This window comes from Erwinia sp. MMLR14_017, from assembly GCF_033657285.1.
Taxonomy (GTDB): Bacteria; Pseudomonadota; Gammaproteobacteria; order Enterobacterales; family Enterobacteriaceae; genus Erwinia.
The window spans coordinates 114,464-228,622 of sequence record NZ_JAWVWP010000002.1 but is presented as its reverse complement, the minus strand read 5'-3'; the positions used below and the strand labels follow the sequence as shown (position 1 = coordinate 228,622).

Genomic DNA, 114,159 nt, shown 5'->3' with positions numbered 1-114,159 from the left:
CGTCCGGCGTCTGGCCTGGTGTGGTTACGCCCTGCGTGGTGGCGTCCGGAGCTTCACCGGTTGGATCCGCATCCGGTGCTGGCGCGGCCTGCTCTTGTGCTGCCGGGTCCTGCCCTTCGGTAGTCTGAACTTGCGGAGCCTGCTCGCCTTCTGCGTAAGCAGTGGACATCGCTGGCAGGGCACTCAACAATACTGCTGATAACAACACGATCTTCGACTTACTCATAATTTCTCCAGATTGAACACCGTCAGCCCTGAGGCGTACTGAGCGAATTCTACAAAATAAATCGCTGCAGTTTTGACTTTTTTACGCGCAACGGAGCGGTTTACACGCCTTTACGCTTATTAGCCCCGATCAGCGGGCAGTGAGCCACCTTATAATTGCCTCTTCCCTGCTGTTACCTCACTGGCGGCACTGCTAAATTATCCTTCTGCACCGGGCCACTGAAGTGGCGCATTCCGGCAAACTTTATGAACCCGCTCACAGTTAACGCTAAAAGAATAATTTATTCCTTTATAATTAACTTTGAACAATTAAATATTCCATCCAGCGTTTGCGCCGCTTCCGGGGCAATCCAACCAGCGAGTAAGTTATGAAAATCGATCTCTCCGTCCTGACCACCGAAGGCCGCAACGCCGTAAGCGAAAACATCGATATGCTTTCCACCGAAGAGATGTTGCAGGTTATCAACGGTGAAGACCAGAAAGTTGCGCTGGCGGTAGAGAAAGTTATCCCGGCGATTGCGCAAACCGTAGACGCCATTGTGGCAGCCTTCAGTAAAGGCGGACGCCTGATCTACTGCGGAGCAGGAACCTCCGGCAGACTGGGGATCCTTGATGCAAGTGAGTGCCCGCCAACTTTCGGCACCCCACGCGGGCAGGTTGTGGGGCTGATTGCGGGTGGTCATCAGGCAATTTTGCAGGCCGTGGAGAATGCGGAAGACAGCCTGACGCTGGGCGTGGAAGACCTGAAAAATCTCGGCTTTAACGACAAGGATGTGCTGGTGGGTATTGCCGCCAGTGGACGCACACCTTACGTCATTGCGGCGCTGAACTATGCCAAAAGCCTGGGCGCGACCACGGCCGCTCTGACCTGTAACGCGGGCAGCGAAATGACGCAGATTGCCGATATCGCTATCGTGCCGGTTGTCGGCCCGGAAGTGGTGACTGGCTCTTCACGCATGAAGGCGGGCACCGCGCAAAAACTGGTGCTGAATATGCTCACTACCGGCGCGATGATCCGCAGCGGCAAGGTTTACGGCAACCTGATGGTGGATGTGGAAGCAACGAACAAGAAGCTGGTGCAGCGACAGATAAATATTGTGCAGGAAGCCACCGATTGCGATCCACAGACTGCCAGCCGGGCGCTGAGCGCCTGCGGCAACCACTGTAAAACCGCCATCGTCATGGTGCTGGGAAACCTTGAGGCTGAGCAGGCGCGGCAGCTTTTAAAGGATAACGGCGGGTTTATCCGTCAGGCGCTACATAACGCCGGGAGCTAGCGATGGCGAAAATCACGGAACAGCTGATCGCCTCGATTCTGCAAAGGGTCGGTGGTCACAGCAATATTGCAACCTGCGGGCACTGTATGACCCGTCTGCGTCTGACGCTGAGAGATAAAAGTCTTACGGACAGCGCCAGCCTGAAAGCGTTGCCGGGGGTACTGGGCGTGGTGAACAGCGAGGATCAGCTACAGATTATCCTCGGCCCCGGCAAAGCGCAGAGTGGTGCCGAGATAATGAACCGGCTGCTGGCACAGGAGGCTTCTGACGCGCCCGCGCAGGCGGCAACGGCCAGCGACACCAGACAGAAGATGAAGGCGAAGCAAACCAGCGCGGTTCATCAGTTCCTCGCCAGATTTGCCACCATTTTCACCCCGCTGATCCCCGGCTTTATCGCCGCCGGGATGCTGCTGGGCTTTGCCACATTAACAGAGCAAACGCTGATCGCTAACGCGGCGGAGAAGAACGCCACGCTGGTGCATATCGTCGGCTATATGAAACTCTTTGGCAAAGGCCTCTTCACCTTCCTGCCGATCCTGATTGGCTATAACGCGCAAAAAGCGTTTGGCGGCTCCGGCGTCAACGGTGCCATCATCGCCTCGCTGTTTTTGCTGGGCTATAACCCGGCAGCCACCACGGGCTACTTCTCCGGCATTGAGACCTTCTTTGGCATGGGCATCGATCCGCGCGGCAATATCATTGGTGTGCTGCTGGCCTCGATCCTTGGTGCCTGGATTGAGCGGCAGATCCGCAGGATCGTCCCCGATAATCTGGATATGATCCTCACTTCGCTGCTGACGCTGCTGGTTACCGGCGCGCTGACCTTTACGGTGATTATGCCCCTTGGCGGCGAGCTGTTTAAGGGGATGTCCTGGCTGTTCCTGCACCTGAACGGCAACCCGTTTGGCACGGCGATCCTGGCTGGGTTATTCCTGATTGCGGTGGTCTTTGGCGTGCATCAGGGGTTTATTCCGGTCTATTTTGCGCTGATGGATGTGCAGGGCTTTAATTCGCTGTTCCCGATTCTGGCGATGGCTGGCGGCGGCCAGGTCGGTGCCGCGCTGGCGCTTTACTACCGCTCTGCCAGACATTCCATGACGCGTAATCAGGTGAAAGGCGCGATTATCCCCGGCCTGCTCGGCGTGGGTGAACCGCTGATCTATGCCGTGACGTTGCCGCGCGTTAAACCATTCGTTACGGCCTGTATCGGCGGAGCGTGCGGCGGCTTCTTTATTGGTCTGGTTGCCTGGCTGGGATTGCCTGTGGGGCTGAACACCGTGTTTGGTCCTTCGGGCCTGGTGGCGCTGCCGCTGATGACCTCGAAACTTGGGATCTACGCCGGGATGGCGGTCTATGCGGCGGGCGTGGTGATCTCTTATATCGCCGGTTTTGTGGTCACCTGGTTCTTTGGGTATAAGGATGTGGATTTGAGCTGAGGGCTGAACAGTTTGTTTGGGGAATCAGGAAGTTCCTTTTATGCTCATCTCTGTACTCTTCATAACAGATAATGTTCCATCGCCCGGATAAGCACACCGCTCCACTTAGTGTAGATTGAGCACTCCTGTTTGCCATTTCCGGAAGTTTTACCATGACAGAATTAGCATCTCTTCTCGCTTCAGGCTCAGCACGGGCAATCGGAGCGGCAATCGCGACCGGTAAATTGACCTCCACCGAAGCCACCAGCTGGTATCTGCATCGTATTGAGCAGTTCAATACCGGTGCTCAGGGAATAAACTGCGTCCGAAGCATTTCCCGTCTTGCTCTGGAAGAAGCGGCACGCGCAGATGCTGAGTTGGCTGCAGGCCATCACAAGGGACCGCTGCATGGCGTACCCTATCTCGTCAAAGATAACGTTTTTACTCTGGATGGCAGCTTTGCCTCTGCCGGTTCCAGAGCGCTGGCAGAGTTTATTCCGCCCTATGAGGCCAGATTAGTTGAGCGCCTGCGAGAGGCCGGTGCTGTACTGTTGGGCAAAACTAATCTCACAGAATTTGCGGACTTTGTGGCAGATACCATGCCCTCAGAGTTCAGCGGTACCGGCGGCGTTGTCCGGCACCCACTGGGATTTCGCTATGAACGAGGTCAGGGATCGAGTATTGGCTCAGCGGCGGCCGTTGCTGCCGGTTTTTGTGCCTTTGCTATTGGTTCAGAAACACAAAATTCCATCCAGGCACCGGCCATCCACAGCTCCATTACCGGCTTTAAGCCAACAGTAGGCCGGGTCAGTCGTCATGGACTGATCCCGCTGGTTCCCAGTCAGGATTCTCCTGGCCCACTGACGCGCACGGTAGAAGATGCTCTCCTTGTCTTTCAGGCGATAGCAGGTGCGGACATGAAAGACACCGCGACACTTGCCGATTTCCCTGACAAAGCCAGCGTCAGGCAATCAGCAGAGGGGTTGCGGATAGGCATTCCACGTCGCTTTATCGCCGACAGCGTTCTTACCGATACCAGAAAAGAAGCCTTTGAACAGGCGCTGGCGTTACTGACTAGGGCTGGTGCCGTGATCGTTGACCCCTGCGATTTGCCAGCCGCAGAACAGTTGAATGAAGTCCGCTCCTGCGTTTTTCGCACTGAATTCAGGGAGAGTCTTAACAGCCTGCTCGCTACGCTTCAGCCATGCGGCATAACGTCAATGCAGGACATTATTAGCTGGAATAACGCTCATCCGGAGGCAATCCCTTACGGTCAGTCTCTTCTTGAAGCGGCAAACGCATCGCCCGATCTCCTTTCAGCGCAATATATCAGCGATCGACGGCATGACGTTGCGCTGAGTCTTGATGCTGGCATCCTTGCCGCGCTGAAGTCTGGCAACGTGGATGTGCTTCTGTCGCCAATGGCTGCGGCAGCAAAATGCACAGGGAAAGCAGGTGCTCCCGTTGTGGCGATCCCTGCCGGGCAGGATGAAGATGGCCTGCCCTTTGGGATAACCCTGTTCGCCGCACCCGGAGATGACTATCTGGTGCTACAGGCAGCGAAAGCCGTTGAGAGCGTTATTGGTAAACGTCTTGAGCCTGATATTCGGTAACAAATGATTCTGGAGGATTGCCCAGGCGGCACTGTAATTCGGGCTTACAGGCTGCTGGTTTAAGCTCACCTTATGGGATGGGTTAATATCATTTTTTATGAACCAGTACGCCATCAACCGGAAGATAGAGAGATGTGCTTAAAGCGGATGAACCAAATCCATCCGCCCTGCTCTCTGTTAATGAATTTCCGACGGTTTAAGCAGCCCGTCTGTGGTGCGGACAAATCGTGGTGCTTTCAGATCCTCATTCAGCACGCCGATCAACTCATACAGTACACCGGCGATCTGCTCTTCCTGTTCTGGCGGCTGCTGATGCTGTAATAGCAGCAGGGTTAACGCCGCGCAATATTCCCGCAGGGTTTCAGAATCTGCTGAGAGCGGGCAGCAATAATCCTCTGCTTCCGCTACGTCTGCCGTTAAACGCTCAATCAGAGAGGCAGGCAGCGGTGCCTTCAGCACAACTTCTGATACCTTCAGCGCAGCATACAAACGGCCACAAAGCGCCATGCGGTTATTATTATCGTCGGTTTCAATAAGCGCATCGACAAGGCTCTGGCAGCAGTCGAGTATCTGGAAGAGATCCATCGTCGTACCAATGGGCATTTTCAGAAGCGTGTCGAAAGTTGGCTTACATTCTGGCGTCGGGCAGATGATTTCAGTGCAGGAGGTTGTGGTACTATCGGGAATAGCCATTGCGTTAACTCCTTTAACGTTTTGGTTAGCCCTCGTCTGGTACTCGCAATACCTTTCGGGGGCGATTTTCAGGTAAAAACTTTATTCGGGTACGTACCCGGTAGTTCAACGATAATCCTGTAGGTTCATACATGTCAACGGTCAAGCATGACGTAAAGCGGTCCAAATCCGGTAAATCTCCGACTTTTCAGATCCGGATCGCACCTGAGCTGAAAGCGCAATTTGAAGTTGCAGCGAAAGAGGCGGGAATGAGTTTGGGTAACTGGTTTAAGACGCTTGGACGAAAGGAACTGGAACGTTTGAGGACTGAAGTTAAGGAATAGATTTTATTCGTCCAGCCTGGAGTGATGGGTTGAGTGATCCTTGCAAACCTGTATTGATTGTCCGCTTTGTGCCAGAAACTGACACTGATGACCTTAAACGGTGCTAATCAATAACAACCCAGTCAGGCCTACCCATTCATTTTTCAGAGTAGGAAATGCGGTATCCACTGCCCTCCCTGAGAACGCTGGCAAACCCAGCCTGACTTAAGTGCATGCCGGCAATGATCAGTTTTTCGCTGGCAGCTTTTTCCATAATTTTCTTTCTTGTTTCCTCGGCCTGAGCGGGATCGGTGTCGAATAAAATAGAAACAGCCGGTTGCGCTGACTGAATATGAGGATAATGGACAATGTCTCCCCATATTAATAAGCATTTATCATCCGCATCGATGCGAAAACCGGTATGCCCAGGCGTATGACCCGGTAGCCATACCGGCAGAATGCCTTCTGCTATTTTGTCGCCGTTAAAAAAACGCACCTTCCGGGCATAAGCGTCTAAGGTTTGGCGGACCAGCCAAAAATTACGTTGCCCGCGCTCATTCGCTATGTTGAGTTTTTCATCATCCTGCCAGTATTCCGCTTCGAGAGGATGAAGAATAATTTCAGCGTGTTTAAAAACCGGCTGTTTCTCAGAATCCAGCAGGCCTCCAATATGATCCGGATGGCAGTGTGTCATTAAAACGGTATCGACGTTGTCAGGACTGATACCCGCTGCGGCAAGGTTTGCGTTGAGTTGTCCCGCAATGTTGTTCAGCGGGCCTGTGCCAGCATCAACCAAAATGATCCGACCCAGACCGCGGATAAGGTAACAGTTTATATGGATATCGCCGGGCTCACCGATTCCGGCACGGCATTGAATAACGTCCGCATCAGCTTTTTCAATGCCTGACAGCAAATCCAGACTCGCTGACATATTGCCGTCACTCAGCGCAGTTATCTGAAAATCGCCAATCTGACGGAACGGAAGGGGATGGCTCATCACTACCTCGAGATTAGTTGCGGGCGAATAGGTGTTCTGCTGGGGAGCCAAAACAGCGAATACGGGTCATCAGACCAGAGGCCTGTTGAGTGGCAAAATCCAGTTCACGCATAAAGTTCTCCATCACTTCATGGGTTCGCAATGTTGTCAGACGATAAAAGAGCTCGGCATAGACCGGTTGCCCGCATCCCGGCTTTACATCGACAAAAATGATATGAACGTTTTTTGGTTCTGCATCAAGGATGTCACAGCAGAGGGCGCTGCATTTATGGGTAAAATCAACAAGGTTTTTAAACTTGTCAGAGTGATTTTCGGAAATATAAAAAGTCAGATTAGGCATGATGTTATGGCTTCCCTTTTGCAGCACTCTGCAACTGAGGTGTCAGAGGCTCGTAGAGATACACACCAGACATATCTGTAAACAGCGGGGCCATCTCAACAGGCAAGACATATGCAGCGCGATAGTCAGGAGATTTATCCAGCCCCACCGCATGCATTTCCAGACCCCGATATCCCAGTTCTGTCTCTAAAAAGTCTATTGGCTTTGCGCTCAATAGCAGAATTTCATCGGAAGAGATGGATGGAGCAAGGCCTTCACCTTCATAGAGGTTACGATGCCAGTCAGTAATGCAGACCTGCCAACGAGAGAAATTACCGCCTCCTTTTAAACGGTAATCCTCACTGCTGAGAATATCCGCATCATTAATCGTATGAATGGCTAGGTAAACAGGGCAGCCGGATTTGACGGCGCGAAAGCGTTGAGAGGTAGTGAAGCCAGCAACAGATATCAATGCGGGTAGTTTTTGCTGGCTGTAAAAGGCATTCCATTCTGCCTCGCTTTCAGGAGCGTTATACGAGCATTCCACGGTATAGAACATCAGCCCATCTCTACATGAGTTATAAACGCAAGCAAATACATCTGCTCAGTGATTTTTCATCATGCTACAGGCTGGTTATGCCGCTTAAAAACGATAATATGTCACGGGTTAGTGACATTAAGTCAATGAAAGAACGTTGTAAGCCCTGAGCAAGGAACAGGTTTTATGCGCAGAAAAATACCCAGTAGTGCGTCCCTGCAGGCTTTTGATGCCGCCGCAAGGCACGGTAATTTTGCCCGGGCTGCAGAGGAGTTATCGTTAACGGAAGGGGCGATTAGCCGTCAGATTGCGCGTCTTGAAGCGTTGCTGAACTGTAAACTGTTTGACCGTATGGGAAGCCGGGTAAAGCTTAACCCTGTCGGCGCGCGCTATGCACATCACGTGCGTGAAACGCTCGATCGGCTCGAAAGAGATACGCAGGACATAATGGGAATGCCTGAGGGCAGTAAGAGTCTGGATATCGCCGTCCTGCCAACCTTTTCCAGCCGTTGGCTTATTCCCCGCCTGAGCGGCTTTAACTCTTTGTTCCCGGAAATAACGTTAAATATTGCGGCGAGAACGGATCCGTTCATTTTGCCTGGAAGTGGCTTTGACGCGGTCATTCATTTTGAACATTCCGCATGGGCAGGCATGCGTATGCAGTTTCTGTTTCAGGAAAATCTGCTGCCTGTTTGCAATCCCGCACTGTTAACAAATAATGACGTCAATCGACAGTTAAACGAACTACCGCGCATTCACCGTCGACAGAATCCTGATGCATGGCATCATTATGCCCGGGAAAGTGGAATACGCCTCGATAATCCGGCTCAGGGTGTGCGGTACGATCTTCATGAAATGGCTATCGCTGCCGTCATCGCAGGACACGGCGTAGCATTGGTTCCGCGTATGTATGTCGAGAATGAATTGAGTTGCGGCATGCTTGTTTCGCCCTGGCAAGCCTCAGACTGCCTGAACAAAAGATTCTGTTTAGTAAAACCGACGGAAACGGGAATCAATGAGGCTGCGCTGGAAAGTTTTGAACGCTGGTTGCTTGCTGAAATGAATACGCTAATCAGCCTTAATGCTGAACGATGACGTTACGGCCGCTCATTGCTCATAGCGGACCTGACCTCGCCAACGTCCGCGTTGTGCCAAGGGCGGACGTTGTCGCTTTAGGTCATTTTGATGGATATGCTTTAGAACCCTTATGGTAAATGTAAGGTGTTAGCAGATGAAAACGCACAAGGGAAAGCTATGAAGATCAGACTTGCTATGCCTGTTGAGGCAGAAGAATGCTGGTACATCCGAAACCAGGCCATACGTGACGGATGTAAGAACAGCTATGACGATGCGGTTATTGCTGTCTGGACACCGGAAAGCATGCCTGAAAGCTACAGGGACGTTATTGTGGCGAATCCTTTTTTTGTTGTTGATGGCCCAGATAACAGGCCGGTAGCGACAGGCTTTCTCGATCTTTCTTCAGGCAGTATTGAGGCTGTATTTACGTTACCTCAATATACAGGTAAAGGGTTTGGTAGTCGGATTATTGAAGCCATCAAAAGTGAAGCTCGTGAGCGTGGATTTGAACAATTAACTTTATCCTCAACCCCGAACGCCCAATCTTTTTATGAGAAGCATGGTTTCATAATTGTGCGTGAAAGCATGTATCCATCCGCCCTTGCACAGGCTGAACTGCGATGTATGGAAATGTCTATCACATTCTGTTGATTGTGGTTCGCTGCCGGATAGTAATGGTCAATATATACAGTTAGTACGGCGGGAAGATCCTAAAGACACGAAAGGCTAATGTCCGCTCTTCGTTCATAGTGGACGTCGAAGAGGCCTCTGGCGACACCTGTTATAATCTCTTTTGCCGCTTTCATCTCTTAATGAGTGCCAAATTCCTTATAACTGTTTTAAGTGAATAGCTATGCCCCGGCGCAGAATTCATCTACACGCTTTGGGGCAGTATCCGGGACATAAGATTGGACATTTTTCCTTCTTAGACCAGAAACGCGATCTTCGCGTTTTCAGGGCACGCGCAACTGATGTTATGTTCAATATAAGTGATGGGCATATTACAGCGGAGAGAGTGTCATGGAGTGGTTCAGTCAGAACGGGTTCGAGGTGCGCCTGGAATGGGGGCTATCTGCTGTGGAATATCTTGCGAGCGAAGCAGACTGCGCGGTGATCGTCGACGTCATGTCATTTTCAACGTGCGTAAGTCTCGCTGTCGATAATGGTGCACGTATTTATCCCTATCCCTGGAAAGATCAGTCAGCTCTCGAATATGGCATGAGAATTGGGGCTAACACGGCCAGTTTTGACAGAAGGTTCAGCGGGACGGGTTACAGTCTATCGCCTGCGTCAATCCGAAGCATAAGGGCAGGAGAAAGCCTCGTGCTACCGTCTCCCAACGGCTCGGCAATTTCATTTAGGGCAAGAGACAGTGGGATTTCGGTTTTCAGCGGCTGCTTCCGGAATATGACAGCTACAGCTAAGGCGTGTCGCGAATTTAAACGAATATTGGTCATCCCATGTGGAGAACGCTGGCCGGATAATAGTCTTCGACCGTCAATTGAAGACTATGCGGCAGCCGGCGGCATTATCGCTGCGCTGGACCGATATAACATATCACCAGAGGCTCATGCAGCCGTCGCCGCCTACCAGTACCATAAGCAACATAGCCTCTCACTTCTGCACCAATGCTCATCAGCAATGGAACTTCGACAGCGAGGATTTGAAGAGGATATTACTCTCTGCCTCGATGCCGAAGTCAGCGAAATGGAATGCCTACTGCACGGCGATTTCTATGGTTCTGGTCAAGGATGAACGTAGGTCAGCATGGGTTTGTCACACAGATGTTATGGTACATGCGGGCGCACCCATACTATAGAGGGGAAGTGTGAGGCTCGGAATTTTTGAATTTCCGTTTCCCCAATCGTTGATAAAAGCGCAGTAAGTAGCCATCAGGATCTGCAACAATAAACTGACGGTTTCCGCTTTCTTCTGCTTCCACACGATACCATCGATCCTCGACGGGAAGGAAAAGACCAATTCCATATTGTGACAATGACTCTATCAGAGGAGCAATTGAAGGAACCAAAATCTGAACGTTCAGCCCTTTCCCGAATGGATAGCAGTTTGGCTGATGCCCTTCATCAAACGTCCGGCCTTCACCTATTTGATCGATCATCAGTTCTGCTTTCCCCAGTTTGAGGTAGCAGAAGCCTTCCTCAGCGCGTTCATATACACATTTGAAACCAAGGATCTGACAGTAAAATCTTTTCGAATTTTGCCAGTCAGATACGGCAAACTCAGGCACCAGGGCACTGCTCATGGTCATAACTCCGGTTTTTATCCCTGTCGTTTCTCAAGCGGTACAGCATACACCGGGCAGAATGATATTAAAGCTAAGTTCAGATGTCCGCCTTTCAGCAAAATTGAAATGTTTGCCAAAGCTATCAGAAACGATTTTATAGAAATGTCTACACTTAGCTTTGCCTGCTTGATTGACTGCTTTGTGCCAGAAGCGGACGTTGCAACCTGTCTCAACTAAACGGGCCAAGGTGCCTGATTAACGTCCAGGGGCGTCCATTAAGGCCGCCCCTGGCGAGTCAGCGCTTTGCTGCGCACCTCGCCTTAATTAAAAAATTTAATATCCGTTGGCGTAGATATTTTCGCCGCGTCACCAGCTGCTTTCATTTCGCCGGTATTCTCATCGAAATGGAACAGGGAAATATTGTTAGTGAACACGTTAGTCACGTAGAGATATTTACCGCTATCATCGAAGGCAAATGCACGCGGTTCAATACCGTTAGCTTTATAACTCACCGGTTTACCTAACATGCCATCTGCTTCAATTTTGAACACCAACAATTTATTATCTGAGCCACGATTTGCCGCAATCACATATCTACCGTTCGGACTTAAAATAATGCCTCCACCGCTGCGATATTCTGCGCTGCTATTCTCGATATTCAACTTGATATGGCCAACCGGTTCCAGACGATCCTGATTCACAGTAAACACTACAATTTCACCGGCCATTTCAGTGGTGACATAGGCATGCTTACCATTTGGCGCAAACACCATATGGCGAGGACCTGAACCTGCAGTAAAATTCATATCACGTGCGCTATCCGCCTCCAGCGGCTGTGCTTTATCAGCGTGATAGCGGTAGGCGTGCAACTTGTCACCGCCGAGGTCGGCTGCGTAGAGATACTTACCATCATGAGTAAAAGTGGTTGAGTGCGCATGGCCGCCGTCCTGGCGACCTTCAACGGCACCGGTACCGTGCTCAAACGGGAAATGTTGTACTTGCTCGCCCAGTTTGCCATCGTGATGGATCGGGAAGACCGACACGCCCGCTCCACCTTTCGCCACGGAGTAGTTCGATACAAACAGGAACTTACCGTCCGGGCTGATAGTCGCATGGGTAGGCTGCTGGCCGTGACTGTCCACTATATTAAGCACCCGCACCTGGCCGCTTTTATCAACACTCAGCGCGGTGACCGCACCGCTATTCTCTTCATTGGTGGTATAGGCGAAACGGCCATCGCGGGATTTTACAATCCACGACGGACTTTTCATTTTGATCACATCAAGTGGCGTCAGCGTACCGTCGCTGTTCACCTTCAGGCTATATAAACCTTCACTGGGATGGTCAGGTTTTTGCTCTGACGGCGCATCTGGAATCGACGTCCAGGTTCCTACTAATGCTGTTTGATGATGTACTGCGGCATTTGCCATTGCGCTCCCCGCCAGTGAAAAAACAGCTAAAGATAATGCTATAGTTATGTTTGTGGCTAAACCGCTGTGCACGGCTTTTTTATTTCTATCCATTTTAGTACCCCACCATAATCGGAATGTTTAACGACTATAGTGGGATTCATTTGAATAGCGCCAGACGAAGGTGACCAAGTTCACAATACAGAAGATTAAAATTCAGGAAATTGACGACTCGCTCAAGGGCTGGTTGAGTGATGTCTCAGGGCCGGTTGCCAGCGGTGCTGGCAGGTAACCTGTTAATAAAGAAGACTGCTATGCAGGCATAAAGCTGGCGCGTCCCGAACCGGTGTGCGAATTCGTCCGCCACGGACCCAACGTTACTGTGTCAATTGCCCTACCGGAAGGCCATTTACACGGTGCCTGGCGGGTACCCTTGATACCATTTCAAACGCGCTGGATAATGCGTTTGCAGAAGCCGGTCTGGGGCAGGTGCCACAGTCGCTTATTGCTGAACTGTTGCGGACCTTTTAAGCTAACTGACACTGCGGTTACTTTCCTCTCCGCCGGCAGCTGAACGATGCGGGGATGTCTTGCGTGGCGTCGTCCATGCCTCGGGAAACTCTCTTTATGCAACCTGTGGCGCAGTATTCTAACCGTGTCAGCCCTGATGTCATCGGTATCGAGTGATACCGTGACCAACATTGCCAGACTGACATGGGTAGGGTGAATTAACTGCCGTCAAACGGAACGCCGGAAAGATGAATTTCCGCTATTCGCTGTAAGTTCAACTGATGGATACAACGCATTGATTGAACCGCTCTGCGGGTGATTCATAGTCCAGTGTTTTTCTCGGTCTTTCGTTGAGCTGTCTGGCAACAGTGTTTAGCCTTTGCTGGCTGTGAACCGATAAATCGGTTCCTTTTGGAAAATATTGTCTGAGCAATCTGTTCGTATTTTCATTCGAGCCACGTTGCCAGGGGGACGATATCCACCAGTCTGGTGAATGGTAGGCATAACAGAAGAGTGATATCTGTCGAACATTCTGGCGATATCATGCAGGGAATCACCCTGCTTGTATCTTTCCCAGATAATCGCTTTCTGTTCCGGCGTGTAGTTAATCCGCGTTCTTCGTTTCATGGCAACGTCCCCCTTTATTAAGGATAGCGTTGCATCGACCCGTTGAGCTCACAGCCAGAAGCGGACGTTTCACAGCCCCGGTAAAATTTAAATATGGCGACCATTGTAGTAGACCGCTACAGGTTTAAATTTTGAGACATATTGATTCCGGTAATATGAAAGCCTTTCTTTTCGTATAGTGCCCTGGCTGAGGCATTATCCGGTGCAACCCTGAGTCCGACTTCATGGATGCCCATTTCTGTTAACAATCTTTTCATTTCACTTAAGGCCAGGCTGCCAAGTCCACGGCTGCGCCAATTAGAATAAATATAAAAATCACTTATCCATGCTGATGCAGCGGTGATGGACAACCACAAATATCCAATGACCTCCTCTGTTTCATCAGGCTGTTGGATGCACCACAGCTGATTAGCTGGAGTTGCTACTCCTTCAGTTAAAACGGTATCAATAGATTCTGTGGCTTTAATTCGCGCTTTTTCAGGGACGTATCCTCGATTTGCTTGCAGGTCCCGGGCATATTCATTGATGAAAAGAGATCGATAGCATACAAATTCTTCTTCGTTCATGTCCCTGAGAATAATCACGCTATCTTCCTGATTTAATAATGGTGTGTTGAAGATAACACCAGAAGACTGTTTTTCAAGCTTCTCTGTTGAGGCAAATTTCCATATCTACTGGGCGATTTAAGAGAAGCGCCCGCAGACGCTTTATAGCATCAGTTGTTTTGATATAAATCCCAGCGATTTCCATAGAGATCCTCAAACACCACAACTATTCCATACTCTTCCTGCCGTGGCTCCTCACAAAAGTGAACGCCAGCCACATTCATGGCGTCAGAATCTCGCCAGGTAGGGCATATCCGCTTCTGCCCTTTTCCGGATCTTCCTTAAAAAAGTAAGCAGGAAAGTTTACACATATCCATTTGATAATCTGCATATGCTAAGCCTATACATATGTTCTGCATATGCATAGGCTTGCCAGATGAGTAAAATTTCACCCGTTATCGACATCTTCTTATCCGCCCCGGAGGTTCCGGGCAATGGGGGGATATATGAGAACAGTTTCTATTTTCAAAAACGGCAATAACCGCGCCATCCGTCTGCCCCGGGATCTGGATTTTGAGGGGGTGAACGAGCTGGAGATCGTCCGGGAGGGGGACAGCATCATTCTTCGCCCCGTCCGGCCGACGTGGAGTTCGTTTGCGCAGCTGGAAAAGGCCGACGCGGACTTTATGACGGAGCGCGAGAACATTGTCAGTGACGAGGGACGATTCGATCTGTGTACAAAATGTATATGCTGGACACCAATAACTGCTCGTTCATCATGCGCGAGCAGCCAGAAGCCGTGATCAGGCGCCTGGAGCAGGCTGTGCTGCGCAACCACCGCATTGTGGTCTCGGTCATCACCTATGCCGAGATGCGTTTCGGAGCGATCGGGAAAAAGGCCTCGCCACGCCACGCGCAGTTGGTTGACGCTTTTTGCGCGCGCCTTGATGCCATTCTCTCCTGGGACCGGGTGGCGGTAAATGCCACAACGGAAATCAAGGCTGCGTTAGCTGCGGCTGGGACGCCGATTGGCCCGAACAACACGGCCATTGCCGGGCACGCCATTGCGACTGGCGCCGTTCTGGTGACGAATAATGCGAGAGAGTGTGAGCGGGTGCCGGGTCTGACACTGGAAGAGTGGGTTAAATAGCGTCTGAAACGAGGAAATGCACCGTACAGATGGCTCTTTGCGCATTCTGTAATCCTAATACTCTGCCAGATACGATAAGGCTTCCACAACTTCCCGCCGACAATCTTTAAGCTCTTCCGCCGTGACTTTCTGCAACCCGTTGAACAAAGAATAATCCAGGCCGCTGGACCCTGTGTCCACCGAACGACCTGGTTACTTACCTTCTGGTCCTGGTTACATCGACATCTGCTGGGCGGACTTCAGGTGCTGCTCAACAACCGGCGTGTGCGCATCGGCCACGGCCTTCACATCCGGATCCTTGATCTTTTTGGCATCACTCTGCAGTTTCGACAGCACCATTTTGTGGTCTTTGGTGCCAGCATTTTCCATATACATCTTGTCAAATGCGTCGCCGCTCTGCTTTTCCAGCCCGGCAGCCATGGTCTTGTGCTTGGCGTCCGGCTCCGTTGGCAGTGTCACGCCCTTTTGCTCGGCGACTGTTTGTACTTTGGTCAAGGCACCGCCGTGGTCGTCGACCATCTTCTGAGCGTATGCTTTGACTTCACTGCTTTTAGCCTTGCTCAGCGCGAGTTTGCCAGCGGCGACTTCATTGATATCGGCCTGCGCCATGTCCTTCAACGCTGTTACGTCGCCAGAGCTGAGCTTGCCGCTCGAATCGGTCTGGCCTGCGGCACCAGTCTGCGCGGCGCTCGTCGGCGTCTGGGCCTGCACACTAACAGTGCTGAACATAGCTGCTACTGCCGATACAACCAGCAGCTTTTTCAAGATTTTATTCTTTTGCATTTCGTTCTCCCGAAGGTCATGGGGAAGGCTGCTGTCAGGTAATTAACCGTACGCAGCCTCGTATATAAATTACAACTGCAATGGTCAGTATAGTGGATCATCGATTTGAGACATCAGTTTGAGTTATGGTTCTCAAACGAGAACGGCAGGAAATGACAGAAGCAAAGAAGCGGAAATTGCACAGCGCGGAGTTCAAGGCGAAGATCGGATTGGAAGCATCCCGCTCACGAATGCCCGCAACCGATACGTGGTGACGTAAGCGCACGTCTGCTTCCCGCCGGTCAGGAACAGGGTTAAGCCTCAGTAACTGGCGGCGCTGGAATGGGCGGGCTGAAGACCTTCACCCTACAGCGATCTTTCCTCATCCATTGAGTCTTTTGTGAAATTGCTCTTCCCACTAACATCAGTAATAGCGGCAAGCTCTGCTGACAATTTTTCAATCAGATAATGAGATTTTAAAGAAATGGCATCTAATTTCTCTTTTTTATTAACGAAATACTCTTAGTAAAAGTATCACTCAGGATAGGAGATGCTGATGATAAATACACCATCTTCGAATGGTGACAGGGAATTGCTATAGCGGCATAGTCGCCTTAACCGATATGACATTATGTCCGCTTTTCGCTCATATAAGACAACCATAATCACATCTTACAAACTACTGAAGATTAATTATGTCTAAGTCACGCTGGAAAAAAAACCGTATCATCGGCCAGAAACGGCCGCTTCAGGTAACTCATATCTGGGGAATTCGTATCCGACTTGAACTGACTAAGGGAACCAGAGAGGCAGTAAAGGCTTAGATCAAAATGGCTCACCTGCGCCGTGCTGACTATCTTTCCCAGTCCCACGTCAATTCTTACCAGCACATCTCAACCAGTCAATACAACCTTATATTCCATGAATGGATTGAAAAGCTCGGTCTTGATGCTTCATTGTACAGTACGCATTCCATGGCGCAGGATTTGGCCTTATCTGATTTACAAGAAGACAAAGAATTTGCGGGTGATTCAGCTACTGTTAGGGCACAAGATACTTGAAAGCACAGTCCGCTACCTGGATATCGAAGTCGATGATGCTCTGGAGATATCTGAATCCATAAAGATCTGAGTTTACCAGGGCTGCAACAGCAGCCCTGTGCCAGAAGCGGACGTTTGCGGCTTGATAAATGCTCAGCAGATTACGCTTTCCGATCCGATAGTGTTTGTACCTTCATTACGGCATCATCCGCAGAGCATGCGACCACGACCTTGCCTGTGATCCCTCCATTTTCAACAAGTCGATGCGCCTCGCGCAGGCGAATCGCATCAAGCGGATGAAGCACGCAGTTAACTGTCGAGCGCAGCACGCCAGCATCTAACAGAGTGGCCACCTCGTCGAGGATTTGATGTTGCTCAATCATGTCTGGCGTATCAAATAGTGGGCGTGTGAACACCATTTCCCAGTGAAGGGATACGCTTTTGGCCTTAAATGGCACGGCATCCAGCAAATCATGGTCGGTAATAATCGCGATTTTCCCTTGCGGAGCAATCAATTCCGCAAGCTCCTTCCAGTGCTCCTCGGTGTTTGATAACGCAGCAATGTGCGTGACAGGCGGTACGGATAATGCGCTGATTTGTGCTGACAAAGGGTGGCAATGATCAATGACGTGATGCGCACCAAGCGCCATGCACCATTCACGACTTTGTGCGCGAGAAGCGGTGCCAATCACGGTCAGGCCGGTCAGGCGACGCGCGAGCTGGATCAACATTGAGCCAACCCCACCCGCAGCACCAAGAACCAGCAGACTGCCTGCACTGGGCTGTTGATCTCGCCGCACGTTGAGTCGCTCAAAAAGAAGTTGCCATGCGGTCAGCGACGTTAACGGCAGCGCCGCCGCTTCGGCAAAGTTGAGGCTGTCTGGCATATGACCAACGATGCGTTCGTCCACAAGATGGAACTGCGCATTGCTGCCACTGCGGTCGAAAGAACCGGCGTAGTACACTTTATCCCCCGGCTTGAACAGCTTAACTTCCTGGCCTACTGACACCACTTCACCGGCTGCGTCCCAGCCCAGGCAACGAACAGCTTCGGGAGCGGTAACCAGCCCTGCCCGAATTTTAGTATCTACAGGGTTAACCGAAACGGCATGTACAGCGACACACAGATCGTATGGCCCAGGTACAGGGCGTTTAATATTCACGTCAATAAGACAGTCAGCTTCGGTCAGCATAGAGTTTTTACGAAAAGTAACAGCTTTCATTCCTACATTATCGCTCATCGCCGCCTCCAGCCATTGACGAATTCACTCCAGTCAACATGGTGAATTCGCAGATGCTGCTCGGATAAATGATCATGTAATAATTTGCAATACAACGAGTTATATACAGATGTGCCATGTTTAGATCTTCCGAAGGAGAGCAAGAACCTGACGATAGCCGCTTTGTTATTCAAGAAAAACTGGGATACATTTCCTTTCATAGCGGAGTTATATGTCCGTAATGGGGTAGGCGATGGATAGTCTGGGTGGTTTTGTAGTTTTTATTCATGTCGCGGAAACTCGCAGCTTTGTAGCTGCCGGACGGGCGTTGGGTGTATCTGCCTCAGCCGTCGGCAAGAGCGTGGCGCGGCTTGAGGCAAAATTTGGAGTACGTCTTTTCTACCGAACAACGCGCAGCATCACGCTTACAGCAGAAGGGGTTCGTTTTCTGGAGCGAAGCCGCCGGATTCTGGCCGAAATCGAAGCAGCGGAAATAGAGATATCCGAAGCAAGGGCAGCTCCGCGTGGACGCTTGCGCGTCAGTTTGCCGATGATGAGTACACCGCTGCTGCCAGTGTTGGGCAAATTCATGCGTGAATTCCCCGGGATCGAGCTGGATTTGGATTTCACCGACAGGCTTGTCGATGTCGTCGGGGAAGGCTTTGATGCTGTCGTCAGAGCTGGTGAGCCGACCGACTCGCGCCTCCTTGCCAGGAAACTTGGTTCTTTTCGTTCGGTGCTCGTGGCATCTCCCGATTACCTGGCCCAACGCGGCACGCCTACATTGCCTGCTGATCTTCTCGAACACACCTGCCTGCACTATCGTTTTCCACACAGTGGCAAACTGGAGCCATGGGAGTTGCGCCTTACTGACGGTGAATCCGACCTGAGTTTACCGGTATCAATGGTCTGTAATAACATTGAATCGCGGGTCAGCTTCTCACAGCAAGGTATTGGAATAGCATACCTGCCGGAATTCGCCATCAAGGGGTTACTGTCTGACGGGCAGCTTCGCAAAATTTTAGCCAACTACACAGAACGTGCAGGCGTTTTATATGTTCTTTGGCCTGCAAGCAAATACCCCACGCCGAAAGTGCGTGTCTTTATCGACTTTCTTCATAAATGGTTCTTGCCTGAGGTTTCTACATAGGTGTTGAAGAAAAGGCTTATTACATCAACTCAGTCGAGCCTGGAACTCCCCCCTGCATTTCAGTACTGAGTGCGTTTAGTTAAGGACCCGGCCTTTGATTCATTTCTTATGCCCGGATAGTGACCGCCGTTCAGCTTTATCGCCGTTTCACCAAACCAGCCCTGTTGCGCAACGTCCGCTTTTCGCTCAAAGCGGACTGACATGCCTCAACAGCTTACCACCGCTTTTACCAGGCTGGACGACGTTGCCTGAACTCGTTTCGGGTAACGTCGTCAGCAGGCAAGCCGCGCAGCGGTGCGACAGCAGAATTTAATAGTTACAATATACTAATGCGATTTAATAACAGGCGCAGGATTAGGCCGGCGAACCGGCCTGAGGCATTATCAGATGGCGCAATAAACGCGCGCTTCACGTGGCGTGTAGATACCAAACGTCACCACGCTCAGTAAGCCATTAACAAACGTCTGCTGCACTTCAACCCGACTAACTTTTTCCTGGCCGCCGCACACCTGTGCCGCATCAATGCTCTTACGCTGACCGATACCTGAAACAAAGAACGGCTGGCTGATGGTTTTCGTCGCCGCGCCAACTTGATTCTGTTTCATTACAAAAGTCTGCTGCGCACAGCCGGTTAAAATCAGAGCCAACAACGCCGCAACACAAAGCTTGTTCATAAATATCCTTATCGCCTGAAATGAAAAAATAAATGCTGAGTGAAATCATCACTCAGCCAGCAATCAGGTTATCGACAACGAAAGCGGAAACATGAGAAAGATTTTTAAGTACGCCTAACGGATACGTTTTGCTGAATAGTACAGCAATAAAAAAAGCCCCTGCACAGCAGGGGCTTTTTATGTTTACCGCAGCGTTTCCGCTTAGCGAGTCAAATCGTCGAAGAACTTTTTGACGCCATCGAGAAAGCCTTTGAATGCGGACTGTTCTTCTCGCCCGCCGCACCACCAAAGCTCTATTCCAGCTCACGCAGCAGCGACTTATGCTTCTCGCCCATAGCGGACCCTGGCCTGCCGTCAGTCCGCTTTGTGCCAGGAGCGAACTTTTTGGTAGTTGTCAGCGGGGAGGTATTTCAGCAGAATGAGACTGCTTTAAGCATGGCCATTTTTTATGCAGTCACAAACTATTGAATCTGGCTCTGGTAGGAGTTACCAACTCACAAAAGAAAGGATGCAGGAGATCGAGCTATGCGTACTCATCAACTGAACAAGTCCCGTAAACTGTATCGCAGCGTCAATAAGACTACGCGGCATCATTCTAATAATCCAGGTGCTGAGTATCGCTGGGAACGCAATCGTAAAAAAGTCGGAGATGAGCTACTGGCAAAGCGCGAGACGATGCATGGCAGGCAAAAGCGTGGCCGGGATTACACGCCATTATTTTACTTTCTAATCAAACAGATTGGAAAACCGTGGGATAAAATATTCAGCGAAGTATGCGGACGCCTTGATACTACCGAGCCGGTATTCTGGTTGGTCGCGCTACATGAGCATCAGCGAAGGGATTTAGTCTGCATTGACGAAAGCAGCTTTTATCCGGGCCTGTTTGTTGATGAGAATGGAATTCTGCAACAGGTAAACCCTTCGATAACGGGAAAGGACGTTGAGGTGACTTGCCGCTGCTGCACACACACTTACATTGGTGAGCCTGTGCCCTGGATGGATTGAGTGACGACACCTCTTGTCTTGACACGAGTGCGTCCGCCATCAGCTGTGAGAGCGATTGCTAACGTCCGCTCCTTGCTCATGACTGACCTTCAATCTTAAACGAACGATATGAACGTCCATGAACATCAACTTTCTCGCCAGTAAGTCTCTCAAAATCCTCTATTGCGTCTGGATCACCATGCCAGGCCATACAACTTAAACAGTCTCCTCCACAATCCAGATTTAAGGTGTCTGGTAGTTTGCTCATAGGCTGACCACAAGTCAGGCAGTTGTTTACTTTCATTAGAAGGCGCCCTGTTTGCGTTTTCAGATTAAACATCTTTTCTGCTGCTTAACTTGCCACTTTCAGGCCTGACTTTCATTCATACCGAACTCACCCCCTCCACTTGTCTGCTTTGTGCCAAAAGCGGACATCAGCGGTTGTACTTTGCTTCAACAGGCAAAGTTCGATCTAAAGCCGATATTGCCGAACCGCCGCGCATTGTTTTTCTTACACTTGCCCCAACATCAAGCCTTCCGATTAATCTTTCATGCAGGGACAGCAATGACAGAACAGTACAAAATGCAAAGAACGCAGCGCGTATCTTTCACAAAAGAAGAGGCCGAAATCATCGATCAAGGCAGAGAAATTGCCAGCGAGTTCGCACCTGAGCCGGTTTCGGTTAACAAATTCATCCGCAGAAGTGCGGAACTACGTGCAAAAAAAATTAATGAGGGTGATGTAAACGCCTAAAAAGTTTCAGAAAACCCTCCCCGGCCACGAGTACAAAATTGGACTTGGGGTTAATCAGGCTGAGAGAATTGGTAAAGCTGCCAATCAAGTAAATGAAACGCCGCGCGATTTTCTTAAAAAGAGCGCTTTAGATAGCGCACATAAACTGATCAATTCGGTCCACGGTAACGATAAGTAAGATCACATTGGCGAGTATCTTACAAAACCGCCGCGAGGCGGTTTTTTACGCCTTTTCCCCCGCATTCGGTAAAACCCCAATTCTGCCGAATCCGGCCCGCTACAGCGCGCAATACCATATCTAATGCCTTTCTTAGCTGGCAGACCTACCAGATATAGTGGTCAGGCGGTCAGCGCCGGGGCAGGCTGCGCTGGTTTGCCCGCTGCGCCATGCGGGGCGGGTTTAACCGAATGCGATTTGCCGCCAGCGGAGTTTTTCTTCTTTTTTTACACACTGCACAATGTCGAGGTGCTGTCAGAAAATGTCATTCTGATATTAAGCCTATGTCCGCTTTTCGCTCATAGCGGAAGGTGCTATCACGTCGGAGTGCTGTGTGCCAGAAGCGGAAATTACTCTGTCAGAATACGATAACCTCAGCCGGCCCAATTTGTTACTTCCTGGTATCTTGCTGCTTTCTGACAGCGCCGCACCGGGCCAGTAATAAACCTGTAATACATAAAACAGTGCAGCAAAGAGATAAACCATTGCTGTCGCCAGAATGCCTTAATCATTGCTTCCAGCCTTTTGTCCGTTGAACCCGAACACGTTACCTGCATTTTTATCAGCGATACGTTTACTCCATACTCCGATTCGCCAGGAAAGCGGGATAACCGCTACCCCTTCAGGTTGAACAATTCAGCTTTTCTGATTTCGCACTTCGTCGCCTGGCATAATGTTGCATCATCCCGCAAAAAACCGCACATTAAGGCAACAAATATTGCAATTTGGCGCATTGAAATGAAATTACCTGATGCAAGACGGCGGAAAATACTCGATCTTCTGAACCATCATGGCGAGTTACAGGCCTCTGCACTGGCTGAAAAACTGGGCATCTCAGAAGATACTGTTCGGCGCGATTTGATACGCCTTGAGTCAACAGGCATGCTGCGTCGCGTCCATGGCGGCGCTATTCCCCGCTCACAGGTGCCGCTGAATCACAAGGAAAGGCTGGGCAGAACCGGCGCGTCAAAAAGCGCCATCGCTTCGGTCGCCGTCTCTCTTATTCGCCAGGATTACGTCGTCGGACTGGACGGAGGAACCACCACACTTGCTATTGCACAGACTATCCCGCCTGGATTGCGTTGTACCGTGGTCACAAACAATCTACCCGCCGCCATGGCGCTGGCAGATCACCCGGATGTGGAAGTCATTGTGCTGGGAGGAAAATTATTTAAGCCCGCAATGGATATGACGGGCCACAGAGTGTGTGAAGAGCTAAGCAGCATGGTTTTTGATATCTGCTTTATCGGTGCGGCGGCGGCAAATATCACCACAGGCTTTAGCAGTATCAATTACGACGAAATTCAGGTTAAACGGGCCTGGACTAAGGCTGCACAACGCAGCATCTGCGTAATTTCAGGAGAAAAGCTGGGTAAACACTCTCCCTTCTCTTTTGCAGCACCCGGCGAAATCAATGACATTATTACCGATAACGATGCGCCCGCTGACTATGTTGCGCTATTCAACGGTGAAGGCGTCAACGTTATTGTGGCAGATCACCTGACAAAGAAATAAGGAGATTTTTGTGGACGTGGAAATAAAAACACTCTCATCGAAAGAAATTTATCGTAACCGCTGGATGACGCTAAAGGAAGATCGGATTCAGAGGGCAGACGGCAGCGAAGGGATCTATTCAGTTATTGAAAAAAGTGATTTCGTTGTGATCATTCCGGTTGAAAATAACGAGATCTATCTGGTTGAGCAGTACCGTTATCCGTTGGGCAGGAAAACCAAGGAACTTCCACAGGGGAGCTGGGAATGTTCCCCAGATGCCACCCCTGAAGAGGTTGCGGCCGGTGAACTGAAAGAAGAAACGGGTCTGAAAGCGGGAAAAATGGAATATGTCGGATATCAGAAGCTTGCTCAGGGCTATTCAGCACAGGGCTACCACATATACCTTGCCACGCAGCTGGAATTTATCGGACAGGAACTGGACGAAGAAGAATACGGTCTGACGGTGGAAAAAATCAAAATCAGTGAATTCTGTCAGTTGATACATGATGGTGAAATTTCTGATGCGACTTCCGTTACCGCTTTCCTGCTGGCGATGACTAAAAAAATGATTGTTGAAAGTGACCTGGATTAGACAGTACAAGACCGGCGTTACTCAATAGCTTTAATGTCCGCTTTTCGATCCTAACGGATTGTGCGTCCGCGAAAGGCTGGTTTCGTTAAGCTTTTGACTCACCCTGGCGTTGAGCTAAAGTAACTTTATGGTAACTTGCAACCTCATACATCCTGCTTAAGAGACTCTGAATGCTAAACGGGCTGAATCATATAACAATTGCCGTAAGTGATGTTTCAAGAAGCTTTGATTTTTACGTCAACAAACTTGGCTTTATACCTAAGGCCAGATGGACCTGTGGGGCTTACCTTTGTCTGGGTAATCTGTGGCTATGTCTTTCTGCTGATTCCGTTGCTACTCAAGAGGATTATACGCATTACGCATTCAGCATCCGAAGCGAAGACTTCGATGTGTTTGCTAATCACCTGAAATTATCAGGCATTACAGAGTGGAAAATAAACAAGAGCGAAGGGAAATCAATTTACTTTTTAGACCCTGATGGACACAAGCTGGAAATCCATGATGGCAATTTGGATAGCCGCCTCAGAGCCTGTATAAAGCACCCTTATGAAAAAATGCAATTTTTCTGATGTCATGGAAGTAAGAGGAACAATGAAGTTTTGGCGAATTCGGATGGATCGCAATGGTCAAACTAAACACTTACGAACTGTTTCAACCTCGAATGAATTTTCAGATCTAATGTCTGCTCTTCGCTCATAGCGACCTGTGTGACAGAACTTCAATTACCTCAAATTCTTCTGCAACAAGCTCCATGTCGTCAGAGTAACAACCTGCTCTGGTGAAAAATGCTTTATGTTCTTTCCTCCAGTATTCAAGGCTCAGATCCCCTTCACCCTCTTTCCTTGCAAATTCCTCAGTTACATCACAGAAGCGTACCAGCCGCATCGAAACCATTCTGATGACGCACACCGGAACACCTTGCCCGTTGAGGATAATATTATGACTGCCTATTTTGGGTGCTGATTCTTCTGCCTGGAGGGCTGCAAGGGAACCGCATGATGCGGTTTTAATCCCTTTAATGACTAATTCTGCAAGCTTGTTCGCCATCTCCGGGCTGTCTCCGATTGACCATGCCTGGGAACCCGGATACTTCGTCTTCAGCTCATTAATTAAATCCATCTTAAAATCCATTTATAGTAGTAATTTAATGAATGAATTTAGCACGATTTTATCAAATGCGCGGCCCTACTCTTATGTTAGATATGAGTGATGGGCCTACTGCAACAGAGACTTTATGAATTTTCACCATCTGCGTATAGCGCGACCTGTCAGTAATCTGGAGCTCAGCTGTGAAATGTACTGTCGTGGGATTGAGCTCAAAAAATTAGGTTCCTTTTCAGACCATGAGGGTTTTAGCGGCCACATGCTGGGGCGTCATGGCCTGGGCTGGCATCTGGAATTTACACAGTGCCATCATCATCCTGTATTACCCTCTCCATCCGATGAAGACTTACTGGTTCTGTACGTTCCCGATAAGGCGTTATGGGGCGATGCGTGTTCAAGAATGGACGAGGCCGGATTTGTCAGGGTTACCTCATTCAATCCTTACTGGGATAACGATGGCGCGACTTTTCAGGATCATGATGGGTACAAAATTGTTATTCAGAACCGGCAGTGGGGATAGCTTTGACTGAGTTTTACAGATGTCATAGTAAGCCCGGCTGTCCGCCAGGGGCGGCGGGAATTAATAATAAAGCGCTGCGGTTAATCCAGACAAATGCTAACCGCTGTTACCCGGTGTGCTTTTTTCAGTTCTGGCGTCCGATTTTCGCTCTAAGCGGAAGGTGCTATCACGTCAGGCCGTTTAGGGCCAGAAACGGACATAGCAAAATTCACATAAATATCTGTAACGGGAAAACGTCGCGGGCGCTCCCCCTTGTTTTCAGGAACAGATTAACTTTGACAGAAGCGAGCCGGTTGCCGAAAGGGTCATAAACTTCCATAACATCTCCCCAACCTTGCTTAACTATTTCCGGGCGACCTTACCCGTATTGTTTCTTGTATAACTTATTTCTTAATAACGCATTGTTCTGCAAGGAATAAATATCGTTTCGCCCGGACTGGCATCACCGAAATGTTCAGATAAATGTAACTACAAACCTTCTCTGGTTATGCCCATAGACAAGAGTCATGCAGGCTAGAACCGGTGTTCAAATGCGATGCTGAATGACAGAAATTCAAGACAGAACTCTCGTGCTTTTCTGTCATAACCGATCGAAAAATACGTTTCAGAGCATTGATGCAGGTAATATCGATCTCATACTTATCCGTTAATTCACGATAACCATGGTCTACCTCACTATGCTGTTACCGGTAAGGCCCGCCTTACCGGTGGGTGTGGGCTTGTTGTTAACAAACGGGCGGCTCAAACCAAAGAGGATGATCACTCTTTTTCGCCTGTAATCACACGCCGACGATGGCAGTCGGCAGGCTCCAGTTTGTTTCCGTCACATGAACGGACCTCCAGCGGCTGGAGAGGCTCTCCATGCGTATTATCCACAAGGACTGAGTGTATTTCGCCCTTCTCAAACATATAGCGCTCTCCCCACTGACGCATCGCCACGACGATCGGGAAAATGGTGCGTCCTTTATCGGTAAGGACATATTCCCTGTACGCGCTGCCATCTGAAGCCGGACAGATCTCAAACACACCGATATCGACCAGTAGTTTCAGCCGGGTAGAGAGAACATTTCTGGCCAGCCCCAGATTCTTCTGGAATTCGCTGAATCTGCGGACATCATCAAATGCCTCACGGATAATCATCAGACACCAACGTTCACCAATCGACTCTAATGTCCTGGCAACGGGACATTCGCTGGTCCTGAGTGATTCCTGTTTTGCCATCCGTTTTCTCTCTCAGTTTGCTTTGAGTGATCCAGCATAACGTCCCTTAAAAGAGGTTGCAAAAAAAAACCACCACTGTAGATTCTACGTCTAATGTAGTTTTAAAAAGAAACCAGAGAGGGTTGTATGCACGGTAAGGCAGACAAGAATTCTGACATTGCGATACAGACACCGTTAGCAGATGACCCGGTACTTTCCCCCTGGATAACATTTTTGTTCTCACTCACCTGTGCCCTTGCGGTGGCAAATGTCTATTCTGCTCAGCCTTTACTTGAATCAATGGCAACCAGCCTGAATGTAGAACCCGGTATCATTGGCAGCGTCGTCACCCTGACTCAGGCAGGCTATGCAGCCGGTTTGCTCTTTCTGGTTCCACTCGGCGATCGGGTGAACCGAAAAATCCTCATTATCACTCAACTGTTACTTTCAGTACTGGCCTTGATAATGGCGGGGTTATCACAGAATCTGGCGATCCTGCTTTGCGCTATGCTGTTAATCGGCTTGATGGCGGTAGTGGTGCAGCTGATGGTTGCATGGGCAGCGATACTGGCAGCGCCCCACAGACGGGGAGAGGTTGTGGGCAAAGTGACCAGCGGCATTGTTCTGGGGATCCTGCTGGCCCGCTTCATTTCAGGAACGATTGCCGATCTTGCCGGTTGGCGGGCCGTTTATCTGATTGCTTCCTGCCTGATATTGCTGATCGCATTAGTGCTTGCGAAAGTGATGCCCGCCTCTCCGCCGCAGGTGAAAAAACCAACCTATCTCTCTCTACTGCTGTCTGTTTTCCGTCTGTACCTCACTGAACCACAACTAAGGAAGCGCGGAGCTTTCGCTCTGCTTATCTTTGCGGCTTTCAGTATGCTCTGGACCACGATGGTTCTGCCGCTCAGTGCCATGTCGCTTTCACATACTCAGATCGGCATGTTTGGTTTAGCGGGCATAGCGGGTGCGCTGGCGGCCTCAAAAGCGGGATTATGGGCAGACAGAGGCAAGGGGCAGCGCGCAACCGGATTAGCCCTGGCATTGCTGACACTCTCATGGCTACCCATCGCCGGTGCCGAAAAATCTCTGCTATGGCTGATTATCGGCGTCATCGCGCTGGATTTTGCGGTGCAGACGGTTCATGTGATCAATCAGAGCATGATCATTGCAGCCAGGCCCTCAGAGGCAAGCCGCCTCGTGGGAGCTTATATGTGTTTTTATTCTGTCGGCAGCGCCTTTGGCGCCCTTGTTGCCACTCAGCTATATGCGCTCTGGGGATGGCAGTCAGTCTGCTTTGCGGGCGCATTCGTTAGTGCCTGTGCTTTTATCTTGTGGTCAGGATTACCTGAATCATGAAATTACATCATCTGCTGCTTGCGATTCTGATAACAGCCATCTGGGGCGTTAACTTTTCAGTTATCAAGCTGGGGCTGAATTCCGTGGATCCCTTAATTCTGGCAGGCATACGTTTCACCCTATGCGCCTTGCCTGCGTTATTCTTTATAAGAAAACCTGATGTCCAGTGGCGCTATATCATCAGCTATGGTCTGGTTTTTGGCATGGGTTTATGGGGTCTGGTCAACCTGGGGATTAAAACCGGGCTTTCTGCCGGAATTGCCTCACTCCTGCTGCAATTCAGCGCCTTCTTTACCATCCTGTTGGGAAGTTTGGTATTTAAAGAAAGCCTCAACCGTTATCAAATCGCGGGCTTCACTATCGCTTGTACGGGATTACTGAGTATTGTTTTTATTACTGATGGCTCCGTTACTCTCTTCGGTACGCTGCTGGTACTGGCAGGTGCGACAGCCTGGAGTATCGCCAATATTATTAATAAACAGGCGGGAACGAAGCAGATATTTGCCTTTCTGGTTTGGTCGAGCGCCTTTTCTCCGTTACCACTTTTCTTGCTGGACTGGCTGGTCAACGGAACCAGCGGATACACTGCGCTGGTCAACCACATTGACGCTCGCGCTGTGTTGTCAATACTGTTCCAGGTCTATCCCAATACGCTGTTTGGCTACTGGGTGTGGAATTCCCTGCTTAAGCAATACCCCCTCTCTACCGTAGCGCCCTTATCACTGTTGGTACCTGTGTTCGGCATTCTGGGATCTATGGTGATATTTGGTGAAGATATTTCGTCGGTGAAGATTCTCGCTCTGCTGCTGATTATTTCCGGGCTGGGTGTAGGATTATATGGTCATCGGCTAAAGTCTTTTTTGCGTGAAAAAGCATTAAATTGAATTGGCACGTTTTTTAGTAGCTGACACAACACTCGCTTAGCGTCCCGGCTAACGACACAGGAACTAATCAGAAAATGCCTCAGAGGCATCAGGATAAATCGGACAAAGCTGTCCGTTAGCCAGGCAACGAATTTATGCCTCTGTGCTTTTTACGGCAACTTTCACTGGCTGCCATGCAGGCATAAGCGGAGCATGGCGCCAGTCTGGTGAATAACTGATTGCTCAGAATGGAGTGGATTACGTCGAGGCTGGCAGTCCGCTATGTGCCAAAAGCGGACGTGGCTAACATCGAGCTATGTTCATTTATCGGGAGCAGGTCACCGCACCTCTTCTCTTGCTGAATTAGTGAAAAGCGAAGGCTTAAACTGCCTAACGGAATTTTAAAATGAGGTGGCAGTATGAAAAAAGTGTTTATTGAACAATGGCATGAGAAATACCGTCAAGACTTTGTTAGTTTATCACTTGAATGGCTGGAGAAATATGTCTCCGTTGAACCGGTTGATCTTGAAATACTTAACGATCCTGAAGGCTATATTCTTTCAAGAGGGGGAGCTGTTTTTTTCGCTCGTTTGGATGGTGAAACAGTCGGAACGGTTGCGATGATCCCAGGCGAAGATGATGCTTTTGAACTGGCCAAGCTGGCTGTGACAGAAAAGTATAAGGGCCTCAGAATAGGACAACTTCTTATGGAACGTTGTATAGCGTTCGCAGAGGAACGTAAGGCGAAGAAAATATTCCTTTTCACCACCGATGTACTGGTGGCTGCGGTTAATCTTTATCGCCGAAATGGGTTTACAGATGTGGACCTGACAGAGAATAAGTATGTTGAGGCTGACATGCGTATGGAGCTGATTTTACATAGCTAAGCAGTAATGGATCGTCCGCTCCTCGCTCAAAGCGGACATGTAAATCAACTGACGGTACAAGGAGTGAGGCGCGTCAGGGATCGGGTTGCTGACGGAGCAAAAAAGCTCTGTCGCACCCTAAGCGACGTTGATAGCGTCAACCCGGTCAGGATAGAACGCCAGGTAAGAGCCTATTTGTGCTGCTCCAGGAAATGGGTGTTCATAAGTCCATACGGCGTTCACGCTACGTTCTCCACCCACTGGAATGCTGTAGTAAGCGCAGTCCCCTTTGTAAGGGCAATACGTTGCATGGTCGGTACGCTCGAGCTGCTCCATGCGAACATCGTCGCGCGGGATGTACAGGACTGCCGGGTAGCTTGCTTCCTTCAGGGATAGCGCTCGGGTGGTGTCCGCGATGACCGTTCCGCCCAGCGCTACTGTAACGCGGCGAAATTCAGGCGTAATCGTGATCGGATGGTCCAGCCCAGGTAGTTTCACAAGTTTGTTCATAGGGTACACATCCGCAAAATAATAGAAGAAGCGCAACGGGTTATACACCTGCCGCGCAACGCATCAGACGTTAGCTTTAATCTCACCGAACCGACTATCCCCGGCCGAAACAGACTACCACGCCTGCCCCAGGTAGACCTCTTCGATCGCGCGAAACCCACGGTTGGATTTCGCGCGAGTTAGATCACGCCTTGTTATCGAGCTCAGGGATACCGCTGCTACGGTCTGCATAGGCAGCCTGGAAACCAGGACGCTGCTGCCAGCGCTGCCAGTATGCGTCCAGGAACTCGAAACGTTCGTCCAGCGGCGTAGCATTCACCGGGAACTTCGAGAACGCGATCGCGGTTGCCAGCGTGATGTCCGAGAAAGTAGGCTCGTCGCCCCCCAGCAGCCATTGGCGTCCGTCCGAAAGATGTTTGTTGACCAGCGCAGCATGGGCCAACGCTTCTTTGCGGCAGTGTTCGCCCCACGCTTCGTTCTTCGTCAGTTCGAGTTTGAAGCCGAGACCGGTATGCAGAACGTGGAAAGCCGTGACGATTCGATACAGGATATGAACCCAGATGCGGTTATCCCACATGTTGTCCAGGCCCTGTTCCAGCGGCGTATCCCCCATGATCTTGCGGCCGGGGTAGGACTGGTCCAGGTAACGGACGACAGCTGCAGTTTCGGAGATGTAGCTACCGTCAGCGAGCTCGAGGGTCGGCGTCTCACCCCAGGCATTCATTTTCAGGTGACGCCATCCACGCTGTTCGCCAACCGGCGTCATGTCGTAAATAGTCTCCTGGAACTGATCAGCGATTCCCTTTTCATGCATGAACAGGCGCAGGCGCTGTGGGTTAGGGAAAGCCGAAGGCGAAGTGAAAACGTTCAGTTTGCTGGTCATTGTGTAGCTCCTAAAAGTATGTCGGGGTGTAGGCCAAAACCGTGCACTGCTTGAGTAGCCCGGCCTTGCCGCGTTGTTGCTGAAGCAGTAGACGTACTTTAATGCGTTGTTCCTGGTTGATAAACCATGTGATAATCAATTCATTTATTACAAATGGTAATCAATATGGCAGCGGGTAACCCACTTCAGCTTGGCAGCATTGAACAGTTCTGTAGAGCAGCGGAGACTGGCAGCTTCACCGGTGCGGCTGAGATCCTCGGTTTGACGCCGGCCGCAGTCAGTCGGTCGATCAGTCGGCTCGAGCAGCGCCTCGGAGTACGTCTTTTTTTGCGGACCACCCGCGCCGTCAGGCTTACAACTGAGGGCGAGCTCTATTGGAAAGAATGTCATCTGGCGCTTGAGCAAATCGCCGAGGCTGAGCGAGCGATCACGGGTTCACAAACCGTCCCCAGCGGACCGCTACGCATTAGCGTCAGTGCTGCTTATGGAACGTTTCGCCTTTTACCCTTAATGCCCAGGTTCACTGAGCTTTATCCGCAGATCGATATCGAGATTAGTATCTCGGACAAAATAATCGACTTTGTTGAAGAGGGCTTCGACCTGGCAATCAGGCTGGGCGTTCCGCAAGATTCGCGTCTTGTCGCCTTCAAGCTTGAGGACGCCTTGCTTGGGGTCTTCGGAACGCCGACATACCTTGCAAAAAAAGGTGAACCATACCGTATTGATGACCTCAATCAACACGATTGCATCCAGTACATATCACCGAATACAGGGCGCCCGCTGCAGTGGCTGTTCACCGATGAAACAGGTACTTCAATCGAGAAACAGATAACGAGTCGGATGCGTATCCTTAATGATGCGTTAGGGGCTGTCGCCTGGGTTAACGCGGGCGGAGGCCTTTATCAAACCTATCGCTTTGCAGTGGGAGACGCTCTAAGGCGTGGAGACCTTGTAGAGGTCCTGCAAAAATATGGCGGCCGCTCTCGCCCGTTTTCGATTCTCTACCCCCAGAATCGTCATCTGTCGGCGCGAGTACGCGCATTTGTAGAGTTCTTGCGCTCAGCAGTGAAATCCTGACTTACAGGATGCGCTCGATATCGAAGTCGCAGCTTTTTTAACACGATTGGCCATTCTCTCAGCGTCTGCTAGCGGCCCAGACTGTGTAAAAACGCGAAATCATAATGTTTTCAGGTGTCGTTTTACCCTTCCCGACCTCACGAAAACGCCGTAGCGCGCGTTCTGAGAGGCCCGGCGTCGTGGGCTGGCTGGCCGTCTTGCGTTTTTACACGGCCCGGATCCATTGCGGACCTTCGTTATCCACGAAACTCGCGGAAAGCTACTCAGGCCTGCAAACGAGAGCTATGACCGCGCCAGTGGAACCGTACCAGCCACAACGCAAGTAAGGCGTAGGGGGAAACGTACAGGAGCTGCATTACTGTCAGGTATTCAACGAACAGGTGCGCCAGGACCTGGCACGCAACATGAAAAGACTTCGGGGCAAGCACAGCCTGTCGCAGGAGGCGCTCGCCCTTAGCGCTGATGTAGACCGTACTTACGTAAGTCAGATTGAGAGAGCGGTAGGTAATCCGTCTCTACTCGTGCTTTGCAAGCTGGGAACAATCCTGGAAATGGACGTGTTGAGCTTGCTTGCGAGCGCGACCCACGGGATGGGAGACAGCTCGTCGTAACATCATCCTGTCAAGCATCCGGTAGTGGTAGCGGCAAAATTGTGTATATGAAAGTGACTACGAAAGAGCATGCATTGGCCTGAGAGCTGGTGCTGAAGCCACGTTTCAGGTCATCTTTCGATTTAACGTCTGATTTGCTTCTGTTGTCTCATGAGGTTTCAATCAAGCCCATGAGGAGAGACAAACCCTACGAAATCCAGGCAATTGCGTGGATTTTTCTTTTCATGACGTCTCACGTACTCTCATGAAGGCGCAGTCAAAAATGAGTACAGGACCGAAGCGGAACGTATTGCGCCTGATGACCCACGACGATACGACTCACAGCCAGAAGCGGACATTGCAACATCGGAGTGTGTTAATCAATAAAAGCGGGTTAGTTTATATATTTTCAACCCAGCGGCGAAAGATGAGGAATCTGCTGCTCTATAATTGGGATCATTTCCGATTTAGTGACTCAATAATTCTTTCTGTATAAACCGTATTTAGCAGCATGATCGCCGCCGTTAGCAACGTTAGCTCACTGAACATCAGCCCCCTGTAAGCAGGAGCTGCTAAGAGCAGTACTTCTCTTTTCTGATACGATGGGAATTGTTCGGAAACTGATTCGTAGACTAACCCGTCAGGAATATTGATCCTGCCGGCCCGTCATATCTAACAGGAGTATTATGATGAAGATGCAGGATCTTACAGGCAAAGTTGCCGTTATCACCGGTGCATCAAGTGGCATAGGTCAGGCTGCGGCGCGCCTACTGGTTTCGGAAGGGGTTCATGTCATCCTGGCTGCACGCCGTATCGAGCGGCTCACTGCACTGGCAAAAGAACTGGGCGAAGCTGCTACTGTCATTCAGGCTGATGTGGCCGATCAGACTCAGGTAAAAGCCCTTTTTGAGCAGGTAAGTTTGCGTTTTGGTGGCCTCGACTTGCTTTTTAATAATGCGGGTACAGGCATCAGTGCATCGTTTGAGGAGAGCACACCGGAAGACTGGAAGACCATGATTGACGTGAATCTTTATGGTGTTCTCAATTGTACGCACGAAGCTATTCCATTAATGCGCGGCCGTTCGGGTGCCATGATCTCATCTGTTTCCAGTGTAGGTGGGCGTTACGGCGTGCAGAACTGGTCGGTGTACAGCGCCACTAAATATGCCGTCGTGGGTTTCCATGATGCACTGCGCAAAGAACTGGGCCCGGAGCACATCCGTGTGTCAGTCATAGAACCGGGCGCAGTCTGGACTGAATTTGGCCAGAATGTCAGCGAAGCGATGAAAGAGCGTCGTGAAAAGCTTGATGCTCTTAGCGCAGAAGATGTTGCTCAGGCTCTGGTATATGCGTTTGCTCAGCCCGCTAACGTACTAATTGAAGAGATACTGATGCGGCCAGTGCTCCAGGTCGCGCCTTAAGGCGTCTGGCTGAATAATGTGGCATATAATCTTATCGAAAAGCACTGGAAGACTTTCGACAGGGCCTGATTGACCTGTTAATCAGCGTTTAATAAAGTCATTATGCTCAATCATATAGACACGGAAAGACAGTAAGAAGTGAATGGTATTCAGCAGGGTCGGCTGCCCTGATGAATATTCAGAAAAAGGATTATTTGACCGCCTTATACATCATTGGCTGTTCAGAACTATTGATACAGGGGGATACAAAAAACAGCCCTGGTATAAGAATTTTTTCTTTCCAGGCGATCCCTTGCCAGGACAGTCTTCACTCCGGGTTCCTAAGTCCGCTTTTCGCTCTGGTGGACTGTTCGCTCTCTTCAGGCTGATTAGTGCCAAAAGCGAGCATTGTCAGTATTGTTTCATACTGACGAATGGTCGACATGTAGTATTAAAACCCGGCTACTCGTGAATGTTGTTCATTTATCCGGGATAAAGATATTTTCTGTTTCAAGCCAGCCGTCAACCCGCAGAAAGTCACTGACATACTTATTATGGCGTGCAAAGGCGAACGGCTGCTGCAGAGAAAATTTTGCTAATTAATAGGATTGCCAGTCCTCATCGAATATTCTGATAAACTATTGATTAAAAGCCCATTTACCTGAAGTTCCGAGTGAGCTTTCAAATTCACTTCGTCCGGGTCCTTCCAGCCAGGACTTAAACGATCGCAGTTCCGGATTAATTTGCCGCATTGACTCCAGATCAGCATTCCCTGCCAGGCGGCCATCGTCCACAAGCGCGGTAAGCTTTTGCAGAAAAGGATTGGCTGCAAGAAATTCATCAGTGAAACGGGAATAGGGGACAGGCTGACCGGCAGCCATCGAGAACAATTCTTCCAGTTGCTGACCAGTAACCACATCGCTTGCGATTTCGAATGTTTTCCCTTTAAAGCGTTCAGGATCTGTATAAATTGCCGTAACAATCTTTCCGATATCCTCTACGGCCAGAACCTGCATCTGTTTTTCGCGCTTCATAAAAAAGGTGAAACGTTTTTCATCAAGACCGAAGCCTGGCATGACCAGCAGTTCCATGAAGGGGGCTGGCCGTACAATAGTTGAGTTAATCGGCAGCGTGCGGATATATCTTTCGATTAAGGCTTTAGTTTCATAATGTGCAAGACCTGTTGGTTCGTCACCCGCTGCACTACCTGAAGAATATACCAGGTGTTTTATACCGCATTCTACAGAGAGCTCGGCAATGGTTTTACCATAACGCACCTCTTCTTCATCCGTAACCGCGCCACCGGGCGAACTTGGCTGAACACTGAAAACCCCGTACGCACCATGCATTGCCGCACGCATCGCATCTTTATCGTCGAACGTGCCTTCCACAACATCAGCTCCGGCATCCCGGAGAGACACCGAGGCTTCAGATAAAGTATTACGTACCATCACCCGCACGGGCCAGCCAGCCTTTATAAGTGCAGTGGCTACAGATCCGCCCTGCTGGCCCGTCGCACCAAACACCAGTATTAAAGGTCTGTTATTCATCTCTTCTTTCTCCAGTATTATTCCTGAGTTACTAATATATACTTCTGAATAATTAGCGGAAGACGGCACATTTTTGAGCCCCAGTAACAGGAGTGATACCTATGGAAAAGCACATACACGGCCGCACCTATGAAGAAAAGAACAACAAACCGCATTTCAAACCCTGCGCGCCTAATTCTGTACTGGCAAGGCTTGGTGATAAGTGGACAATTCTGGTGATGTCGCATCTCGCAGTATCGAAAAACCATACGCTCCGCTTTTCTGAATTAAAAAGTGGTATTGAAGGAATTACCCAGCGCATGCTGACGATTACCCTGAGAAATCTTGAGCGGGATGGCCTGTTGTTACGCCACTATTTTCCGGAAGTCCCCCCACGAGTCGAATATGAGTTGACTGAGATGGGTGCCAGCATGCTGCCGGCACTGGAAGGATTTACTTCCTGGATCAGGAACAACTGGTCTCAAATCGAAGAATCCCGTAAGGCCTACGATCTTCGCTAATTAATCATAATCGTTTTGTTCAGCCTGCTCGTTGAGCGAAGCTGTTCTTGTAGTGATCGGCTGCATTGTGAGAAAACCGGGATAACAAGTCATGCCGAAACCGCGATGTACGCCAGGATATTCGGTTAAGAGAAATTATCCGTTCCGTATTGTCCGATGTCATTTTTTTGTCATAACTTGCTCACCCTGTTGTCAGAGCCAGTTTCATATCCTGTCAGCGACCCATCCCAAACAGGAGCATTAAGATGAATTTAAAGAAAGTCCCCCTTGTTGTAGGCATGTTACTGGCAGTCGCATGCGGTGAAACGCAGGCCCAGTCGCAGCCGGTGCGCAATATTGTACTGGTGCACGGCGCTTTCGTCGGCGGTGCAGGCTGGCGTCCGGTATACGATCGGTTGACGCATGATGGCTATAACGTATCGCTGGTACAGGAACCCCTGACCGGGTTTGAACAGGATGTAACGGCGACACGACGCATCATTGATCAGCAAACGGGCCCGGTCATACTGGTCGGTCACAGTTATGGCGGCGCGATTATCAGCGAGGCCGGTAATGACAGCAAAGTAGCTGGCCTGGTGTACATTGCTGCGCATGCGCTGGATAACGGCGAAACTGAAGCCATTAATGGCAAGAAATTCCCTAATAGCGCACATCCATTTGCCAAATCCGATGACGGTTATCTGACGATCAAGCCGGAAAATTATCACAGTGATTTTGCTGCTGACCTGCCTGCTACACAGGCTGATTTCGAAGCGCATGCGCAGATGCCGACTAACGCAGCGGTGTTCACCGCCAACATTCCCGATCCGGCGTGGAAAACCAGGCCAAGCTGGTACATGGTGGCGAAAGCTGACAAAATTATCAGTCCCGATCTTGAGCGCATGTATGCCAGCCGCGCGCGCAGCCATACGGTAGAAATTGCCGGTGCCAGCCATTCGGTGTATGAGTCACATCCTGTTGATGTCGCCATGTTAATCGAACAAGCCGCGCAGCACGCGCTGCCTTAAAACCCTTTCCAGGAAGATGCGCATGAAAATTTTGATTGTTGAGGATGAGGACAAAGCTCGCGATTACATGCGCAAGGGATTAACGGAAGCGGGATTCATCGTCGATACGGCGGAAAATGGCCAGGATGGCTTGTTCTATGCAACAGAACATCACTACGACCTGATCCTACTCGACGTGATGCTGCCCGAAATGGATGGATGGCAGGTGATGGCGGCGATGAATAAGCAAATCCATACGCCAGTGATTTTTCTGACCGCTAAAGGCACCGTGGAAGATCGTATTAAAGGGCTCGAGCTGGGCGCAGATGATTACCTGGTCAAGCCCTTTTCGTTTGCCGAGCTGCTGGCGCGCGTCCGGACGCAACTGCGACGCGGCAGCCAGCAGAAACTGCCCGATACGCTGACACTTGCCGATTTGCAGCTCGATATAATTAAACGGCGTGTCGAGCGTGGCGGTGAGCGTATCGATCTCACTAACAAAGAATTTAACCTTCTGCATCTTTTTTTGCTGCATCCAGGGGAAGTACTGACGCGCACCCTGATTGCTTCACGCGTATGGGATATGAATTTTGACAGCGATACCAACGTGGTAGACGTGGCGGTTAAGCGCCTTCGGCAGAAAATTGACGCCCCGTTTGCTCAACCGCTGATCCACACCGTGCACGGTGTGGGTTATCGCTGTGAGGCAGAGCGGTGAACAAAAGCTCCCTCGCAACGCGTCTGTCGCTGATGCTAAGCGCCACGGTCATCGTCATTTTTTTATTTATGGGCATCGCGCTTTATCATTCACTGGCAATGCAGATTGGGACGCGCGACGATGCGGCGCTGCTGACGCGTATTGATCAGATCCGCACGCTGCTACGCGATGAGGATGCCATTACGCTGATTCAGCAGAAACCGCATTTGTTCGCCAATATGCTTGGCAATACCGAGTCGCTGCTGGTGCTACGCTTTCCCGGCCAGCCGCCGCTGATTGTAGTGAATCCTGGCCAGCGTCCTCTCCCCGCCATCACGCCTGTCGCGGCCGACCAGCCGCTAACGCTCCCTTCTGTTCATCATCTCACTAACGAGGATGGCATCCCTTTTATCTCGGCAGCGGCGCTCGCGCCCACGCATGATGGCAGCGGGCAGATTGAGATCATCTCTGGCCGCCTGATGAGCGACCGTACAAAAACCATGAACAATTATCGCGATCAAATCATTTTGGCGACCACACTGGCCACATTGCTGGTGGCGGCGATAAGCGTCTGGCTGGTGCGACGTGGTTTGTCACCGCTGCGCCATCTGGCAAACGAAGCGAATGCGATCGATGTGCGCCATTTGTCACACCGCATGTCCGATCAGGTTCCGGCCGAGCTGCAGCCGCTGGTCGCCGCCTTTAATCAGATGCTGAGCCGCCTTGAAAGGGGTTATCAGCAGTTGAGTCAGGTTTCTGCCGATATGGCGCACGAACTGCGTACTCCAATCGGTACGCTGATAGGCCAGACCGAAGTGGCGTTAAGCCAGACGCGCCTCGTCAGCGACTATCAACGGCTACTGGGATCTAATTATGAAGAGCTGGAGCGGCTGGCCAGAATGATAGACAACATGCTTTTTCTCGCTAAAGCGGAAGATGCCAGCCAGGAGATGGATATACAGCGTATTGATCTGGCACAGCTTAGCGAAAAGTTGCAGGCCTATTTTGACAATATGACCGAAGAAAAGGCGATGCGGCTGGAGATGGCGCTGCACGGCGAATTCTATGCCGATCCGCAGTTATTGCAACGCGCGCTGGCGAATCTGATAGCCAATGCGCTGCGCTACGGTAATCGCGGCACCACGATTCGTGTCTACAGCACTAAGAAGCCGCATGGAATCGAACTTGGAGTGGAAAATCATGGGCCTGAGCTAGGTAGCGAACAACGGGCACGCATTTTTGATCGTTTTTGGCGTGCTGAAACGTCACGCCATCAGAGCAGCAGCGGACTGGGGCTTTCTATTGTTCGCAGCATTATGCGGTTACATCAGGGTAAATGCGAAGTATATAGTGAAAAGGGTGTTAACAGATTTATTCTGTTATTCCCCAGGGATGATTAATTTAGTACTTTTTTATTTGTTTGTACGATTACTCTCCAAAATGATTCGAGGTGCAGGCGAGCCACTGCTATTAAAACGATCTGAGTATATTTCTCGCTCATAGCGGACGCATAATATTTCGTCAGGATGCTTTTTACCAGGGAAGATATAAATGGATAGTATCCTAATCATCAAATATCCATTAAGGCCATACCGTTACTATCCTGAGGATAGTATCTTCTCCTGTATCGTCTTGGGGCTCGAAGTGAAGAGTTTTATTATCCTGATAGCGTAGCCTGCTTGTGTGACCTGCCTGACACCTTCCTTCTGGCTGGCTTTATAGACGTGCGGCCCACGCTGGCGGCAAATTGAGTCGGCGGACATCCAACCTTGCGCATAAATGCTGAACTGAAAGCGCTCTGTGATTTAAATCCTACGGCCAAGGCAATTTGCCCGATGCTGAGCGTGCTTGAGAGCAGTGCTTCCTTAGCCAACGCCATACGAAGATGGTGCAAATAGGCCATCGGCCCAATTCCTGTCAGCGAGCAGAAACGCGCAGCCAGGGTTGAACGTGAAACCGCGCAGTGCTGCGCAAGCATTGCGATAGTCCATGAACAGCTCACGTTCGCATGCATAGCAGTCAAAGCCCGTGCGGTTACCTTGTCAGCCAACCCAGCCAGCAAACCTGACCTGTGAACGCCGGGCAGCGTAGCGGCTCGCAATATATCAACGAGCAGCAGCTCGACCAGGCGCGCCATGACAAATTCCCGACCAGGCCGTTGCGCGTTCGCTTCGGCCCAACTCATTGCCATCAATGTATGAATATTGGCTTCAAATGCATGGTCTCGCTCGACGAGCAGAAGGGATGGAAGAAGACCAATCAAGAGGTCTTGATTAGTTGTATCGAAGACAAATTTCCCGGCGTGGAGAACAACCGGATTCTCATGTCCAGAGCCCAGGCGCAGACGCTGACCCTTGGCATTAGTGGCGGCTGTTTCGCTGTCGGTAGACTCTGCGGCTGGATCCGAGGCAATGACAAAGGGAACGTCTGTTCGAAGCAAAACAAAATCTCCTGCACCCATACGCAGTGGCTTACTGCCCTGGCGATACATATGGCATTCACCGCGCTCAATCCAGCAAAATAAAACGTCGTCACGTTTTCGAAACGACAGCGCCCATTTGCCTGTTGCTTCCAATCCACCGAACAAGGCAGTCAGTGGTTTAAGCAGCCGTATCAGGTCTGTAAAGGGCTCGGCAGGGTAATGTTGGACTGTTGATAACATAGTTCGGCCTTTTGAGTATCGACCAGCGCGGAAATTGTCAGCATAGTGATTATTGCCAAATAGTGGCAATCACCCTGGATCTTATATGCCAATTTTCAAGCCAGAACAACAATGGGAAGCCTATCTGTCTGCGTTCAACGCGCAGGAGGCTGGTGAGCGTGAAAACTTGCTCCAGCAAAGCGTTTCTGACGACGTAGAATTCACCAATCCCGGGAGCAATGGAAAAGGCCGGAGCGTACTTTCGACGCATATCCAGGAGTTTCATGAAAAAATGCCGGGTTTATATTTTACAACAGATAAAACCTTTCTCAGCCAGGGCGACTTACTTGCCGTCTGGTCAATGTTCAGGCCGGACGGCTCAAAAATCGCGATGGGTTACAATTATTTGCGCTTCGATGCCGCAGGTCGGTTCACTTTCATGGCAGGTTTTTTTTAGCAATATGACATCAGCAGTTGGTAGCAAGTTTGCTTCTATCTAAATTTTTAAGCGATTGCTACCTACAGCCGTTATACGGTTATAAAAGCTGCCCGGCATACTGGATGTTACGCCGGGCGGCGCGTTACACCTTCTTTTGTCTTTTCAGTTACTTCGGTTGTGAAAATCCATGTTGTGTTACGTCAGCGCTGCCAGCGCCACACTGACGCTTTCTGCGCCGCCGTACAGGTCATAGCCGCTGATGACGTATTCAGTGCCGTCAACGGTAGCCAGCAGCAGGGGAACCCCGCTGACACCTTTCTCGCCCATAAGACGCTTTACGCCGGCTATCCTCTGGTCCGTCAGGCTGCGCAGGTCGCCGTCGGTGTCAAGCCGACCGGCAAGGTCATCGTCGCCGACGTCAAAGTGATGCTCCAGAGCCCAGGCGGCGCTGATATCCGCCACCACATCGCTGCGTGAGGTGTCGCGGCCCTGAACGTAGCGGGCGTTCTGCAGTGCGTGAAGCAGCCCTGCCTCCGCGGCCGCATCGATCTGGCGGAATGCAGTCAGCGCGCGGTTCATGTATGTCGAGTCAAAGCGGGCACCGGAAAGCAGGAGCTGATGATAGTGTCCGCTAAATGGCTGACCGGTCAGTGATGCGATGCGCTGATCGTTGGTCCATGCGAGTTCCGCCCACTGCGCCGTAATTTGCCTGGCGCCCTCGTCGCTGAACAGGCCGCCAGGCATCAGCTCAAGCCTGTCACCGTAATGCTGAGCGAGGTGGGCCAGGGCGGGCGCGCTGGCATAGCACCAGCCGCAAAGTGGGTCAAAAATGTACTGCAGCTTGTCGATATGCATGTTGCATCCTTCGTTAATCAGTTGCAGTCATCATAATTATATTCCCCGGCACGAAAAACAGACATACAGTAGACACATTGTTGCATGGGATGAGCTAATGGACAAAATCAAGGCGCTTGAAGTGTTTTCAGAAACGGTTAAAAGAGGGAGCATTTCGGCGGCGGCCGAACATCTGGGTTTATCGCGGGCCATGGCGTCGCGTTACATCACCCTGATGGAGGAGTGGACAGGTTCGCGCCTGCTGCACCGGACGACGCGAAAGCTCAGCCTGACGGTGGCCGGGGAGCAGGCTCTCCTGCTATGCCAGGATATCCGGGCGCTGACGGACGGGCTGGCGGCAATGAGTCCTGATATTGTATCTGTGCCCAAGGGCAAGCTGAAGGTCACCTCCAACTCTATCTTCGCGGAGTACTGCCTGACGGGCCTGATTATTGACTTCCTGGCCGTTCACCCGGAAATTCAGGTCGATCTGCAGGTCGTGGACAGGACCGTTGATCTGGCAGAAGAGGGCATCGATCTTGCCATCCGGATCTCCAGCTCGCTCGCCCCTAACCTTTATGCCCGTAATCTCGGATACTGCTCCTCCGTGCTGTGCGCCAGCAGAGATTATCTGAATAAACATGGTACGCCCGACAGTCTGAATGACCTAAAAAATCATAACTGCCTGACTTATACCTACTTCGGGCAGAGCATGTGGCGGTTTCATCAAGAGAGCGACATCGTAAACCTGCCGGTAACGGGTAGCATCAGCACCAACGAGGCGGCAATTCTGCTTAGGGCGACGAAGATGGGCGCAGGGATTGCCATTCTGCCTCTGTTTGCCGTAGAGCAGGATATTGCGGCAGGCAGGCTGGTCGGGCTGCTGCCGGACTATTCTCTGGATAGGTTAACCGTCAGCGCGGTGTATCTTTCGCGCAAGAAGATGCCGCCGGCCCAGCGCGTGCTGATTGATTATCTGGTTGAGCACCTCAGGCTGCCCTGAAGGCCAAAGATTAAAGACGAAAAAAAGCGCAATCAGGAAGTTGCGCCGTTTTTTATTGATGATCCCAGCGCATTTCGCCTTTGGCAACTTTAGCGCCGAGTTCAAGTGTCGCGGCCATGGCTTCAGAAGGATAGTGCTTTTTCATCGTGTTAATCAGCGCGACGGTTTCCGGTGCCGCGATGATTTTCACGTCCGGGAATGCCCTGCGCACCGGTGCCAGGCCAAAGTAATAGTCCGGATCATTGGTCGTGATATAGGTAGTCAAACGTTTGCCGCTGGCTTTGATAGCGTTCGCGACCGTCTGTCCGTTAGCATAGATAATGTTTGAGTCAATCAGCACGGCTTCTGATTTACCGGTGACCAGAACAGGTACATGGTAAAAGCCTGCCTCATCCGTCCTGAAGGTCTGCCAGGCCAGTATTTTGCCGGATCAGCCTGTCAGCAGACAGCTTTGAACTGCTCATTTGCACTGTGCAACGCTGAGCGGCAGTGTGTTAATACAGGGGGACTATATCCACGTGACCAGGGGAGATAAATAAGTCAGAGAGCGACATACTGTTGCATGAAATGAACGAATAATAGGATAAGAGGACGAAGGCTGACTGTATGTGATGGTTTTAACTGGCCGCTCTGCAGTTAAACAGCCCGTCTGATTACAGGAAGCACCCTGGTACCCAACAGTTCAATGCTTTTCATAAAGGCAGAATGCGACAAGCCGCCAACATCCATCTGTAAAATTTGTCGGGAATGTCCCAGAAGACGTTGCAGACCAATAATACGTCCGGCAACATTCTCTGGCCCGCCAGCGAATACCATGCCATCCAGACCAGATTCTTTTATCCTGTCAGGCGGGGGAGAATCGGGCAGGCCGATCTCGGCAAGCCCGGTTCTGAACATACGTAACTCATGCTCCAGATACAGCTGCCTGGCGTCGCTATCATGCTCACCAATAAAGCCGTGCGTGGCTACAGCAATTTCGGGTGATCCTGACACATTACCTGCCCTCGCCCATGCATCGCGGTAAATTTGTCCATAGCGCGCCCACTGTGTCGGCGAGCCGCCGAGGATGCCAAGAAAAAGAGGCAGTCCCAGTTCTGCAGCCCGCATCACTGAAGCGGGGCTTCCACCAGAGCCCAGCCAGAGGCGCAGCGGATTTTCAGGACGTGGATAAATTTTCGCACCAGCAAGAGAACGCTGGCGGTGCGGGCCGCTCCAGCTTATGCATGCTGACCGGTTCAGCTCGAGCAACAGCGAGAGTTTGGAACTGAAGAGCATGTCATAATCCTGTTCCTGGTAATCAAACAGTGAAAATGTAATGGCTGACGACCCACGACCAGCGACAAGCTCAATGCGTCCAGGAGCAACGGCATCTGCGGTAGCAAGCTGCTGGAACACGCGTATCGGATCATCCGTAGACAATACCGAGACGGTTGCACCGAGCTTAATCGTTTTCGTTAAGGCAGCGGCTGCATTGATAACGGATGTCGGGGACGACAGGGGCATAGAATTCGTATGATGTTCCCCGAACCCAAAGAAATCCAGCCCGACGTCTTCTGCAAGCTGGACTGCTTCAAGAGCATTTCGTATGGCCTGGGCTGTGGATGCATAGCCTCCATCTGCAAGACGGGGGGTATTACCAAATGTATAAACGCCAAGTTCAAATTTTTTTGACTGATGCATCGTCATAGTACGCCTTTCAGGGGTTGAAACGGGTATCCATAGTGCCGGGCTTTGCGAGAAAACCGGCACTGTTTTAAGAAACCTTCTGGCTCAGGAAGCATTTGAGAAAGCTTTGCCTGCCTGAACCAGAGCTGAGGCGAGGTCAGCGGTTTGGCCGTGTGAACCAGTTGCAGGCAGGAACTGGCCTGCTCCCGGATTAAAAAATCTGCTCTGATTACGCAGAGCAGATTGGAAAGGCTGGACTGCGTCGGCTGTCGTTATGCAGAGCGCGATTATTTCTGGATCAACGTGGACTGGAGCACGTCCCGCAGCGATTTAGCCGGACGGCCCGACAGGCGCTCAGTATCTCCTGTCAGCACATCAAAGTAGCCTTTAACAAAATTGGTTTTGATTTCAATAATGGCGTTAATAATGAAGTCCGGCAGCCCGGACTGGCTGAGGCCAGCCTGCAGTTGCCCGGCTGTCACTGACGCGTATTGTATTGTTTTTCCGAGCAACTCCGACACAAGTCGGGCACGCTGCTCGCCGGAGATAATTTCAGGCCCCGTCAGATTATAAATGGCTCCTCCATGACCTTCGGAAAGAAGAGCGGCGGCGGCGGCGGCGGCCACATCCTCCCGTGATACATAGGCCACTTTTTCCTGACCTAAACCGGCCAGACTGTCCTGATTAAGGGACATCTGAATTTCTTCAGCCATTGATTCTGCATAATAATTCATACGCAGGATGGTCCAGCGGGGTGCGGTCCTGATGAGCGCCTGTTCTGCCGACCAGTAAGCTTCTCCTATTGCAGAAGTATCTTCTCTCGTTCCGGCTGCTGAGAGCATGAAGATATGTCCGACTCCTGCCTGACAGGCCGCATCGATGGCAGCTTTCATCTGCGCGCCCCGCACGCCGGGAGTCAGGTCTGAACCCGGAATGAGAAGCAAACGGTCAAGACTTTGATAGGTATTGACCAGCCCGGAACGATCATTGTAATCACCCGCACGGGCCTCCACATTGTCCGGAAGCCCATCTGGCGTGCGGGAAATTCCCACCAGTGTATGCCCGGCATTTTTATTCAGAAGAAACTGAAGGGTCTTTTGTCCGAGTTTACCGCTTACACCACTGACGCCGATTTTCATGTGGTTACCTTTTTGACGTTACAAACAAATTGTTCGTTTGAAATTACACTTCAGATAGGATGCTGACAAGAGTGATGGTTTCTGTTCTTAACGAACAAACATGTGCGTAATGCAAAAGAGGAAAAGATGGAAGCGCAGGAAAATTTCATTGCCCCGGAAACAGACAGTAGCCCGAAAGAGGATAACCACAGCCGGTGTAAGGCGCTCGGTCAGGTACTCGACAGGATCGGCAGCAAATGGACCATTATGGTGGTTGGACGGTTATCGTGTGGACCAATGCGGTTCAACGCGCTTCTCCGATCGGTGGAGGGAATATCACACCGGATGCTGACGCTGACGCTTCGCGGCCTGGAACACGATGGGCTTGTTAAAAGGACGGTCTTTCCTACCGTCCCTCCTAAGGTCGAGTATGCGCTGACTGACAGCGGCCAATCACTGATCGTCCCACTGCAGGCGTTGGCTCACTGGGCAGAGGCCAATCTTGCAGCCATTAATGCCGCCAGAGCAGCACAGCTCGCTGAGTAATTCTGAGGCGGCGTCACAACTCTGCTGATGCCGGGATGACTGACGGCTAACCGCTCCTCGCTCTTAGCCTACCGAGCTTCCGCACAATGTTGCTTCTTAACAAGCGGCATCGACATGCACAATTTTCATACTGGCCAGTCACTAATATTTCCCTGACCGATAACAGCGAGTTTGTCCTCCAAATACCAGCTAGTGTAATGCTGAAAACGACAGGAGACATTATGAAATACAGAATTTCTGGTCTGAAAGCCGAACAGTTCACCCACCTTTTTGGACAGAGCGATACCTATTTAAAAAGATACGGTGCAATCAGACAAACCGTTGTTAGTTCTCCTGGCTATCCTGACAGAATATCATTGTGCGATATACCTGCTGGCGAAACCGCTCTTCTTATCAACCATATCTATCAGCCTGCAAATACACCCTATTTCGGCTCTCATGCAATATATATTTGGGAGGGATGTACCAAACAAGGCATTTACATCAACGAATTACCTGAAGTTATGAAAGCCAGAGTTATGTCATTACGGGCATATGATGAGAAACACTTTTTAAGAGAGGCAGATATCTGTGAGGGAAAATTTTCTGAAAATCTTATAGGCCTTTTTTTTGCCGATCCGCTGATTAGTTATATCCATATACATAATGCGAAACAGGGATGCTATGCCTGTTGCGCTGAGCGTTCTGAATGAACCTTCACGGGTAAGCAAGATGCTCCTGGCATGTCTGTATATCTGCTGACCTGGCCTCCGTTGTTAATGACAACACTCAGTTTATAGAGTGATTACTGCTCCACGACAGTCTTTATCGTGAGGCGTGGTCAGCTCTGTGCCAGGAGCGGACGTTGCTGACATTGGTGTATGCTAATCACTCACTGTAGGCAGGTCACTTCATCAGTGGCATAAATACTAATCAGCAGCTTCGTTTAGCGACTTATTTTTCAAAGAATACCGTCGTGGCGAACATCCAATGAGTCGTCGAAACGCTGTACTGAATGCAGCTTCTGATTCATAGCCTAGTGACAGCGCGATCCTGGAAACAGATTCAGTGCCACTGGTGAGCCGGTGACATGCAATCATCATCCTCCATCGTGTCAGATATTCAATTGGCGACGCTCCGGATAGGGTTTTGAACCTGAGTGCGAACTTGGATCGAGACATCCCAGCCTTTTGCGCAAGTCCCGGCAAGGTCCATCTGCTGCCTGGGCTCGCATGAATTGCGCCAACAGCAGCCGCGATCCTTTCATCACTAAGTGCAAACAGCCAGCCGACCCCGCTTCCCACGCCGTGAGCGAGATAAAGTCGTAGCGCCTGAACCAGCATTAAATGAGCGAGATGCTGCACCACGAGCTTGCCACCCGGCTGCGCTCCGAACAGCTCTTGTCGCATACGGTCGAGGGCCCATCGCAGACCTGCCTTATCATCTTCGTCGCGGAGCCGAATGATGGCAGGCATTGACCCGAGCAGGAGGTCGATATGTTCACCGGCGAATCCGAAATGGCCGCCGAGCATTGTCGTTTCTCCGCCGCCGTTCACTGTCGCGATACCGCCGTTCCAGCTTTCTTCGGGTAGAGTGGCAATGCCAACTGGCTCGAAGGCGAGGTCTTGAGCAATCAGGAACCGACGTCCGTTCGGTAACAGGACGCAATCACCCGCCTCAAGCTTTATCGGATCTTGCCCGCATTCGACGGCGAGCCAGGCGCTGCCAGATACGAGCGCAAAATATTTGAGGCCAGAATGCTTCTCGAACTGAATCGCCCATTTCCCCCCGAAGTCAAATCCACCCGCAATGTAGGATTTCGGCGTCAATAGCGAGAGAATATCGGATAAAGGATCAGCAACCATGGGGACAATCTCGAAAGTAATAGGGATATTCAAACATAGTTTGTTTCGACTTTCATGGATATTCTTTGTCGAAGCAGATGCACCGACTACTCACCGTCAAAGGATATTTTCATGATCAAAGTCGTTATCGGTTTCAAGCGCCGGCAAGGTATGGGCATTCAGGAATTCAGGGACTATCGTCGGGACGTTCATGCCCCAATGCTTTTTGCAATTCCCGAAGCGAAAAAGATCCGCCGCTTTGTGGTTTCATACCCCGCGGATTATGCGACCTCAGAGGAACCACGGTTCGACGCCATGGTGGAGGCGTGGTTCGACAACAGTGACGACATGAACAAACTCTTCCAGTCGGACAACTTTGCAACCAGGGTGGATCCCGATCACGTGAACTTCATCGACTTGACTTCCGTTGTCCGGCTCGTGACCGAAGAAGTCATTGTGGTTGAATAACGATCCCGCCGGGGGCACAGGACAAAGAGCATTGCCTGGAACCGCGATCACCCCCGGCCTTCTTCGCAATCAAGCCTGACAAGCCAAATCACCGGCGAATAACCCCCATGCAGCGCGGGACGCTCTTCCCTAATCTTGCCTGCCATCTTTTATGTGGCATCGTCTGTGACGGCGCTGCTCTACCCGGAAAGAGAATTCGGCTTATCGCCAATCCTGGTCACCGTCACATCTTCACAGTCTGTTTGTTCTTCTATCCCTGTTAGTCATGGGGTCAATTCAGACGAATATTCAATGTCCGCTTTTCGCTCAAAGCGGACCACGGGCTCGTGTAAGGCTGCTTTGTGGGTCAGTTCCGCATCCTATGACATCGCCCTTTTTGTTTCTTGCCAGTACCCACAGCCGCTCCTCGCTCATATCCGCTCCAGGCAATTCTGGACCAGAAGCGGCCATTACAACTCACAGTGAGTTAATTTACAGGGAACAATTCAATATGAGTAACTCCCGTTGATACACTAATCAATTAATATATAAATCAATTTTCCTCTCTGAAACAGCGTTAGCCTCAGCCAGGCCGGGCAGTTTTTCTTTTAAGATAATATTCACTCACAAGATAAAGTGTTACAGCAATGAAGGTTATGCTCCCGCCCAGTAGCGTGTATCGGGTGGGCTGTTCCCCGAACAATAGCCAGACCCAGAAAGGACCCAGCACGATGTCCACCTGTGCAATCAGGCTCGCCTCTGCCGGGACTACATATCGGCTTCCGGTCATAAACAGCAGATAGCTCAGACTCTGAGTGGCCAGCGCAAAAATAAGCAGCCATCCCATATCCTGCATACCGGGAAGGGGAAGGCCTCCCGGCATCATGATAAAACAGAATGCGCCGCAGAGTGCGCAGGCCAGCGCCGTGACGGCCGGCAGATTCATCCCCGGCCACTTACCAGACATCACAATGCTGGCAGCAAACCCAGCGGTCATCGCCAGAGCCAGCAGATTACCTGAAATATCTGCCGGACCCGTCGCCGAAGCAGCCATCAGGATCACGCCTGTCAGACTCACCGCTGCGGAAAGCAGCGCGCGTTTGGCGATTTTTTTCCTGAGCATTAGCCAGCCTATTCCCATGGCAAAAAAAGGAATGGTGGCATAGACCGTCATCACACCGGCAACGCTGGTAAGCTTCAGCGCCGCTACGTAACAGAACATGGATAAAGCCATAACCATAGCTGTTATTAATCCCGGTAATCCCACATCGCGCCGCAACGAAAAGTGGCGCAGATAACCGCCCGCTGCCAGTAACAGGCCGAGCGATATGAAAGCAAACAGGGAGCGCCAGGCGACCATGGCCCAGGTGTTCATATCGAGTTGCCTGACAAAAATACCGGCCGTGCTCCACAAAACGGCTGATGAAAACACCATGATGAGTCCCGAGGCATGCTGAGTGACTGCTTTATCTGATGGCATTGCCTTCCCTCATCCGTTATAGTTTTAGTAAATAAGTAGATCGGTCTAATTATTATGGCAAAGAGTGATACGCGCAAACGGCTGGTGAGTTCCGGCATCAGCGTTTTTCTTAAACACGGTTATGAAGGAGGAGGGATCACCGCCATTCTGAATGAGGCAGGTATGCCAAAGGGCTCTTTTTACAATCTTTTCCCCAGTAAAGAGGAATTTGCCTGCGCTGCGCTGGATGCCTATTTCGCCTCATTTACCGGGCTGAGAGCAGAGACTCTCTGTAACAGCAGCCTGACTCCCTGCGAACGTTTGAAGACCTGGCTGACAAGACACAGGGAGTATATTGAACAGCAACCGGAAACAGCTGGCTGTCTTGCAGGAATTCTTGGTCAGACGGGGGCAGTCCACCATGAGAAGATCAGGCAAAAATTGCTGGCGCTGTTTAATCGCTGGGAGCGGGATCTTATCGACTTGTTTCGCGAAGCTCAGCTGATTCAGACGCTGTCACCGACACTGACGCCTGAAAGCGCTGCCGCGATGGTTATTCATCTCTATGAAGGCGTTATGATACGCATCCGTATGGAGGCAACGACCAGCCCTTATGATTTTTTGATACAGACGCTACCTGAAATTATTTTTGTTCACTAAAACCGTCGCACACGGCCAGCCTTCAGCCTCTATCCCTTTTGAAAAGAGAAGTACTGAAGTGCCATATTTTATTGCGGCACGGGACTGTCACTTCTGCTTTTCGCTCCTGGCTGAAGCAACTCCCTGCGGTCTGATTAGTGCCAGGGGGCGATCATTTCTGGCATCAGGAAGCGGTAATCAACAGGGAGCAGTTCAGTTGAGCCGCACAGATCTAAAGGGTGATCGGAGGCTTAACGGATGCCCTTAAGCCATGCGCCACCATATCAACAAGTCTGAAAGCTAATTTAAATCACTAAGATGCTGGTTATATTCTGTTATTAACTGGTCCTGAAGTGATGACACACCAGGAGCCGTCACGTTTCCTGATGAAATGCTCTCTATTCCTGATCGTTCAGTATGTTGAGAAACGCTTCTTTATTGGCTGCCAGAGAGAGCCGCGTCACTTTCCTTTCATCAGCCAGCAGATCGGCAAGGCTGGAAAGCATGTCGATATGCTCACCGTCTTTCGCCGCCACCACAACCACCAGAAAAGCTACGTGGCTTTTATCCCAGGACACCCCTTCAGGATATTGCAGAAAGTGGAATCCGCTACGGTTAACCCGTCTGGCATCGCGTCGGTTGATATGTGGCATTGCCAGCCCCGAACCAATCCAGGTGGAAAGCTCTTTTTCGCGGTCCAGCAACGCCTTGCTGAAACCGATATCCACGCAGCCCCTGGCTGCCAGTTCAAATGCAGCCTGTCGCAGTACATCATCGCGGTTTTTCGCCCGGCAACCGAGCGTCACTTCTTCAGCTGTTATCTTCATCATGTTCTCTCCTGAGTTGATATAAATGACGGAATTACAGGGACGCTGTTTACTGCCTGAATTTTTTTTCAATTTCTTCAAGCGTAAGCCCGCGTGTTTCAGGAAGGTACCTGAACAGCAATACCAGCATTACCAGGTTGGAGAGCGCAAATATGCCGAACGTGGCTCCGCCTCCCCAGGCATGGAGCATGATCGGGAAGAGTGACTGTATGACGAAATCAAAGCCAAAAAGCCCGAAGACCGCTATGCCCATTCCAAGGCCGCGTATGCGCAGTGGGTAGATCTCAGAGAGCATGAGCCAGAAAACCGGGGCTATCCAGCCCTGCATAAAGACGAGGAACAGCGACATAAGGGCGAGAATAATATAGCTGGCGCCCGCAAAGTTGCCCTTGAGTACGTCCACCCCATTGATCGTCTCACTGTGGAAAAACATCCTGAACGAAAGTCCTATTAACACCAGTACCAGCGTGACACCTATCTGACCGGTCAGGAACATTTTCCGGCGTGGGAGTTTACCGATGATCATCATGCCAAGCACCGTAGCCAGAATGGAAATCAGGCCGTTTGCTACGGCGGCCGTTACGGCTGCGGCATCACCTAGTCCCGTTGACTTTAATACCGTCGGTGCGTAGTACATGATGGTATTTACCCCGGTCACGCGCGTGGCAAGAACGATCATCAGCCCGATAAGAATGAGTTTTAACACCCACTTTTTACTGAGTTCTTTACGCAGGCTAACCGGGTGTGAGTCCATCGCAATGATGGTGCGAATATCTCTGATCTCCTTCTCGACAACCTGAGGCTCGCGAATGCTGCTTAAAACTTTTCTGGCTTCACTCTCCTGACCCCGTTGCAGGAAAAAGCGGGGGGATTCAGGCATCATCATCATCCCTATCCACAGGATGATGCCGGGTATAGCCGGTATAGCCAGCATAATACGCCAGCTGTGGCTCAGTTCCGGATAAGCATTAACGATACCGGCATTAACGGAATAGGCCAGAAACTGCCCGGTGACTATCATCAGCTCATTAACGGTTACCAGTTTTTCCCGCTGGTTTGCGGGCGCCATTTCAGCGATATAAACGGGTACCGTAACCGACGCACAGCCAACTGCGAGTCCCAGAATGAAGCGCGCCACCAGCATCGAATTGACATCCCACGCAAAAGAGGTGGCCAGGGCACCAAAGACAAAAAACACCGCGACCCACAGAAGGTTTTTACGTCTTCCCTGCTTGTCAGAGAGCATTCCGCCCAGCAGGGAGCCAAACGCTGCGCCAAATAATAGTGAGGAGGTAATAAACCCCTCGGCTGAAGGAGAGAGGTTCAGGTCATCATTCATAAACAGTAATGCGCCCGAGATTACCCCGGTGTCATAGCCAAAACAGAGTCCGCCGATGGTGGAAACAATGGTTATGCGCTTCATATTCGGGCCTTTTGAAGAGACCTTTTCCTGATTTATCTTGCTTGCCAGCTTGTCTTCACTCATAAATCGTCGTCCTGGTAGGTTTAATTATTTCACATAACAGAAACGCGCCGGGGCGCAGTAAATGAAAAGCCGTCGGTGCTTCTTTCAGCACTGAATTAATAACCTCTTTATTAGCCCGTAATGAAACAAATATTCCAATACCAGAAGTTGTGATCTGTCGTTAAATGTTATTACCCTGTGAACTTCTTCACGTTTACTGCGTTACTGCCCAAATCCAGCCATCACAATTATTTTGCTTAATTAATTGAAATTACTACATTATTTATTTGTTATTTCTGCATATTTCTCTTCCCTGTTTGTCTGAAAAACTTTTATCTGTTCCGGGTAATGCACTCCCACACGGCACTGCTCCTGGATAAGTCGCCCAAAAAATGCGCTGAATTCATTAAAATGCAGTTATATTAATAGCCTACAAATAGCAATTTTTAACACATCTCGCGTATTTAGCACCCATATCACAAAAATAAAATTTCATTAGATAATGTTTTTGAAAAATACATTCTTTATGTTTAAGTTCATTCCATATGCTTTTGTAGTGGTGGCGGTATTTTGTGCGGCCCGCGCGCACGTCTGAATATTGCTGTTATTCCGGGTCCATTTCCGGGGAAATTATCTGTCAGAGGTCAACCATGTTGAAAGTCGCGTTATTGGGTGCAGGAAGAATTGCACAAGTCCACGCCCGCCATATTTACGATCATCCTGATACCGTTTTATTTTCGGTATCCGATCTTTTCCCGGCAGCAGCGGAAAGCCTGGCTGAGAAATTTTCAGCGCGCGTGCTCAGCACAGAGGAGGCCATAGCGCATCCGGAAGTGGATATTGTTCTGGTTGCCACATCCACAGATACCCATGCTGATTTTTCATTGCAGGCCGCCCGTGCCGGCAAGGCCATATTTTGTGAAAAACCTATCGATCTGAATATTGAGCGCGTCCGGGCCTGCGTTGCTGAGGTTAATGAGCGCGGGGTGCCTTTTATGATCGGCTTCAATCGCCGTTTCGACCCTAACCATGCCCACCTGAACCGGGCGCTGAGAGCGGGTGAGATCGGGGAGCTTGAGCATCTGCAAATTAACTCCCGCGATCCCTCTCCTCTGCCGGATGACTACCTGCTGGTTTCGGGAGGGATGTTCCGTGACATGACCATTCATGATTTCGATATGGCGCGTTTTCAGTTGGGTGAAGAGCCGGTCTCTGTATCTGTTACCGCTGCGGCGCTGGTCAGCCCCACGGTCAAGGCTGCCGGGGACGTGGACACTGCGGTGATCACGCTTCAGACCGCCTCCGGCAAGATTGCCGTAATCAATAACAGCCGGCGTTCCGGTTACGGATATGACCAGCGCATTGAAGCGCACGGTCAGAAAGGGTGTCTGTATGTAGCGAACGTCCCTACCACAACGCTGGTTAAAGTGACTGAAGAATATGGCGCCCAGGCGCAGAAGCCGCTGCACTTTTTCCTGGAACGTTATCAGGAGGCTTTTCGCGAGCAGTGGAAAGCCTTTGTGGCTGCAATCAAAGAAGGGCGACCGGTTCCGACCACCGCTGACGATGGGCTGAAAGCCCTGTTACTCGCTGAAGCTGCGGTCGAATCCTTTAAAACCCGCAAAGTTGTTACCGTCTCGCTATAAGAGGACAAAGCATGAAACTTGGATTAGTGTCTGACAGTCTCAGCCATCTGTCAGTTGAAGACGTTATCAAAACGGCTGCTGATTTAAAGCTCGACTGCCTTGAGTTTGCCACCGGGAACTGGTCAACCGCTCCCCATCTTGATCTGGATAAACTGCTGAGTAACCCGGCAGCGCGGCAGGAGTTGCAAAGCAGACTGAGCGATAACGGTCTCACCCTTTCGGCTCTCAACGCAAACGGCAATCCGCTGCATCCGGCTGATACCGGCAGGGTTCATTCTGCATGCCTGCATAAAACGATTGAGCTTGCGGCGTTGATGGGAGTGGAAAATGTCATAACCATGTCAGGTCTGCCGGGCGCGCCCGGTGACAGCTTTCCCAACTGGATTGTGACCGCCTGGCCGCCAGAAACGCAGCTTATTCTGGCACACCAATGGGAAGTGGCTGAATCCTACTGGCGCAGCCTGGCACAGGTCGCGCGTGACAGCGGCGTCCGGATCTGTATTGAGCTGCATGGGCAGCAGTTGGCCTATAACCTGCCCACGTTCAGGCAACTTCGTGAAATTACCGGGGATGTGGTGGGCCTTAACTTCGATCCCAGCCATATTATCTGGATGGGAGGCGACCCGCTTGAGTTCATTCGTTCAGCAGGCAGTATGATCTACCACGTTCACGCCAAAGATACGTTTACTGACAGCGTTAACCGGGCGACCGCGACCGCACTGGATAACCGTCCGATGACGATGAGCCGCGAGCGCAGCTGGTCTTATGTTACGCTGGGATATGGTCAGCCCGAGCCATGGTGGAATCAGTTCTGTTATGCTCTGGCACATTTTGCCGATCCGGGGCTGACGTTAAGCATTGAGCACGAAGACATGAATCTTTCACGTATGGAAGGTGTCATTAAATCGGTTGAACTGCTCAGGCGTGCTGCCATGGTTGAAAGGTCTGATTACGTCCTGCCTGCCATCTGAATGACGGCACACTGGCCCCCGGGTCAGTGTGCATCATTTACGTTGCCTTCATACCCTCCATCCAGCGAACTTTGTACTGCGTCGGCGGTATGCCAACGATCATTTTAAATACGCGATGAAAGTTATTGACGCTGTCGTAGCCCACTCTTGCCGCTATTTCGGCAACACCCAGATCGGTATTGAGCAGCAGTGACTGCGCTTCCCCTACGCGCCTGCGGATAATGTACTGTTTGGGTGGATAGCCTGAAAACTGCTTAAAGACGTGGATCAGGTAGAAGCGATTGATCTGGAGTTTCTGTGTTATGGCGTCAAGAGTGATAGGCGAGGTGTAATTTTCATCAATAAAATCTTTTATCTGCTCACCGAGTGAGAGCGAGGTCTCATCAAACCGCGCCTGCTGTTCTTCACAGAGGTTGCGGACAATAATCAGCAGGGCATTCAGCACATGATGCGCCACAACGCCATAGTGCTTATTTTTGCCAAAGCACTGTGAACAAAGCGTTTCAAACAGGCCATGCAATGAGGTGCAGTGTGAACCACTTTTTACCAGCGCACGGTATTCGCGAGGCTGCAGATGATCCGGCGGCAGTCCATTAATATTCAGACCGCTGAGTCCGCAGCTGTAAATCACTGAATCACTGCTGCTGTGAGGGCGTTCATCATGTACCACACCAGAATTAAAAATCAGGATATCCCCTTCCTGAGCCAGATAATTTTTGCCGCCGATAACATAGTCACCGCTCCCGCGGGCAATAAACATGATTTCAATACGGTCATCATGCTGGTGCATTACGCGAGGTATGGCGGACTCCTCCCCTTCTGTCTTGCAGACAAATAACAGTTTTGGCGCGGAAGAGTCAGCAAAATCGGGATAAATCCGGGTATCGTCCGGGCAATGCGTTAGCATAATCGGCCTCGCTTTTTACGTCCCTGCCGGGAACGACACCGGCCCATCCTGCAATGGGCCAGAAGATTACCGGGACTGACCGGCGTTCTTGAACTGTTGATAATTTTCTGGCGTGATAGTTTTGTAAGGGATCCAGTTATAGGTTTCTACCTTTTTCTTATCGAGCAGCGCACGGGCCACTTTTACCGCCCCTGTGGCCTGGCCACGGGCGTCCTGGAAAATCGTCAGCGTCATACGGCCTGACTGCACAAACTTAACCCCGTCGGGTGTGCCGTCAATGCCAGCAACCAGGATATCCTTATTCCCCGCCTGATTAAGCGCCATAATCGCACCTATTGCCATTTCATCATTGTTTGCGGCGATAGCATTGATGGGTGTGCCGTTCAGCAGCCAGCTGGAAACCACGTCAACTGCCTCATTACGCTGCCATTTTGCCGTCTGTTTTTCTACAACTTTCATCTCTTTGTATTTGGCAATTACCGCCTCGGTGGCCCGTGTACGCTCACGGGCCTCTTCATTAGATAAGGCACCCATCAGGATGGCCACGTTGCCTTTGTACTGCATTTTTTTAGCGAGCGCTTCCATTTCCATCTCACCGCCCAGCGCGGAATCAGAGCCTACATAAGCCATACCGGCCGGGAGCTTTACTTCCGGTTTCCTGTTAACAAAAATAAGCGGGATACCGGCGCTGCTGGCAGCATTCATCATGGGTTTGACACCCTGCGTGTCAACGGGATTCAGGATAATCGCATCCACGCCCTGATTGATAAAATCATCAACCTGCTGAGCCTGTAGTGCGACATCGCCTTTGGCATCCACAAACTGTCCGTCGAGATCCTCCTTTTTGAGTTCCAGCGCCATCTGGCTGCGGAGGATGGAAATAAAGTTGAGATCAAAGTTAGCCAGGGCAACGCCTACTTTCATCTCTTTCGCCTGCACGGAAAATATCATCAGAGCAGCCATGGTACCGGCCAGTAATGTCAACGCTTTCATATTTTCACCTGTAAGGTAAATAGGGTTCCGGCAGAAACAGGCGTTATTACTGTGCCTGAAAGGCCGGAGCGAAGTGTGAGGAGGCGTTTACATTATCCTCATAACTCCCCCCTTCTGAACAATGACTGAAGTTGGTAATGACAGATAAACATCAGATTGATAATTAAGGATATTTAAAGGAACCATGAGCTTAACTATCAAAAGTTGCTATTAGTTGACGGCGATCACAAATGAAAATGAGACGCTTATCACAATCTTGTAAGGGGGGTATAACGAAGAATTTTCCGGGCAGGAGTCAGGTAATAACCGGAGATCACGCAAAAAAGGATGGCATAAGTGCACTTATTTTTAAGGGGTATTTGATTATTTAAATAAATCCTGAGGAAAATATTGCGTCTTTCCGGTAAAAAATGGGCGTTATTTCATGCAACCGCAATGGCGATACCAGAGCACCACGGAAATCGCCGTAATAAACAGGGTAAGGATGACGGAAACAAGCAGCGTGCCGGATATACCGTAATGCTCCATCAACAGAGCATAAGCAGAGGGGGCCAGCGCCGCAAAGAAAAATCCCGGTGACAGCAGTACGCCTGTTTTGCGGGCATAGCGCAGCGGATCAAACAGCACCAGAGGGAGTAAGGCCTTTGCCCGTCGGTCAATCTGCGTCCTCCGGAAACGTGGCGTCCCCCGTCCCGAGCATGCGTTGCAGGATGACCGTATCAAGCCAGCGTCCATGCTTGAACCCTACAGACCTGAGCGTGCCTGTGATGCTGAAGCCAGTAGCATGATGCAGAGCAAGAGAGGCGCTATTCTCGCTGTTACCCACTACGGCTACGAGCTGACGAAAACCCCGGGCTTCTGCCCACGTTACCGCACGGGACAACAGCAGTTTGCCGATACCCCGCCCCTGATAAGTGGGGTCAATATATACAGAGTCTTCCAGAGTGAAGCGGTAGGCATATCGTTCACGGTAAAAAGAGAGGTAGCAGTATCCCCGCACGTTTCCTGCATCAATCGCCACAAACCAGGGCAACCCTGCTGCAAGCACCTTTTTCAGGCGGATCGCCATTTCAGTTTCATCCGGCGGCACGGTTTCAAAAGTGGCGGTGCCATGTAATACGTGATAAGCATAAATCTGTTGTATGGCGGGAATATGTCGTTCATCTGCTTCGGTTACTTCCATCGGTACGGCTCCTTTTTCTCTCAGAAACAGAGACTAACCCGGATGAATAATTTCAGGCAGGCAGCGGGACTTATCAGCGGTATAAGGAAAACTTTGGCATGGCAAACCTGAACCTCGATCACCTGACAACCTTCAGGTTGGTCATCAGCCGGGGCAGTTTCTCAGGGGCGGCAGAAGCTCTCGGCCTGTCGCAGCCGGCAGTAAGTCTGCAGATAAGACAGCTGGAGCAGACGCTTCAGGTCCGGCTTATTGAACGAACCAGCCGGGGGATAAGGCCAACGTCTGCCGGGCTGACGTTCTCGGAGCACTGCATGAAAATTGCGGCAGTGGTAAGTACAGCAGTTGAATCGGTGTCCCTGCATTCAGACGACCTAACCGGCACCGTTACTGTTGGCACAGGCGCAACGGCCTGTATTCATCTTCTGCCTCCCTTATTGCAGCAGCTGCGAGAGGTACATCCCCTGTTAAAAGTGGACGTACGCACTGGCAATACTTCAGATATTGTCCGGGGCGTGGAGGAGAATCGTATCGATATTGGCCTGGTAACGCTGCCAGCAGCAGGCAAATGCCTGAGCGTCAGCCCACTGGGTACAGATGAGTTTATTATCATCATGGAAAAGGATGCCTCAGAGCAGAGCGCGAAACCGCTCTCTCCGGACGCCCTCTTGTCACTGCCGCTGATTATCTTTGAACCCGGAAGCGGGACACGTGCCCTGATTGACGGATGGTTCCAGCAGGCCGGGCACGTTGCCAGCCCCGTGATGGAGCTTGGCAGTATTGAAGCTATTAAAAGGATGGTTCGTGCCGGTCTGGGTTACAGCATCGTCCCCCGAATGTCTGTTGCAGGGCTGGAAGAAAGAGAGGGACTGAGCCTCTCTTCCATGACTCCTTCTCTTTGCCGGACTCTCGGGACGGTAATGCGGGAGGATCGGATCATCAGCAGGGGAATGAATGAAGTATTAAGCACGTTATCCAAAACTTTTTCGGAAGTAAAATAAAGTCCATATAACCGCTCTCAGCGCATTTAGTTGTACGCCAACGGCATAAGGATAAATCAGTCAGCGCGGCTGAGCTTATTTTTTCAGGAGAATAAATGGTTATACAGCAAGCACCTCAGTTAGAGACAGAACGCCTGGTTTTAAAGCAGTTCACGCTTGATGATTTTTCCGCCCTTAAGGCAAGCTGGGCTACTCCTGAAATGGCTAAGATTAATGGCGGGGAAAATCCGACGGCAGAAATGGTCTGGACCCGTTTACTACGTTATATCGGACACTGGCAGGCTTTGGGATATGGTTACTGGGCTGTATTTGAAAAAGCAACGAACCTGTATGTGGGTTCGTTTGGTTTTCAGGATGCACATCGCGATATTACACCGGCGTTAACCTGCCCTGAGGCTGGATGGACGCTGATTGCTGAAGGGCGTGGCAAAGGTTATGCCGCTGAAGCGCTGGCCGCTATTTTGCAATGGGCCGATAAGACCTTAGCTTCTCAGGTTTGCTGTATTATTGACGAAGAAAATCAGCGTTCGAATTATCTGGCCGGGCGTTTTGGTTTTCAGTTCCAAAACTATGTTCACTATCGCGGCAGGCAGGTACGCCTGCTAATACGCCCGTTGCCCACCAGTTGACGTTTATAAAAGCAGCTCAGCTCACGTACCAGCCCATTTTTCTGAGCATATTATAATCAGATTACCAGGCTGGACGTTTGCTCTGTGCCAGAAACGCAGATGGCTAACATCGCCATATTGATCAAACCAAAGCAGATCAACAGGCAATGTTTATAATTTTATTTTCCGAGAATATTGTTTACGGCGGCGAGGTGCCCCGACTTATCTTTGTGATTGGAAATGACCTGGATAACGGTAAATTTATTGTGGGCTACAGCAAGTAAGGTTGCCTGCAACACATCATTGCCGCCCATATTGTTAGTGGCTTCAAGGTGATATACCTCCAGCCCCTTCGCGTTTTCAGTTTTTTCACTGACGACTGTGTAGGCTGGCGAGCTTGCCTTCTGCTGATCCTTGATAGATTTCATGCCATCAAGAAAATCACTATCACTGGAGGCACGGGCAATCAGGGGTATTTCATCTTCGCCAATCAGCACCACACGTTTGGCCTGTTTGTTGACATACATTTTTCCCGGCGCGCCGCCCGGAACAGGCTGAGCTACATAGCCCTGCAATTTGAAAACCTGTTCTCCATCCAGTAAAGAGAGTGTTTCCGTATTGGTGGCTGTTTTTTCCGCCGCTTTAACTTCAGCCGCAGATGCCACATTAACCGTGCAGCCAACCGCAGCTGCCAGACACATTGCACCGGTTATATTTAACAATTTACTTAATTTCATCGTGAACGCCTTATATTATTGCTTTTACTTTTCGCTGATGCAGCGAGAGCAGGTTTGGTGTAAGTAATACAGTAAGGCTAGTTCATCAAGTCCCAGACAAGTATTCCTGAACCCAATAAAAGAAGGATGACTGGCCAGTAGAGGACAGGAATAAAAAAGAAATTATGTGTTTTTTCCGGCGCTATCATTGGTCGGCTTTGCGTTTTTTTTGCCAGCGCATCCAGCCATTTCTCCTGCCTGAGTACCCAGACCAAAGCCGCACAAAGTATGGCTGAAAGAATCAAGGTCACACCTGTTGCCCACAGGTGGGTTAAAAAATAGCCATCATAATAAAAAAGATCCACCAGCCATTTGCATAAGATATAAGAAACTGAAATTAGCAGTGCAATAAAAAAACCAACTCCGCTCCAGACTATCATCTTATTTATCCTTGTTTTTTATAGGGAGAGGTAAGCTTGGCGTAAAAATTAACATATTCTTTTCATTATAGCGAGGGGTTTCAGGCCACGGATTTAATAGTGATATTATCACTTTTTCATATCCGCTTTGCCGATCCCGCTCCCCATGCGATTGTTTCAAAAAACCGCCTTTAGAGAGGAAAAAACACCATAATCGCAGTTTCTTACATGCATAGCGTTTAACTCAGCCATTAATACCTTAATATGATCCTTACTAAGAAAAAATATTCATAATACAGACAAAGCATGCTGAAACGGATTTCAACCATTTCCCTTGTGCAGGGGTATTTTCCGGAATTATCTGATAAAAGCAGCTTATCCCTTCCACCAACATTTAATGAGTTTATTATTTTGAAAAAAATAACCGAATTGAAAAAGGGTTATGCAAAGGTATTTTTCTGGCTTTTGTTTACGCTGTTTCTCATCCCAGCCATCACGTTAGTTTTTGCCGAATACGGTAACAACGCGCTTAATCAGCAATATACCCAGATTTTTATTGAGGATGCGCGGGGACAAAATCAGGATGTAGGTAAACTCACAGATTTTCTGCAACAGAATCCCCCTTCAAGCGTCTGCGGGCCGGTCACTGACGATCTGCTCGATTATAAAAACGCAGTCTGCGCCCCGAAATCGGAACTGTGGCAGTTCTCTATGATGGATAAAGTAGCCTTCTGGACCCTGATCGCCAGCGGCATAGTGCTGCTGATGGTGCTGTTACTCAGCGCACTGGCCTTCAGAAACCGTCGGAGCCAGCTATTGAGTCTGACGCTGGCGCGTCGGTTCCTGATGCTGGTGTGTTCACTGGAGGTGATAGTGCAGGGAGCTATGCTGGTATGGCTCTCCTTCTGGGGGACCGCCTTCTTCACGCAAACTTACTATCCAAAGCTGGTGATGGCAGTGGGACTGCTGGTGTTGGCCGGTATGTACTACATGATCAAAGGCATCTTTAAAAAGCTTCCGCCTGAAGAGAGTGTCGAAGGCGAAGTAGTGCTCCGCGAAGCAGCTCCTGCTCTTTGGTCACGCATTGATGCGCTGGCCGCCAGGGTGGGCACCTCACCGCCGGACCATATTATTGCCGGTATTGACACGAATTTTTACGTGACAGAAGCGCCGCTGAGCATTAATCAGCACCCGTTAACCGGCCGTAAACTCTATGTCAGTATTCCTCTCTTGCGTCAGCTCACCACCGCGCAGGCTGATGGTGTCATGGTACATGAGCTGACTCACCTGCATGAAGGGGACACCGCTTCGAGCGCATTACTGGGGCCGAAGCTACACAATTTCGATCTCTATATGCAGCTGATGGGCCAGAATGTGGCCACGCTTATCGTGTTCTATCCGCTCTATCTGTATCGCATACTCTTTGAACTGGCATGGCAGCGTAACAGCCGTGAACGTGAGTTCGTGGCCGATCGCAATGCCTCCGCGCTTACCTCACCCGCCGCGATAATTGAATCCTTAATCAAAGTCTCCGCGTATGCGAGTTACCGTAACGAAGTAGAACGAAACCTCTTTGAAAATAACATGCTGCATGAGAATGAACTGGGGATCAGTAAAGCGATTGCTGTCGGTCTGTCGCAACATGTTGGCTCATCAGAATTTATCAGCATCATGCGTGAACAGAATGTGCCGCATCCGTTTGATTCACACCCGCCGCTGACGGAAAGGATGCGTAATGTGGGCTATTCCGTGGAAGAGATCGGGTATGCCGCTGTAGCAGCGGAACTCCCCACAGAGAGTTGGGTCGATTTAATGCCTGTTGCCGATCTTATTGAACAACAACTGTGGCAGAAATATGAACGCGATTTCTCTTCTGCGCATGAAGAGAGCCTGGCCTGGCGCTATCAGCCCACGGGAGAAACTGAGATCGCGCTGGTGCTTAAGCATTTCCCGAATGTTCCCTTTACGCTAAAAGATGGCTCGCAGATAGAAATTACCTGGCAGGGTATTGTGAAGCCGCAAACGGCTGAGCTACTGGAATGGGATAATGTTAAAGACCTCAATGTTATCCGCAGCTTCGGCAGAGATATTTTGTATGTGCGACATATGCAAACGAATACGCACGGCAAAAAACGCAGTGAAATCCGCCTGCCGGGACTGAAAAAGGAGATTGAAAATTTCAAGAATACGCTGGGCTATTACTGGCACCGACATCAGACGGTACGGGCGCTGCTGACACAACAAGCGACGGTCACAGTACAAGATTCGTAATCAATGCCCCCACTCTCGCCATTATTCATGGACGAGTGATTCAAAGACCATAACTTAAAGCTACAACCGTTTTTATAACTTACCCATAAAGGAACTATTGTGTTTCATAAAGCGATCAGGACTGTCATACCAGCAATATTGGCGAGCGCACTTTTTTTGCCGCTGGCAGCATGCGACAACAATGACACAACGGATGGAAAGCCAGTACCACAGGCTGCTTCCAACCCGGTTGCAGAGGATGCCACCGTACAGACTGGCACCAAATTGAATTTCTATGTGAAATGCTACAACACCGTCGATGGATCGGCACGCAGCAGTGCGCAGCGTTATGTCAGCTGGATTGCTGATGTGGAGAAGGGGCCAACGGGCAGGGAGCGCAATGTCAACGTGTTGGGTAATCTCGCCCCCTATGAGTTGGAGAGCTGTACCCAAGCTATTCCGCAGGCATCGAAGGCAAAGCCCGCCATGCCGGCGCTGGATGCGGCGGCTACACAGTATCTGGCTGATTTGACCACGCTGGCTCCGTTAGTGTCGCAAGCCCATCTTTATTACAGCCAGGAAGATTACAAGGATGATGGTTTTGCGCAGGGTAAGAAAATGCACCAACCGCTGATAATGGCTTTCAAAAACTTTATCCACTCCAGCGACGTCTACAGTGCTGAAGTGGAGAAGGAGACCAATGCCCTGTCCGCCGCGCAACTCGTTGAGATTGAAAAATCTGAGGGACGCCATATCAGCTACTACCGTCTGGCGTTAATCACGCAGGGGAAGCTGCTGGCAACGCAGCTTGACGCTCAGGATCCTGATATTGCTGAAGTCACCAAAGCGATCAATGCTTTTGGTGCGCTGCTGGCTGAGGCAAATAAGGCTACGGCCAGCGAGCCTGGTAAGCCGATCGGCTGGTCGATCGTTATGGACAATGCCGAAAGCTTTCTGAAAGACAGTAAAGATCTCATGCGCCGGTTGCGTGACAAAACGCCTTACAGCCATGGCGAGCAGTCACTGATAGAGAGTCCCAGCAACATTGGCTGGATGGTGGGCGGTTCGCCGATGCGGGTCTTAAGATCATATAACGAACTGGTTAAGGCCAGTAACCGACTGTAAGTTGGCTGATGCTAACGCTGCCAGCGCCTCACGAATTTCACGATAAAAAAACACACAACAGGACTCTTTAGGGTCCTGTTTTTTTGGCAATCATCCCATAGAAATATTTGTTCAGGTTATACCGTTAATGAACAGGGAGCAGGTCAATAGCCTATAGCTTCTGCTGTAAACGCCCGCTCCAGATTTCATCATATTTACCTGCGCGCGGGAGGCAGCAAGCCGGCCTGTGAATATGCCTCAATAAGCTCGTCAAAAAGAGTGATATCGTTCCGGCTTCTGGCCATCAGCTGAGCGCCAGCAATGGCGGAAAAAATAGCACGCGCCCGTTTTTCACCCTCTTCAGGAGCGATTAAACCTGCTTGCTGAAGCTGCGTATCCAGCCATGCAACGTTTACGTCTGCAAATTTCTGTACCTCTTTTTTCACCGGCTCCGGCAGATCGTCATACTCGGCGGACATAAAGCTGCCCATACAGAGCCGGTTGTCACTTTCCAGCGAACGGCGAAAAATGTGCGGATAACGGCTCAGACTTTTCAGCGCATCGCCCTCTGTTTCCCGCAATACTGCCAGGTCACGCGCAGTATCTTCCCAATATTGTTGCGCTACCGCCGCACCTAACTCTGCTTTACTGGCGAAGTGGTGATAAATGCTGGCTGCTTTTATCCCGACTTCATCAGCCAGGCCGCGAATATTCAGACCGGTATAACCATGAGCCTGCGCCGTCAGGCGGGCCGCATTTAAGATTTCATCTCTGGATGTCTTGCTCATCATCTTTCTCCTGAGGATTACAGATTTATTCTAACATACGTTAGGTAGGTATTGACAAGGTGATTTCCTGCGCCTACTGTTTACCTACCAAACGTTAGTTAGATAACTTCTTAAGAGAGCCAATCATGAGCAAAGAGATCTTTTATTCAGACGCAACCCAACTGGCCAGCATGATCCGCAGCCGCGACATCTCACCTGTGGAAGTTATGCAGGCGCATATTGATCGGATCGAAGCAACCAACCCGGATGTTAATGCCATTGTGACGCTGGCAGAGGATGCAATGAAACATGCCGTTGCGGCGGAAGCGGCAGTGATGAGAGGAGAGGATCTCCCTCCCCTGCACGGCGTGCCCTTTACGGCGAAAGATTCGATAGATACCGCCGGTGTACTGACACAACGCGGTTCACCCATTTTTAAAAATCGTCTCCCTGCTGCGGACGCCACCAGCGTGGCGCGTCTTAAAAATGCAGGCGGCATCCTGCTGGCGAAAACTAACCTGCCCGAATTTTCATACTGGATTGAGAGCGATAACCTGCTTTCCGGGCGTTCCAACAATCCCTGGGATCTGACCCGCACGCCTGGCGGCTCCAGCGGAGGCGAATCAGCAGCTATCGCTGCGGGGATGTCTCCGCTGGGCCTGGGAACCGACCTGGCCATTTCAGTGCGTGGACCCGCTGCGCAGACGGGGATCACCTCCATGAAAGCAACGCATGGCAGCGTGCCTATGACGGGTATCTGGCCGCGCGCACCTCGCCGCTTCTGGCATGTGGGTCCTATGGCCCGTTCTGTACGCGATATCGCTCTGGCCTTCTCACAGCTGGCGGGACCGGACGGGCACGATGCTTTTTCCAGCAGCGCGCCGGTTTATCAGGACGGCCTGCCGTTTAGTTCATCGCGACCGCTTCGCATTGGCTGGATGACCGGACCGGGCTTTGGTCCGGTTGATCCGCAGGTCGCTGCGGTAGTGAAGTCAGCGGCAGAAGCGCTACAGGGACCCGGAGTAGTGGTGGAGCATGTAGGTATACCGGCGCTGGAGCGGGATTTTGCGCTGGATGTTTTTAACCGAATCCACGTTATGGAGATGAAACCCGCATTTGCGGCAGCTACCGCAGGCCGCAGGCCGGACGAACTTTATAAAATGGCGAAGACGATGCTGTCTCTGCCGGATACTTCTGTGGCTGATTTTATTGATGCTGAACAGGCGGCAGAAAGGCTACGGGATGGCTTTGCAGAATACTTCTCACAGTATGATGCGCTTATCACGCATGTCCTGCCCATTCCTGCACACAAGCACGGCGTAGATCGGTTTGTCATTGACGGACAGGAGGTTGATGCTACTTATCTGCAGGGCGCGACAGTCCCTCTCAACGTGACGGGCTTACCCGGCATAGCGCTTCCGTTTGGCAGAAGTCGTGAGGGCATGCCTGTTAACATTCAGATAGTTGGCAAATGGCATGCAGAGAGAACTATTCTGCATATCGCTTCACTGCTTGAAGCTGTCAGCCCGGTAAAAGGATTACATCCATCGCTTTAAAACCGAAATAGGCCTCGCGAAGTGTCGCAAGGCCTGATCAGTTTATCCTGCCAAAAACGCCATTCCTCAACGTACGCTCCTTGTTGATAGCCGCCCTCTGTATGCTGGCTGTTTTGTGCCAGAAGCGGCCATCAGAATCCTGCGTTAATCATTTAAGAGCAGCTCAAGGCATTGCTGATTCACCTTTTCTTGACAGTAAGCCCCCCTATGGCTTAAAAAGGAAACGATCGTTACCAAAATAAAGGTTAGTTATGAAATCACCTTCTCTCAGAGCTACAGCCCAACCATCCAGGGGGCGCCCACGGGTTTTTGACGAAGAGGCCTTCCTTGACGGGGCTATTACGCTTTTTCGCAGCCGGGGTTTTAGCGGGGTCAGTATCAGTGACATCACCGCAGCCACTGGCCTCACCACTGGCAGCATTTACAAGGCCTATAAAGACAAAGAAGGGGTCTTTGCCAGGGCTCTGGACCGCTATGTGTCGCTTCGGGAAGATCGCCTGAAAACGCGGTTGGAAAAGGTTGCTAACGGCAAAGACAAAATCGCTGAACTGTTGCGGGATTATGTTGAACTCAGCCAGGGAAGAGACGGCAAGCTCGGCTGTATGGTGGTTACCGGTGTCACCCAGATCGACCAGATTGGCGCTGTTGCCGGGGATTTAGGCAAGCAATTATCGAAGCGTCGGGCTGCTCTTGAAGACTTGATTGAACTGGGGAAACAAGACGGGTCCATTGCCATGACAACTAACGTAACCGCCGCCGCCGCAGTGATACTGGCGTTGCTGCAAGGGATGCGTGTAATTGGCAAGGTTTCAACCCTGACCGGCGATGGCGAAAACTTTGTGGCTCAGGCGCTGAAGCTACTGGAGTAAGCCATGTTTGCGTTCGTCATTGTTGCCATTCTCGCCGGTGCTATGTTGCCGTTACAAGCGGCCTGCAATACCCGTCTGGGCCGTCTTACACCTCATCCCATTACATTGCAACGCGCCATCGCTGCGGCTCTGCTGCTGGCTGGCAGTATGCTTTTACTTTAGGAATTCATTATGTCTGATTTCATGCTTCCTGATGCGCCAGAAGGTTTCAGCCATCATTTTACCCGTGCAGATGGCCTGCGCTTTCATTATGTGACTGGCGGCCGCCAGGATGGAATTCCGTTGGTGCTACTGGCTGGCTTCCCCGAAAGCTGGTTTGCCTGGCGTCATGTAATGTCCCATCTGGCCGACAAGTACCGCATTATAGCTATCGATTTGCCAGGGCAAGGTGACACAGACAAGCCCCTTTCCGGTTACGACACTCAAACCGTTGCCACGCGGCTTCATGCTTTTGTCGCCTCTTTAGAGTTAGGATCATACTTTCTTGCAGCCCATGATGTGGGTGCCTGGGTCGCCTTTCCCTATGCCATGATGTACAGCGATGAAATACGGGCGCTGACTTTGATGGACGCTGGCATTCCAGGCGTATCGCTGCCGGATAAATTGCCGACAGATTCTGACAAATCGTGGAAAACCTGGCATTTTTCCTTCCATGCCGTAGCTGACCTGCCAGAAGCTTTGCTGGCAGGACGTGAGCGCATTTATCTGGAATGGTTTTTCCGCGAAAAAACGGTTAATTACCGTTGTTATGGCGAGGCTGAAATTGCGGAATATGAACGTTTACTCAAAGCACCGGGTGGATTGCGGGCTGGACTGGCGTTTTACCGGGCACTGTCACTATCAGCTGCGCAAAATGCTGAACTCGCCAGGCAGCGACGCCTGACTATGCCGGTACTGGGTCTCTCCGCTGACCAGGGATCTGTTCCTGATATGGCCGCTACCCTGAGAGCATTTGGAGATGAGATCTACAGTCAGCAAATTACTGATTGCGGCCATTTCCAGCCAGAAGAACAACCCGAAGCCGTTGCCCGTGCTCTGGAGCTATTTTTTGGCCAATACGCAAATTGAATTTCAGGGATGAGTAGAAGCTTCATTGCCATTTCCGCTTCAAACATAACGTCCGCTTTTGGCGTATAGCGGCCTGTTGCAGGCTGCCTGGTGCCAGAAGCGGATGTTATTACTTTGGAATAACATTGGCTGTCGTACCAGGCGGAAGTAGTCGGCTTTGCGAAAAGGTAAGATAAGTTTTCAGACTGAAAATGTACTGCCCGGCTTGCTGGTCAGCGCAGCAGGTTGGCGATCGCTCTTTACCGGGAGCCGCAGAGAATATCAGGGGAGTACGCCGTGGTGGTTAAAGACTTAAAAGGGAATTGCCCGAGGAAATTTTGTGAACACACCCGTTTCATTAGAAGAGCTTGGTCCACGCATATGCATTATGGGTCCTTCAAACAGTGGAAAATCGACGCTCGCTGACGCTATTTCCCGCAAGACGGCCCTTCCTGTCGTTCATCTTGATCTACTTCATCATCTTCCGGACACAAACTGGGTTCCCCGTGGCCATGCAGAGTTTCTTCGCTTACATGCAGATGCAGTTAGTCAGGAAAGATGGGTCATGGAGGGTAACTATACGAAATGCGCAACAGAGCGGCTCGCCCGCGCCACGGGATTGATTCTGCTTGATGTACCGGTAACAGTAGGTCTGCTGCGATACATTCGCAGATGTTACTCCTCCACTCCGAGGATCGGTGGTCTCAGAACAGGCAGAGAAAATGTCACCTGGGAGATGATAAAATACATCACCTTAGTTGCCCCTGAAAACCGCCTGCACCATAAGAGAGTGTACGATCAGGTCAGACTTCCAAAGCTGCTGCTGAAATCTCCTCACGACGTTGAGGCCTGCTTTCAACGTTGGGGCTTACGCACATAAACGAATTACATACACCACGCTGGCATTTGCGCAGGCTTTAGCCTCAAAGAGCGCAGCGCAGATGCCGCACTGCTTTATCAGGTCATGATTACTGGCACCCTTAAAGAACAGTGAACCCGATAAAAGTGCTGGTGAGAAACGAAGCGCAGACCAAGGGGAAGCCGGGTACATTAGCCCCGGCTTTAACCGACATGCATCGCCGTTGGTTTTCATCGCGATTACCGACATACCTGTTTTGCGCAGTCTGGCTGGCTTATGCCAGAAACGGATATTTCAAACACTTTTGGGAAGAGTTGACAGACGATAGTTTACCTCCCTTTAGTTTCAATACACGATATCGTAGGGACAGTTTAAATAACCCACTTAATTATTCTATCTTGTTGCAGTAGGTTGGAGAGTAACAATTAATATTTTTTAATCTAACGCCAGTAAAGAAATCCGCAGTTGGTTAAGTATCCTTTCAGGATCTTTGAAAGAGATTTTTTTACTCATACCCTCAATATATAAGTGAGAATATCCGTGTACGGTACACCAGGCTAGTTCTGATCTTAATGTAAGCGTATTTTCCGATAAGGGAATGCCGTGTTGTTCCAGGTAAGCCTGTTTCAATGAGCACTTCAGAAACTCCAGAGCTGCATCGCTTTCTTTCAAGAGCCTCTCCGAGGGTGAGGGGCTGGTTTTCATTTTTGCCATAATACGGAAAAGGCCAGGGTGATTTATCGCAAAACGGATATAGCCTGTCCCAGCACTAAGCAAACTATCCGCTGTTAAGTTATTCTTATTTTTTTGCATTTCACGCCTCAGAAGACTGTAGCCTTCAGCTGCGAGCTCATCCAGAAGTCCTGTTATAGTTCCAAAATGATGGGCCGGTGCAGCGTGTGAAACATTTGCTTTTCTCGCACAGGCGCGAAGAGAAAGCATATCGATTCCTTCATTTTCAATGATCTCAAGTGCTGCATTAATGAGCGTGGTGCGTAAATCACCATGATGGTATGTTTTTTTTGCATTTGATGACGTCATCATAACTCTCAAAATGTTGGTTTTGACCATTAGAACAAAACAACTTGACACTGACAAGATAAAGCGTAGATTTAATCTTGTCAGTGTCAAGATTGTGGCTACAATCAAGCCTTAAAACCTTCTTTTTAATGATGAGATCAAACTCATGAATACTCTTTTTTTTATAAACCTCCATAAGATTCTGGTGATACCAGTGATCTTGTTTTTTATGTGGTATTACCAAAATAGCTCAATGACTACCTGCATCTATCTTTCCCTTCATGGAACATATTCCATCCTGTGGTTAGTCAAAGAGTCAACTTTCCCCGACCAGCGGTTTGTAACGGAGTTTCCTCCGACGTGGGCAGGATGGTTATTCATCTTTGTTCCATTGGCCGGATATTATGTGACTCCATACCTTTTAATTAGTAATAATGTAAACGCTCAACCATGGCTGATTTGTATGACATTATCCATTTATATAGTCGGGATTTATCTACATTATGTTAGTGACGCACAGAAATTTTATACATTGCGGTTAAAAAAAGGGTTAATTACTGATGGATTATTCAAATACAGTCGCAACCCTAATTATCTTGGGGAGATTTTAATCTACACGGCATTCTCTATACTCTCTATGCACTGGTTACCATTTTTAGTATTAGCCTGCTGGTGCTGTTTTTTCATAAGAAATATGCTGAGAAAAGATCGCTCGCTATCACGTCATCATGCATTTAAAGAGTATTGTAAAACAAGTAGATTGTTATAAGTTTGACAGGCTAAAGAAATACCTCGTGATAGTATTAAGGTGTGGTGATTCATTGTCCACCATGAATTAATTTATTTGAAAAAATGTGAAATAGTAAGTATATACTTCGGCACCTTAAAGTGACTTCAGAAGACTTTAAGGTGCCGGTTAACAATCAACTTAACTTCCGCCTTTCGCTCATAGCTGACGCAACTCCCCGTGGTTTGACTAGTAACAGAAGCGGACGTTGATAATGAATGATGACCAGTTAGAGAGTTTTAATTTTTTATGGCGATAGTTGGTTTTCCTTTATTCTACTTTTTCAAAACTTCGAAAAGCTCCTGGCGACCCTCCAGAATACGCCGGTAATTAGTATAGTAAAGGTACACTGGGCTCTCCCCGCGGCAGAACGATTCTGACTCCCGTCACGAAACTTGTCGTTAAGGCAGCGGGTAATGCCTGCTTCGAAATTTTTATATCTGCCAGGATTTGGATTTGAGAACGATGTTAAGAACTGCATGGTTACAGCAGACGATAAATATTTAATACAGGACATCACAAGCTTAATTTTTTGCATGCGATGTGCTGCTGCAAAGCTGCTTTCACGGCCACTGCTGCTGTTTACTTTATATAAAATTAAATGTGCCCGTTTCAAGCTGGGCACATACTTTTCAGACAAACCTGTTTCTGCCTGCCTGCCATGCAAAATAAGCCTGAAAGAATGAAATCAGAAGCATAAACATGAGGGTGGAACTCCAGGTGCCGGTATGGCCATGCAGTATGCCTGCGAGACAGGGACCCAGAGCACCAATCAGATAACCAATGCACTGCGCCTTCCCGGACAGCCGCCCCGCCTGGCTGTGCTCCCTGGTTCTCAGTCCAAAAAGCGTCAGACAGGTGACCATAGACATACCCGCTCCGATTCCTGCAAGGACAAGCCATAAGACCGAAAAATCTGGCATCATCAGGAGACCAGCAACGCCAAGGGTGATGGTTAATGAGCATATCAGCCCCAACAACCGCTGATCCTTCAAACGGGCAATGAATACGCCAGTGGACAAATTAGCGACTACGGCAACGGCCTGATAGATGAACAGATGCAAACCTGCCGCAGATGAGCTGACGCCATGTTCATCCGCCATCGAAGGATACCAGTCAATAAGCGTGTAAAATACCATCGTGTGCAGGGCCATAAACATTGAAACGTGCCATGCCACACCGCTTTTCCAGACAGAGCCTGTGCCCTGCACAGTAGATTGCGCAGGTGAACCAGATTGGCCATCAGCTCTCGCACATACTTTCATCCACACCATAAGGGCAAGGGCGGCAGGTATTACCCAGATACCCATTGACACTCTCCATGTCGCACTGCTAAGTCCTGACAACGGGGCGGCAATACCGCTTGATAACGCTGCGGTCATAGCCATCGTGGCAGCGTACAGCCCTACACAGCGCGCAGCATGGTCTGGCAAATCCCGTTTGATTAATGGCACAACCAGGACGTTCGCAATGGCTATCCCCAGACCGATGAGAAATGTCCCTGTCCATAATCCCATTACTCCGAAGAATGGGCGCGCAAGACATCCTACAGTGATTAAAGCAAGCGCGGCTAAAAGAGCTTTCTCGATACCTGTTCTGCGGGTGAGCACTGGCGCAAAGGGAGAGGCAAGGGCAAAAATGAGTAAAGGCAGCGCGTTAAGTAATCCTGTACAGACACCTGATAAATTAAACGAAGCCGCAATTTCATGAAGAACTGGCCCCACAGCGGTTATTGGCGCTCTGAGGTTAGACGCTATAAATAGAATACCGATGAAGGTCAATGAAAATAGGGTATTTTTAGCGAGAGAGGTTTTATCTGATATGACAGACATATTGAGTCAACCCTGCATATACGATGCTTTGATATGATCGTAAGTCATGCGTTGGTTGACGTTAACGCTTACGCAATTCAGATAGTCTGAAATGTCTGACGCGGAGGGTACCGAAGCGCTTTCTCACTGTCAATACACGGGTCCACGATAAAACTTTTCAAGTATTGGAATCTGCAGCTAACATCCTCACCTTGTGGCAACCCTCTTTATGTCAGCGCTTACAAATTTTTTGTAACGGTACTCTTATGCAGAAATGTATGTGGATTTCCCGACAGGCTTGTGAACGTCATTCAAGAGGTCAGATAGCAATCCTTTGCTCGGGGGGACATGACGATACACGAATTGAACAAAGCATAGTGCAATCATTTTTGCGGTCAAACAAACATCTGGCTCCAAAATCACATGTGTTTATTGATCTTACTCACGACAGATTTCGAAAATCAATTTCAGAATTCAAAATAATAAGGGGATGATTAAGCGTTATTAAAATATCTTCCGCTTTTCGCTCATAGCCGACCATGCTTCTAAAGCGGTTCAGTGCCAGAAGCGAACATTGAAACAGTTCTGACGTAACGCTTCTTTTGTGAGTTCCCCCTCATGCTGTTGATGAAACATGACTAACATTGTGATGTGTTAATCAACGGAGAGCAGGCCACATTGTCGGTACAGGAAGATATCAAAAGCGAAGAAGCCGGGTTTTCCGCCACTTATTATCCTTTGTTGTTTATCAAACCCCTTTCCCACACTCATTCCCATTACCCTTCCTGTCCTTCCCTTTTCCCCTTATCAAATTGACTCGTCTCCCCCCGACAGCATCATGTCCGTTTTTGGCCTTCTGTCTGCTGTGGTTTCCCGCCATCATTGGGTCACACCCATTCAGTCAGGAGTCCAGAAATGTCCAATACCGTGCTTTTAGTGATTGACGCACAGCAGTCCTTCTATCATCGTGGCTATCAGGATACTGTGGAGATGCCCGCCTTTGAACGCAGCCTCTCCGCGCTGATCGGCGGCTGCCACGTTCGTGGTATCCCGATTGTGGATGTGTTCCATGAGGAAGAAGATGGCGCGTTCTCGCGGGACTCGGGTCTGCTGGTGCGCCTGCCCTTTCTGAACCATAAAGCGGTGAAAACGGTGTACAAGCGCGTCCACAATGCCCTGACCGAATCGGGGCTGCAGGAGTGGTTACAGGAGCAGAAGGTGGATCATCTGATTATCAGCGGCCTGCGTACCGAACAGTGCTGTGAAACCACCGCCCGCGTCGCGTCAGATCTCGGCTATAAGGTGACGTTTGTGACCGAAGCAACGCTGACCTTCCCTGTTTGCCATAACCGCATCACGCTGAGTATCGCTGACCTTCGTCACCGTACTGAAGCCGTGCTGATCAACCGTTTCGCCTCCGTCCAGAGCGTGGAGGAGTGCTTGCAGGAGCTGCCATAACATGACTGTCCCGGTGTGGTTTTTAATGGTGCCCGGCGTCGTCTCGCTGGATGTGACCGGCCCGGCGGAGACGCTGAAGCTGGCAGGCGGTGCCTTTACGCTGCGTTATTTCGGCCCGGAGGAGAGCGTGATGACCTCTACCGATATGAGCATCAACCGCATCGAGCCGCTGCCCGACAGGCTTCCCGCTGGCAGCCTGCTGGTGGTGCCTGGCGTGCATGACTCTGCTACCTGCTTTGATACGCCGCAGGGCACCGCGGCGCGTCACTGGCTGATGCGGCAGCAGCCGGATATCCATGCGCAGCGCATCACGCTGATCTGCATCTGTTCGGGGGCCATTCTTGCGGCTAAAGCGGGCCTGCTGAGCGGCGTACACTGCACCAGCCACCATGAAGTGATAGATCGGCTGAAAAAGTGCGATCCTGCCGCTATCGTTAAGGAAAACCGCATCTTTGTGGAAGATCGCGGCATCTGGACCAGCGCAGGGATCACCGCAGGCATCGACCTCTCCTTACACCTTATTCACCAGCTTTGCGGTTCGCAGACGGCGCTGAACGTGGCGCGGGAAATGGTGATCTATTTCCGGCGTTCGGGAGACGATCCGCAGCTCTCGCCGTGGCTGCGCTACCGCAACCATATGCACCCCGCTATCCATCGCACGCAGGACTTGCTGGTGGTGCATCCGGAGCAGGAGTGGCAGCTGGAGGAGATTGCCGGACGGGTCCATGTCAGCCCGCGTCATCTGACGCGTCTGTTCAGGCAGCATCTGGGGATCAGCGTGCGGGATTATCACGAGCAGCTGCGGATAGCGATTGCGCAGCAGCGCTTACAGCAGGGTGAAGGTGCAGAAAAAGCCGCTTTATCTGCCGGCTTCTCCTCTTCACGCCAGCTTCGCCGCGCCTTGCAGCGCTGGCAGCCGTAACCTTCAGCAAGGCGATACCTTTTTAGCATCACGAAAATGGGAATTCAGTCAGGGTCAGCGGGGTGAAACAATCGGGGAATTCAACAAAAGGAGACACGATGAAAACCCGCAATCTCTCTCAGGATCTGACCGTGAGTTCTGTTGGCTATGGCGCCATGGGGCTAAGCGAATTTTATGGCGAAGCAGATGACCAGAACTCCCTGCAACTCCTCCACAAACTTATCGACCTGGATATTACCTTCATCGATACGGCGGACCTCTATGGCCGGGGTCATAACGAGCGGCTGATTGGCCACTTTCTTGCCGGTCTGGATAAGGCGACACGGGAAAAGTTCAACATTGCCACTAAGTGCGGCATCGACCGCTCGCCTGACGAAGACTATGCCCGGTCCATCAATAATCAACCCGACTACATTACCCGCTGCTGTAACGACTCCCTTAAACGGCTTGGCGTGGAGCGAATCGACCTGTTTTACCTTCACCGGGTGAACCAGGCGACCCCCATCGAAGAAAGCATGGCGTGCCTGAGCCAGCTCGTGAAAGAGGGCAAAATAGACCATATCGGGCTTTGCGAGGTCTCCGCATCCACTCTACGTCGGGCGCATGCCGTGCACCCGCTGAGTGCGCTGCAGACAGAATATTCGTTATGGACCCGCGATATCGAAGATGAAATCCTGCCAGCAGTGAAAGAGCTGGATATCGGACTGGTTCCTTACTCGCCGCTCGGCAGAGGCTTCCTGACCGGTAAATACCTTAAGAACAGCGATTTTGCAGAGGGTGATTTCCGCAAAAACAATGAGCGCTTTGCGCAGTCCAGCCTCGATCATAACGCTCAGCTGCTTGAGGTTATCCGACCTCTGGCAGAGAAATACAGCGCTACTGCCGGACAGATTGCGCTGGCCTGGCTCCTGGCTCAGTATGACAAGCTGGTTCCCATTCCCGGCACTAAGCACAGCCATTATCTGGCTGAGAATGCCGGTGCCGCTGATATCGTGCTGGATAAAGAGGACGTTGCATTGCTCAACGGCATTCATCAGCGTGTTGAGATTAAAGGCGGACGTTACTCTGAAGAGGGAATGAAAGGCGTTAACGCCTGATAACAGCGTTCATCATAAATATACCGGGTGATCCCGGTATATTCTCTTCATTATCAGCACGGCAACTGCTTTACTGATGGCGTTAAATGGCAGGATGGACTCTATGGCTACAGCAGCGCACCTTATCAGCAGCAATCTTCCCAGCGTAAAGCAACTCCAGTGCTTCCTTGCTGTGGCCCATGAACTTAACTTTCGCCGCGCGGCTGAACGGCTCTGCATGACTCAGCCGCCGTTAACCCGGCAGATTAAATGCCTGGAAAGGGTGCTGGGGGAACAACTGTTCAGCCGGAGTACGCACGAGGTGAGTTTAACGGAAGCAGGACGTGCCCTTGTGGCAAGGGCGGAGAGCATTCTGGCGGAACTTTATGGGTTAAAATCGGACTCGCTGGCAACAGTAGAGCGTCTGCGCATCGGCCTTACCCGAACGTTGAATTTTGAGTTTGTAGAGCCATTAAACCAACAGCTGGCCAGACTCAATGCGGAAGATGATGTTGAAACACCCAACCTCACCTCTGCCCAACTGTTGCAGTGCCTGGCTAAAAACACCCTTGACCTCGTGCTCACGGGGGAAAAAGGCGCAAGCCATGAAGATGCCGTGCACTACCGTTGGGTCTGCCGCGAACCCCTGTTTATGGCTCTGTCCGCCATGCATCCTGCCAGCCTGAAAGAGAAGGTCTCACTGGAAGAGGTGAGTGATTTACCGCTTTTCTGGTTTGCCAGAAGCGCCAATCCTTCGTTTTATGATAAGTGCGAAGACTATTTCAGCAGGCTTAACGTCACGCTTAAAAAAGTTAAAGAGCCTGATGATTCTCTCGTTATGCTGACTCATATAGCCAGGGGCAAGGGCTTTGCCCTGATGCCGCAGTCAAAATGCACCTTTAATCAGGAGGGATTAAGCTATCGCGCGCTGACTGATGATGCATCACAGCGGTTAAATATCGATATCTACGCCGCCATTCGGAAAAATGAGAAAAATAAGGCAGTGCTTGATATGCAGGAGATGTTAAGCGGGATCGCAGCTGGCTGTTGAACGGGTAAATGCTTGTTTAACTGTGCAGTATGAGAGCCGCTTTTTTAAAATAACTACGCATTATGCAGAGAAAATGAATGCTCCAACCGCTGACTATTTTTCTGTTTAACGCTCCCTTCAGGGGCACAGGCTGGCAAACTTCTTGCCTGGCCCCTGAATGACCGCAGCAGTTTACTGCTTCACGCTTTCGATAAAGGTTTTACGGGCCGTTTTCGAGCCAAGCCGTTCAGCTTCATTTAGCAGTTTCAACGCCTTGTCCACATCCCCTGCCTTCACCGCCTTTTTAATAGCGTTGTTAAACCAGGCGTCAGAGTCATCCAGCATCGGCTCTGCGGGTTTGGCTGGCGCAGGTGCCGCAGCCTGCGTACTGCCCACCACGACCGGGGCCGCTGCTGGCGTATCCGATGACGGGAAGAGCTGCCCTATCATCACGTTCCCTGCCTTCTGCTCTGCGGTGACTTTCAGACTGAGCGTGCCGGTTGCGGTGTGTCGGGCAACCGGGTCGGGAATATCGGGTACAGCATTGCCCACGCCAGCCGCATAGGCTTTGGCGGGGTTAATCATTTGCGTCGTCTCGCTCAGATCTTTGCTGGTGGTATAAACCAGCAGGTAAATCTGTTTCTGCCCCAGCGCCGGGGTGAGCTTCAGCGTGCCTTCAAGGCGATCGCTGGAGACGATGCCCGGCTTCTCATAGGGGAAATAGTTGCTGGGATAGAACGCTGCGGGACGCATCTGTTCATCCAGTACCAGTACGTTCGGGGCATAAACCGTTTTGCCCGTCACCACGCTGGTTAAGACGATCTCCAGCGAACCACGGTCAGCTGGCAGAGCAAATGCGCCCACGGCACCCTGGATCTCGCCCTGATTGATCTGCGAGCCGCCGCTACCAAGCTGTACATCCTGCGTCACCGGCGGAACCAGCGGTGTCCAGGAGAGTTTGCGTAACTGCTCGCTGGAAATAGTGGGAGCTTTAGCGGCATCCTGCTGGGCAGCAGAAACCACTGCAGGCGCAGCAGCCAGCAGGCTCAGGGAGAGACACAGTGACAGCAGATTCTTTTTCATTGTTGTTTCCTTTGAAATCACCATGAAGGCAGGCGGCCATTGATACCTGGCCCGCCAGCCAGCACATCTTCTTTACGACTCAACTTGCCGCTTACCGCACAATCATTCACGAGGCGGCAAGGCAAAACTGACCTTATCCCTGGGAACTCATTGCGACCTCCCAGGGAAACTAAGGCCGGTCAGCACCTCCGCTTCACGGAAGATGAGGGAAGACTTACCACCAGATTTCCATCTGTGCGCCGAAGGTTATTTCATCATCATTGCCACGGCTGAAGGTACGGGCGCTGGTATCGTTCATTGCCAGGCCATTGTTCGCGCCGCTGTCGGTGTCATAACCCCATTTCTCATCCCAGTTGGCATAAGTCGCGAAGACGCGGATAGCCGGACGGGACCAGATGCTGTCGCCAGCCTGCCACTGTTGCGCCAGGGTAACTTTGTACTGACCGTTGCGGTCGCCGGTACGCTGGGATTTCACGTTGTCGTAGCCCGCTTCCAGCAGGGTACTCATGATTGGCGTCCATTTGTACATCGGGCGCACGCCCACGGTGTACCAGGTGGTGCCGTTGTTGTTGTCACGATCCGTATCCTGGTACATCGCCACGTACATCAGGCTCCAGGTGTCGTTGAAATCAATCGCACCGTGGTCCAGCACGCGGAGCATGCTGCCGTTGTTATTGATAGCTGAACCGTTGGAGTGGCCGTTCGCCGCGCCTGTACCCGGATCGGTCATTGAGTCAGCCGCGTACTGCAGCACGAATTTGTTGTAGCCGTTATAGATGCTCTGCGTATGCTCAGCGGTCAGCAACCAGCCATCTTTGGTGGCGTTATCGTCCAGCGAGTAGCCGTCACGCGCATTAGCACGGCCATAATCCACGCCCAGCTCCAGCACGCCGCCAGGGTTGGTTTCCAGACCGGCCAGACGCACGTCAAAGACGTCGTTGGAGGTCGGCAGCTCATTACGCTGGTCAGCAATGTAGCCAAACGAGCCGCCGCTTTCGGTGTTGCGGGTTGCCGCAAAGGAGAGCTTACCGAAGCCGACATCAATATCTTCCAGACCGGCACCAGGACCCGAGATATCCCAGTAGTAGAAGTCGATCATATGTACATCATGACGCTGGTAGAAACGCTTACCTGCCCAGATGGTGGAGCCTGGCAACCATTCGATCAGGTTTTTACCCTTCACGTTCGCTTCACGGAAAGCGGGGTCGGTTGATTCCCAGTCGTTCTGCTGTGACACGGAATAGGCTACGTTGGTGTCAAAATAGAAGCTCTTGTCGCCCTCTTTCCAGACTTCCTGCCCCAGTTTCAGCTCCGCATAGGTTTCACATTCGTTACCCAGACGGTATTTGCTCTCTGCGCCAGTCGCCTTAAAGCATTGCTGCTCGCCGCCGCTGCCAGACCAGCCGATGCCGGAACGGGCGTAGCCGGTAAAATCCACGGCCATAGCCGGGGTGGAAAGGACGCCTGCAGCCACTGCCAGCGCCAGGGAGGAATTACGTATTGTTATCATCATCTTCTCCTGTAGGGGGACTGGTGCATTTAAACGCCGGGCTCCGGGTGTAACCGGCGACAGGCCGTTCCGTCTTCACGGAACAGATGACAGCGGTGTGGCGGCAGGCCGATGGCGAAAGTTGCACCTTCTTCTACCAGCACCACGTCATTCTGGCGGTAGACCAGGTTTTGACGAATTGCCGGAATCTGGATATGGATCTGGGTTTCATTACCGAGCTGTTCGACGACCTGCACTTCACCGGCAAGCCTGATTTCAGCGCTGTCGCCCGGTAAAAGATGTTCAGGGCGAATACCCAGCGAGAGATTGCTGCCCGCCGTGACGTCGCTGCCTGCAACAGGCAACCAGACCCACTGGCGATCGGGCAGTTCCACCTGTACACGCTCAGGCTCGGCGGCAATCACTTTCACCGGCAGGAAATTCATCCTGGGCGAGCCGATAAACCCGGCCACAAACCGGTTGGCTGGATAGTGGTAAAGCGCCAGCGGCTTACCAATCTGCGCGATGCGTCCGGCATTGAGCACCACGATTTTGTCGGCCAGCGTCATCGCCTCAACCTGATCGTGCGTCACGTAGATCATCGTGCGCTTCAGCCGCTTGTGCAGCCGGGAGATCTCAATACGCATCTGCACACGCAGCGCCGCATCAAGGTTAGAGAGCGGTTCGTCCAGCAAAAATACCCTTGGCTCTGCCACCAGCGTGCGGCCAATCGCCACGCGCTGACGCTGACCGCCGGAGAGCGCTTTTGGTCGCCGCTCCAGAAGATGAGCCAGCTGCAGGACTTCAGAGACCTGATTAACCCGCTGCTCTATCTCCTCTTTTTTGGTGCGCGAAAGCTTGAGGCCGAAAGACATATTTTCCGCCACCGAAAGGTGGGGGTAGAGCGCATAAGACTGAAACACCATCCCGATGCCACGACCAGCAGGCGGGACTTCATTCATACGCTGATTGCCAATCTTCAGTTCGCCAGAGGTGATCTCTTCCAGACCGGCAATCATCCGCAGCAGCGTTGATTTACCGCAGCCAGATGGCCCGACAAACACCACGAACTCCCCTTCCTCAATCTCCAGGTTGATATCGCTGGAGATCACCGTGTCGCCAAAGGCTTTGTGCACGCCGCTTAGGGAAACGCTCGCCATCCTGAACTCCTCTCTCTGCCGCATGCAGAGGAAATTGAATGTCAGGAAGGATGCCGACAAGCGTGCCGGGCGTAATCCTCCGTCAGCGGGTTTTTCACGGGGGAGGAGCAGGGAGGATGAGCCGCCGCGCGCCGCGAAGAAAAGTTCAGGCTAAAAGTCAATTTCGTGACCGGCCTGGCAAAAACTGATGGTTAATTTTGCGAGTCAGCTGTCATTACCGCCCAGAGTGTTAGGGGCATCACAGTCTGAGGGGTGGGGGCGTAGGTGGGGGGAGGATGAAGCCCCGGAGGGTTAACTCCACACTGGCAACGTACCCTCTCTTTTCCCTCTGTGTAGAGAGAAATCTGCTGCCTCACAGCACTATAAGGACTGGATTATGGCTCTCAGCATGAAGAACATCCTCAGACACACCGTGAAGATCTCCGCACTGGCAACGCTGGTTCTCTCCTCTGCCGCCTTTGCCAAAATAGAAGAAGGCAAGCTGGTGATCTGGATCAACGGTGACAAAGGCTATAACGGCCTGGCGGAAGTCGGTAAAAAGTTTGAGCAGGATACGGGCATTAAAGTCACCGTCGAGCATCCCGACAAGCTGGAAGAGAAGTATCCGCAGGTTGCCGCGACCGGTGACGGACCCGATATCATTTTCTGGGCCCACGATCGTTTCGGCGGTTATGCCCAGTCCGGTCTGGTGGCCGAGATCTCTCCTGACCAGGCTTTCAAAGATAAGCTGTTCCCGTTTACCTGGGATGCGGTCACTTTCGACGGCAAACTGATTGGTTATCCGGTAGCGGTGGAATCTCTCTCGCTGATTTACAACAAAGACCTGATCAAAACTCCGCCAAAAACCTGGGAAGAGATCCCTGCGCTGGATAAAACGCTGCGGGCAAAAGGCAAAAGCGCCATCATGTGGAACCTGCAGGAACCCTACTTTACCTGGCCCATTATTGCTGCGGATGGCGGTTACGCCTTTAAGTATGTTGCAGGAAAATATGACACCAAAGACACGGGCGTTAATAACGCCGGATCGCAGGCTGGCCTGCAGTTCATTGTCGATTTAGTGAAAAACAAACATATCAGTGCCGACACCGACTACTCCATTGCCGAAGCGGCCTTTAATAAAGGCCAGACGGCGCTGACCATCGACGGTCCCTGGGCCTGGGCTAACCTCGACAAGAGCAAAATCAACTACGGCGTTGCGCCGCTGCCGACCTTCCACGGTAAGCCTTCCAAACCCTTTGTTGGCGTGCTGACGGCGGGCATCAATGCGGCCAGCCCGAACAAAGAGCTGGCGAAGGAGTTCCTGGAAAATTATCTGATCACCGATGACGGCCTGGCCGTGGTGAATAAAGATAAGCCGCTGGGCGCCGTAGCGTTGAAATCGTACCAGTCTAAGCTGGAGAAAGATCCGCGTATTGCCGCCACCATGGCGAACTCAAAGAATGGCGAAATCATGCCGAATATCCCGCAAATGAGCGCCTTCTGGTATGCCGAGCGCAGTGCCATCGTCAATGCGGTTAATGGTCGTCAGACCGTGCCTCAGGCGCTGAAAGATGTGGAAACCCGCGTGACCAAATAATCGTTTCTTCCGCGACCAGCGATGCAGCCGTTTTGCGGCTGCATCGTGCCAAAAAGGATTGTTGCTATGTCCGTAGCTCAGACCAGCCTGCCTGCCAGACGCTCCCTGCTCGCCTGGTCTCTTATCGGCCTGTGTGCTCTGGTGGCTGGTTATTTAATTGTGTTGATGTACGCGCAGGGCGAATACCTGTTTGCCATCCTGACGCTGATCCTCTCCAGTCTCGGCCTGTTTATCTATGGTAACCGCCGGGCCTACTCCTGGCGTTACGTTTATCCCGGCCTCGCCGGTATGGCGCTGTTCGTGCTGTTCCCGCTGGTCTGTACCATTGCCATCGCCTTCACCAACTACAGCAGCGTCCATCAGCTGAGTTTTGAGCGCGCCCAGAGCGTGCTGATGGAGAGACAATTCCGCGCCGACAACGCGTGGAACTTTGCACTCTACCCCGCTGGCAAAGAGTGGCAGCTGGCGCTGACGTCACCCGAGAGTAGTGAGGTGCTGGTCTCCAGACCCTTTACCTTAGATCCCGCTGCTCCGCAGACGCTGGAAATGGCGCCACAAACCGCACCGGAAACGGCCAGAGCCGGGCTGCGGGTCATTACGCAGAATCGCCAGGCGCTTGGCCAGCTTTCAGCAAAACTCGCAGACGGCACGGCGTTACGAATGAGCTCGCTGCGGCAGTTTTCCGGCACCCAGCCACTTTATAAACTGGGCGATGACGGCAGGCTCCTGACCAACAGCCAGAACGGGAAAGTCTACAGCCCCAACATGGACAGCGGATTTTATCAGTCCATTGATGCGCATGGCGCATGGGAAACGGAAACGCTCAGTCCGGGCTTTACGGTAGGCATCGGCTGGAAAAACTTCCTGCGCGTATTTCAGGATGAGGGGATCCAAAAACCTTTCCTGGCAATATTTGTCTGGACGGTGGTGTTTTCGCTGCTCACGGTGCTGCTTACCACGGCAGTGGGCATGGTGCTGGCGTGTGTTGTGCAGTGGGATGAGCTGAAGGGCAAGGCCGCGTATCGCCTGCTGCTGATCCTGCCTTATGCCGTACCCGCTTTTATCTCAATACTGATTTTCAAAGGGTTATTTAACCAGAGCTTTGGTGAAATCAACCTGATGCTGGGCGCGCTGTTCGGGATTAAACCCGCCTGGTTCAGCGACCCGCTGACAGCCAGAACCATGCTGGTAATCGTCAATACCTGGCTTGGTTATCCCTACATGATGATTTTGTGTATGGGCCTGCTGAAAGCTATCCCGGACGATCTGTACGAGGCTTCCGCAATGGATGGCGCCACGCCGGTACAGAATTTCTTCCGCATCACGCTGCCGCTGCTGATTAAGCCGCTGACGCCGCTGATGATCGCCAGCTTTGCCTTTAATTTTAATAATTTTGTGTTAATTCAGCTGCTGACCAATGGCGGCCCTGACCGGCTGGGCACCACCACGCCCGCCGGGCATACCGACCTGCTGGTCAGCTATACCTGGCGCATCGCCTTTGAGGGCGGCGGCGGGCAGGACTTTGGTCTGGCTGCCGCCATCGCCACGCTGATTTTCCTGCTGGTTGGCGCGCTGGCGGTAATCAACCTTAAAGCCTCACGAATGAAATTTGATTAAGGAAGCGTTATGGCGATGGTTAAACCAAAATCCCAGCGCGTCAGGCTGCTGGTCACTCATCTGTTATTGCTGAGTTTTATTGCACTGATCCTGTTCCCGCTGCTGATGGTGTTTGCCATCTCGTTACGGCCAGGTAACTTCGCCACCGGCAGCCTGATCCCGGAGACGGTCTCCTGGGATCACTGGAAGCTGGCGCTTGGCATCAGCGTCACCAACAGTGACGGCAGCCTTACGCCGCCGCCCTTCCCGGTGATGCTCTGGCTCTGGAACTCCGTCAAGATTGCGGTGATCACCGCCATCGGCATTGTTGCGCTCTCCACCACCTGCGCTTATGCCTTTGCCCGTATGAAGTTTCGCGGGAAAAGTTCGTTGCTGAAGGGCATGCTGATTTTCCAGATGTTCCCGGCGGTGCTGTCGCTGGTGGCGCTCTATGCCCTGTTTGACCGGCTGGGGATGTACGTTCCGTTCCTCGGCCTGAACACCCACGGCGGCGTCATTTTTGCCTATATGGGCGGCATCGCGCTGCATGTCTGGACGATCAAAGGCTACTTCGAAACCATTGATAATTCGCTGGAGGAGGCAGCGGCGCTGGATGGCGCCTCGCCGTGGCAGGCGTTCCGGCTGGTGCTGCTGCCGCTCTCCGTGCCGATTCTGGCCGTGGTGTTTATTCTGTCGTTTATTGCAGCGATTACCGAAGTGCCGGTGGCCTCACTGCTGCTGCGGGATGTGAACAGCTACACGCTGGCGGTGGGAATGCAGCAATACCTTAATCCGCAGAACTATCTGTGGGGAGACTTTGCCGCAGCGGCCATCCTCTCTGCCATTCCAATTACCGCCGTCTTCCTGATAGCGCAACGCTGGCTGGTGGGAGGACTCACCGCCGGAGGCGTGAAGGGCTAAATTTTTTACCTGTAATAGGGTTATTACAGTCAGTCCTGTGTCCTGGGTGGCCTTATGGCCACCCTTTTTTATTGTTGTGCTTCTGACACAGCCCTGCCGACACGGCTGATTTTTACGCCCGGCATAAGGCCCAGGATAATTGCTTTCGCTATCGCAATGAAGCTCACGCTTGTTTTAGCTACGCTTAAGAGAGATCAACCATAACGTAATTTTCCAAGGAGACATCTGTGCCCTCTTCTGAACCTGTGCTCAAGCCCGATCTGCGACGTACGCTACTCGCCACCTTCCCGCTGGGTGTTGGCATGATGGCCGCTGTCGATGAAATCGTGTTTCACCAGATGCTCGCCTGGCACCATTTTTTTGACTGGTCCACGCCCGCATTCGGCCTCTTCTCTGACGGCTTACTGCACTCGGGGGAACTGATATTTTTTGTGCTGGGCTTTTTCATGTTTATTGACCTGCGTGCCCGGCGCGCGCTTGATCGGTCCCGCGCCTGGGCGGGATTCTTTTTTGGCATGGGCAGCTTTCAACTCTTTGACGGCATTATCGATCACAAACTGCTCGGGCTGCATCAGATCCGCTACGTCGAAAACCTTTTGCCCTACGATTTGGCCTGGAATGGTTTTGGTCTCCTTTTGCTGTTAACGGGATACCTGTTTTATCGTCGTTCGGGGGTTTCTGTACGGCATAGTACGGGGAGTTAAGTGATGGAGCACATGTCACAGCACAGCGGTATGGCAGGGCAAACCGTGCTGTTTGTTCTGTTAGCTATCCTGCCTGCGGTGCTGCTCTGCCTCTATCTGGCTGCTGCTTTCAGACTGCGCAAAACCGCCGGATGGCGTCTCTGGCGCATCGCCAGCTTCACTCTCGGCACAGCACTTATTATTACCGCTGTCCTGCCGCCCGTGGCGGACTGGGCGCATCAGGATCTGCGTGGTCATATGGGTCAGCATCTGTTGCTGGGCATGTTTGGTCCGCTCGGGCTGGTCTTTGGTGCCCCCGGCACGCTGTTGCTGCGTAGCCTGCCCGCTTCTGCAGCACGCCGCATTATGCACTTCCTTAAAACGCCGCCGGTTCGGTTTCTGATCCATCCGGTTACAGCCGCAGTGCTCGACATCGGTGGGATGTACCTTCTCTACCTGACGCCGCTTTATACCCTGACCATGACGAATCCCGCCCTGTTTGTATTTATTCATCTGCATTTTGTGATTTCAGGTTATCTGTTTACCTGGTCAATCGCCGGCCCCGATCCTGCGCCACGCCGTCCTGGCAGAGCTTTGCGGCTTACGGTGCTTTTTCTGGCGACCGCAGCACACGGTATTCTCGGTAAACTGATGTTCGGTTACGGCTATCCGCTGGGTACTTCAGCCAGTCTCAGCGAGATCCAGGCCGCAGCACAATGGATGTATTACGGTGGCGATCTGGCCGAGCTGCTGCTGATAATCGCCTTCTTTGCGATGTGGTTCAGACAGCGCAGCACCTTACCGGATCTCTTCGCAGAGAAGCGTACGTCGATTATTTCTCAGAAATGAGTAGAGAGAGTAAAACTGCTGCCCGGGATCAGGGGCAGCATTCAGCCGCAAATTATCGGGAATAGCGTGAACGCTCCCGCCTCTACCTGACGGAAACCTTTCTGCGCCGCTTATCGAGATCCTTAATCAACGCGTTCACTTCCGGGTCGGCAAACATCGCCTCCAGCGTATGGGTGAGCTTACGACGCCAGTTGGGATATTCGCTGCTGGTACCCGGCACGTTCACCGGCGTCTGCATATCCAGCCAGTCCTCCGGTTGCAGCCCCAACAGCGCGCTGGCGCTGTCGGCTACGTAACGCTGTAAGCCACGACGGATCACCGGTGACAGCGGCGTTAAGGCTGCCTGCCTGCCGGTTTTCTTCGGCACGCAACCGTAGTGATGCAGCCCATCCAGCAGGCTCTGCCTTGCCGTGGCCCGGTCGGCATAAAGCGCTTTGAGTACCGCTTCATCCCGGTAAAGTCCCAGCGTTTTCCCCAGCGTTAAATCATCCCCCTGCCAGTAGCTGCGCAGGGTGGGCAAATCGTGCGTGGTCAGGGTCGCCATCGCCTGTACCGGGTAAGACTGCGGCGCACGGAAGCTCTTTTCCGCGTCACGCTCAAAATAGAGCACCTTGTAGGAATAGATGCCGCCTTCACGCAGTTTGCTGACGATTTCAACCGGAACGGTGCCCAGATCTTCACCAATCACCATACAGCGGTGCCGCTGGCTTTCCAGCGCCAGAATGGCCAGCAGATCATCAACCGGATACTGAACATAAGCGCCCCTGTCCGCCGTCTCTCCTGCCGGGATCCACCACAAACGCAGCAGCGCCATCACATGATCGATACGCAACGCGCCGCAGTGGATCATGTTCGATCGCAGCAGATCGATAAAGGGCTGATAGCCGCGACTGACCATCGCCCAGGGATCCATCGGCCGCAAATCCCAGTTCTGCCCCTGAGGACCAAGAATATCGGGCGGCGCGCCTACCGAAGCTTTCAGGCAGTAAAGCTCGCCATCGCCCCAGGTTTCCGCCCCACCTTCCACTACGCCAACGGCTAAGTCGCGATAGAGGCCAATCGGCATCGCCTGCTGCTGGCTGAGCTGATAGCAGTTTGCCAGCTGCGTTTCAGCCAGCCATTGCAACCAGAGATAAAATTCCACCTCCGGCGCCTGCTGCTCGCAAAAGGCGCGAACCGCTGGCCCGCGAGCGTTGCGCCAGGCCTCCGGCCAGTTGTTCCACCCCTGCGCCGTACCGCTCTGCCGGGCAAGATGGGCGTATAACGCATCATAAGCTGCCTGTAGCCACAGACTTTCCCCGCCCTGCTTCACAAAACGGTCAAAGGCCTGGCGGCAAGCTTCCCTGGGTTTACGCGCCAGGAAATGCGGGTAAGCCAGCCGCAGCGCCTCTAATTTCAGCGCCATGACCTGTTTGTAATCAACCCAGTCAGAAGCCCGCGCAGACTGTAGCGCCTGTTGCGTTTCCTGCGCGGCCCACCACTGCTGCGCGGCCTCGCTCAGAGAGAAGTCTTCAACCGCAGCGACATCGATATAAATCACGTTCAGCCAGCGGCGGGAGGAGGGGCTGTAAGGGCTGGCCGCATCGGGATCGCCGGGAAAAAGCGCATGGATCGGGTTCAGGCCGACAAAAGCGCCACCGCGTGAGGCAATATTGTCCACTAACAGCGCCAGATCGCCGAAATCGCCAATCCCCCAGTTGCGCGCCGACCGTAACGTATAAAGCTGGACGCAGGCGCCCCACAGCTTTTTCCCCGCCAGCAGCGGCTCTGGTTCAAAGCAACGCTTGGGGGCGATAATCACCCTGCATTCCCAGCTTTGGTTTCCCTGAGAAAGGGTCAGCCGATGGTAGCCACAGGGAACAGGCTCAGGCAGCGCCAGCGTCATTCGGCCTTTGACCTTACCCTGCTGCGTGTTGCCATTTTCCTGAGTGAAAAGCCAGCCGTAATTCCCCTCTCCGCTGACGGCAAGCGCAAACCGGCTGCCTTCCGTAAAGACCTTCACCGTGGGAACAGGGCTGACCAGCGTGCGGCGTGCGTCGCTCCATCCCATCGCCTGCAGCAGATCGCGCTTGGTTTCAGCCGCTATCGCCTGTGGCTTGCCGTGCGCGTTGATAAAACCGGAGGCGATGCCCGCCTCCATGGCCGCCTGCTCAAGTGCATTATTTTCCATACATTCCCCTCAGCGCTTCGCCTGCCAGATCCGCTGTTGATAGTCACGAATCGACCGGTCAGAGCTGAACATGCCTACTCTTGCCGTATTCAGTATGGCGCTGCGCGTCCACTGCGTGGCATCACGGTACAGCGCCTCAACTCGTTGCTGGGCGGCACAGTAATCAGCAAAGTCAGCCAGCACCAGGTAGGGATCGCCACCTTTAAGCAGGCTTTCCAGCAGCGGTTCGAAGGCGTGCTTATCTCCGCCGCTGAAGAAGCCGTTCTCCAGCTCTTTCAGCAGGCTGTGCAGATGCTTATCTTTTTTACGCAGCTTAAGCGGATCGTAACCCTTGCTCAGCAACGCTTTTACCTGATCGACGGTATGACCAAAGATAAAGATATGCTCACTGCCTACCTCTTCAGCTATCTCGACGTTCGCCCCATCCAGCGTGCCGACGGTAAGCGCACCATTCAGCGCCAGCTTCATATTACCGGTGCCGGAAGCCTCTTTACCTGCGGTGGAGATTTGTTCCGATACGTCCGCGGCGGGGATCATCAGCTCCGCTACCGAGACGCGATAGTCGGGGATAAACACCACTTTCAGGCGGTCGCCCACCAGCGGGTCGTTATTGATTTTCTCAGCCACTTTGTTGATGGCGTGAATAATATTTTTTGCCAGGTAATAGCCCGGCGCAGCTTTTGCTCCGAACAGGAAGACGCGTGGAACCGTTTCTTTTTCCGGGTTATCGCGGATCTGGCGATAGAGCGAGAGAATATGCAGCAGATTGAGGTGCTGACGTTTGTACTCGTGAAGGCGTTTGATCTGCACATCGAAAATCGCCTCCGGATCCAGCGTAATCCCCATATGGTGCTGAACCCAGTTCACCAGCTTCAGCTTGTTCTCCCGCTTGATTTGCTGATAACGCTGCTGAAAATCGCCATCGTCAGCAAAGGCTTCCAGCCCTTTAAGTGCGTTAAGGTCGGTTACCCAGCCGCTGTCCAGCTTGCTGTCAATCAGCGCAGAGAGTGCAGGATTACACTGTTTCAGCCAGCGACGCGGCGTGATGCCGTTGGTGACGTTATGGAATTTTTGCGGCCACAGCTGGTGATATTCCGGGAAGAGATCTTTCACCACCAGTTCAGAGTGCAGGGCCGCAACCCCGTTCACCGCAAAGCCGCTGACCACGCAGAGGTTAGCCATGCGAACCTGTTTGTTATGGTGTACGGCCAGTTTTCCCCAGACCGCCTTGTCGCCCGGCCAGCGCTGTTCAACCAGCTTTTTAAAACGGGCGTTGATCTGCTTAATCAGCGAGAAATGACGCGGCAGCAGGCTGCGTACCAGCTTTTCATCCCAGCATTCCAGCGCTTCCGGCATCAGCGTGTGGTTGGTGTAGGCAAAGGTCTGGCTGACTATCGCCCAGGCGGCGTCCCACGTCAGTTGGTGCTCATCCAGCAGGATGCGCAGTAACTCAGGGATGGCGATGGTCGGGTGGGTATCGTTAAGCTGAATAACCTCAAAGCGAGGTAAATCCTCAATCTTCCGTCCCAGGAAGTGGTGGCGACGTAAAATATCCGCCACTGAACAGGCGCACTGGAAATATTGCTGCATCAGGCGCAGACGTTTCCCCGCCTGGTGATTGTCGTTGGGATAGAGCACTTTGGTGAGTTTGGCTGCCTCAATGCCCTGCCGTTCCGCTTTCAGGAACTCGCCGTCATTAAACAGCGCTAAATCGAAAGGCTGAAGCGCCCCGGCCTGCCACAGACGCAACGGCTGCGTGACGCCATTCTGATAGCCAATCACCGGCAGATCCCAGGCCTCACCCTGGATTGAGAAGGCGGGTTGCCACTGCTCGCGGCCATCATCGTGCCTGATCAACTCCCCGCCAAAGCTCACTTCCACCGTTAAGGCGCTGTTGTGGCTGAACCAGGGATAACTTTCGCGATGCCAGTTATCGGGCGCTTCCTGCTGCTCGCCGTCACGGAACGACTGGCGGAACAGCCCGTACTGATAGTTCAGCCCGTAGCCGGTAGCGGGCTGGCCAACGGTGGCCATAGAGTCCAGAAAACAGGCGGCGAGTCTGCCCAGCCCGCCGTTACCTAACGCCGGGTCAACCTCCTGCTCCAGCACATCAGCCAGCTCTACGCCCTGCTGCTTCAGCACCGCTTTCACCTCTTCAGCCCAGCCAAGATTGATCAGGTTACTGGCGGTCAGGCGACCAATCAGAAACTCCATTGAAAGGTAATTAACGTGGCGCTGTGATAAGGGTGCCGCCGGAGGGGCTGGCTGCGCATTCAGCTGTTCGGAAAGCGCCGCGCTGATCGCCTGCCACCACTGATGCGGCGTCATTTCCTGTGCCTGGTGCAATCCAAAGCCCTGCCACTGACGGGTCAGCGCGGCCAGAAACAGCGATTTATTAAACTGAACCTGCATCACTTTTCCTTACTCTCCATAAAATTTCTTCCATGCTGCAGGTTGAGCAGGGGCGCAACATCCTCCCGCAAGAAATTAGAGAGGGAGGAGAAATGGGGCGTAGCTTGTGCAGAAAGAGGCACGCGGAAACTCCGATTTTTAAAAATGTGATGAAGTGCGACTAAATGAAACAAAAATTTCAATCCTGCTTGCAATCAACACCTTGAAGGCAGACCTTAAGGAAAACTGATTAATTACACACAGTAAAATAAAGATATCCCCTCTCTGGCCTACGTCATAAGAAACGAAACTATGCTGATCCCTTCGAAACTGAGCCGCCCTGTGCGGTTGCAAAATACGGTGGTGCGCGAGCGTTTGCTGACGAGACTTTCCGCTGCGCAAAATTACCGGCTGACGCTGGTAACCAGCCCGGCCGGCTACGGCAAAACCACGCTGATGGCGCACTGGGCCTCCGGCAAAAATTATCTGGGTTGGTACTCGCTCGATGAGAGCGACAATCAGCCCGAGCGCTTCGTCAGCTATCTGATTGCGGCGGTGCAGCACGCCACCGGCGGTCACTGCGTCAAGAGCGAAGCCTTAAGTCAGAAGCATCAGTACGCCAGCCTCTCTGCTCTGTTCGCGCAGCTGTTCGTCGAGCTGTCGGAGTGGCACCAACCGCTGATGCTGGTGATAGATGACTACCACCTGATTACCAATGCCGCGATTGACGAAGGCATGCGGTTTTTTCTGCGGCACCAGCCTGAAAACGTCTCACTGCTGATCCTCTCAAGGACGCTGCCTTCGCTGGGCATTGCCAACTTGCGCGTGCGCGACCAGCTGCTGGAACTCAACTCAAGCCAGTTAGCCTTTACGCACAGCGAGACGCAGCAGTTTTTTGATTTCCGCCTGAGTGAGCCTATCGACCAGGCTGACAGCCACCGGCTTTGTGACGAGGTGGCGGGCTGGGCGACTGCCCTGCAGCTGATTGCCCTCTCCGCCCGGCAGTCCACCACGCCAGCGCAGCAGTCAACGCAACAATCTGCCCGTAAGCTGGCCGGAGTAAATGCCAGTCATCTCTCTCACTACCTGGTGGAAGAGGTACTCGACAGGGTGGATGGCCCGACCCGTGAGTTTCTGCTGCGCTGCTCGCTGTTACGCTCGATGAACGACTCGCTGATAGTGCGCCTGATGGGCGGTGAAAACGGCCAGCAGCGGCTGGAGTCGCTGGAGAGTCAGGGGTTATTTATTCATCGCATGGATGACACCGGCGAATGGTTCAACTTCCATCCGCTGTTTGCCTCTTTCCTGCGTCAGCGCTGCCAGTGGGAGCGGGCCAGCGAGCTGCCCGCCATTCACCGTGCCGCCGCTGAGGGCTGGCTGGCGCAGGGCTTCCCGGCTGAGGCTATTCATCATGCGTTAGGCGCCAAAGATACCGATATGCTGCGCGATATTATGTTGCAGCACGCCTGGGCGCTGTTTAACCAGAGCGAGCTGGCGCTGCTTGAAGAGTGCCTGAATGCGCTGCCCTACGATCAGATGATCCTCAACCCTAAGCTGGTCCTGTTACAGGCATGGCTGGCACAAAGTCAGCATCGCTACGCGGAAGTGGACGCCCTGCTCTCGCGTGCTCAGGCGGAGATGCAGCAGCGGGATATCTCGATGGCACAGGATCTCGCCGCCGAGTTTGATGCGCTGCGCGCGCAGGTAGCGATTAACGATGGCCGCCAGGAAGAGGCGGAACGGCTGGCGTTGGAAGCCCTGCGCTTTTTGCCGCACGACAGTTACTACAGCCGTATTGTGGCGACGTCAGTAACGGGAGAGATCCAGCACTGTAAAGGCGACCTGGCGCGTGCGCTGCCGCTGATGCAACAGACGGAGCAGATCGCCAGGCGTTATCAGGTTTATCACTATGCGCTCTGGGCACTGCTGCAACAGAGCGAGATCCTGATAGCCCAGGGCTTTTTACAAGCGGCTTATGAGATGCAGGATCGCGGCTTTGAACTGGTGCGGGAACAGCATCTGGAACAGCTGCCGATGCATGAGTTCCTGCTGCGTTTACGCGCCCAGGTTCTCTGGTCCTGGTCCCGTCTTGATGATGCCGAGGCCGCCGCCCGTCAGGGCCTGGCTGTGCTGACTAATTTCCAGCCCCAGCAGCAGCTACAGTGCCTGGCGATGCTGGCGAAATGCTCGCTGGCTCGCGGCCAGCTTGATAATGCTAACCACTATCTGCAACGTTGCGAAGGGCTGTTAAAAACTGGTCAGTATCACATCGACTGGCTGACAAATACTGATAAAACCCGGGTGATTTACTGGCAGATTACCGGAAATAAAGCGGCCGCACGCCAGTGGATGCAGCAGGCGCGGAAACCGGGCGTGGCAGATAATCATTTCCAGCAGGGGCAGTGGCGCACCATTGCCCGTGCGCAGATATTATTAGAACAGTTTAACGAAGCGGAAGTGGTGCTGGATGAACTTAACAGCAATGCCCGCCAGCTTCGCCTGCTCAGCGATCTCAACCGTAACCTGCTGCTGAGCAATCTGGTTTACTGGCATACCGGCAGGAAAAGCGAGGCGCAGCAGGTACTGATAGAGGCGCTGGGGCTGGCGAACCGCACGGGCTTTATCAGTCATTTTGTGATTGAAGGAGAGATGATGGCGCAACAGTTAAGGCAGCTGTTACAGCTGAATCTGTTACCAGAGCTTGAACAGCGCCGGGCGCAGCAGATCCTTCGCGAGCTGAATCAGCACCACCGGCATAAGTTTGCCCATTTCGACGAGGGTTTTGTCACGAAATTGCTGACGCATCCGCAGGTGCCGGAGCTGATCCGCACCAGTCCGCTAACCCAGCGCGAATGGCAGGTGCTGGGGCTGATCTATTCAGGCTACAGCAATGAACAGATTGCTGAAGAGCTGGCGGTAGCGGCCACCACCATCAAGACGCATATCCGCAATCTCTATCAGAAGATGGGCATTGCGCACCGTCAGGATGCCGTCCAGCAGGCGCATCACCTGCTTGCCGTTATGGGGTACGGTGCTTAAGCAGAGGCGCTAAATGCCCAGAACTAACAAATCTATAGCGGAGACGATCTTATCCCGCAGTTCAGCGGCGTTCTGGACAAAATTCTGAGCGCTGAGGTTTTTAACCTCCGTGGTGGTGAGCATTGATGTCAGCACCACGTAGTCAGATTCATCAATGGTAATCTGCGGAGTAAGCGATTTAACTTGAGAATTCATTTCTGACTTTTGCGCCAGTGGCATAACCAACCTGGTTGAAAGATGACTCAGTAAATCCGACTGAACGGTAATAAAGTAAGGATAAGTCTGGCGGTTTCTTCCCTGATTTTTATAAACTGAAAATTGTTCCACTATAAAATCCTGAAGTTATCGTCGTCCGTAAACAGGCCCTTTTCTGCAATAAATCCGTTCAGAGCATCAAGTCCTGCCCGATTTTCAGCCAGCCACTTTTCCCGTTGCCGCTCTTTAACCGCCTTTTCCAGAGCGCTGTTAAGCGTGGCAGACAGATTCAGATCCAGCGCTTTTGCCCGATCGATCAGCTCAGCACTGAGATAGACGTTGGTGCTACGTTTTTTAGCCGTATTAGCCGTTCTCATAATAAATCCTGTGCCTGTTTTATGTGCAAGATTATGGCGCACAACAAAGTTAAAAGCCAGTCAGGCTTAACCCAGTCAGCTCACCAGATGCGCCTTATCCAGCCGACGTAATCCCATCGCCAGCAGCAGGCTGCCAGACAGCGTAACCGTAAAGACCAGCGGAATATCGATGAATGGATGGTCGGTGTTATCAAGATGATGCGTGCGGATAAAATGGATAAACAGCGCGTGAAAACCGTAAATGGGCAGGGAGTTCCGTGAAATCAGCGCTAAAAAGGGCAACGGGCGCTGATTCAGGCAGTTCTTAAACAGGATCAGCAGGCTGACCGCCGCGATAAACACCACCGGGCCGCAGTAAAGATACCAGGTATCGGCAAAAGCGCCGTTGATCGCCAGCTGCTTTTTTGTCCCCATCGCAATGCCTGCCACGCTGGCAATAAACACGGTGCCTGCCACCCAACTGACCCCGCGTTTACTGGTATCCATCATGCCAATCGCCCGCCCAAACAGTGCGTAAAGCAGGTAATAGATGCTGTCCCCGCTGAGATATAGGTTCAGCGGTAGCCAGTGGAAAGGCCCTACAGATTGATCAACGGTATTGGGATTAGCCAGCACCGCCAGCACCAGCGTGACGGCAGCCAGATAGCCTGCCCGCACAGCCTTAACCTGAATAAGCGGTGAAAGCAGATAGACGGGAATAATCGCGAAGAAAAACCATAAATGATAGAACACCGGTTTTTGTAACAGATGTCTGACTGAAATCATTTCATTGATGGGCGTCAGCAGGGTGATATAGGTCAGGGAAACCGCACTGTAAAAGGCCAGGCAAAGCACAATACGCAGGAAATGCCGCCCCTGGGCGCTCCGTTCGCCATAAAACAGATAACCCGAGATCATAAAGAAAAGCGGTACACAGACGCGTGAGGCTGAATTCAGCAGGTTAGAGACATCCCAGGTATGCTCGCCCACTGCCGTGCTGTTAGTCACATACCAGGTCGTGGTGTGGATCATGATGACCATCAGGCAGGCCACAGCACGTAAATTATCAATCCAGCCGATCTTTTCCTTCATTTCACCCTCATCACCCTACTTCAATGCGTACCAGAGGGTAGACGGAGGGAGAATGTTCAACAAGCCTGCAACATGAAAAAGGCTGCCCGTCAGCAGCCCTGGAATCATTATCCGGCAACAGCCTGAAGTCGGGGATCACTCCCGGACCAGAAACTTCTCAATAATTTCTTCACGCGGCTCCACGCCCAGGCCCGGCCCGTCGGGCAGCCAGGCAAAGCCCTCTTCAATCCGTACCGGATTTTTCGCCAGCGAACGGCTGATTTCACCAGGTTCAACACAATACTCCATCACCAGCGCATTCTCGATGGCGCAGAGGAAGTGCAAAGAGGCTGCCGTATTGATGTCAGTAGTGAAATTGTGGTTGCAGACTTTGCGGCCACGACTGTGCGCATAGTCTGCAATCTCAATCGCCTGAGTGAAGCCGGTGCGGGTCAGATCGATCTGGACGATATCAATACCACCTTCGTCTATCAGACGCTGGAAACCGCTGACCGAGCACTCCTGCTCGCCCGCCGCAATGTGCTGAGTACAGGCCGCAGAAACCTGGCCATATCCCGCAAAGTTATCGGGATGCAGCGGCTCTTCAATCCAGAACAGGTTAAAGGGATCGAAACGCTCCGCGCGGCGAATAGTGGTTTTGGCGTCCCAGGCATGACCAACATCAAGCATCAGGTCGACATCATCGCCAATTGCGCGGCGAAGTGCATCAAGATAGCGCATATCCAGCGCTTCATTTTCACCAAAGGGTTCCCAGCCAAATTTCACGCCGGTATGCCCGGTATCCACCGCATGGCGGGCGCGGGCAACGGTTTCTTCAATGCTGTACTGGAACATGTTGGAGGAGTAGACGCGCATTTTTTCGCGCATCGCGCCGCCCAGCAGATCCACAATCGGCTTATCCAGCGCCTTGCCTTTAATGTCCCACAGCGCGATATCTATCCCGGCCATCGCCTGGATCACCGCGCCGTTGCGCCCGTAATAAATAGTCGCACGGTGCATTTTGCTCCAGAGCCGTTTGGTATCCAGCGGGTTCTCGCCAATCAGCAGCGACTTCAGGCCGGTGACCATGGTATGGGAATAGGGCGCATCAATGATCGCTTTGGTCACGTAAGGGCTGCCATCCACTTCTCCCCAGCCCGTGTACCCGGCATCGGTGGAGATCTTAATCAGCAACGCATCCTGAGAACTGTCGGTGCGCTTCTCAATGTTTGGCAGCCTTAAGTAAAAGGCTTCTACATCAGTAATTTTCATCAATTCGGTTCCTGGTGGCGAAATCCTGAAGCAGGGCTACTCTGCCTGCGAAAGTGTTTTGCGGCGCTCTGCGATAATTTTTTCATAATCCACATCCAGCGCCTGCACGCGGATATGCTGTTCAATCTCTTCCGCCATTTTGCGGATATCTCCTTCGGCAAACACATCGACCAGCCGCTGATGCTCTTCGATGATGGCTGACATCGATTTGCCCATCGTCGAGAGGCCGAAGATCACCGTCAGCTGGCGGGCAATGGACTCCCAGAGATTGCTCAGCACCGGGTTCATGGCAAAGCTGCACAGCACGCGGTGGAAAGCGGTATCTGCCGAGGCAAAGCCGTATACGTCGTTGCGCTGCTGCATCAGCAACAGTTCTTCCACGCTCTCATTAAGAATGCGGATTTGACGCGGGCCGTTGCGCCCCGCTTCTATGGCGCGGCGACAGGCCAGCGTCTCTAATGGCACACGGACATCAATGATCTGCTCCAGTCGCTCGTGTGAAATCTCCATCAGACGAATGCCTTTGTAGGGCTCGCTGGAGACAATGCCCTGACTTTCCAGAATGCGCAGCGCTTCGCGAATGGGCACACGGCTCATGCCCAGACGGGTCACCAGATCCGGTTCGGACACGCGATCGCCAGGCAGCAGCAGCCCGCGGGAGGCAGCCGAAAGAATGGCGTCCACAGCGTGATCGACCAGCGTGCGCGGTCTGGCGAGCGCCCAGCTCTTGTCGATATCCTCCTCGTCGATTTGCTGCCATTTTCCCGTTTTACGCGCGGGCATCGCGGATTTAGCGGCCATAGCACTGTCCTGATTAACTCATTAATGGGTGCGGGTCTGGAACTGACCAAATCCGGGTTCAACCTGCATTTCGCCCTGCGAAAAGACGGTCACGCCGCGGATCAGGGTGCGGACAACGTTACCCTGACAGGCCATGCCTTCAAAAGCGCTCCACTTGCCCAGTCCCTGGAACTTCGCGCCTTCAACCGTCCAGCTCACGGTGGGATCGTAAAAGGCCAGGTCAGCATCGCAGCCGGGTGCGATAGCGCCCTTCTGCGGGTAGAGCTGGAAAGCCTTTGCCGGGCCGGTAGCCGTCATGCGGGCGAAATCTTGCAGGGAGAGGCCGCGTTTTACATGACCCTCGCTGTAGAACATCGGCCCCAGCGTCTCCACGCCGGTCAGGCCCATGCCCGCCTCCCAGATGTTTTCCAGACCAGCCAGCTTCTGCTCCGGCGTATAGGGGCAATGATCGGAGGCTAGCAGATCAATTTCACCGCTGTGCAGCACCTGCCACAGCGCTTCCACCACCGGGCGCGGGCGGATTGGCGGCCCGCAGCGGGCGTTGGGGCCAATGCGGACTAAATCCTCTTCATCAAGCATCAGATAGTGAGGACAGGTTTCAAACGTCACGCGCACTTCCGGACGGGCCTCGGCAATTTGCTGTGCGGCCTTAGCCGAGCTAACGTGCACGATATGCGCCCTGGCGCCGGTAGCTTTGGCAATTTGCAGCACGCGGCCAACAGCTTCGATTTCAGCAATCTCGGGGCCTGCCAGCGCATGAGCACGGGTATCTTTCCGCCCTGCTTCACGCAGTTCGCTGCCTGCGCCAATCAGGATATCGTGATTCTCGGCATGCACGCCAATCAGGCCATCAAAGGTTTTCAGCTCGCGCATCGCACGCAGCAGACCGTCATCGTTCAGGCGCGGCAGTCCCTTCTCATCGGTCGCTTCACCGTTGACCGCGCCGCTGCACAGAAAAGCTTTGAAGGCGATAGCGCCCAGCGCATCCAGCTCTGCAAGCTGGCTGACATTACTGCCATCCAGACCTGCCCACATCGCGAAGTCGACCGAACAGCTGCGGGCCAGCATCTCGCGCTTGGCGATAAAGTTTTTTGTCGAGGTCGCAGGCGGCAAGGAGTGCGGCATCTCCACAATGGTGGTGACGCCATGGGCAGCCGCACCACGCGTGCCCTCACGCAGCTCCAGCTCCGGGAAGTCGTGCGAGCCGGTGAAGTGGGTATGCACATCAATCGCGCCAGGCATAACCACCAGCCCGGTGGCATCGATAGTTTCATCGGCGGCAGGTAATGTCGTGCCGCGCGCCAGGATAGCGGCGATTTTCCCCTGCTCAATCAGCAGGTCGGCCTGAACTTCACCGCTTTCCAGCACCACAAGGCCATTAATAATTAACGTTTTCATGCCGTTTCTCCTGTTAAGGGTGCACGCCAGCGGCGAAAGAGACATCCACCAGCGCGGCAAAAGGCACCGGGATAGCCGGCGTGAGCCAGCCTGCTTCAGTCAGCAGTACGACAAAGCGGTCGAAATCCTCACGCCTCATCAGTGGGGAAGCCGCAAAGACGTTTGTTTTAAGATAAGCCTCCAGACCAGTAACCAGCGCCGCTGACGGATAGTCGGGGTACCAGGGCTGAACCTGAGCCGCCAGCGCTTCCGCGCTGTGGCTCTGAAGCCACTGCTGCGCCTCGCGCATTGCTGCGGTAAACGCGCTGAAGGCCGCCTGTTTCTCCGCCATTACGTCACGGCGGGCAATATAGGCACTCCACGGAATATCGCCACAAAACGGGGCGAGGCTGGCAACGGTGTGCAGTTCTCCTCGCGCCATGAAGGGTGCCAGCGCATGCACAGAGTGCAGCGCATACTCCGCATCACCCCGGCTGATGGCGGCAAAATCGGCCGCTTCATCGCCGCTTCCGGCAATCAGCTCAACCTCTTTTTCCAGATGATGCTGGCGCAGCAACCAGTTGAAGCTGAGGGTCGCAGTCCCGACATTGCCCACATCAATCACGCGTTTACCGCGCAGGCTGCCGAGGGTGAAGTTGTTGTCAGCTTTACCTGCGGCCAAAAACCACGGATTTGCCGAGACGGCGGCGGCAAAGCAGACCAGTGCCGGGCCGTTTTCCTGATAATTTTTCATCATCACCATCGGGCCGCCGATAGTCAGATCCGCTTCCCCTGCGATCACCGCAGGCACCTGTCCGCCCTGCACCGTTTTCCCGCCAGATTCGGCGGTGGTGAAGATGACTTTCAGGCCATGGCTGGCAAACAGGCCCAGGCTCTCCGCCAGATAGTGAGCGCAGTAATAAATGCGCGACTCGCTGGCGTCGCCCTGGTTGAGAACTAAAGAGATCGTCATGCTGATTCGGCTCCGGCGAGAGTAAGAAATGAGGGGTTCAGTTCGCTGATGCTGCTGACGCCGCACCAGTGGCTCAGGGCAGTGATTTCGTTGATCCAGCCGGAGAGCAGGCCGAAGACCGCCTCTTCGCCACCCGCCACCAGCGCGCCCATCACTGGCCTGACCGCCAGCGACAGCGAAGCCCCAAGACAGGCCGCCACTACCGCGTCGGTGCCGCTGCGTACGCCGCCATCCAGCACCAGCTCGCCAGAATAGCGCTGGCGCAGCGCAGGCAGCTGCTGCACAGGAGAGACCCAACGTGAGCTCTGACGCAGACCGATATTTGAAGCGATGATGCCCTGGCAACCTGCATTGTGCGCCGCAGCCGCGTCATCCGGATGTAAAACGCCTTTCACCAGCAGCGGCAGCTTATGGCGGGCAGCCAGTTCGCACGCCTGTCGCAGTTCATCCCAGCCCCAGCAGGGAAACGCTGGCAGAGGCTGCACGCCCGGTCCGGTGGAACCGATGGTTTTCAGGCCGCGCTGCAACAGGGCGTCGCCGATGGAGAAGCCGCCGGGTTGCAGGCCAGACACCGGATGTACCGGAGCCAGCACGGTGAGGATAATGCCGCTGGCGCCGCATTCCGCCGCATGGGCAATCAACGCTTCAATACGCGACAGGTCGCCTGCCGCGCGGAGTTGCAGCCAGCAGCCCTGATATTCAGCGCAAATCTCACGCAGCGGGGTCACCGTCTCTTCCGAGATGGCCAGCGGCAGTTGCAGACGCCTGCAGGCACGGGCAATCGGCAGCAGCCCTTCAGGATGAAAAACCACATCCCCGGCAAATGCGCCTACGCCAAGGGGCGCAGACCAGCGATGCCCGGCAAAAGTGACCGACGTATCAATGCCGTTATTCCCACGCATCACCCGTGGCAGCAGGCGATAGCGTTGCAAATCCTGGCTGTTGCCGTCTGCGGCGGCCAGTAACGCATCCGCTGGTTGGCCCATCATGTAACGGTAGAGCGGCTCGCCTAAACGCTGGCGCGCTTCCTGCTCAAAAGGCAGCACGTTACGCATGCTGGTTCTCCTGATGTTCCTGTTCATGCTTAAGGAAAGTGGCGAACGCTTCGGTTTGCGGCTGCTTCAGGATCGCTGGCGGTCCCTGCTCAATCAGCTGTCCCCCTTGCAGGAATACCACCCGGTCAGCCACGCTTGAGGCGAAAGCGATATCGTGTGTACTGATAATCATGGTGATGCCGGTCTGGGACAGATTACGGATAGTCTGGTTCACTTCACGCACCAGCTCCGGGTCCAGCGCGGAGGTTGGCTCATCAAACAGCAGGATACGTGGCTCAGCCGCTAATGCCCTGGCAATGCCCACCCGCTGTTTCTGACCGCCTGACAGTTCGTGCGGCAGATTAGCGACGAAGTCACCCAGGCCCACGGCGCGCAGTGCACGGAGACCTTTGGCACGCGCCGCCTCTTCCTGCATGCCCTGTACGCGCAGCGGAATACTCATGGCGTTATCCAGCGCGGTAAGGTGGTCAAACAGCGCGAAGTGCTGGAAGACTATACCAATCCCGGAACGAGCGCGGTTCAGGGGGAGCAGGCGGTCTGGCAACGCACGTCCGCTTTCGTCGTACCCCATAATATGGCCTTCCGTAGCAATCCTGCCGCCGGAGCGTGGCGTCAACGCCAGAATGGATTTCAGCAGCGTACTCTTGCCGGAGCCGGAGCGGCCCAGCAGCACCACGACTTCACCACGACGTATGTGCAGTGAGAGATCCTTCAGCACCGGCTTGCTGCCATACTCGACGCAGAGATTGTCGATTTCCAGCACCGGCGCGGCTTTGTTGCTATCCCAACGCTGCTTCGGCAGCGCCACTACTTCCGCTTCTGCGGGCATTGGCAGCTTCTCCAGCCGCAGACGGGCGCGACGGGCGCGATCTTCGAGGTTGTAGTGGCGCTCCAGCCACCATTGCGCTGCCGCCAGCAGCGAAGAGAGGATCATATAGATGCCGCCCGAAGCCACCAGCACAGGAATAAACAGGAAGTTCTGTGAAACGATGGTCTGCCCGCGCATGGTCAGCTCGTTGACGCCAACCACAGAAGCCAGCGAGGTGGATTTCAGCAGGCCAACCGCCTCGTTGCCCATCGTGGGCAGAATAGCGCGCAGGGCCTGAGGGATAACCACATGGATCATCTCTTTGGTGCGGGAATAGCCAAAAGCCTGCGCGGCGGTGCGCTGATCCCTGTCGGTGGCGAGGATGCCGCCACGGATAATCTCCGCACAGAACGCCGTTTCGTTGATCATCAACGCCAGCAGGGCGCTGAGGAAAGGACTGAAGCGCAGGCCAAACTGTGGCAGCACGTTGTAGAGCAGGATCAGCTGCAACAGCACCGGCGTGCCGCGCAAAATATAGATATAGACCTGCACCGGAAAACGGATAATCCAGTGGCGGGAGGTGCTGGCCAGCGCCAGGAAGAAGCCAATAATCACCCCACCAGCCAGCGCACCGACCAGCAGTTGCAGAGCGATAACGGCTCCCTGCCACAGGTAGGGCAGGGTCAGATACTTAAGAAAATCATCCACGCTTTTTCTCCAGCGGTCGGACGCTTGCTCTCCCCTTTTTGCTGGCGCAGCAGCACGCCAGCGAAAGGGCTATGGCGGACTTAGCCTTTATCAACAGCAATACGCTGTGCGCTGGCACCCTGGCCCCAGAAATCCAGCAGTTTTTTCTGCGCACCGCTCTGCTGGATCACTTTCATCGCATCCAGCACCGCATGACGCATCACGGTATTGTTCTTAGCGATGGGGAAACCAACCATGATCGGCAGGTCAACGGTGAATGCCGTTTCAAAGGCTGGATCGGCTTTAGCGATTTCACGAGCAGACCCCGCTTCGGTCAGATAGATGTCGGCACGACCGCTTTTGATCGCCTGAATGCTGTTATCGGTGTTCTGCACCATCAGCATATTCACATCCGGTTTGCCGGCGGCTTTACATTTGGCGGTCTGCTCCGGCACAAGTTTGGTGGCTTCATAAGTACCGGCAGCGGCCGCCACCGTTCTGCCGCACAGATCGTCTGCGCTTACGATTTTCTCTGGGTTGCCTTTCGCCACAATGGAGCCATCCTGTACCTGCACGGAAGCCACAAACGCAATCTGCTTCAGACGCTCTGGCGTGACGTACAGCATCGGGCCAATATCGGCGCGGCCGCTGGAGATAGAGGTCAGCAGCACGTTAAAAGAGCCGTTCTGGTAGGTGTGCTTAAAGCCCAGACAGCCGCCAATACGGTCAAACAGCGACGGGTCCAGACCTTCAATCACCGTTGGGTCGGCTTCCGAAGGCGCTTCAAAGCCCTTGGTATAGCCGCCCAGCCCTACCACCACATCCTTGCCGACCAGCGAAGGATATTTCGCCTGCAAGGTTTTACACTGCGCCATTGCAGCAAAATCTTCGGCGGAAGGTTTAACCGTGTCCGCAGCCTGTGCGGAAAGAGAGAGCAGTGCGCCGGTCAGACCGGATACTAACAAAGCGATGCGTGCTAATTTCATTCTGAGGATCCCCTGGTGCAGGTGAAGGTATAAGCGATGACCTGTAAGTCATGACCGCTGTTGGCGTTGGGCCGTAAGATCAATACCCTTTCTGTTTACTCACACGGTTTATAAGCGGCTCTCCGGCCAGATACCGTTCGAGATTTTGCAAAAATAGCGTCAGGCAGCCGTCAAGATAGGCACCATGATCGTCAAGGCTACAGTGCGGGGTCATAATCAACCTCGGCACCTGCCAGAGCGCGTCGCCCTGCGGCAGCGGCTCCTCGTAAAATACATCCAGCACCGCGCCAGCCAGCGTTCCGGCTTTCAGCCTGTCGCTGAGCGCGTCGTAATCGAAAACGCGCGCGCGGCCCACGATGATCACACCGGCACGGGAAGGCAGTTTCGCCAGCCTTTCGCGACTGAACAGTCCGTCAGTTTCCGGCGTCAGTGGCAGGGTGGAGACCAGCACGTCGGTATCCGCCAGCTCGGCATCCACCTCTTCGATGCTGATGCAGCGCGCAACTGTGGCGGTGGTTTGCCCACTGCGGGTCACGCCCACCACCTGGTAACCCTGTCGGGTCAGCAACGCGGCGGCTGCCGCGCCAATGCCGCCCAGCCCAAGCAGCAGCACTTTTTTACCGCTGGCGCAGCCGCCAAAAGCTGGACGCCACTGCTGATTCGCCTGATCCTGCAGAAAGCCAGGGATGCCGTAGTTAAACATCAGGGCAGACATCAGAATGAATTCCGCCCCCTTATCGCCATGCACGCCGGAGGCGTTAGTCAGCTGAACCGTATCGGGCCACTTCTCCAGCCAGCTTTCCACGCCAGCGGAGATGACCTGCACCCATCGCAGCCGGGTGGCATCTGCCGCATGCTGATACAACGGGAACTTACGTCCGGCCCAGAGGATATCCGCCACCGGAAGAAATTCCGCCAGATGCTGAGGATCGTTATTTTCTGACAGCGTGAATTTGCCCTGCAGCGCCGGATTTGTCTCCAGCCGCTGCCAGAGCAGCGCTTTAGAGAGCTGCAGCGCCTGCGGGCTGGCCGGGTCGTTTTCAATATGAATATGCATGGTTTCCTCTGCCTCAGCGCATCGCCGTGACTTCCATCTCAACCAGCAGATCGGGATGGTTGAGCTGGATACCGACGGTGGCACGAGCCGGGAATGGGAAGGAAAAGTAGTCGGCGTAAACCTCGTTCAGCTGCGAGAAGAGCGACAGGTCGGTCAGAAAAATCGTTACGCGCACGACGTTGTCAAAAGTCATACCCGCTTCACTGAGCAGATCGCCCACGTTTTTCAGTACCTGGCGGGTCTGTGCCTGAATATCATTGCCGACGATAGCGGCGGTGTAAGGATCAATCGCTACCTGGCCTGAGATAAACAGCATTGGTTCATGCAGCACCGCAGCGGAGAGGGGCGCAGGTCCCATCGGCCGGTCTTCCGCTTTCATTCCAGGGTACGCAATAGCCTTTTTCATTGAGGTCTCTCACCGAAGAGTTAGTGAGCTCAAATTCGTATACGATCAGACGAAAGTCAATGCGCGAATTTTCACCAGATGGTCAGTTTTGCTTTTCTGGCAGCGCAGCAGCGAACGATCACCATCATCAGTGAGAGATAAAATATTATTAATAATCATATAGTTAAAAAACATAGCTCTGTTGTTAAACTGCACAAAAAAAAGGGTTGCGCGGAATCTATACGATTTTGTGATGGCAGGGGTTTAATGCCGTCAGGAGAGAGAATAAAGGGAGGAAGTTAAGATTATGACGCAACGGGCTTTCCCCGTTCCCTCCATTGTCAGCGACTGCGGGCTGACTATCTGCCGGTCAAAGGGTATACTGACGGCCACTTTTTATTACCACTTGTCTCGCGTGCGGACCCAACATGCAAAAGTTTGATACTAAAACCTTTCAGGGACTGATCCTGACCTTACAGGATTACTGGGGCAGCCTGGGCTGCACCATCGTGCAACCACTGGACATGGAAGTGGGTGCAGGGACTTCTCACCCTATGACCTGCCTGCGTGCCATAGGGCCAGAGCCGATGGCAGTTGCCTATGTGCAGCCGTCACGCCGCCCTACCGATGGCCGCTATGGCGAGAACCCTAACCGCCTGCAGCACTACTATCAGTTCCAGGTGGCGATTAAGCCCTCGCCTGAGAATATTCAGGAGCTCTACCTCGGCTCCCTGAAGGCGCTGGGGCTGGACCCGACCATTCATGATATCCGCTTTGTAGAAGACAACTGGGAAAACCCAACGCTGGGTGCCTGGGGTCTGGGCTGGGAAGTGTGGCTGAACGGCATGGAAGTGACGCAGTTTACCTACTTCCAGCAAGTTGGCGGCCTGGAGTGTAAGCCGGTTACCGGCGAAATCACCTATGGCCTGGAGCGTCTGGCAATGTATATCCAGGGCGTGGACAGCGTCTACGACCTGATCTGGAGCAATGGCGCGCTGGGTAAAACGACCTATGGCGACGTGTTCCATCAGAATGAAGTGGAGCAGTCCACCTATAACTTCGAACACGCCGACGTCGACTTTCTTTTCTCCTGCTTCGAGCAGTATGAGAAAGAGGCGCAAAGCCTGCTGGCGCTGGAAACACCTCTGCCGCTGCCAGCCTACGAACGCATTCTGAAAGCGGGCCACACGTTTAACCTGCTGGATGCGCGTAAAGCGATCTCCGTAACCGAGCGTCAGCGCTATATTCTGCGCATTCGCACCCTGACCAAAGCCGTGGCTGAAGCCTACTATGCGTCGCGTGAGGCGCTGGGCTTCCCGATGTGCAATAACAAGAAATAAGAGGCCGCCATGACTGAGAAAACTTTTCTGGTGGAGCTTGGCACTGAAGAGCTGCCACCAAAAGCACTGCGTAATTTAGCTGAATCTTTTGCTGCCAGCTTTACTGCCGAACTGGATGCCGCAGGCCTGACGCACGGCGAAGTGAGCTGGTTTGCTTCTCCCCGCCGTCTGGCGCTGAAAGTGGCTGCCCTGAGCGCCGCCCAGCCCGACCGCGAAGTTGAAAAACGCGGCCCGGCGATTGCCGCTGCGTTTGACGCTAAAGGCGTGGCGACCAAAGCTGCCGAAGGCTGGGCACGCGGTTGCGGTATCACCGTCGATCAGGCTGAACGCCTGAGTACCGACAAAGGCGAATGGCTGCTCTACCGTGCGCAGATGAAAGGTGAAAGCGCACAATCGCTGCTGCCGGCAATGGTCAGCACCGCCCTCTCTAAGCTGCCGATCCCAAAACTGATGCGCTGGGGCGATTCCGACGTGCAGTTTGTGCGTCCGGTGCATACGCTGACGCTGCTGCTGGGTGAAGAGAGCCTGGACGCCACTATCCTGGGCGTCACTTCTGGCCGTACCATCCGTGGTCATCGCTTTATGGGCGAAGCGGAGATCAGCCTTGATAGCGCCGACCAGTATCCACAGATCCTGCTGGAACGTGGCAAGGTGCAGGCTGACTACGAAGCGCGTAAAGCGCAGATCAAAGCGGATGCCGAAGCGGCAGCGCGCGAAATCGGCGGCGTTGCCGACCTCAGCGACAGCCTGCTGGAAGAGGTCACCTCGCTGGTGGAGTGGCCGGTGGTGCTGACGGCGAAATTTGAAGAGAAATTCCTGGCGGTACCGGCGGAAGCGCTGGTCTACACCATGAAGGGCGACCAGAAATATTTCCCGGTCTATGACCCGGCGGGCAAGTTGCTACCGAACTTCATTTTTGTCACCAACATCGAGTCAAAAGATCCGCAGCAGATTATTTCCGGTAACGAGAAAGTGGTTCGTCCACGTCTGGCTGATGCTGAGTTCTTCTTTAACTCAGATCGCAAAAAGCGTCTGGAAGATAACCTGCCGCGCCTCGAAACTGTGCTGTTCCAGAAAGAGCTGGGCACGCTGCGTGATAAAACCGACCGTATTCAGGCGCTGGCGGGCTGGATTGCCGGGCAAACTGGCGCGGACGTTAACCACGCCACGCGCGCTGGCCTGCTCTCCAAGTGCGACCTGATGACCAACATGGTGTTCGAATTCACCGACACCCAGGGCGTGATGGGCATGCACTATGCCCGCCACGACGGCGAGGCGGAAGACGTTGCCGTTGCGCTGAACGAACAGTATCAGCCGCGCTTTGCCGGTGACGATCTGCCCTCTAATCCGGTGGCCTGTGCGCTGGCTATCGCCGATAAGATGGATACGCTGGTCGGCATTTTCGGCATTGGACAGCATCCAAAAGGCGACAAGGACCCGTTCGCGCTGCGCCGCGCCGCCCTGGGCGCTTTGCGTATCATCGTCGAGAAAAACCTGCCGCTGGATCTGCAAACGCTGACCGAAGAAGCGGTGCGCCTCTATGGCAGCAAGCTGAGCAACGCTAAAGTGGTGGATGAGGTGATCGACTTTATGCTGGGGCGTTTCCGTACCTGGTATCAGGAAGAGGGTCACAGCGTTGATACCATTCAGGCGGTGCTGGCGCGTCGTCCAACCCGTCCGGCAGACTTCAACGCGCGTATGAAAGCCGTGTCGCACTTCCGCTCGCTGGAAGAGGCTGCCACTCTGGCTGCCGCAAACAAGCGTGTCTCTAATATTCTGGCTAAGGCTACCGAGCCGCTGAACGACAGCGTGCAGGCGTCCCTGCTGAAAGAGAATGAAGAGATCCAGCTGGCGACCTACGTTTCCGCGCTGAGCAGCAAACTTCAGCCTTACTTCGCGGAAGGCCGCTATCAGGACGCACTGATTGAGCTGGCCCAGCTGCGTAGTGCGGTGGATAACTTCTTCGAGAAGGTGATGGTGAACGCCGAAGAGCGCGAAGTGCGGATCAACCGCCTGACGCTGCTGGCTAAACTGCGTGAGCTGTTCCTGCAGGTAGCGGATATTTCGCTGTTGCAGTAAGAGCCGTTGCCGGGGTGAAAGCCTTCGCCCCGGCAATCAGCAACTGAAAGAAACAGCAGCACTTCCACTCCCGGCACGCTCGCCAGTTTCACCGCCATATGGCCCAGACCGATCACACCTGCGCGCTGGTGTCCGGGCTATATATTACTTCTATAGGGGTTCTACGCTGGAACCGCCGAAATTTCCGGTCCGTTGCTTTTAGTGATCTTTCGGCACCTTAATGACTCCATCAGCAATGCCCTAAGCCAGCCTTTCCATCCATTTTGCAAAGCGAAAATATCCAGGGTATTGCAGGCAAATGTAGTCCATCTGGACTTTTGAAGCGCTGTCCATCACCCGTTTAAAGGCATCCATATAGTCATAACAGCCCTGCAATAACTGAGCATCACCATTTTCTGTCAGAGGAAACCAACAGGCATAATCATGAACTATCTTCGCCAGCTGTCGTTGTTCTGCAGTTAAGTCGACCATTTTCTCTCCTCGTTAGTGCCAGAGAAGGTATTTGCCTCCTCTGATGCCCTTAGTTATCAGGCACAGCAACGATCGTTCCATGAATCACGATAGATGATATTTCCTTCCGTATACTTCCAGGTGATCGCCTTATAACGCAATTCGAGCGTTTCAAGGTGAGTGCTACTCATACCGTCAGGAGCCAGATATGGCGCTTCGCAGACAGCGCGGTACAGGAGTGGTATTGTCTGATCAAATTCTTTCACTATCGTGATCGGGCTATGAATGCGCGTTCCTGTAAGTTTGCCCCAACTGGGATCTACTGGAATGGTTACACCATGCGAAAATGGTTTTAATTCGATGGAACCCAACCGCAGGGGCATTAAACAACTGCAACAATCGGCGAGCCGTTTTCATCTTCAAGCCATAAATGAGCGGGAGTAGACATATGATTTCCTTATCATTGATGATTTAAATAACTGTTATATTAACGCTGTCACCATTTACAGTAACGCGTGAAAATAACAATCATAACTATGGCGAATACGCCTATAGGCCAGACAGGGCTATCAGGGAAAAAATATCCCTGGAGCAATGCGAAAATAATCGTAAGAATTACAGTTCCGTACAGCGATGATAAAAACCTGAGCTGCCACAGTAGAAATTTCTTTAGTGATCTAAACATGGTTATCTGATCATCCGGTTGATGATATTTGCTATACCGGAATCAGACGACCATTGTGCTTCAAGTGCGCCCGCGCGCTCAAATAATAGTTCAATCAGGAAATACATCATTTCCAGTTGTTGCATGTAAAGTGCAGAGTAATAAGCTGGATATTGGACGTATAAACGACGAGCACTATCCGCCGCTTTCTGAACCAGACCATACGTGGCCACAACCCCCGCAGCCGTACCCGCTGCACGTCCCGTAAGGGCACTGAGTTGCATACTTAGATTCAATCCAATACGGACGCTGGTAGCGCCCGCCAAAGCGTACCCCGCACCTGTAAGGGTGCTGGCCGCGATATGAACATTCACGGCCATAAGCGCTTTTTTAATATACTCTAATTGGGCATTAGATTTGTATTTTAATATTTCTTCAAAGTAGACCCGAAGCATTTCATAGACAACGTCACCATGCTGAATAATGCGAACAACAGCATTCCTGAAGCGCAGATCCTCCGTCTTTTGCTGCTGGCAAACATCATTATATTCATCGGTAAAACAGGACGTGTAATACAGCAGGCGGGTAGCGCCCTTTCCTAAGGTTTCAACTTGATTTGTAACCTGCTGAGCAACAGCAGAAACTGCATAATCGAGCTTTAATGCGAGAATCCTGTTAGCTTGTAGGTAACTGATGACTTCATTGTTGTTGTACATAATCGCTCCATGCTAATTTTCATTAAATCCATTTTTTCATTATTTCCCTCGGGAAAGCGTCCGGTAAACAGTTAGTCGGGAAACGGAAAATAATTCAGCCAAATCACTGATTGAATACTCACCACTTCCATGCATCCTACAAAGCTCTTTTTGCTGTTTATCTGAAAGCTTTGGCTGTTTCCCCCTTAGTTTCCCTTTTGCCCTGGCGATTTGAGCCGGTCAGCCCCCTATCGGTATAAATCCGATCCGGGGAAACGCCAAGGCTGATGAAGGCTTCCTGTTGTGCGGCCAGATCCTGGCGGTCAGTTGAACATCGGGCATAGCCAATCCGTATTTCAGTCATAAAAGTGTACGTTTGAGGGGCCATGAAAGAAATTGATACCGTACCAATTATATGAGACAACGTCAGCAGTGATTTTTACTGAGATGCAAAATTTTATTTTCACTGTCCGTTGAACGATCCTCTAACGGAGATGATTAATCGGGGTCAGGATGACAACGCGTGGCAAAGTGACAGGCAAAAGTGAACGACTGGCGGTTTTAAATAGTGCCGGGCAGGAGGCACTGTATGGTCTTCCTGATTTCGATTATGGACAGCGGCTGGAGTTCCTGGCGCTGGATGAATCTGAACTGGCGCTGGCCTGTAGTCGTCAGAAGCTTCATGCTCAAATTTATTGCATCCTTCAGATCGCTTACTTTAAAGCCAAACACCTGTTTTTCCGATTCGGATGGAATGATGTTAAGGACGACAGCAACTTTGCCCTGAGTCGTTATTTTCAGGGTGAGTCATTTCCGGATCTGTCTCTCACTAAGCACGAACGGTATGCTCAGCGTGAAAAAATCTGCGCACTGTACGGTTACCGGCCGTAGTTATCTTCACTGACCTCACAGCTTGAACAGCAGGCTGCCAGCATTGTTCACCGGGATATAACCCCGGCTTTGTTGCCACGGAGCTGATTATCTGGCTCAACGAACATAAAATTATCCGGCCCGGTTATACCACGCTTCAGGAGCAGGTGAGCCGGGTTCTTTCTGATGAAAGGCAGCGGCTGGGGCGTTCTGATGGAGAGGCTTGATGACGCCACCATTGCTGAACTGGACAAGCTGATTGAACGTGATGATACCCTTTATGATCTCTGCAACCTGAAGCAGGAGAGCGTATTGCTCAGGGTGTATTACAGACCCTGGCGCGCTATCAACGACATAAGCTGGCGGAAGAAGAAGCGAAGGGAATGTAGTGAAAAGCTCTCTGTTCGGCAGCCAGAAACACAAAACCCGCCAGAGGGCGGGTTTTTCTTTACTACCCCAGCAGCTGTCTGCTGAGGCAAGGATTAAATTGTATTAACTGCATCAGTTTCTGAGCACTGCGCGAAGGTTTCGTGCGCTTGGCTTCCCAACTTTTCACCGAAGAAACGCTGACGCCCAATGCCAGGGCAAACTCATCAATTTCCATGCCGGTAATTTCCCTGATGCGTTTTGGTTCGGGCACAGTCACTTCACCCTTTAATGCAGGAGCGGCTTGGATAACTTCACGCGTTAATACAATATGTTCCAGACTCGACAACAATTCGCCCATCGGATCTTTCAACTCCATAAGGCTCTCCTCATAAAAATCACAAATGTGAACGGCCAGAGGGTAAGAACCTGAGTCTCAGGTTCAGAATATTGGCGACAACAGCCGCTGGGTTGCTCAGAGAGAGTGCTCAGAGAGACAGCGCAGGGAAACGCCAGGTTCTAAGTATTAGATCAAATCATGCGATTTGCGTCATATTTTTTGACTATTTTTCACACTTGCTTTTCATCCAGGTCCAGCTTTAACAAGAGTAACTTTTTCCCCACCGGCGCCTGCTTTTCAGGCAATCGAGACAGGGCGCGATTGGTACCGCTTACACGCGTCACTTCAATTATTTTTATCTGTACAAATTTTATAATCTGCTTACTTTTACCCGCGTTTTTTTCAGAAATTTCCGAGTGTCTTTGCCAGGCAAAAAATCAGTTAACGACTCATCGGTTCAGCCGGGGCGATGGCAATATTATCGCTAAAAAGGGTCTGCTCTCTGCTTTACCGGCGTATCACACCTGTGCACTCAGAATGATCCTTTGCACCAAATATGAGCAGAGTCGCTTTCTGCACACTCGCGCTCCCCCATTGCCCTCTTTCTTTTAAACCACCGATAATTCAAGTAATTAGCGAGACCCTGCTCACAAAATACCGAACCAATTAAATATTGGTTCAGTTCTTGCCTACTGTAATAAACAGGTCATCACGCCTTGCCCGCACGCTGGCAAGGCCTGTTAATGAAAGCGCTCCCTTAAACGATGAATAAATAAGCGAACCAATTATGGGTGACACGTCAGAAACTGCCATCAACTCCAGCTCCGCGCTGGAAAAGCTGCGCCAGCTGATCCAGCAGCAGGAGCTACAGCCGGAGCTGCCTCTGCCAACCGAACGTGAGCTGGCGGAGCGGTTTATCGTTGGCCGTCGGGAAATCCGTCGGGCGCTGGACGTGCTGGAAGAAGAGGGCCGGATCTGGCGTAAACAGGGCAAGGGCACCTTTGTAGGCCCAGCCGCGCCGGTACAGCCTCTGGTTTTGCAGGACCTTCCGCAGCGGTCAAATCTGCTGGAAGTGATGGAAGCGCGCATTCAGCTGGAGCCGGGGCTGGCGCGTCTGGCCGCTCTGCGCGCCAGCAATGAACAGATCGCCCTGCTAAAGCGCCTGCTGGAGCGCATGCAAAGTATCTCCCTGGATGATGGCGATCAGCACGAGCTGTGGGACAGCGCCTTCCATCGCGCTATTGCCGAAGCCGCCGGAAACCGCCTGATGCTGGGGCTATTTGATGCCGTTGATGCCGTACGGCGTGAACCGAGCTGGCAACATCTGCGGGTGCTGGCCAGGACCCAGGAGCGGCTGAACAATTATGACGATCATCACCAACGCCTGGTGCAACACATTGCCGCCCGCCAGCCCCTTGAGGCAGCAGCAGCCATGCGAGAACACCTGCTGGTGCTACAGCAGGCCCTGATTGAAGCTATCAGCTGCGGCGAAGAGGAGCATCCATGACCGCTGAACACTCTCACCCGGTGCTGGTTCT

General features: G+C 52.1%; 111 protein-coding genes and 8 pseudogenes (2 of these 119 only partly in view). 60 read left to right on the top strand and 59 right to left on the bottom strand.

What is annotated here, in order from left to right; translation table 11 throughout:
• A protein-coding gene (locus SD961_RS04150; protein ID WP_318789133.1) for an RcnB family protein crosses the window boundary here: on the bottom strand, positions 1 to 226 show its 5' end (the start). 290 nt of this gene lie to the left of the window's left edge; only the first 226 of its 516 coding nucleotides appear in the window; its start codon is at positions 224 to 226; the stop codon falls past the left edge of the window.
• 367 nt (positions 227 to 593) lie between these two features.
• On the opposite strand from SD961_RS04150, the gene murQ reads away from it, so the two are divergent.
• From murQ to SD961_RS04135, 3 genes are all read left to right on the top strand, one after another.
• Positions 594 to 1,502 (top strand): N-acetylmuramic acid 6-phosphate etherase, encoded by a 909-nt coding sequence (murQ, locus tag SD961_RS04145; RefSeq protein ID WP_318789132.1) that lies wholly within the window; start codon positions 594 to 596, stop codon positions 1,500 to 1,502.
• Between the two features lie 2 nt (positions 1,503 to 1,504).
• Positions 1,505 to 2,938: a PTS N-acetylmuramic acid transporter subunit IIBC gene (murP, locus tag SD961_RS04140; protein WP_318789131.1), complete on the top strand. Its 1,434-nt coding sequence runs from the start codon at positions 1,505 to 1,507 to the stop codon at positions 2,936 to 2,938.
• Positions 2,939 to 3,090: 152 nt separating this feature from the next.
• Positions 3,091 to 4,530, top strand: coding sequence for an amidase family protein (locus SD961_RS04135; protein ID WP_318789130.1), 1,440 nt, complete (start codon positions 3,091 to 3,093; stop codon positions 4,528 to 4,530).
• Between the two features lie 177 nt (positions 4,531 to 4,707).
• On the opposite strand, the gene SD961_RS04130 is transcribed toward SD961_RS04135, so the two are convergent.
• The gene (locus tag SD961_RS04130; RefSeq protein WP_318789129.1) at positions 4,708 to 5,223 is read right to left on the bottom strand and encodes a hypothetical protein; all 516 of its coding nucleotides are present in this window, start codon (positions 5,221 to 5,223) and stop codon (positions 4,708 to 4,710) included.
• A 131-nt stretch (positions 5,224 to 5,354) separates the two neighbouring features.
• Here SD961_RS04130 and SD961_RS04125 point away from each other — a divergent pair, with 131 nt between their 5' ends.
• Positions 5,355 to 5,546, top strand: coding sequence for a toxin-antitoxin system HicB family antitoxin (locus SD961_RS04125; RefSeq protein WP_318789128.1), 192 nt, complete (start codon positions 5,355 to 5,357; stop codon positions 5,544 to 5,546).
• A 136-nt stretch (positions 5,547 to 5,682) separates the two neighbouring features.
• Here the strand turns inward: SD961_RS04125 and SD961_RS04120 are convergent, their stop codons facing one another.
• The 3 genes from SD961_RS04120 to SD961_RS04110 are packed head-to-tail and all read right to left on the bottom strand — an operon-like array spanning position 5,683 to position 7,400.
• Positions 5,683 to 6,522 carry an MBL fold metallo-hydrolase gene (locus SD961_RS04120; RefSeq protein ID WP_318789127.1) on the bottom strand — a complete coding sequence of 280 codons (840 nt, stop codon included), beginning with the start codon at positions 6,520 to 6,522 and terminating at the stop codon, positions 5,683 to 5,685.
• A 13-nt stretch (positions 6,523 to 6,535) separates the two neighbouring features.
• Complete coding sequence (locus SD961_RS04115; protein WP_318789126.1) at positions 6,536 to 6,862, bottom strand: hypothetical protein; 327 nt, start codon at positions 6,860 to 6,862, stop codon at positions 6,536 to 6,538.
• 4 nt (positions 6,863 to 6,866) lie between these two features.
• On the bottom strand, positions 6,867 to 7,400 hold the full coding sequence (locus SD961_RS04110) for a sugar ABC transporter (RefSeq protein ID WP_318789125.1): 534 nt from the start codon (positions 7,398 to 7,400) through the stop codon (positions 6,867 to 6,869).
• 165 nt (positions 7,401 to 7,565) lie between these two features.
• Between SD961_RS04110 and SD961_RS04105 the strand changes: the two genes are divergently transcribed.
• From SD961_RS04105 to SD961_RS04095, 3 genes are all read left to right on the top strand, one after another.
• Positions 7,566 to 8,474, top strand: coding sequence for a LysR substrate-binding domain-containing protein (locus SD961_RS04105; protein ID WP_318789124.1), 909 nt, complete (start codon positions 7,566 to 7,568; stop codon positions 8,472 to 8,474).
• 159 nt (positions 8,475 to 8,633) lie between these two features.
• Positions 8,634 to 9,107, top strand: a complete 474-nt coding sequence (locus SD961_RS04100) for a GNAT family N-acetyltransferase (protein WP_318789123.1) — start codon at positions 8,634 to 8,636, stop codon at positions 9,105 to 9,107.
• A gap of 369 nt (positions 9,108 to 9,476) precedes the next feature.
• Complete coding sequence (locus SD961_RS04095) at positions 9,477 to 10,211, top strand: 2-phosphosulfolactate phosphatase (RefSeq protein WP_318789122.1); 735 nt, start codon at positions 9,477 to 9,479, stop codon at positions 10,209 to 10,211.
• A gap of 58 nt (positions 10,212 to 10,269) precedes the next feature.
• Here SD961_RS04095 and SD961_RS04090 read toward each other — a convergent pair whose 3' ends face one another.
• The 5 genes and pseudogenes from SD961_RS04090 to SD961_RS04070 form a co-directional block, all read right to left on the bottom strand.
• Positions 10,270 to 10,719 (bottom strand): VOC family protein, encoded by a 450-nt coding sequence (locus tag SD961_RS04090; RefSeq protein ID WP_318789121.1) that lies wholly within the window; start codon positions 10,717 to 10,719, stop codon positions 10,270 to 10,272.
• Positions 10,720 to 11,021: 302 nt separating this feature from the next.
• On the bottom strand, positions 11,022 to 12,131 hold the full coding sequence (locus tag SD961_RS04085) for a lactonase family protein (RefSeq protein ID WP_318789120.1): 1,110 nt from the start codon (positions 12,129 to 12,131) through the stop codon (positions 11,022 to 11,024).
• Between the two features lie 763 nt (positions 12,132 to 12,894).
• Positions 12,895 to 13,092: pseudogene (locus SD961_RS04080) on the bottom strand (transposase); the annotation flags it as partial.
• A 271-nt stretch (positions 13,093 to 13,363) separates the two neighbouring features.
• Positions 13,364 to 13,831 (bottom strand): GNAT family N-acetyltransferase, encoded by a 468-nt coding sequence (locus SD961_RS04075; protein ID WP_318789119.1) that lies wholly within the window; start codon positions 13,829 to 13,831, stop codon positions 13,364 to 13,366.
• Positions 13,832 to 13,962: 131 nt separating this feature from the next.
• Positions 13,963 to 14,094, bottom strand: a pseudogene (locus SD961_RS04070) (VOC family protein); the annotation flags it as partial.
• A 204-nt stretch (positions 14,095 to 14,298) separates the two neighbouring features.
• Between SD961_RS04070 and vapB the strand changes: the two are divergent.
• Both vapB and SD961_RS04060 read left to right on the top strand, forming a co-directional pair.
• Positions 14,299 to 14,526: pseudogene (gene vapB, locus SD961_RS04065) on the top strand (type II toxin-antitoxin system VapB family antitoxin); the annotation flags it as partial.
• On the top strand, positions 14,526 to 14,942 hold the full coding sequence (locus SD961_RS04060) for a type II toxin-antitoxin system VapC family toxin (protein ID WP_318789118.1): 417 nt from the start codon (positions 14,526 to 14,528) through the stop codon (positions 14,940 to 14,942). The pseudogene vapB and the gene SD961_RS04060, both read left to right, overlap by 1 nt.
• A gap of 213 nt (positions 14,943 to 15,155) precedes the next feature.
• Here the strand turns inward: SD961_RS04060 and SD961_RS04055 are convergent, their stop codons facing one another.
• Entirely contained in the window at positions 15,156 to 15,725 is a 570-nt protein-coding gene (locus tag SD961_RS04055) for a DUF4142 domain-containing protein (protein WP_318789117.1), read from the bottom strand.
• Between the two features lie 674 nt (positions 15,726 to 16,399).
• Between SD961_RS04055 and SD961_RS04050 the strand changes: the two are divergent.
• Positions 16,400 to 16,835: pseudogene (locus SD961_RS04050) on the top strand (tyrosine-type recombinase/integrase).
• 70 nt (positions 16,836 to 16,905) lie between these two features.
• Here the strand turns inward: SD961_RS04050 and SD961_RS04045 are convergent.
• On the bottom strand, positions 16,906 to 17,967 hold the full coding sequence (locus SD961_RS04045; RefSeq protein ID WP_318789392.1) for a zinc-binding alcohol dehydrogenase family protein: 1,062 nt from the start codon (positions 17,965 to 17,967) through the stop codon (positions 16,906 to 16,908).
• 250 nt (positions 17,968 to 18,217) lie between these two features.
• Between SD961_RS04045 and SD961_RS04040 the strand changes: the two genes are divergently transcribed.
• Positions 18,218 to 19,114 carry a LysR family transcriptional regulator gene (locus SD961_RS04040; RefSeq protein ID WP_318789116.1) on the top strand — a complete coding sequence of 299 codons (897 nt, stop codon included), beginning with the start codon at positions 18,218 to 18,220 and terminating at the stop codon, positions 19,112 to 19,114.
• A gap of 383 nt (positions 19,115 to 19,497) precedes the next feature.
• Here SD961_RS04040 and SD961_RS04035 read toward each other — a convergent pair whose 3' ends face one another.
• Positions 19,498 to 19,788, bottom strand: coding sequence for a Bor family protein (locus SD961_RS04035; protein WP_318789115.1), 291 nt, complete (start codon positions 19,786 to 19,788; stop codon positions 19,498 to 19,500).
• 201 nt (positions 19,789 to 19,989) lie between these two features.
• Positions 19,990 to 20,123 (bottom strand): annotated as a pseudogene (locus SD961_RS04030) (molecular chaperone DnaJ); the annotation flags it as partial.
• 190 nt (positions 20,124 to 20,313) lie between these two features.
• On the opposite strand from SD961_RS04030, the gene SD961_RS04025 reads away from it, so the two are divergent.
• The 5 genes from SD961_RS04025 (at position 20,314) to SD961_RS04005 (ending at position 24,398) form a co-directional block, all read left to right on the top strand.
• The gene (locus SD961_RS04025) at positions 20,314 to 20,793 is read left to right on the top strand and encodes a hypothetical protein (RefSeq protein WP_318789114.1); all 480 of its coding nucleotides are present in this window, start codon (positions 20,314 to 20,316) and stop codon (positions 20,791 to 20,793) included.
• A 544-nt stretch (positions 20,794 to 21,337) separates the two neighbouring features.
• Positions 21,338 to 21,526 carry a hypothetical protein gene (locus SD961_RS04020; RefSeq protein WP_318789113.1) on the top strand — a complete coding sequence of 63 codons (189 nt, stop codon included), beginning with the start codon at positions 21,338 to 21,340 and terminating at the stop codon, positions 21,524 to 21,526.
• Between the two features lie 955 nt (positions 21,527 to 22,481).
• Positions 22,482 to 23,258 (top strand): DeoR/GlpR family DNA-binding transcription regulator, encoded by a 777-nt coding sequence (locus SD961_RS04015; protein ID WP_318789112.1) that lies wholly within the window; start codon positions 22,482 to 22,484, stop codon positions 23,256 to 23,258.
• A gap of 10 nt (positions 23,259 to 23,268) precedes the next feature.
• Positions 23,269 to 23,829 carry an NUDIX hydrolase gene (locus SD961_RS04010; protein ID WP_318789111.1) on the top strand — a complete coding sequence of 187 codons (561 nt, stop codon included), beginning with the start codon at positions 23,269 to 23,271 and terminating at the stop codon, positions 23,827 to 23,829.
• 170 nt (positions 23,830 to 23,999) lie between these two features.
• The gene (locus tag SD961_RS04005; protein ID WP_318789110.1) at positions 24,000 to 24,398 is read left to right on the top strand and encodes a VOC family protein; all 399 of its coding nucleotides are present in this window, start codon (positions 24,000 to 24,002) and stop codon (positions 24,396 to 24,398) included.
• Positions 24,399 to 24,522: 124 nt separating this feature from the next.
• On the opposite strand, the gene SD961_RS04000 is transcribed toward SD961_RS04005, so the two are convergent.
• Positions 24,523 to 24,948: an ASCH domain-containing protein gene (locus tag SD961_RS04000; protein WP_318789109.1), complete on the bottom strand. Its 426-nt coding sequence runs from the start codon at positions 24,946 to 24,948 to the stop codon at positions 24,523 to 24,525.
• Between the two features lie 115 nt (positions 24,949 to 25,063).
• On the opposite strand from SD961_RS04000, the gene SD961_RS03995 reads away from it, so the two are divergent.
• Positions 25,064 to 25,453, top strand: coding sequence for a VOC family protein (locus SD961_RS03995; RefSeq protein WP_318789108.1), 390 nt, complete (start codon positions 25,064 to 25,066; stop codon positions 25,451 to 25,453).
• Positions 25,454 to 26,212: 759 nt separating this feature from the next.
• Here SD961_RS03995 and SD961_RS03990 read toward each other — a convergent pair.
• Positions 26,213 to 26,674, bottom strand: a complete 462-nt coding sequence (locus SD961_RS03990; protein WP_318789107.1) for a helix-turn-helix domain-containing protein — start codon at positions 26,672 to 26,674, stop codon at positions 26,213 to 26,215.
• A gap of 126 nt (positions 26,675 to 26,800) precedes the next feature.
• On the opposite strand from SD961_RS03990, the gene SD961_RS03985 reads away from it, so the two are divergent.
• The 3 genes from SD961_RS03985 (at position 26,801) to SD961_RS03975 (ending at position 29,762) form a co-directional block, all read left to right on the top strand.
• A complete protein-coding gene (locus SD961_RS03985; protein ID WP_318789106.1) occupies positions 26,801 to 28,012 on the top strand; it encodes an MFS transporter in 1,212 nt (403 codons plus the stop codon).
• Positions 28,009 to 28,896 (top strand): EamA family transporter, encoded by an 888-nt coding sequence (locus tag SD961_RS03980; protein ID WP_318789105.1) that lies wholly within the window; start codon positions 28,009 to 28,011, stop codon positions 28,894 to 28,896. Before SD961_RS03985 ends, SD961_RS03980 begins: the two co-directional genes overlap by 4 nt.
• A gap of 398 nt (positions 28,897 to 29,294) precedes the next feature.
• Entirely contained in the window at positions 29,295 to 29,762 is a 468-nt protein-coding gene (locus SD961_RS03975) for a GNAT family N-acetyltransferase (protein WP_318789104.1), read from the top strand.
• Positions 29,763 to 29,879: 117 nt separating this feature from the next.
• On the opposite strand, the gene SD961_RS03970 is transcribed toward SD961_RS03975, so the two are convergent.
• Positions 29,880 to 30,251, bottom strand: coding sequence for a DUF427 domain-containing protein (locus tag SD961_RS03970; protein ID WP_318789103.1), 372 nt, complete (start codon positions 30,249 to 30,251; stop codon positions 29,880 to 29,882).
• A 184-nt stretch (positions 30,252 to 30,435) separates the two neighbouring features.
• Positions 30,436 to 31,134, bottom strand: a complete 699-nt coding sequence (locus tag SD961_RS03965) for a glutathione S-transferase family protein (protein WP_318789102.1) — start codon at positions 31,132 to 31,134, stop codon at positions 30,436 to 30,438.
• Positions 31,135 to 31,299: 165 nt separating this feature from the next.
• On the opposite strand from SD961_RS03965, the gene SD961_RS03960 reads away from it, so the two are divergent.
• The 3 genes from SD961_RS03960 (at position 31,300) to SD961_RS03950 (ending at position 34,222) form a co-directional block, all read left to right on the top strand.
• A complete protein-coding gene (locus tag SD961_RS03960; protein ID WP_318789101.1) occupies positions 31,300 to 32,211 on the top strand; it encodes a LysR family transcriptional regulator in 912 nt (303 codons plus the stop codon).
• A gap of 380 nt (positions 32,212 to 32,591) precedes the next feature.
• Positions 32,592 to 32,822 carry a helix-turn-helix transcriptional regulator gene (locus tag SD961_RS03955; RefSeq protein WP_318789100.1) on the top strand — a complete coding sequence of 77 codons (231 nt, stop codon included), beginning with the start codon at positions 32,592 to 32,594 and terminating at the stop codon, positions 32,820 to 32,822.
• Positions 32,823 to 33,487: 665 nt separating this feature from the next.
• Positions 33,488 to 34,222, top strand: a complete 735-nt coding sequence (locus SD961_RS03950) for an SDR family oxidoreductase (protein ID WP_318789099.1) — start codon at positions 33,488 to 33,490, stop codon at positions 34,220 to 34,222.
• A gap of 617 nt (positions 34,223 to 34,839) precedes the next feature.
• Here the strand turns inward: SD961_RS03950 and SD961_RS03945 are convergent.
• The gene (locus SD961_RS03945; RefSeq protein WP_318789098.1) at positions 34,840 to 35,751 is read right to left on the bottom strand and encodes an NmrA/HSCARG family protein; all 912 of its coding nucleotides are present in this window, start codon (positions 35,749 to 35,751) and stop codon (positions 34,840 to 34,842) included.
• Between the two features lie 101 nt (positions 35,752 to 35,852).
• Here SD961_RS03945 and SD961_RS03940 point away from each other — a divergent pair, with 101 nt between their 5' ends.
• The 4 genes from SD961_RS03940 (at position 35,853) to SD961_RS03925 (ending at position 39,334) form a co-directional block, all read left to right on the top strand.
• Complete coding sequence (locus tag SD961_RS03940; protein ID WP_318789097.1) at positions 35,853 to 36,251, top strand: helix-turn-helix domain-containing protein; 399 nt, start codon at positions 35,853 to 35,855, stop codon at positions 36,249 to 36,251.
• 245 nt (positions 36,252 to 36,496) lie between these two features.
• Positions 36,497 to 37,258 carry an alpha/beta hydrolase gene (locus tag SD961_RS03935; protein ID WP_412916651.1) on the top strand — a complete coding sequence of 254 codons (762 nt, stop codon included), beginning with the start codon at positions 36,497 to 36,499 and terminating at the stop codon, positions 37,256 to 37,258.
• Between the two features lie 22 nt (positions 37,259 to 37,280).
• The gene (locus SD961_RS03930; RefSeq protein WP_318789096.1) at positions 37,281 to 37,955 is read left to right on the top strand and encodes a heavy metal response regulator transcription factor; all 675 of its coding nucleotides are present in this window, start codon (positions 37,281 to 37,283) and stop codon (positions 37,953 to 37,955) included.
• The gene (locus SD961_RS03925) at positions 37,952 to 39,334 is read left to right on the top strand and encodes a heavy metal sensor histidine kinase (RefSeq protein ID WP_318789095.1); all 1,383 of its coding nucleotides are present in this window, start codon (positions 37,952 to 37,954) and stop codon (positions 39,332 to 39,334) included. The genes SD961_RS03930 and SD961_RS03925 overlap by 4 nt, the downstream gene beginning before the upstream one ends.
• Positions 39,335 to 39,591: 257 nt before the next feature.
• Here SD961_RS03925 and SD961_RS03920 read toward each other — a convergent pair whose 3' ends face one another.
• Positions 39,592 to 40,596 carry an AraC family transcriptional regulator gene (locus tag SD961_RS03920; protein WP_318789094.1) on the bottom strand — a complete coding sequence of 335 codons (1,005 nt, stop codon included), beginning with the start codon at positions 40,594 to 40,596 and terminating at the stop codon, positions 39,592 to 39,594.
• An 85-nt stretch (positions 40,597 to 40,681) separates the two neighbouring features.
• Between SD961_RS03920 and SD961_RS03915 the strand changes: the two genes are divergently transcribed.
• Positions 40,682 to 41,032: a nuclear transport factor 2 family protein gene (locus SD961_RS03915; RefSeq protein WP_318789093.1), complete on the top strand. Its 351-nt coding sequence runs from the start codon at positions 40,682 to 40,684 to the stop codon at positions 41,030 to 41,032.
• 177 nt (positions 41,033 to 41,209) lie between these two features.
• Here the strand turns inward: SD961_RS03915 and SD961_RS03910 are convergent, their stop codons facing one another.
• Positions 41,210 to 41,869, bottom strand: coding sequence for a protein-disulfide isomerase (locus tag SD961_RS03910; RefSeq protein ID WP_318789092.1), 660 nt, complete (start codon positions 41,867 to 41,869; stop codon positions 41,210 to 41,212).
• Positions 41,870 to 41,966: 97 nt separating this feature from the next.
• Between SD961_RS03910 and SD961_RS03905 the strand changes: the two genes are divergently transcribed.
• Positions 41,967 to 42,851, top strand: a complete 885-nt coding sequence (locus SD961_RS03905) for a LysR family transcriptional regulator (protein WP_318789091.1) — start codon at positions 41,967 to 41,969, stop codon at positions 42,849 to 42,851.
• A gap of 52 nt (positions 42,852 to 42,903) precedes the next feature.
• On the opposite strand, the gene SD961_RS03900 is transcribed toward SD961_RS03905, so the two are convergent.
• The 3 genes from SD961_RS03900 to SD961_RS03890 all read right to left on the bottom strand — a co-directional run bounded on the left by SD961_RS03900 (position 42,904) and on the right by SD961_RS03890 (position 45,655).
• Positions 42,904 to 43,191 (bottom strand): hypothetical protein, encoded by a 288-nt coding sequence (locus tag SD961_RS03900; protein ID WP_318789090.1) that lies wholly within the window; start codon positions 43,189 to 43,191, stop codon positions 42,904 to 42,906.
• A 296-nt stretch (positions 43,192 to 43,487) separates the two neighbouring features.
• Entirely contained in the window at positions 43,488 to 44,537 is a 1,050-nt protein-coding gene (locus tag SD961_RS03895) for an LLM class flavin-dependent oxidoreductase (RefSeq protein ID WP_318789089.1), read from the bottom strand.
• Between the two features lie 266 nt (positions 44,538 to 44,803).
• The gene (locus tag SD961_RS03890; RefSeq protein ID WP_318789088.1) at positions 44,804 to 45,655 is read right to left on the bottom strand and encodes an SDR family oxidoreductase; all 852 of its coding nucleotides are present in this window, start codon (positions 45,653 to 45,655) and stop codon (positions 44,804 to 44,806) included.
• 102 nt (positions 45,656 to 45,757) lie between these two features.
• Here SD961_RS03890 and SD961_RS03885 point away from each other — a divergent pair, with 102 nt between their 5' ends.
• Both SD961_RS03885 and SD961_RS03880 read left to right on the top strand, forming a co-directional pair.
• Positions 45,758 to 46,180: a helix-turn-helix domain-containing protein gene (locus SD961_RS03885; protein WP_318789087.1), complete on the top strand. Its 423-nt coding sequence runs from the start codon at positions 45,758 to 45,760 to the stop codon at positions 46,178 to 46,180.
• A 221-nt stretch (positions 46,181 to 46,401) separates the two neighbouring features.
• Positions 46,402 to 46,872, top strand: a complete 471-nt coding sequence (locus tag SD961_RS03880) for a DUF1203 domain-containing protein (RefSeq protein ID WP_318789086.1) — start codon at positions 46,402 to 46,404, stop codon at positions 46,870 to 46,872.
• 216 nt (positions 46,873 to 47,088) lie between these two features.
• On the opposite strand, the gene SD961_RS03875 is transcribed toward SD961_RS03880, so the two are convergent.
• The gene (locus SD961_RS03875) at positions 47,089 to 48,057 is read right to left on the bottom strand and encodes an AraC family transcriptional regulator (RefSeq protein WP_318789085.1); all 969 of its coding nucleotides are present in this window, start codon (positions 48,055 to 48,057) and stop codon (positions 47,089 to 47,091) included.
• Positions 48,058 to 48,135: 78 nt separating this feature from the next.
• On the opposite strand from SD961_RS03875, the gene SD961_RS03870 reads away from it, so the two are divergent.
• Complete coding sequence (locus SD961_RS03870) at positions 48,136 to 48,471, top strand: EthD domain-containing protein (protein WP_318789084.1); 336 nt, start codon at positions 48,136 to 48,138, stop codon at positions 48,469 to 48,471.
• A gap of 562 nt (positions 48,472 to 49,033) precedes the next feature.
• On the opposite strand, the gene SD961_RS03865 is transcribed toward SD961_RS03870, so the two are convergent.
• Positions 49,034 to 49,930: a DMT family transporter gene (locus SD961_RS03865; protein WP_318789083.1), complete on the bottom strand. Its 897-nt coding sequence runs from the start codon at positions 49,928 to 49,930 to the stop codon at positions 49,034 to 49,036.
• A 54-nt stretch (positions 49,931 to 49,984) separates the two neighbouring features.
• On the opposite strand from SD961_RS03865, the gene SD961_RS03860 reads away from it, so the two are divergent.
• Positions 49,985 to 50,569, top strand: a complete 585-nt coding sequence (locus SD961_RS03860) for a TetR/AcrR family transcriptional regulator (protein WP_318789082.1) — start codon at positions 49,985 to 49,987, stop codon at positions 50,567 to 50,569.
• 377 nt (positions 50,570 to 50,946) lie between these two features.
• Here SD961_RS03860 and SD961_RS03855 read toward each other — a convergent pair whose 3' ends face one another.
• Positions 50,947 to 51,378 (bottom strand): PTS sugar transporter subunit IIA, encoded by a 432-nt coding sequence (locus SD961_RS03855; RefSeq protein ID WP_318789081.1) that lies wholly within the window; start codon positions 51,376 to 51,378, stop codon positions 50,947 to 50,949.
• 46 nt (positions 51,379 to 51,424) lie between these two features.
• Positions 51,425 to 52,861 (bottom strand): sugar porter family MFS transporter, encoded by a 1,437-nt coding sequence (locus SD961_RS03850; RefSeq protein WP_318789080.1) that lies wholly within the window; start codon positions 52,859 to 52,861, stop codon positions 51,425 to 51,427.
• 629 nt (positions 52,862 to 53,490) lie between these two features.
• Between SD961_RS03850 and iolG the strand changes: the two genes are divergently transcribed.
• Together iolG and SD961_RS03840 are read left to right on the top strand one after the other, a co-directional pair.
• Entirely contained in the window at positions 53,491 to 54,486 is a 996-nt protein-coding gene (iolG, locus tag SD961_RS03845; RefSeq protein ID WP_318789079.1) for an inositol 2-dehydrogenase, read from the top strand.
• Positions 54,487 to 54,497: 11 nt separating this feature from the next.
• Positions 54,498 to 55,457: a sugar phosphate isomerase/epimerase gene (locus tag SD961_RS03840; protein ID WP_318789078.1), complete on the top strand. Its 960-nt coding sequence runs from the start codon at positions 54,498 to 54,500 to the stop codon at positions 55,455 to 55,457.
• A 37-nt stretch (positions 55,458 to 55,494) separates the two neighbouring features.
• Here SD961_RS03840 and SD961_RS03835 read toward each other — a convergent pair whose 3' ends face one another.
• The 4 genes from SD961_RS03835 to SD961_RS03820 form a co-directional block, all read right to left on the bottom strand.
• A complete protein-coding gene (locus SD961_RS03835) occupies positions 55,495 to 56,364 on the bottom strand; it encodes an AraC family transcriptional regulator (protein WP_318789077.1) in 870 nt (289 codons plus the stop codon).
• A 66-nt stretch (positions 56,365 to 56,430) separates the two neighbouring features.
• Positions 56,431 to 57,357: a substrate-binding domain-containing protein gene (locus tag SD961_RS03830; protein WP_318789076.1), complete on the bottom strand. Its 927-nt coding sequence runs from the start codon at positions 57,355 to 57,357 to the stop codon at positions 56,431 to 56,433.
• 417 nt (positions 57,358 to 57,774) lie between these two features.
• A complete protein-coding gene (locus SD961_RS03825; protein WP_318789075.1) occupies positions 57,775 to 57,984 on the bottom strand; it encodes a hypothetical protein in 210 nt (69 codons plus the stop codon).
• Between the two features lie 28 nt (positions 57,985 to 58,012).
• Entirely contained in the window at positions 58,013 to 58,540 is a 528-nt protein-coding gene (locus SD961_RS03820; protein WP_318789074.1) for a GNAT family N-acetyltransferase, read from the bottom strand.
• 98 nt (positions 58,541 to 58,638) lie between these two features.
• On the opposite strand from SD961_RS03820, the gene SD961_RS03815 reads away from it, so the two are divergent.
• Entirely contained in the window at positions 58,639 to 59,538 is a 900-nt protein-coding gene (locus tag SD961_RS03815; RefSeq protein ID WP_318789073.1) for a LysR family transcriptional regulator, read from the top strand.
• A gap of 95 nt (positions 59,539 to 59,633) precedes the next feature.
• On the top strand, positions 59,634 to 60,167 hold the full coding sequence (locus SD961_RS03810; RefSeq protein ID WP_318789072.1) for a GNAT family N-acetyltransferase: 534 nt from the start codon (positions 59,634 to 59,636) through the stop codon (positions 60,165 to 60,167).
• A gap of 158 nt (positions 60,168 to 60,325) precedes the next feature.
• Here SD961_RS03810 and SD961_RS03805 read toward each other — a convergent pair whose 3' ends face one another.
• Complete coding sequence (locus tag SD961_RS03805; RefSeq protein ID WP_318789071.1) at positions 60,326 to 60,883, bottom strand: hypothetical protein; 558 nt, start codon at positions 60,881 to 60,883, stop codon at positions 60,326 to 60,328.
• Between the two features lie 77 nt (positions 60,884 to 60,960).
• Complete coding sequence (locus SD961_RS03800; protein ID WP_318789070.1) at positions 60,961 to 61,302, bottom strand: hypothetical protein; 342 nt, start codon at positions 61,300 to 61,302, stop codon at positions 60,961 to 60,963.
• A gap of 390 nt (positions 61,303 to 61,692) precedes the next feature.
• On the opposite strand from SD961_RS03800, the gene SD961_RS03795 reads away from it, so the two are divergent.
• Positions 61,693 to 63,552, top strand: a complete 1,860-nt coding sequence (locus SD961_RS03795) for a M48 family metallopeptidase (protein ID WP_318789069.1) — start codon at positions 61,693 to 61,695, stop codon at positions 63,550 to 63,552.
• Positions 63,553 to 63,690: 138 nt separating this feature from the next.
• A complete protein-coding gene (locus SD961_RS03790; protein WP_318789068.1) occupies positions 63,691 to 64,656 on the top strand; it encodes a YiiG family protein in 966 nt (321 codons plus the stop codon).
• Positions 64,657 to 64,850: 194 nt separating this feature from the next.
• Here the strand turns inward: SD961_RS03790 and SD961_RS03785 are convergent, their stop codons facing one another.
• Entirely contained in the window at positions 64,851 to 65,423 is a 573-nt protein-coding gene (locus SD961_RS03785; RefSeq protein WP_318789389.1) for a TetR/AcrR family transcriptional regulator, read from the bottom strand.
• A gap of 125 nt (positions 65,424 to 65,548) precedes the next feature.
• Between SD961_RS03785 and SD961_RS03780 the strand changes: the two genes are divergently transcribed.
• The 5 genes from SD961_RS03780 (at position 65,549) to SD961_RS03760 (ending at position 69,754) form a co-directional block, all read left to right on the top strand.
• Entirely contained in the window at positions 65,549 to 66,958 is a 1,410-nt protein-coding gene (locus SD961_RS03780) for an amidase (protein ID WP_318789067.1), read from the top strand.
• 251 nt (positions 66,959 to 67,209) lie between these two features.
• Positions 67,210 to 67,827 carry a TetR/AcrR family transcriptional regulator gene (locus tag SD961_RS03775; RefSeq protein WP_318789066.1) on the top strand — a complete coding sequence of 206 codons (618 nt, stop codon included), beginning with the start codon at positions 67,210 to 67,212 and terminating at the stop codon, positions 67,825 to 67,827.
• A 3-nt stretch (positions 67,828 to 67,830) separates the two neighbouring features.
• Positions 67,831 to 67,989 carry a DMT family transporter gene (locus SD961_RS03770; RefSeq protein WP_318789065.1) on the top strand — a complete coding sequence of 53 codons (159 nt, stop codon included), beginning with the start codon at positions 67,831 to 67,833 and terminating at the stop codon, positions 67,987 to 67,989.
• A 9-nt stretch (positions 67,990 to 67,998) separates the two neighbouring features.
• On the top strand, positions 67,999 to 68,895 hold the full coding sequence (locus SD961_RS03765) for an alpha/beta hydrolase (RefSeq protein WP_318789064.1): 897 nt from the start codon (positions 67,999 to 68,001) through the stop codon (positions 68,893 to 68,895).
• Positions 68,896 to 69,214: 319 nt separating this feature from the next.
• Positions 69,215 to 69,754, top strand: a complete 540-nt coding sequence (locus tag SD961_RS03760) for an AAA family ATPase (RefSeq protein WP_318789063.1) — start codon at positions 69,215 to 69,217, stop codon at positions 69,752 to 69,754.
• Positions 69,755 to 70,168: 414 nt separating this feature from the next.
• Here SD961_RS03760 and SD961_RS03755 read toward each other — a convergent pair whose 3' ends face one another.
• Complete coding sequence (locus tag SD961_RS03755; protein WP_318789062.1) at positions 70,169 to 70,804, bottom strand: TetR/AcrR family transcriptional regulator; 636 nt, start codon at positions 70,802 to 70,804, stop codon at positions 70,169 to 70,171.
• Positions 70,805 to 70,919: 115 nt separating this feature from the next.
• Here SD961_RS03755 and SD961_RS21680 point away from each other — a divergent pair, with 115 nt between their 5' ends.
• The gene (locus SD961_RS21680) at positions 70,920 to 71,522 is read left to right on the top strand and encodes a methyltransferase family protein (protein ID WP_412916650.1); all 603 of its coding nucleotides are present in this window, start codon (positions 70,920 to 70,922) and stop codon (positions 71,520 to 71,522) included.
• A gap of 650 nt (positions 71,523 to 72,172) precedes the next feature.
• Here SD961_RS21680 and SD961_RS03750 read toward each other — a convergent pair.
• Positions 72,173 to 73,372 carry an MFS transporter gene (locus tag SD961_RS03750; RefSeq protein ID WP_318789061.1) on the bottom strand — a complete coding sequence of 400 codons (1,200 nt, stop codon included), beginning with the start codon at positions 73,370 to 73,372 and terminating at the stop codon, positions 72,173 to 72,175.
• Positions 73,373 to 74,266: 894 nt separating this feature from the next.
• On the opposite strand from SD961_RS03750, the gene SD961_RS03745 reads away from it, so the two are divergent.
• From SD961_RS03745 to SD961_RS03730, 4 genes are all read left to right on the top strand, one after another.
• On the top strand, positions 74,267 to 74,809 hold the full coding sequence (locus SD961_RS03745) for an isochorismatase family protein (RefSeq protein ID WP_318789060.1): 543 nt from the start codon (positions 74,267 to 74,269) through the stop codon (positions 74,807 to 74,809).
• 1 nt (position 74,810) lies between these two features.
• On the top strand, positions 74,811 to 75,731 hold the full coding sequence (locus SD961_RS03740) for a GlxA family transcriptional regulator (protein ID WP_318789059.1): 921 nt from the start codon (positions 74,811 to 74,813) through the stop codon (positions 75,729 to 75,731).
• A gap of 98 nt (positions 75,732 to 75,829) precedes the next feature.
• Positions 75,830 to 76,828 (top strand): aldo/keto reductase, encoded by a 999-nt coding sequence (locus tag SD961_RS03735; RefSeq protein WP_318789058.1) that lies wholly within the window; start codon positions 75,830 to 75,832, stop codon positions 76,826 to 76,828.
• A gap of 103 nt (positions 76,829 to 76,931) precedes the next feature.
• The gene (locus SD961_RS03730; protein ID WP_318789057.1) at positions 76,932 to 77,858 is read left to right on the top strand and encodes a LysR family transcriptional regulator; all 927 of its coding nucleotides are present in this window, start codon (positions 76,932 to 76,934) and stop codon (positions 77,856 to 77,858) included.
• Positions 77,859 to 78,029: 171 nt separating this feature from the next.
• On the opposite strand, the gene malM is transcribed toward SD961_RS03730, so the two are convergent.
• The 3 genes from malM to malK all read right to left on the bottom strand — a co-directional run bounded on the left by malM (position 78,030) and on the right by malK (position 81,569).
• Positions 78,030 to 78,920: a maltose operon protein MalM gene (gene malM, locus SD961_RS03725; RefSeq protein ID WP_318789056.1), complete on the bottom strand. Its 891-nt coding sequence runs from the start codon at positions 78,918 to 78,920 to the stop codon at positions 78,030 to 78,032.
• 214 nt (positions 78,921 to 79,134) lie between these two features.
• The gene (locus SD961_RS03720; RefSeq protein WP_412916649.1) at positions 79,135 to 80,433 is read right to left on the bottom strand and encodes a maltoporin; all 1,299 of its coding nucleotides are present in this window, start codon (positions 80,431 to 80,433) and stop codon (positions 79,135 to 79,137) included.
• 26 nt (positions 80,434 to 80,459) lie between these two features.
• Positions 80,460 to 81,569, bottom strand: coding sequence for a maltose/maltodextrin ABC transporter ATP-binding protein MalK (malK, locus tag SD961_RS03715; RefSeq protein WP_318789055.1), 1,110 nt, complete (start codon positions 81,567 to 81,569; stop codon positions 80,460 to 80,462).
• A 376-nt stretch (positions 81,570 to 81,945) separates the two neighbouring features.
• Between malK and malE the strand changes: the two genes are divergently transcribed.
• The 5 genes from malE to SD961_RS03690 all read left to right on the top strand — a co-directional run bounded on the left by malE (position 81,946) and on the right by SD961_RS03690 (position 87,194).
• Positions 81,946 to 83,145: a maltose/maltodextrin ABC transporter substrate-binding protein MalE gene (gene malE / locus SD961_RS03710; protein WP_318789054.1), complete on the top strand. Its 1,200-nt coding sequence runs from the start codon at positions 81,946 to 81,948 to the stop codon at positions 83,143 to 83,145.
• Positions 83,146 to 83,211: 66 nt separating this feature from the next.
• Positions 83,212 to 84,762, top strand: coding sequence for a maltose ABC transporter permease MalF (malF, locus tag SD961_RS03705; protein WP_318789053.1), 1,551 nt, complete (start codon positions 83,212 to 83,214; stop codon positions 84,760 to 84,762).
• 9 nt (positions 84,763 to 84,771) lie between these two features.
• On the top strand, positions 84,772 to 85,662 hold the full coding sequence (malG, locus tag SD961_RS03700; RefSeq protein WP_318789052.1) for a maltose ABC transporter permease MalG: 891 nt from the start codon (positions 84,772 to 84,774) through the stop codon (positions 85,660 to 85,662).
• Between the two features lie 227 nt (positions 85,663 to 85,889).
• Complete coding sequence (locus tag SD961_RS03695; RefSeq protein ID WP_318789051.1) at positions 85,890 to 86,366, top strand: DUF2243 domain-containing protein; 477 nt, start codon at positions 85,890 to 85,892, stop codon at positions 86,364 to 86,366.
• Between the two features lie 3 nt (positions 86,367 to 86,369).
• Positions 86,370 to 87,194 (top strand): cytochrome c oxidase assembly protein, encoded by an 825-nt coding sequence (locus SD961_RS03690; RefSeq protein ID WP_318789050.1) that lies wholly within the window; start codon positions 86,370 to 86,372, stop codon positions 87,192 to 87,194.
• Positions 87,195 to 87,276: 82 nt separating this feature from the next.
• Here the strand turns inward: SD961_RS03690 and malQ are convergent, their stop codons facing one another.
• Both malQ and malP read right to left on the bottom strand, forming a co-directional pair.
• Positions 87,277 to 89,364: a 4-alpha-glucanotransferase gene (gene malQ, locus SD961_RS03685; RefSeq protein ID WP_318789049.1), complete on the bottom strand. Its 2,088-nt coding sequence runs from the start codon at positions 89,362 to 89,364 to the stop codon at positions 87,277 to 87,279.
• 9 nt (positions 89,365 to 89,373) lie between these two features.
• Positions 89,374 to 91,776, bottom strand: coding sequence for a maltodextrin phosphorylase (malP, locus tag SD961_RS03680; RefSeq protein WP_318789048.1), 2,403 nt, complete (start codon positions 91,774 to 91,776; stop codon positions 89,374 to 89,376).
• Positions 91,777 to 92,067: 291 nt separating this feature from the next.
• Between malP and malT the strand changes: the two genes are divergently transcribed.
• Positions 92,068 to 94,794, top strand: a complete 2,727-nt coding sequence (malT, locus tag SD961_RS03675) for an HTH-type transcriptional regulator MalT (RefSeq protein ID WP_318789047.1) — start codon at positions 92,068 to 92,070, stop codon at positions 94,792 to 94,794.
• 9 nt (positions 94,795 to 94,803) lie between these two features.
• Here the strand turns inward: malT and SD961_RS03670 are convergent, their stop codons facing one another.
• The 12 genes from SD961_RS03670 to SD961_RS03615 form a co-directional block, all read right to left on the bottom strand.
• Positions 94,804 to 95,121 carry a CcdB family protein gene (locus tag SD961_RS03670; protein ID WP_318789046.1) on the bottom strand — a complete coding sequence of 106 codons (318 nt, stop codon included), beginning with the start codon at positions 95,119 to 95,121 and terminating at the stop codon, positions 94,804 to 94,806.
• A complete protein-coding gene (locus SD961_RS03665; RefSeq protein ID WP_318789045.1) occupies positions 95,121 to 95,366 on the bottom strand; it encodes a type II toxin-antitoxin system CcdA family antitoxin in 246 nt (81 codons plus the stop codon). The genes SD961_RS03670 and SD961_RS03665 overlap by 1 nt, the downstream gene beginning before the upstream one ends.
• 75 nt (positions 95,367 to 95,441) lie before the next feature.
• Entirely contained in the window at positions 95,442 to 96,437 is a 996-nt protein-coding gene (locus SD961_RS03660; protein WP_318789044.1) for an acyltransferase, read from the bottom strand.
• 135 nt (positions 96,438 to 96,572) lie between these two features.
• Positions 96,573 to 97,688: a mandelate racemase/muconate lactonizing enzyme family protein gene (locus tag SD961_RS03655; protein WP_318789043.1), complete on the bottom strand. Its 1,116-nt coding sequence runs from the start codon at positions 97,686 to 97,688 to the stop codon at positions 96,573 to 96,575.
• A 36-nt stretch (positions 97,689 to 97,724) separates the two neighbouring features.
• The gene (locus SD961_RS03650; protein WP_318789042.1) at positions 97,725 to 98,489 is read right to left on the bottom strand and encodes a GntR family transcriptional regulator; all 765 of its coding nucleotides are present in this window, start codon (positions 98,487 to 98,489) and stop codon (positions 97,725 to 97,727) included.
• 21 nt (positions 98,490 to 98,510) lie between these two features.
• Complete coding sequence (gene allB, locus SD961_RS03645; RefSeq protein ID WP_318789041.1) at positions 98,511 to 99,887, bottom strand: allantoinase AllB; 1,377 nt, start codon at positions 99,885 to 99,887, stop codon at positions 98,511 to 98,513.
• 13 nt (positions 99,888 to 99,900) lie between these two features.
• A complete protein-coding gene (locus tag SD961_RS03640) occupies positions 99,901 to 100,839 on the bottom strand; it encodes an ABC transporter substrate-binding protein (protein ID WP_318789040.1) in 939 nt (312 codons plus the stop codon).
• A complete protein-coding gene (locus SD961_RS03635) occupies positions 100,836 to 101,894 on the bottom strand; it encodes an alpha-hydroxy acid oxidase (protein WP_318789039.1) in 1,059 nt (352 codons plus the stop codon). The genes SD961_RS03640 and SD961_RS03635 overlap by 4 nt, the downstream gene beginning before the upstream one ends.
• Positions 101,887 to 103,410, bottom strand: coding sequence for an amino acid ABC transporter permease/ATP-binding protein (locus SD961_RS03630; RefSeq protein WP_318789038.1), 1,524 nt, complete (start codon positions 103,408 to 103,410; stop codon positions 101,887 to 101,889). Before SD961_RS03630 ends, SD961_RS03635 begins: the two co-directional genes overlap by 8 nt.
• 80 nt (positions 103,411 to 103,490) lie before the next feature.
• Complete coding sequence (locus SD961_RS03625) at positions 103,491 to 104,375, bottom strand: transporter substrate-binding domain-containing protein (RefSeq protein ID WP_318789037.1); 885 nt, start codon at positions 104,373 to 104,375, stop codon at positions 103,491 to 103,493.
• Positions 104,376 to 104,454: 79 nt separating this feature from the next.
• On the bottom strand, positions 104,455 to 105,432 hold the full coding sequence (locus tag SD961_RS03620) for a D-2-hydroxyacid dehydrogenase (RefSeq protein ID WP_318789036.1): 978 nt from the start codon (positions 105,430 to 105,432) through the stop codon (positions 104,455 to 104,457).
• 13 nt (positions 105,433 to 105,445) lie between these two features.
• A complete protein-coding gene (locus tag SD961_RS03615; RefSeq protein WP_318789035.1) occupies positions 105,446 to 105,838 on the bottom strand; it encodes a Rid family detoxifying hydrolase in 393 nt (130 codons plus the stop codon).
• A 407-nt stretch (positions 105,839 to 106,245) separates the two neighbouring features.
• Here SD961_RS03615 and glyQ point away from each other — a divergent pair, with 407 nt between their 5' ends.
• Both glyQ and glyS read left to right on the top strand, forming a co-directional pair.
• Positions 106,246 to 107,157, top strand: coding sequence for a glycine--tRNA ligase subunit alpha (glyQ, locus tag SD961_RS03610; RefSeq protein ID WP_318789034.1), 912 nt, complete (start codon positions 106,246 to 106,248; stop codon positions 107,155 to 107,157).
• A gap of 9 nt (positions 107,158 to 107,166) precedes the next feature.
• Positions 107,167 to 109,236 (top strand): glycine--tRNA ligase subunit beta, encoded by a 2,070-nt coding sequence (gene glyS, locus SD961_RS03605; RefSeq protein ID WP_318789033.1) that lies wholly within the window; start codon positions 107,167 to 107,169, stop codon positions 109,234 to 109,236.
• 240 nt (positions 109,237 to 109,476) lie between these two features.
• Here the strand turns inward: glyS and SD961_RS03600 are convergent, their stop codons facing one another.
• The 4 genes and pseudogenes from SD961_RS03600 to SD961_RS03585 all read right to left on the bottom strand — a co-directional run bounded on the left by SD961_RS03600 (position 109,477) and on the right by SD961_RS03585 (position 111,409).
• Positions 109,477 to 109,707, bottom strand: coding sequence for an arylsulfatase regulator (locus SD961_RS03600; RefSeq protein ID WP_318789032.1), 231 nt, complete (start codon positions 109,705 to 109,707; stop codon positions 109,477 to 109,479).
• A 56-nt stretch (positions 109,708 to 109,763) separates the two neighbouring features.
• Positions 109,764 to 110,134, bottom strand: a pseudogene (locus tag SD961_RS03595) (Hcp family type VI secretion system effector).
• Positions 110,135 to 110,373: 239 nt separating this feature from the next.
• A complete protein-coding gene (locus SD961_RS03590) occupies positions 110,374 to 111,066 on the bottom strand; it encodes a hypothetical protein (protein WP_318789031.1) in 693 nt (230 codons plus the stop codon).
• 39 nt (positions 111,067 to 111,105) lie between these two features.
• Positions 111,106 to 111,409, bottom strand: a pseudogene (locus SD961_RS03585) (recombinase family protein).
• A 167-nt stretch (positions 111,410 to 111,576) separates the two neighbouring features.
• Here SD961_RS03585 and SD961_RS03580 point away from each other — a divergent pair.
• Positions 111,577 to 112,224 (top strand): annotated as a pseudogene (locus SD961_RS03580) (DUF4158 domain-containing protein); the annotation flags it as partial.
• A gap of 142 nt (positions 112,225 to 112,366) precedes the next feature.
• Here the strand turns inward: SD961_RS03580 and SD961_RS03575 are convergent.
• Positions 112,367 to 112,660, bottom strand: coding sequence for an HTH-type transcriptional regulator (locus SD961_RS03575; RefSeq protein ID WP_318789030.1), 294 nt, complete (start codon positions 112,658 to 112,660; stop codon positions 112,367 to 112,369).
• 748 nt (positions 112,661 to 113,408) lie between these two features.
• Here SD961_RS03575 and SD961_RS03570 point away from each other — a divergent pair.
• On the top strand, positions 113,409 to 114,128 hold the full coding sequence (locus SD961_RS03570; RefSeq protein WP_318789029.1) for a FadR/GntR family transcriptional regulator: 720 nt from the start codon (positions 113,409 to 113,411) through the stop codon (positions 114,126 to 114,128).
• Positions 114,125 to 114,159: the beginning of an ABC transporter ATP-binding protein gene (locus SD961_RS03565; protein ID WP_318789028.1), read on the top strand. It continues 970 nt past the right edge of the window; 35 of the gene's 1,005 nt are visible here — the first part of the coding sequence; the start codon lies at positions 114,125 to 114,127; its stop codon lies off the right edge, out of view. Before SD961_RS03570 ends, SD961_RS03565 begins: the two co-directional genes overlap by 4 nt.

Coding starts and splice junctions, on each gene's coding strand:
- SD961_RS03985 (WP_318789106.1), top strand. CDS start 26,801: ATGCACGGTAAGGCAGACAAGAATTCTGACATTGCGATACAGACACCG.
- SD961_RS03920 (WP_318789094.1), bottom strand. CDS start 40,596: ATGTTATCAACAGTCCAACATTACCCTGCCGAGCCCTTTACAGACCTG.
- SD961_RS04095 (WP_318789122.1), top strand. CDS start 9,477: ATGGAGTGGTTCAGTCAGAACGGGTTCGAGGTGCGCCTGGAATGGGGG.
- SD961_RS03975 (WP_318789104.1), top strand. CDS start 29,295: ATGAAAAAAGTGTTTATTGAACAATGGCATGAGAAATACCGTCAAGAC.
- SD961_RS03780 (WP_318789067.1), top strand. CDS start 65,549: ATGAGCAAAGAGATCTTTTATTCAGACGCAACCCAACTGGCCAGCATG.
- SD961_RS03600 (WP_318789032.1), bottom strand. CDS start 109,707: ATGGTCGACTTAACTGCAGAACAACGACAGCTGGCGAAGATAGTTCAT.
- SD961_RS04090 (WP_318789121.1), bottom strand. CDS start 10,719: ATGAGCAGTGCCCTGGTGCCTGAGTTTGCCGTATCTGACTGGCAAAAT.
- SD961_RS03895 (WP_318789089.1), bottom strand. CDS start 44,537: ATGACGATGCATCAGTCAAAAAAATTTGAACTTGGCGTTTATACATTT.
- murQ (WP_318789132.1), top strand. CDS start 594: ATGAAAATCGATCTCTCCGTCCTGACCACCGAAGGCCGCAACGCCGTA.
- SD961_RS03665 (WP_318789045.1), bottom strand. CDS start 95,366: ATGAGAACGGCTAATACGGCTAAAAAACGTAGCACCAACGTCTATCTC.
- malK (WP_318789055.1), bottom strand. CDS start 81,569: ATGGCGAGCGTTTCCCTAAGCGGCGTGCACAAAGCCTTTGGCGACACG.
- SD961_RS03575 (WP_318789030.1), bottom strand. CDS start 112,660: ATGGAGTTGAAAGATCCGATGGGCGAATTGTTGTCGAGTCTGGAACAT.
- malT (WP_318789047.1), top strand. CDS start 92,068: ATGCTGATCCCTTCGAAACTGAGCCGCCCTGTGCGGTTGCAAAATACG.
- SD961_RS03930 (WP_318789096.1), top strand. CDS start 37,281: ATGAAAATTTTGATTGTTGAGGATGAGGACAAAGCTCGCGATTACATG.
- SD961_RS04125 (WP_318789128.1), top strand. CDS start 5,355: ATGTCAACGGTCAAGCATGACGTAAAGCGGTCCAAATCCGGTAAATCT.
- SD961_RS04100 (WP_318789123.1), top strand. CDS start 8,634: ATGAAGATCAGACTTGCTATGCCTGTTGAGGCAGAAGAATGCTGGTAC.
- SD961_RS03810 (WP_318789072.1), top strand. CDS start 59,634: ATGGTTATACAGCAAGCACCTCAGTTAGAGACAGAACGCCTGGTTTTA.
- SD961_RS04105 (WP_318789124.1), top strand. CDS start 7,566: ATGCGCAGAAAAATACCCAGTAGTGCGTCCCTGCAGGCTTTTGATGCC.
- SD961_RS03660 (WP_318789044.1), bottom strand. CDS start 96,437: ATGAAGGAAAAGATCGGCTGGATTGATAATTTACGTGCTGTGGCCTGC.
- SD961_RS04130 (WP_318789129.1), bottom strand. CDS start 5,223: ATGGCTATTCCCGATAGTACCACAACCTCCTGCACTGAAATCATCTGC.
- SD961_RS03945 (WP_318789098.1), bottom strand. CDS start 35,751: ATGAATAACAGACCTTTAATACTGGTGTTTGGTGCGACGGGCCAGCAG.
- glyS (WP_318789033.1), top strand. CDS start 107,167: ATGACTGAGAAAACTTTTCTGGTGGAGCTTGGCACTGAAGAGCTGCCA.
- SD961_RS03865 (WP_318789083.1), bottom strand. CDS start 49,930: ATGCCATCAGATAAAGCAGTCACTCAGCATGCCTCGGGACTCATCATG.
- SD961_RS03755 (WP_318789062.1), bottom strand. CDS start 70,804: ATGGTCAAAACCAACATTTTGAGAGTTATGATGACGTCATCAAATGCA.
- SD961_RS03835 (WP_318789077.1), bottom strand. CDS start 56,364: ATGCTAACGCATTGCCCGGACGATACCCGGATTTATCCCGATTTTGCT.
- SD961_RS03735 (WP_318789058.1), top strand. CDS start 75,830: ATGAAAACCCGCAATCTCTCTCAGGATCTGACCGTGAGTTCTGTTGGC.
- SD961_RS03590 (WP_318789031.1), bottom strand. CDS start 111,066: ATGTACAACAACAATGAAGTCATCAGTTACCTACAAGCTAACAGGATT.
- SD961_RS03960 (WP_318789101.1), top strand. CDS start 31,300: ATGGCAGCGGGTAACCCACTTCAGCTTGGCAGCATTGAACAGTTCTGT.
- SD961_RS03940 (WP_318789097.1), top strand. CDS start 35,853: ATGGAAAAGCACATACACGGCCGCACCTATGAAGAAAAGAACAACAAA.
- SD961_RS04020 (WP_318789113.1), top strand. CDS start 21,338: ATGACAGAACAGTACAAAATGCAAAGAACGCAGCGCGTATCTTTCACA.
- glyQ (WP_318789034.1), top strand. CDS start 106,246: ATGCAAAAGTTTGATACTAAAACCTTTCAGGGACTGATCCTGACCTTA.
- SD961_RS04085 (WP_318789120.1), bottom strand. CDS start 12,131: ATGGCAAATGCCGCAGTACATCATCAAACAGCATTAGTAGGAACCTGG.
- SD961_RS04120 (WP_318789127.1), bottom strand. CDS start 6,522: ATGAGCCATCCCCTTCCGTTCCGTCAGATTGGCGATTTTCAGATAACT.
- malQ (WP_318789049.1), bottom strand. CDS start 89,364: ATGGAAAATAATGCACTTGAGCAGGCGGCCATGGAGGCGGGCATCGCC.
- SD961_RS03620 (WP_318789036.1), bottom strand. CDS start 105,432: ATGCATATTCATATTGAAAACGACCCGGCCAGCCCGCAGGCGCTGCAG.
- SD961_RS04040 (WP_318789116.1), top strand. CDS start 18,218: ATGGATAGTCTGGGTGGTTTTGTAGTTTTTATTCATGTCGCGGAAACT.
- SD961_RS03740 (WP_318789059.1), top strand. CDS start 74,811: ATGACTGTCCCGGTGTGGTTTTTAATGGTGCCCGGCGTCGTCTCGCTG.
- SD961_RS03880 (WP_318789086.1), top strand. CDS start 46,402: ATGAAATACAGAATTTCTGGTCTGAAAGCCGAACAGTTCACCCACCTT.
- SD961_RS04135 (WP_318789130.1), top strand. CDS start 3,091: ATGACAGAATTAGCATCTCTTCTCGCTTCAGGCTCAGCACGGGCAATC.
- SD961_RS03640 (WP_318789040.1), bottom strand. CDS start 100,839: ATGACGATCTCTTTAGTTCTCAACCAGGGCGACGCCAGCGAGTCGCGC.
- malG (WP_318789052.1), top strand. CDS start 84,772: ATGGCGATGGTTAAACCAAAATCCCAGCGCGTCAGGCTGCTGGTCACT.
- SD961_RS03655 (WP_318789043.1), bottom strand. CDS start 97,688: ATGAAAATTACTGATGTAGAAGCCTTTTACTTAAGGCTGCCAAACATT.
- SD961_RS03950 (WP_318789099.1), top strand. CDS start 33,488: ATGATGAAGATGCAGGATCTTACAGGCAAAGTTGCCGTTATCACCGGT.
- SD961_RS03625 (WP_318789037.1), bottom strand. CDS start 104,375: ATGAAATTAGCACGCATCGCTTTGTTAGTATCCGGTCTGACCGGCGCA.
- SD961_RS03855 (WP_318789081.1), bottom strand. CDS start 51,378: ATGATGAAGATAACAGCTGAAGAAGTGACGCTCGGTTGCCGGGCGAAA.
- SD961_RS03830 (WP_318789076.1), bottom strand. CDS start 57,357: ATGAAAGCGTTGACATTACTGGCCGGTACCATGGCTGCTCTGATGATA.
- SD961_RS03915 (WP_318789093.1), top strand. CDS start 40,682: ATGCCAATTTTCAAGCCAGAACAACAATGGGAAGCCTATCTGTCTGCG.
- SD961_RS03815 (WP_318789073.1), top strand. CDS start 58,639: ATGGCAAACCTGAACCTCGATCACCTGACAACCTTCAGGTTGGTCATC.
- SD961_RS03840 (WP_318789078.1), top strand. CDS start 54,498: ATGAAACTTGGATTAGTGTCTGACAGTCTCAGCCATCTGTCAGTTGAA.
- malF (WP_318789053.1), top strand. CDS start 83,212: ATGTCCGTAGCTCAGACCAGCCTGCCTGCCAGACGCTCCCTGCTCGCC.
- SD961_RS04005 (WP_318789110.1), top strand. CDS start 24,000: ATGCTAAACGGGCTGAATCATATAACAATTGCCGTAAGTGATGTTTCA.
- SD961_RS03750 (WP_318789061.1), bottom strand. CDS start 73,372: ATGTCTGTCATATCAGATAAAACCTCTCTCGCTAAAAATACCCTATTT.
- SD961_RS03720 (WP_412916649.1), bottom strand. CDS start 80,433: ATGATGATAACAATACGTAATTCCTCCCTGGCGCTGGCAGTGGCTGCA.
- SD961_RS03965 (WP_318789102.1), bottom strand. CDS start 31,134: ATGACCAGCAAACTGAACGTTTTCACTTCGCCTTCGGCTTTCCCTAAC.
- SD961_RS04045 (WP_318789392.1), bottom strand. CDS start 17,967: ATGAAAGCTGTTACTTTTCGTAAAAACTCTATGCTGACCGAAGCTGAC.
- iolG (WP_318789079.1), top strand. CDS start 53,491: ATGTTGAAAGTCGCGTTATTGGGTGCAGGAAGAATTGCACAAGTCCAC.
- SD961_RS03870 (WP_318789084.1), top strand. CDS start 48,136: ATGATCAAAGTCGTTATCGGTTTCAAGCGCCGGCAAGGTATGGGCATT.
- SD961_RS04025 (WP_318789114.1), top strand. CDS start 20,314: ATGCGTACTCATCAACTGAACAAGTCCCGTAAACTGTATCGCAGCGTC.
- SD961_RS03775 (WP_318789066.1), top strand. CDS start 67,210: ATGAAATCACCTTCTCTCAGAGCTACAGCCCAACCATCCAGGGGGCGC.
- SD961_RS03910 (WP_318789092.1), bottom strand. CDS start 41,869: ATGCATATCGACAAGCTGCAGTACATTTTTGACCCACTTTGCGGCTGG.
- SD961_RS03800 (WP_318789070.1), bottom strand. CDS start 61,302: ATGATAGTCTGGAGCGGAGTTGGTTTTTTTATTGCACTGCTAATTTCA.
- SD961_RS03770 (WP_318789065.1), top strand. CDS start 67,831: ATGTTTGCGTTCGTCATTGTTGCCATTCTCGCCGGTGCTATGTTGCCG.
- malE (WP_318789054.1), top strand. CDS start 81,946: ATGGCTCTCAGCATGAAGAACATCCTCAGACACACCGTGAAGATCTCC.
- SD961_RS03805 (WP_318789071.1), bottom strand. CDS start 60,883: ATGAAATTAAGTAAATTGTTAAATATAACCGGTGCAATGTGTCTGGCA.
- SD961_RS03730 (WP_318789057.1), top strand. CDS start 76,932: ATGGCTACAGCAGCGCACCTTATCAGCAGCAATCTTCCCAGCGTAAAG.
- SD961_RS03765 (WP_318789064.1), top strand. CDS start 67,999: ATGTCTGATTTCATGCTTCCTGATGCGCCAGAAGGTTTCAGCCATCAT.
- malM (WP_318789056.1), bottom strand. CDS start 78,920: ATGAAAAAGAATCTGCTGTCACTGTGTCTCTCCCTGAGCCTGCTGGCT.
- SD961_RS04035 (WP_318789115.1), bottom strand. CDS start 19,788: ATGAACAAGCTTTGTGTTGCGGCGTTGTTGGCTCTGATTTTAACCGGC.
- SD961_RS04115 (WP_318789126.1), bottom strand. CDS start 6,862: ATGCCTAATCTGACTTTTTATATTTCCGAAAATCACTCTGACAAGTTT.
- SD961_RS04015 (WP_318789112.1), top strand. CDS start 22,482: ATGAAATTACCTGATGCAAGACGGCGGAAAATACTCGATCTTCTGAAC.
- SD961_RS03635 (WP_318789039.1), bottom strand. CDS start 101,894: ATGCGTAACGTGCTGCCTTTTGAGCAGGAAGCGCGCCAGCGTTTAGGC.
- SD961_RS03650 (WP_318789042.1), bottom strand. CDS start 98,489: ATGGCCGCTAAATCCGCGATGCCCGCGCGTAAAACGGGAAAATGGCAG.
- SD961_RS03890 (WP_318789088.1), bottom strand. CDS start 45,655: ATGAAAATCGGCGTCAGTGGTGTAAGCGGTAAACTCGGACAAAAGACC.
- malP (WP_318789048.1), bottom strand. CDS start 91,776: ATGCAGGTTCAGTTTAATAAATCGCTGTTTCTGGCCGCGCTGACCCGT.
- SD961_RS03570 (WP_318789029.1), top strand. CDS start 113,409: ATGGGTGACACGTCAGAAACTGCCATCAACTCCAGCTCCGCGCTGGAA.
- murP (WP_318789131.1), top strand. CDS start 1,505: ATGGCGAAAATCACGGAACAGCTGATCGCCTCGATTCTGCAAAGGGTC.
- SD961_RS03745 (WP_318789060.1), top strand. CDS start 74,267: ATGTCCAATACCGTGCTTTTAGTGATTGACGCACAGCAGTCCTTCTAT.
- allB (WP_318789041.1), bottom strand. CDS start 99,887: ATGAAAACGTTAATTATTAATGGCCTTGTGGTGCTGGAAAGCGGTGAA.
- SD961_RS03995 (WP_318789108.1), top strand. CDS start 25,064: ATGAATTTTCACCATCTGCGTATAGCGCGACCTGTCAGTAATCTGGAG.
- SD961_RS04000 (WP_318789109.1), bottom strand. CDS start 24,948: ATGGATTTAATTAATGAGCTGAAGACGAAGTATCCGGGTTCCCAGGCA.
- SD961_RS21680 (WP_412916650.1), top strand. CDS start 70,920: ATGAATACTCTTTTTTTTATAAACCTCCATAAGATTCTGGTGATACCA.
- SD961_RS03905 (WP_318789091.1), top strand. CDS start 41,967: ATGGACAAAATCAAGGCGCTTGAAGTGTTTTCAGAAACGGTTAAAAGA.
- SD961_RS03785 (WP_318789389.1), bottom strand. CDS start 65,423: ATGAGCAAGACATCCAGAGATGAAATCTTAAATGCGGCCCGCCTGACG.
- SD961_RS03935 (WP_412916651.1), top strand. CDS start 36,497: ATGAATTTAAAGAAAGTCCCCCTTGTTGTAGGCATGTTACTGGCAGTC.
- SD961_RS03820 (WP_318789074.1), bottom strand. CDS start 58,540: ATGGAAGTAACCGAAGCAGATGAACGACATATTCCCGCCATACAACAG.
- SD961_RS03850 (WP_318789080.1), bottom strand. CDS start 52,861: ATGAGTGAAGACAAGCTGGCAAGCAAGATAAATCAGGAAAAGGTCTCT.
- SD961_RS04055 (WP_318789117.1), bottom strand. CDS start 15,725: ATGCAAAAGAATAAAATCTTGAAAAAGCTGCTGGTTGTATCGGCAGTA.
- SD961_RS03990 (WP_318789107.1), bottom strand. CDS start 26,674: ATGGCAAAACAGGAATCACTCAGGACCAGCGAATGTCCCGTTGCCAGG.
- SD961_RS04110 (WP_318789125.1), bottom strand. CDS start 7,400: ATGTTCTATACCGTGGAATGCTCGTATAACGCTCCTGAAAGCGAGGCA.
- SD961_RS03690 (WP_318789050.1), top strand. CDS start 86,370: ATGGAGCACATGTCACAGCACAGCGGTATGGCAGGGCAAACCGTGCTG.
- SD961_RS03860 (WP_318789082.1), top strand. CDS start 49,985: ATGGCAAAGAGTGATACGCGCAAACGGCTGGTGAGTTCCGGCATCAGC.
- SD961_RS03615 (WP_318789035.1), bottom strand. CDS start 105,838: ATGAAAAAGGCTATTGCGTACCCTGGAATGAAAGCGGAAGACCGGCCG.
- SD961_RS03970 (WP_318789103.1), bottom strand. CDS start 30,251: ATGAACAAACTTGTGAAACTACCTGGGCTGGACCATCCGATCACGATT.
- SD961_RS03980 (WP_318789105.1), top strand. CDS start 28,009: ATGAAATTACATCATCTGCTGCTTGCGATTCTGATAACAGCCATCTGG.